We start from the raw sequence: 115,343 nt of genomic DNA on the forward strand, positions 1-115,343 counted from the left end.
TAGGTTCGTCATTATTCATATCTAAAATAGCAAGTTTCACTTTGTCTTGTTTCATTATAATTTGTAGGTTTATTTAAAGGCCTAAAATAGTTTGTTCTGTGATATAATCAACTACTTTAGTAAGGTCATTTGTTTGTTTAAATATTTCTAATTGACGATCTGCTCCAGTTCCATTTTTAAGCATCACTTTTACATGTTCAATTTCTTTTCTTGATCCTAAGTCGTCAACCACATCATCAATGAAATCTAGCAATTCAAGCATTAAAAGTTTAGTGTCAACTTCACATTCTTTTCCGAAGTCAATCATTTTACCCTCTAAACCATAACGACTGGCTCTCCATTTATTTTCATTAATTAATGCTCTATGATAATTCATAAAGCTAAGGTTTTGAGTCCTCAATTTGTATAATTTAGCGACTAGAGCCTGAATTAATGCAGCGATACTTATCGTTTCATTGACTGTTAAAGGTACGTCACAAATTCTAACTTCTAAAGTTGGAAAGAATGGATGCACTCTAATATCCCACCAAATTTTCTTTGGGTTGTCAATACATTTCGTTTTTACTAATATATTTACATAATTCTCATATTGCGCATAATTATCAAAAATGCCAGGAATTCCTGTTCTAGGGAATTTATCAAAGACTTTAGATCTAAACGATTTAAAACCTGTATTTCTTCCTTCCCAAAACGGTGAGTTTGTAGATAAAGCATATAAATGTGGCAGAAAATAACGCATAGCATTTACTAAATGGATTGCCATTTGTTTGTCCTCCATCCCAACATGTACGTGCAGTCCAAAAATTAAATTAGAGCGAGCTGTATCTTGTAATTCATTTATGATTTCATCGTAACGAGGATTTGGTGTAATATGTTGGTTTTCCCATTTAGAAAATGGATGTGTACCAGCAGCACCAATTTTAAAACCTAAATCGTTAGCAATTCCAGATATAGATTTTCTAAGATGTGTGATTTGTTCTCTAGCATCTGTAATATCATTACAAATATTCGTTCCAACTTCTACGACAGCTTGATGCATTTCTGCTTTTACCTGATCATTTAAAACCTTAGCAGCCTCAGTAACTATTTGTTGGTCGTGAGAAATTAATTCGCGAGAAACTGGGTCAATAACCTGATACTCCTCTTCAATACCTAAAGTGAATTTCATAATAGAATGGTGGTTAAATTAAACCTGGCTAAAAAATAGTCAGGTTTTAAAAATCTACTTTTTCGCTTTTTTTGCTTTTGGTGCAGCTTTTTTAGCTGTAGCCTTTTTTGCAGGAGCTTTCTTTTCTACAGCTTTAGTCGCTGTTGTTTTCTTGCTTGTTGCAGTTTTAACAGGAGTCTTTTTTACTACCGCTTTTTTAGTTGCTGCTTTCTTAGCAACCACTTTAGTCGCTGTTGTTTTTTTGCTTGTTGCAACTTTAGCAGGAGTCTTCTTTGCTACCGTCTTTTTAGTTGGTGCTTTTTTAGCAGCCTTTTTAGCAATAGGATTCTTTGTTGATGCTTTAGGAGCTACAATTTGATCTGTTACAAAACTTCCCCAAGTAAGGTTCATTTTTCCTTTTTTGTATTGTTTTGCTTTTTCAATAGCCATATCAGCTGCATTTTCTACAATCCAATCAAAGTTTTCTTGTCCTACAGAATTTACATCTGCATCTGGTGCAGGATTACAAAAATCGATTGCATAAGGGATACCATCTCTAATCGCGAATTCAACCGTGTTAAAATCGTAACCTAGAGCTTTGTTGAGCCTAATGCAGTATTCTTCAACTAAGTCTAATATTTTTTGGTCAACAGGGTCTCCATCTAATACATAACGTAAGTGATGAGGGTTTCTTGGCTCATATTGCATGATGTGTATTTTGTCTGTGCCTAAAGCGTAACATCTAAAATACTCAGTAAAGTTGATTTCTTCTTGAAGCATCATTACTAAGTTCTCAGTTTCACCATGTTTTTCCCATAAATCTTCAGGGCTTTCAACACGATACACACTTTTCCAACCTCCACCATCATGTGGTTTCATATATGCGGGAAAACCAATAGTGTCAAACATTTTTTCCCAATCAAACGGAAATTTCATATTTCTAAAAGAATTCTCATCTGTATCTGGTGGACGATGAGATGAAGGTAAAATAAATGTTTTTGGTACTGGTACACCAACTTTTTCTGCTAAGGCATTATTAAAGAATTTTTCATCAGCACTCCACCAAAATGGATTGTTAATGACTGCTGTACCTGTAATTGCTGCATTTTTTAAAAACGCTCTGTAAAACGGTACATCTTGAGAGATTCTATCGATAATTACAGCATATTCATCAGATTTTGCTTGCTCAACAGTATCAATAGAGACTGCTTCTGCCATCATATTTTTGATGCCTTGTTCTTTTATTTTTTCGTTAACTCTGTCAATAAAAGCCCAAGGGAAGGTGTTTTCTTGACCGAATAAAATTCCTATTTTTCTCATTTTTGAAAAGGTTTATGTGTTGGATTAATTAGTTTATAGTTTTGATAGGTAATGTGGAAACATACGATTCCATAATGGCCAATCATGCTCTGCCCATTTATGTTCATCGTACCAAAAAGGGATGTTTTTTTCTGTTAATATACCAGCCAATCGTTTATTTGCATCTAAACAAATATCCCATTCACCAACTCCTAGTACAATTTTCATATTCCATAAATCTGGATGATGACTTTCTGGTAGAAAATCTACTGGGTTATTAAAGAAGACATTGTCATCATAATAATCACCTACAAAATCTTTGATATCAAAAGAACCACTCATGCTAAACATGTGACTTACACGCTCTGGATGTCTAAACGCAAAGTTTGCTGCTTGATAACCTCCAAAACTAGGTCCTGAGACTGCTACTTTTTGTAAGCCTTTTTCATCACATATTTTATTGACTACTTCATTCATGATAAATTCATCGTAGCATGCATGATTTTTAGCGCGATCTGCAGGATGAATACTTTTATTGTACCAGCTCAACTCATTAATGCTATCTGGACAATAAATCGTAATCAATCCTTGCTCAACAAACCATCTTGCAGATTCCACAAGTTTCATGTCTCTGCACTCATTGTGTTTTCCCATTGTGGTAGGAAATAGAATCACAGGATAACCTGCATGACCAAAAACAAGCATTTCTATATCCTTGCTAAGCGTTGGTGAATACCATTTGAAATGTTCTTCCTTCAATTGTTTAGTTTTAAATTAGTTAATTCTAAAAATTAGTGGGCAAAAGTAAAGAATTATCTTTATTATATTTAATAAATGATTGTTTATGAAACGTTTAGCCGAAACGTGTTTCATGTAGCGCATTTGCTAATAAATATCGCAATTTTTTGTAAAAAGTAGAGGAGAAGTTTTAAAATTTCTGAAGATTTATTGATTTATTAGAAAACAGATGATTTTTATGAAGATTACATAATTAATATTAGTATAAAAACTAAATCACTAATTAACAAGGGGTTTAGCTCCTTTTTTTAAGTGTAATTGATTCGTAAAAGATTATAAAAGCCTATTTCCGAAGAAAAAAAGAATCTATTAATCGCTTAGTGTTTTATGACTAATACAATTGTAAAAAGAGATAAAGAATAATAAATATATAATGATGTGAAGTACGTTTGATCTTCAAATCTATAGGTCGTTAGATAGAATCTGAGCCATCATCATGAAAATTCTCAATGGCATCTTTCTCTATAAGCGTTACTCCTTTTTGAAGCATTAAATTATTTGGGTAGGTTACTAAATCGCCATTGTCTTGTCTCAAGTGTAATTGAAAGGCTCTAATGTCTTCTATAATAGCTTCGATAGGGAAATCTTTATCATGAATTTTTACTTTATCTCCTACTTTATATGGGAACGAAAAGAACATGATAATCCCAGATGTTACATTACTTAAAATGGACCAAATGGCGAAAAGCGCAATACCAATGATAGCAAAAACGGAGGAGAAAACAAGAGCCATGTCTTTAAATTCTGCACCAAATACAAAAGCTTCAATAATTAAAGCAATAATGAAAAATGTGACAGATACATATCTGTTAATTAGTTTTATACGAGCTTCGTTAATTTCACTTTTGCGTCCAATTTTTCTAATAATTGTATGACTAATTAAGCGTACTAAAAATAATACAAGAAGTACTATTCCTGTGATAATAAGTTCAGATTTATATGTTTCAAAAAACATGAATAGGAGTTTAGTTTATAGGTTAAAGATACATTTCAAATTTAAAAATATTAACGTTTTAATTGGAGTGTTTCTCTTAAAATTCCATCTGCATTTGTCTTCTTATTCCAATATGCAGATTTAATAGTTTTAAGCTTTGTTGCTTTTGTAGTTAATGTTTTTGCATTTGTACCATAACCATCTTTAAAGGTTTCTTCCCAACTAGTTATTTCATATGGGAAATTTGGATTGTAATTAATAGTTAATTTTCGATCAAACTCATTATAATAAATAGTATACTTACCCTCTTTGTTTATAGCTTTGGCAAAATAGGGTTTCATTTCTATGTGTTTGAGTCTTATAAATTCCATTGAAGGGATTATCTCAAAATCTCCAACAGGTAAACTTTTAGGGTCAAGTCTAAGTTGAGTCCACAGCTCATTTTCTAAAACAACTTTTTCTAATGTGAACTCTTGGTCTGCATCGCTTTCAAAATAACTGTGTGATGTGATTTCAAACAGATCACGATTGTTGAGTTGCGAATAAATATGACCACACCATTCTTGCACAGAGCAACTCACTTTTAAAGCATGTTGATTATTACTTACAGGATAAAATGTGGATTGCATTATTGAATACGGATAAATCCCAGTATTGAATTTTTTAGTAGAATTTAGTTTTAAAACAGGAGTGTTGGTTTTATCATATTGATCTGCTTTGACTTGTTTCTTCGGAAGGAAATCTTCAGTAACAAACACTAAAACAGCACTGCCATCTCGCATTTCTCCATAACGAGCTTGCTCTAACTTGTATGATGTAATTTCTGCTTCTCCAGCGTACCAATAGTCTTTAAATTCTTGAGATTGCTCAAATGCAGGAGACTTCGGAAGCGTTTTTGATGCTTCGGGAATAGGCTCGTTATTTAAAACTTGGTCTTTTTGAGTCGAATTATCTTTACACGAGGCGAATATTCCGAAGAAAATAAGCATTACAATATGTAGTTTTTTCATGGCAGTAAATTTTGTGCAAAATTACAAACCAAATCTTATAGAACAATACTGTTTAACGTTTTGTAAAGTAGATGAGTTGGTAATCCTACTACGTTGGTATAAGAGCCTTCAATATTAGAGATTCCTATTTGTCCAATCCATTCTTGAATTCCGTAGGCACCAGCTTTGTCAAAGGGTTTAAAGTTATTGATGTAGTAATTGATTTCATCTTCAGTAAGTGCTTTAAAGGTCACTTTGGTAATTGCATTTACTGTTTTTTGAGATGTTTTTGTTGTGAAACAAATTGAGGTAATAACCTCGTGGGTGGCATCACTCATAGATGATAACATGTTAAATGCGTCATCATAATCTTTAGGTTTTCCTAATGCTTCTTGGTCATGCCAAACGATAGTATCACTAGTTACTAAAATATCGTTATCTTTTAATTCCTCTTTAAAAGGAAGTGATTTTAACTGAGCTAAATAATCACTAATTTCAAAATGGGTTAATCGGTCAGGAAACTCCTCTTTTACAGGTTTTAAACGTATCTCAAAATCTAATCCTAAATCTTTAAAAAATTGCTGACGACGAGGTGAGCCAGAAGCTAGAATCAGGTTATAATTTTTTAGTGTGTCTTGGATCATTTTTATGCAGTTTTAATAATAAAAGGATAAAGTAATAAAGATAAGATTCCAAAAAACATGACCAATTTATAAACCAAGCTTATGTGTTTGTAATGAAAGTTGTTACTGGCTCCAAATATTTTTATTGTTGCATAAATTAAAGGAGCAATCACAAATAATAAAAAAAAGCCAATCGCAATTGGTTGTTTGTATAGATAGGTCACTATAAAATAAATAACTGCTCCTGTAGGAATCATACTAACAGCAAAAGCAATTTTATTTGAACGTTCTCTTCCTATAACGATAGGTAAAGTATTCATGCCAGATTTATAATCACCATCAATATCTTGTATATCTTTAATGAGTTCTCGTACCAAGTTAACTAAGAATGCGAAAATGGCATAATCAAAAATAATATCTAAAAAAGTGAGTTGTGTCTCTCTGTTTTGCGGAATTATGGCAGGCAACAAATCAAAAATTCCAACAATAATGATGCTCATTGCAACTAAAAATGAAATGATAATATTGCCAAATAAAACCGTTCCTTTTAAATAAGAAGCATAGACATAAAGCGTCATAGAAATAATAACAAAAATGGCAAAAAATGAACTTTTACCAACAGTATTTGATAAATAAAATCCTAGAATAATACCAATGATGTTTAGTGCGAAAAATAGATTGTATGCTACGTTTTCTGAAACATATTTACCAATAATAACTTTGTTGGGTTTGTTAATACTATCGGTTTCAACATCATAAATATCATTAATGATATTACCTGCAGCTGCAATACATAACGTAGCAATCAATAAAATTGAAAACCCAAAAGTATTTAAAGTTGTTAAAACGTCAAAAGGCTCTAAAAGTGCATATTTGATGAGTACTTGAGCAATGATAATCATTACTAGATTTTTCCAACGAATGAGATTTAAAATGTGCAATTGTTGTTAGTTGTTTGGTTGTTGTTAGTTAATTAGAGCAATATTAATGTGGTTAGTGCTCTACTTATGATTTTGTTATTATAAGTTGTTCTTAGAATTAATAAAATTCTCTAATCCATTTTGAGTAATCCTCTATGCGACTTCGCGTTTCTATGATATAATTTCACCTACAAAGAAGCTACCAAAAAGCAAAAAGCTAATAGATATTCTTAATCATACTTAGCATCAAAATTCCCATCCCATTTGCCTTGTACTTTCATGACTTGTTCAATAATATCTCTTACAGCACCTTGTCCACCTCCTTTATGAGAAATGTAATGACTTATTGATTTGACTTCTATTGCAGCGTCTTGCGGACAAACAGCCAAACCAACCAATTTCATCACTGGGATATCTGGAATATCATCACCCATATACAACACGTTTTTTGCATCAATATTGTTATTAGCCAAATATTCGTTATACTGATTTACCTTATGGTGAGCACCTAAATAAATATCTGTAATACCTAAACGTTCCAAACGTTTTTGGACACCAAGGTTACTTCCGCCAGAAATAATACAAATCTCAAACCCAGCATCTATAGCAGTTTTAAGCGCATAACCGTCTTTAATATTCATGCGACGAAGCATATCACCATTGGTCATTACAGTTACGGTTCCATCAGTAAGCACACCATCCACATCAAAAATGAAAGTGGTAATATGTTCTAGATATTCTTTATAGCTTTTATCGTCCATTTAATCTTTTTTAATCTTTTTTAGTTTTTTTATTGAAAATGCTGGAGCATGAGTTTTCTGAATAGAAGCAGTCATCAATTTATAAATATCCTTATGATCTTCATTATCTAGCATCTTTAAATGCCTTTTGATTGTTTTTTTATCATTGCGTTTGGCAGGACCAGTTTGCGCTTTAAAAGGTGAGAGGTCTTGTACTTTATTCGCAGTTTCTAAAATGAGCGGTTTGAGTAAATCAAATTCTGCTCCTTGAGATTCTGTGATTTCATGAGCTATACGAAATAACTGATTTGTAAAATTATTTACAAACACTGCAGCCAAATGCAAAGATGCGCGTTGATCGCTATTGACACGTTTAACGTTATTTGAAATAGATTGACCTAATTCTTTTAATTGATCGTAATCTTTTCGCATCAAGGTTTCTATGCATAAAGGCACTTCGGAAAAATCAATATTGGCCTCTCTAGAAAACGTCTGTAAAGGGTAAAGTATCCCACGTCTGTTTTTCATGTCAATATCGTATGGACTCACACTTCCAGAAGTATGAACAACTAATCGGTCTTCAAAGGGTAGCTGTTGAGATAATTCTGAGATAGCATCATCACTAACTGCGATAATATAGATGTCTGCTTCAATAAGTTGAGATAAATTATCTGTTAATTGCACCTCGTTGTTAAAAGGTCGCATGCTTTGTATGTTTCGGTTATACCATTGTGTAACGGTTACGTTTTCCGAAGAAAAAAAAGCTTTATATAAATGATGAGCAACGTTTCCTGCTCCTAAAATTACTACTGAAATCATACTACAAAAGTACAATAGAAATAAGAAATGATAATTATCAGACATTAATTTAAATTCAGTAATTACATTTGTGACTATGAACCAAGATATTAGTAATCGAGAAGATGTGTTTTTATTAGTGGATACATTTTATAAAAAAGTTCGTAAAGAAAGTACGCTAGGTCCTATTTTTAATAACACTATTAAAGATTGGGATACGCATTTAGACCACTTGACAACTTTTTGGGAAACGAGTTTATTTATGACCAAAAAGTTGGAGAAGAAGTACTACGGAAATCCGCTAGAAGCACACGTCAAAGTCGATAATGCAAATAATAATAGCATCACAGAACTTCATTTTGGGATTTGGCTCAACCTATGGTTTGAAACGCTAGATGAGCTTTTTGCAGGCGAAATCACCGAAAACGCAAAACGACGTGCTCGAAAAATGGGAACGTTTATGTATTTGAATATTTTTAAGGCTAGACAAGAGAAGGGGTGAGTGAAAAGCCTAAGTTTTAAAATTCAGTCTAGGCTTTTTAGTCCTTTTTTCGGTATTAGAAAAAAGAATATAATTGCAGATATAAAATCGTACTTTTTTAACACATATTTCATACAATTAGCCCTACACTAAACAAACTAAATTAGTTACCTTTGCACAACAAAATTTAAGCCTTCTTGCTATGCAAAAGAAACTTGCTAATATTCTCTTTTCTACACGTCTTACTGGTATTCTATTTATCGTTTATTTTGTATCCATGATTATTGGTACGTTTATGGACGCTGGTCAAGATACTTCACCAACACCATATTCTAGATATTATATTTATAATGCATGGTGGTTTGAAGCCATTCAAATCATTTTTGTTATCAATTTTATTGGTAATATCTTTAGATATAGATTATTTAGAAAAGAAAAATGGGCAACGCTAACACTGCATTTAGCATTTATTTTTATTCTTATAGGTGCAGGAATTACACGCTATATTGGTTTTGAGGGTTGGATGCCAATTCGTGAAGGCGAAACCGAAAACACATACTTAACTAGAGATGTTTTTTTAACCACATTTATTGATGGTGATTTAGTCGTAAATGGTCAACAGCAAAGACGCGTAGAGCAGGAGCGAGTAGATTTTTCTGAACGTTTGGATAATGATGTTACTATAAAATCAGAATACAACGGAACACCTGTAACCATCCAAGTCAAGAAATTTATAAAAGATGCAGAGCTGGATATTATACCTGGAGATGTTGGTGATTCTTATCTTAAATTAGTAGAAGCTGGTGATGAAGGGTCGCACAGTCATTATATAAAAGAAGGAGATGAAGATGGTGAACTCATTCATAATATTGTATTTACTCTAAATAATCCAAAACCTGGAGCTGTGAATATCACATCTAAAGGCAATAAAATGTTTATAGAATCGCCTTTTGAAGGTGATTATATGGTAATGGCAACCCAAGAAACGGGAGCTTTATTAAAAGATACGATTCAACCTTTTAGATTAAGGTCACGTTATCAATTCGCCAATATGGCGCTTGTATTTCCAAAACCTATTACTCAAGGTCAATTTGGAGTCGTTAAAAAATCACAGATGCTCCAAAGTCGAGAAGATGGAGTTGTAGTTGATGTGACTGTTAATGGAGAAACTAAAACGGTGAATTTATTAGGCGGACAATACATCAACGGAAGATTTGAACAAGTCAACGTTGGAGGATTAGATATTGCAGTAAAGTATGGTTCTATCGTTAAAGAATTACCTTTTAGTATAAAACTCAATGACTTTGTCGCTGAGCGTTATCCAGGTACCGAAAATAATTTCTCTGCCTTTTCTAGTCAAGTCACGGTTATAAAACCTAATCAAACGCCTTACGATTATAAAATATTTATGAATAATGTACTAGATGAAGAAGGTTTTCGCTTTTTTCAATCCAGTTATTATCCAGATGAAAAAGGAACGAAACTCTCAGTAAATCATGATCGTTGGGGAACTTGGGTGACCTATTTTGGTTACATGCTTTTGTATTTTGGGATGATGGCAATTCTATTTGCTAAAGGCTCTCGTTTTGGAGATCTAAAACGCATGCTAGTCAAAGTAAAAGCTAAAAAAGCGAAGACACTTACAGTGCTTTTGTTTTTCTTCGGAATGTTTGGTTTCTCACAAGAACATAGTGAAGATGATGGACATAATCATAGTGCTCAGGCACAACCATCAGTAAAAATTGAGCGTCCTACAAAAGCAGAAATAGATTCTGTTATTCGAGCTAATGTGACACCAAAAGTTCATGCAGATAAATTTGCTGAATTAGTGATACAGGATTACAGCGGACGAATGATGCCAATGAACACATTTGCTTCCGAAGTACTTAGAAAATTAAGCAAACGCGATCACTACGAAGAGTTTGATGCCAATCAAGTATTACTGTCCATGCAGGAAAGTCCGTTGTTTTGGTATAACGTTCCAATCATTTATTTACCAAGGCGAAAAGCTGATTCTATACGTCATATTATTGGTGTAGATGAAAGTGTAGAGTATGTGTCTATCACAGATTTCTTGACAGATGATGGTCGTAACAAAATAGGACCATACTTAAAAGGTGCTTATGCTGCTGAGACTCCTAATGCTTATCAAAATCAACTAAAAGAAGCTTATGATCGTATGAGCTTGTTATTTAATACATTGGATGGTCGCTCTATAAAGATTTTTCCTGTTCCAGATGATGAAGGGAATACATGGATTTCTTCAATAGAATACAAAGAGGATTATCGTGAGCAAATAAAAGATACACTCTACGGAAAGTTTATAGAAAACAGTTTTGGGTTCTATTTAGGAGAATTATATAAAGCAAAAAAATCGGGAGATTATGCTCTTGCAGACCGTTTATTGGCTGGATTTAAAAATAGTCAAGCCGAAGTTGGTAGCGAGGTCATGTTGACTGATAAAAAGATAAAAGCCGAAATTCTTTATAATAAGTATGATATTTTCAAGACGCTCTATTGGTATTACATGATTATTGGATTAGTCCTATTTATTTTACTTATTGTACAAATTTTTAAATCAGAAAGTAAATCTTTAAATGTCGCAATAAAAGGTCTTGCTATCGTTATTTCTATACTATTTCTAGTCCATACAGCTGGTTTGATTGTACGTTGGTATATTTCTGGTCATGCACCTTGGAGTAATGGTTATGAGTCTATGATTTATATTGCTTGGGCAACCATGCTTTTTGGATTATTATTATCTAAAGAGTCAAGTGCAGATACCGGTAAAAAATCATTCATTTATAATCTTTTAGGAGGTAAAAACAAGTCCTATTTAACAGTTGCTGCTGGTGCTTTTGTAACCGCTATGCTTTTAGTAGTTGCTCACATGAATTGGGCAGATCCTGCTATTGGGAATTTACAACCTGTTTTAGATAGTTATTGGCTTATGATCCATGTGGCAGTAATTGTAGCCAGTTATGGACCTTTTGCACTTGGGATGATTTTAGGTTTAACCGTTTTACTTTTAATGATTTTTACTACGGAAAAGAACAAAGCCAAAATGTTGCTCAACATTAATGAACTTACCATAATTAACGAAATGGCGCTAACCGTTGGATTAGTGATGTTAACTATAGGAAACTTTCTTGGTGGAATGTGGGCTAACGAAAGTTGGGGAAGATATTGGGGTTGGGATCCAAAGGAAACATGGGCACTCATTAGTATTATTGTTTATGCTTTTGTGATTCACATGCGTTTAATACCAGGTCTTCGTGGTCGTTATGGTTTTAATTTAGCATCTGTAATAGCATTTGCAAGTATTCTCTTTACTTATTTTGGTGTTAATTTCTATTTGGCAGGTTTACACTCATACCAATCTGGTCAACAGATTTTGAGTTATCAATATATTGCATTTACATTGGTTGTTTTAGCTATTATTGGTGCATTAGCGTATTGGAAGTATGCTAAGCATTATAAGAAATAGTAATGTTATTGCGAGGAGGTATAACGTGGTACTCTCATAAAGTATAGTTATTGCTATTGATTGAATGTCATTGCGAGGATGCATGACGTGGCAATCTATAGGTTATAATGGTCAATTCTTAATTAGATTAGTTTCTCTTTTCTAAAGGGAAAGTACTTAAAAGGCTGAAGGGTTCTATTTTCAAACCCTTCATGCAACATGAATTCTTGCCTCAATCCAAATAAAAATAAACTCAATAAGTCAAAACCATTGCAAATTTTAAGCGATTAAAATAACTTTGGCACTTTTCAGAATAAAAAACACAAAAGCATGAAATTTTTAAAAGAATTCAAAGAGTTTGCAGTTAAAGGGAATATGATGGATATGGCCATTGGTATCATCATTGGTGCAGCCTTTAATAAAGTGATAGATGTGATGGTGAAAAAGGTATTTATGCCACCATTATCATTAATGACAGATGGTTTAGAATTTCAAGATAAACGTTACATTTTAAGAGATTCAGTTTTTAATACAGAAGGTGAAGAAATTATCAAAGAGGTGGCTATAGAATACGGAATGTTATTTGAAACCTTCCTTGATTTCATAATCGTTGGACTTACAGTATTCTTAGTAGTCAAAGCGATGAATAGATTAAAAGATAAAGCACAAGATCCTAAAAACGAAGTTGTAAAAACACCTAAAGATATTGAGTTATTATCTCAACTTACAGAGTTAATGGAAGAGCAAAATGCGCTATTGAAGAATAAGCGTTAACAACCACCACGTCTTTTGAGCTTTTACGAGCTCAAAATCCACTCCTCCTTAAAAAAGGAGGAGAATTTAGTTAAGTCTTGTCTAAGTTTACTAGCTAATTTGTAAAACAATGAATTACTGACTTTAGTCTTTCCCTTTTGAAGGTAAGGTGCCTAGAAGGCGGAAGGGTTAAAATTCAGACTAAATTTTTCTGGTTTTTTTTCGGTGATGGTACTACGAAGCACATCATGAGATCCATAAAATAGAAATAGACGGATAAAAAGAATGTTTAAGTAAAGGAATTTTTTTTTTAAGATAATATGTTAGTCATCTTTTCAAAAGGGAAGTTGGTTTTAAACGCAGTAAAGCGTTTAAAGATGGAAAGGTAAAACTAAAACTCAATACAACTCCAAACAAACAACCCACTCCAAAGCACAACTCTAATCCAATTACGAGAGACCAAAAGTTTCAGAGTATTTTCAGAAAAAGAATCATTACTAATGTTTTGGTGTAATGGTACAAACTGCAAAAAAGTAGAAAGCCATAAGGTAATAACGACAAGCATTCCGAAGACATTAAAAATAGAATACTCGAGATACAATTGAATGGCGTAAATCACAAATTGCCCAAGCATTAAAGGCATTACAATTAAAGCCATATAAAACGTATAACGTTTATGCCATTTTAGAAGCGCACTAGGAGAGAAGTATTTAAAACTTGGGTAGATAAGCAATTGCACCATCCAAATAAGAACGACTAATCCAAAATCTAAAAGTAATCTAGCTTGGTCTAAGTGCATGGTCATCATTATTCACTTTTTTCCATACAAACTCGCTATTGAGTTTAAAACTTCCTATAAAATCAAAACTACAATCGGAAGGAGCAATGATAGATAAAAAAGGTTGTTCCTTTTTATCACGATAGAGATGATACGATTCTCCAACAATAGGTTCAAAATTATAGCGTGCATTATAGACGAGGTTATTGTATTCTAATTCCTCCATCATTTTATCATAAGCAGCTTTGAGCTCTAAATATTTGGCTTTGATTTGTTTATTTGCTTTTTGGATGTTTCTGTTTTTCCAGGTAGAATTGTCTGTAACCTTAATCGCAGGCGCACCTACATTGGTAGCATACGGTTTTAAAGACGCATCATAGCGTTGTGTGTCTTCATTAAATACAACTTGGTCTGGTTTTTTGCCTTGAGACATAAAAGTACTTTTGTCTTACAAAGATAAAGCTCATTTATTTCTCAATGAAGTTAATATCGCGTTAAAATTTTTACTAATTTAGAGGATGAACTAATGTATATCACATGAATTTTATTAAAAAAATAGGTTTAGCTAATTTCTTTTTGTTGCTACTCTGTGCATTTATTATTGGTGTTGCAGAATATTTATTTTTAAGAGGCGATCAGCTACATGCTATATTTATTGGCCTCTGGGCACCAACATTACTATTAGTTGTCATCTTTATAAAACAGATTAAAAATGGACGCTAACGATATAGTCATTTATTTCTCGGTTTTTGTGTCTTTATGCATTATCATATGGGCAATTTGGGTGATTCGGCTTTATGATAAGGTTGATAAAGGTGAGTAAGAAATTTTTATTATCTTTAATTTCTTTATGATATTCATTTTCAAAAGCTTACGCATATGATTGATACAGCACTAGAATTCATTTCTAAAGTACTTAATACAGAATTGCAAAACGCATATCATAGTGATGAACAGCAAGTCACCTTAGGTCATGTAGGTAGTGAAAGTATTACGACACCTTTAGTGATTTCGTTGTTGTCTATAGAGGAGGAGAGCGTTACTCGTAATGTAACTTTTAAAAGGCAAAGTAGCGGTAATAGACCATTATCACAACCAGATGATCATGTAAATTTATATGTGATATTAGCAATTAATAAAGCTTTAGATTATAGTTCAGGATTAGACGTACTTTCATCAGCCAGACGTTTTATAATCAACAACCCTATACATGATGCGAGAACACATGCCATGTTTCCTAAACATCTATTAAATCTAACGTTGGAAGTGCATAATTTATCTCTAGACACTCAAAGTAGAGTATGGCAAAGTTTAGGACAATCATATCTACCTAGTATCGTCATTAAAATACGTGTGGTATCAAATCCGGAATCTAGGATAACTACTCCTAAATCAACAATTACTTAGTCTAAATAATGATTCTATGATGTGTGAATAAATCAATACAGACTGAATCAGTCTTCTTTGGCTTTTTTAATAATCGCTCTCAAACGTTCTTTGCGTAAGTCTGATTCTTGTTTGAGTTTATTCTTCTTTTGAGCCATGAGCTTAGAATGCTTGGCTTTGTTATTTCCGTTTTTTTGTCCTTTTGGTTTTGGCATAATCACTCAATTAATATCAATCTCCAATTTTATTCTAATTTAAATGTTCTTCCTCACACAAATTTGATGAAACTATTGGTTTTTTTGAGGAAAAATAATATTTATCTTCATCTTTAATATAATTAATATCATCGATAAGTAGTGATTTTTTAGAAATTAAACCGTAATAAATTTAGATTTAAGCTTCTCATAAGAAATCTCCTCAAAATGTGAAACCACCAAATCTGCTTTACTATAATCTTGATCTTTACTATGTAGACTATTATAGCCTATGCAATAAATATCAGCATCTTTTGCAGCGGTTATTCCGTTAGTAGAATCTTCAATAACGAAGCATTCGTTTCGAGGTTGGCCAGATAATTCCGCAGCTTTAATAAAAATTTCGGGATGAGGCTTAGAAGCTTTTAAATCTGCACCACTAATTTTAGCAGTGAAATATTGGTCTAAATCAAAACGCTTAAAGATGCGATTGATATTCTTCATAGAAGCAGAAGACGCAAGCACTAATGTCATACCATGACTATGGTAATCTTTGATAATCTCTAAAACACCATCTAATAAATGAAGCGAAGTATCACTTTTAAAAAGGGTTTTAAAATGCTTTCTTTTAATATCGGTTAGCGTTTGTGCACACATTGGTAGATTGAAGTGAGACACAAGTTTTTGAGAAATCTCCATTGTAGATTGGCCTGTAAAAGAGACGTAAAGTGTCTCTGGTACATCAATGTTGATCTCGTTAAACATTTGGTAATAGGCCTTGTGATGAAGAGGCTCAGTGTCAACAACGACACCATCCATATCAAATAGTACAGCTTTAAACATCTAGTTAGGTTGAATTAATTAGCGTTACGAATATATACAAATAGGTACTGAATGTCCATAGGTTTAATGCAAAAACTTAAGTGTTAGGGGATTATTTGCAGATATGTTCGGTAAAGTGAGGTTTTTTTGTTTGATACGCTTCTATAATTTACTCAGGTGTGCGTATTTGAATGTTATAAAAACCTTTTATGATTGTGTGAATATCATCGAGAGGTTTTATTGTTTTGCTTAGGCTTATGAGCTTACTTAAGCGTTATAAATAGAAATGTATTACAAAATAAATGCATTTCATCGATTATTTACGCATTTCGTAGTGATTATTTCATTTTAGTATTACATTAGCGCCAACTAAATATTTTCATTAAAACCCCAAGTCTAATGAAAGCGCTATACTACTTATGCTTCGCTATGTTTTTTTTAATGCCTGTAAGAGGTGTTTGTTCGTCGTTTGATTACGATGATATTACAACAACAAATACTCAAGTGCAGCGTGTTCGCATTGATGTTACAACTTCTACTGGTTTTGTTCGTCATTTATTATTAGCGTTTACACCTGATAATGCTGCAACAGACGAATATGATTATGGTTATGATGCTGTGAATTATGATAATTATGCAGATGATAGCAGCTGGATGATTGGAGAACAACGTTGTAATATACAAGGTGTTGGTGCTTTTAATAATTCTAAAACGTATCCTTTAGGATTATTTTTGTCTAATGCTGGAAATGTAGAGTTTTCTCTAACAGCTCTAGAGCATTTTGATGAAGCCATTAACGTTTATATCTATGATTCATTAAATAACACAACAACATCTATTTTTAACAGCAACCTTATAGAAACGATGCCAGAAGGTGATAGTACAAATCGTTTTTACATTGCATTTACTAATAATATTAATGCAATGGTATTTGCTGATAGTACATTGTCTACACAAGACATTACTTTGGGCACACCACAAATTAGCTATATTAGTTCTACTAAAGAGCTCAAGATAGAAGTGCCACAAGATTTGAGTTTCCAAGATATTGATTTGTATAATATTTTAGGACAGCGTGTGAAACAATGGTCTAATTTAGCTTCTAATTCGTCTGGGACTTATAACATATCATTATCTAATATTTCTAAAGGAACGTATTTAGTGAGTCTCAAAACCAAAACCGGTAAATTCAATAAGCGTTTGATTATATCTAAATAGTAAAACACCATCAGATATTGATTTTGATGACATTCTTTTTTGTAATTTTAGAGTTGCAAATTAAGAACGTATGTCAAAGAAAAAATTAGGCTTAAATACCATTTGTACTCACGTAGGTGAAATAAAAGATGAGCAGTTTAAAGGTGCAATTTCACCTATCTATTTATCTACATCTTATGAGTTTGATGATGTTGATGTTAAGCGTTATCCACGATATTTTAATACTCCAAATCAAGAGTTTTTAGCTAAAAAAATAGCAGCATTAGAGCATACTGAATCTGCCATGATTTTTGGAAGCGGAATGGCAGCCATAAGCCACATGTTTCTCGCTTTTTTACAAACAGGAGATCATATCGTCGTTCAAAACACTTTATATGGAGGAACGAGTAATTTTATTCGTGAGGAATTCCATAAATATGGTATTGAGTATACTTTTACCAATGGTTATGCGGTTTCAGATTTTGAAGCAGCAATTCAACCCAACACCAAATTGATTCACATCGAGACACCTTCTAACCCTTTATTAACCATTACAGATATAAAAGGCGTTGCTAATTTAGCAAAATCAAAAGGCATTGTCACGACAATCGATAATACATTTGCAAGTCCTGTAAATCAAAATCCAATAGATTTAGGTATTGATATCGTGATGCACTCAGCAACCAAATATTTAGGAGGCCACAGTGATATCTTGGCTGGAGCAGTTGCGAGTTCTAAAGAACATATGGATCGCATTTGGAACGTCTCTAAAAACCTAGGAGGAAGCTTAAGTGATATGACCGTTTGGATGTTAGAGCGTAGTATGAAAACTTTAGCACTTCGTGTGAAAGCACAGAATAAAAATGCTCGTAAACTAGCTAAGTTTTTAAACAAACACGAAGACGTTTCTAAAGTCTATTATCCAGGTTTAAAAAGTCATCCAGAACATCAATTAGCAAAAGAACAAATGCACGATTTTGGTGCCATGATGTCTTTTGAGCTCGTTGAAGGTATAGACGCGATGGCTTTTATGAAACAGCTCCATTTAATCAAACCATCCATGAGTTTAGCAGGTGTTGAGAGCACGATGTTGCTACCATCTCAAACGTCTCACGCATTACTAACGCAAGAGCAACGTGATGTTGTTGGGATTAGTAATCAATTGATACGATTTTCCGTAGGTATAGAAACATTTAAAGATTTAAAAGCCGATATTGCGCAAGCAATTAATAACACTAAAACCATCTCTTTTGCATAAAAATAATAAACATTCTAAAGGTTACGATTTTGAACTTTTAGTACAGAGTTCTCCAAAACTAGAAGAATTTATTTTTACTAATTCCTTCGGAAATGTAACCATTGACTTCGCTAATCCTAAAGCAGTAAAATCGTTAAATACAGCCTTACTGAAAGAGCATTACGGAATTGACTATTGGGAATTTCCTGATGCTAATTTATGTCCGCCAATTCCAGGTCGTGTAGAATATATTCATGTCATACATAATTTGCTTAAAAAATCAGGTGTTAAAGATAAAATCACAGTATTAGATATAGGGACAGGAGCATCTTGTATTTATCCGCTTTTAGGACATGCAGAATATGGTTGGCGTTTTATAGCTTCGGAAATCGACAAACAAGCCATCAAGGCTGCTCAAACAATAATAATTAAAAATAAACTCAGTAAATCCATAGAATTGCGTCATCAAGACAATGAGCAAAACATCCTGACCGGAATTTTAAAACCTACAGAGAAAGTAAATGCAGCGATGTGTAATCCGCCATTCTATAAAGATGAAGAACACGCTAATGAAAGTACATTACTTAAACAAAAAGGATTAGGCAAACAAACCAGTAAAGTGGTTCGTAATTTTAGTGGTACAGCAAAAGAGTTGTGGTATCCAGGAGGAGAAAAAGCCTTTGTACATAATTATTTGTATCAAAGTTCACTTCTTAAAACGAATTGTTTTTGGTATACCTGTTTGGTTTCTAGAACACAACATGTTTTAAGTATGGAAACTTCATTAAAAAAACTTGGAGCAACAGATTTTAAAATTCTGCAAATCGCTTTAGGTAATAAAATAAGTAGAGTAGTGGCTTGGACGTTTTTAACAGAAAAGGAGCAAGAAGACTGGAAATCTAAAGCATAAATCTATGTATTAGATTATTGTGTTTTCCTTAAATCTGTATTGAGGTATATGCCAATCTGCAAGCGGTCTAAGTTTAAATTATTGATATGTTGTTTCATATAACCCAACTGTAATTTTAGGGTTTTATGAAGCCTAATTCCTAAGGCTGCATAAGTTCTATTTTCTCTGAAAACATCCTCTGTGAAATTTACAAAGATTTCATTGCTTACTGCGATGTACAATGTTTTGTTTAATTTGATTTTTGTGCCTAATCGGTAGCGTAACCGGTTTTGGATTGTATTATCATTAATAGTATGTAAAAAACGATGTTCTATGCGAAGTCTATGATTTATAGGGAGATTCCACAAATTATGTTTGTTGTTAATTTGTTCGTAAAGCCGATGTTCAATCGTGTTACTTATTTCGGTGAATTCTATACTACGATCAATATCCAAATAGCTATAATTAACCGTTAATGCTGTTTTTGGGTTTATATGATAGCTCATTCCTGTCCCAAATAAATCGAGATTGTAATTAGTAATGATCTCATAATATCTTAATTCTATACCTGTATTTATGCTTATTTTGTCTGACACGCGAAATGTCCCATAGAGCATGTACCAGCTTCCTAGTTGTTTTTCAGGATTTACTTGTGAATGACCCAATACGATAGCAGTACAAAAGACTATGAGTGTAAAATAGTATTTCATTTTAAATCTTTTAAATCTTTTAAAACTTGGGAATTAATAGATAAAAATGAGGCTAACAGTTTATTATTCATTAACCTTTTAGTTTAAATTTTGCTAACCTCATTTTTCCCTCAATATTTATATGTGATCATTTAAATGATGATGTTCATCAATTAATGGTCCACCTTCAATGATTTGATTTGATGCCTGACTTGCAAATTTTTCAAAATTTAAATGAAACGAGTGTGCCAATTGTATAGATTTACTAATATATGCAGCCTTATCAACCCAAGTATTCATAGGATCTAATAGTTCAGTTGGAACACCATCACATTCTTTTGGCATAAATAATCCAAATATTGGATGTTGGTTAAATTCCGCTTTATCTAATTTTCCTTCTAAAATAGCTGTAATCATTGCTCTAGTGTATTTCAGTTTAATACGAGAACCAACACCATAAGGTCCACCACTCCAACCTGTGTTTATTAGCCATACATTAACACCTGCATCTTGCATTTTTTTACTTAACATCTCAGCATATACTGTTGGATGTAATGGCATAAACGGTTCTCCAAAACAAGCAGAAAACGATGGTACAGGTTCTGTAATACCTGCTTCTGTTCCTGCTACTTTTGCAGTATATCCAGAGATAAAATGGTATGCAGCTTGGCCAGGAGTTAATTTAGATACTGGAGGTAATACACCAAAAGCATCACAGGTTAAGAAAAAGATATTTGTAGGATTTACAGCATAAGATGGTTTTTGGATATTATCAATATGATAAATAGGGTAGCTTACACGTGTGTTTTGCGTTATGCTGCTATCCATATAATCGACTTCTCCATTGTCTTTAAAAATGACATTCTCTAAAATAGCACCTGGTTTAATTGCTCTGTAAATATCTGGTTCTTTTTCTTCGGAAAGATCTATTACTTTTGCATAACAGCCACCTTCAAAATTGAAAATAGAGTTATCATCTGCCCAACCATGTTCATCATCACCAATGAGTTTACGGTCAGGATCTGCAGATAAGGTTGTTTTTCCAGTTCCTGAAAGTCCGAAGAAAATAGCAGTATCTCCATCTTTACCAACATTTGCAGAACAGTGCATTGGTAGCACATCCCTTTCAACAGGTAAAATGAAGTTTAAAGAAGAAAAAATACCTTTTTTAATTTCTCCTGTATATGCAGAGCCACCAATAAGAGCTATTTTTTTAGAGAAATTTAAAACTGAGAAATTACCTTGACGTAACCCGTGTTTTTCAAAGTTTTTTGCTTCGTAACCTGGAGCACAGAGTACGAGCCATTCTTCTTGAAAGTTTTCAAGTTCTTTAGCTTCAGGTCTTAAGAACATATTATAAGCAAACATGTTAGACCATGGATATTCGGTTACTGTTCTTACATTGGTTTTAAATCTAGGATCTGCACAAACATAACTGTCTCTCACATAAATCTCTTTACCGCTGAGGTATTTTTCTATTTCCGATTGTAAATAGTCAAAATTTTCTTGAGATATCGCTTTATTGGTTTTTCCCCACCATACTTTATCTTTAGTATAGTCATCTTTTACAATAAAACGATCTTGAGGAGATCTACCTGTGTATTTTCCTGTATTTACCGCAAGAGTTCCATTATTTGTTTCTTTTCCCATGCCTTTTTCAATGGTAATACGTTGTAGTTCTTCTGGAGAAAGATTCCAATGCGCTGTCACGTTTTTGAGGTTGTAGACGCTCAAATCGGAATTCGTTGGAGTTACTGTTTGCTGTTTCATAATATATATAATTTAAAAGGTTAACAATTTAAAATGGCCAAATTAATGGCACTAGTAATGCTGTGGTAGCCAGAAATAATAGTAATAATGGAAATCCAACTTTAAAATAATCGGAAAACTTATAACCTCCTGCGACTAAAACCATAGCATTGGTTGTTGTGCCAATTGGTGTTAAAAATGCTGTAGAGGCACTTATAGCTACGGTAATCATTAAGGGTTCTGGTCTAATTTGTAATGCATTTGCTGCCAAAACAACAATTGGAGCCATAAGAACTGCTGTAGCCGAATTATTAATGAATTGACTGAAGGTAGTTGTTAATAGAAAGATTCCAATGATCAAATATATTGGACTTGCATCACCTAAAAAACTAATAATCCCATTTGCAATAAATTGGGCTGTTCCTGTTTTTTGGAGTGCAATTCCCATAGGTATCATTGCAGCAATCATAACCACGCTCATCCAACTGATACCTTTATAAGCTTTATTTATAGGAACGCAACCTGTTAGCAAAACTACACCTGCAGATATTAATGCAGCAATAGCGCCAGGAACGACATCAATAACTAATAAAACAATCATCAATACCAAAGCAGATAATGCGATATAAGATTTTGGAGTGATGTTATCTATTGTTTTAGCCATACCTTCTGGACTACCGCAAATCACAATATTCTCATGTTGGTTTTTGAGCTGTTCTATGTCTTGCCATTGTCCTCTAATAATAAAACCGTCACCAGCTTCAACACGCATGGTTTCTTCAATAAATGGTTTTCTATGTCTAGAGGTTGCTAGTAACTGAATGCCATAGCGATTAAAATATTGGTTGAGTTTAATGTCTTTACCTACTAGTGATGAATTTTGTGTGACTAATACTTCAGACATGCCAACTTCTTGATTTATTAAGTTATTTCTCAGTTCATCTTTTACGGGCTCTGCAGGTAATAAGCCTAATCGAAATTTGATCATGAGTTTGTTAATAGCTTCTGTATCACCTTTAACCGTAATAATGTCGTGATAGCGCATTTCAGTTTCAGGACTAGGAAATTCTATAAATTGATACGTGCCTTTTAAAAGATTAGGATGTCTTCGTTTTAAGCGTATAATATTAACTTGATAATCATTTTCGAAGTTCCATTCACTAATTTTTGTGTCAAGTAAAGGAGAGACAGAACGTATTCTTAATCTGTAATAATCATTTTCAATTTTATAGGCCTCAATCCATTTGTGAAGTGTTGTATTTATATCTACTGGCTTATTATTCGTTTTACGATTTGGTAATAATTTAAACCCAATAAACTTGAAATAGAGTATAGCAATGATTAATAGAGGAATGCCAATTAATGAAAACTCAAAAAATGAAAACCCATCGTAACCAGAATCAATTAGTGTATTATTTACGATGATATTTGGAGGCGTTCCAGTTAAGGTTAATAAACCACCTGTGTTAGAGCCAAATGCCATTGGCATTAATATTTTTGAAGGCATGGTGCCAATGCTCCAAGCCGATGATACTGTTACAGGTAATAAGGTAGCAACTGTACCTGTATTGCTTACAAAACCAGAAAGAATTCCTGCGCCAAAAGTTACAATAACTAATAATTTAGGCACACTTTTTCCTGCCCATTCAATGAGTTTTTTACCAGCTAAAGCTGTCCATCCTGTTTGTGAGAGTCCTTCACCAATTATAAATAATGAAGCAATCATAATTACTGTAGGGTTACTAAAACCACTTAAGGTTTCACTGAGATCTAATATTCCAAATAAGAATAAACTTAACATAGATACTAAGGCTACAATATCTGGTGTGAACTTTCCCCAAACGAAAAATAGAATTGTTAACGTTAATATGATAAGCATGAGTGTCATGTATTGATTTTTGGTGGTTAATTTATTGTATAAAGTTATATACAACAACAAGCAATAAATATGACATATATCATGGTATTGGTATACTCATTACTTTTGCCATATTATCTATATTTGCTATATATTTATGCATATAACATTTACGAAAACGAGTGAGAAATATTGAGTTATAAATATTAGCTTTGTTTTATTAATAAATATCAACTTAACTTCGTTGAGTATTTTGGTGTAGAAGCTCTTTTTTAAATTAAAAGGCGTCAAATATTACTTTCGACAATAAAAAATTAAAGATGAAATTAGACATACTCGCATTTGGTGCCCATCCAGATGATATAGAATTAGGATGTGGAGGCACCATAGCTAAAGAAATCGCTAACGGAAAAAAAGTAGGTCTTGTAGATTTAACACGTGGCGAATTAGGAACACGTGGTACAGCGCAAACAAGAGATCAAGAAGCTAGTGATGCTGCAAAAATATTAGGTGTTCAAGCACGAGAAAATTTAGGATTCGCAGACGGTTTTTTTGTCAATGATAAAGAACACCAATTGGAGGTTATTAAAATGATTCGTAAATACCAACCAGAGATTGTATTGTGTAATGCTATTGATGATCGACATATTGACCATGGAAAAGGGAGTAAATTGGTGAGTGATGCTTGTTTTTTAAGCGGACTTATAAAAATAGAAACTGAGCTTGACGGAAAATCTCAAGATAAATGGAGACCAAAGTATGTCTATCATTATATCCAATGGAAAAATATAGAACCAGACTTTGCTGTAGATATTACAGGATATATAGATTCTAAAATAGCTTCTGTTTTTGCTTATAAAACACAGTTCTATGACCCAAAGAGTACTGAACCTCAAACACCTATAACGAGTAAAAATTTCACAGACAGTATTAAATATAGAGCTAGCGATTTAGGTCGTTTAATAGGCGTAGATTATGCCGAAGGCTTTACAGTAGAACGTTACGTTGCTGTAGATAGCTTATTTGATTTGAAATAGATTAAGTACATCAGTATCTTTTATCATGCTACTTATTTGACAATTTCTTAAGTAAACTGTTTTTAGGAAATAATAGGAGTATTAATAGTTTACAGCCTTATATGGACTTGATTATTTTATAGTTATCTATTAAATTGAATAATTTTAAAAAAAAGTCTTTGTAGTAACTGTGAATTATTTTACATTTGCACACGCATTGAAAAATGCGTCCAAATGGTGGTTGTAGCTCAGTTGGTTAGAGCGTCGGTTTGTGGTACCGAAAGTCGCCGGTTCGAACCCGGTCTTCCACCCAGAATGACAAAGCTTCTCAGAAATGAGGAGCTTTTTTTGTATATGCTATTGAGTTACTACAAATAGAGCGAGGCATTAATAATGAACGTAGTAGAATTAAATTAAGTGTTTCTCCCAAAAAGTAAAAGGTCTTCAATTTTAATCGAAGACCTTTTTTATTAATAGTAGTATTAAACTAACGCTCACTAGCATTTTCTAAATCCTCTTGAGGGTTTTTAACAAAAGGATACACAAATTGCTTAGAGAATCCTTTTGGATAATGAACATCACCCAATCCTGTGCTTTCTGGCCAATCTGTACCTTGATCATAATAGGTGCCAAAAATCATATCTATAAAAGGGAAATGGATGGCAAAGTTTTTATCATAAGCTTTTGGATCGTCAGAGTGATGCCAATGATGAAATTGTGGTGTGACAAATACATATTTTAAAAAACCGAAGTTTATTCTTGTGTTTGCATGCGCTAAAACTGCTTGAAAAGACACAATAACGATATATGTGAAAAATACAGAGCTGTCAAAACCGCAAACGTAAATTGGAATAAATGACATCGATCTTACCACGACTAAATCAAAAAAGTGAGTACGAGATCCTGCTAACCAATCTAGGTTTTTTGTAGAATGGTGTACTGCATGAAAACGCCATAAATAGGGAATCTTGTGAAAGAAGTAATGTGCAGTATATTGAAATAAATCGGAGACTAATAATGCTACAAACAATTGCGGTAAAAAAGGAATGGATTGAATGGTGTTTTGAAAGCTTTCTAATCCAATATTAGCAAACATTGTTGTTGCTGGAAACTGAACAATAACTCCAATGATTTGAATGAATAAATGACTTACAATAAAATAAACCAAATCTGTTCGCCACTCTTCATGAAACTTGGTTTGGTTTAAACGTTTTGGTAAAAACAACTCTATAGGAATAAATACAATTGCAGAAACTAATACATCAATGAGTAACCAATCTAAACCAATAGTAAAGGTTTTATCTTGAATTCCTGAACCTTCTGGTAATGCTGTACCTATTAAAATGGTTGCAGCAATTATAAGTGTTGATGTGAATCCGTAGCGTTTTTTCTTGCTTAAAATGAAACTGGTAAATGCGAATACAAATGATAATATCAAAGCACCAAGAATAGACCATTTTACGATTTGCGGATTATAGATTTTTCTAAAATCTTTGGTTGTAAAAGTATCTGGAAAATAGGCGCAGATAACAAAACCTAAGGATACGATAGCTAAAAAAACGGATAGGTAACCGCTAATTTTACCTTCACCTATTTTGAGTCTTGGGGATTCGTTTGTCATTTGTTTGATATTAGTAATGGAAAAAAATAAAGGTCCAAGATATTGAAAATTTATCTTGAACCTTCGTTTTTGCGTTAGCGATTGAGGTATTTGTTGGAGCTCCTCGTAGAGAGCGACTACCGAAAGCACGACCCTTTTGGGTAACGCCCAATATTACTTAATTTCTGCTTTATCTACGATAAGTCTGCCATCACGATTTGCAATTTCCCATGCTGTATAAAATACCAATCGTGTTCTGTTCTCTAATAAATCATATTGAATTTTATCTGGCGTATCACTTGGTTTATGATAATCATCATGCGTACCATTGAAATAGAAAATTACTGGAATGTTGTTTTTTGCAAAGTTATAATGGTCACTTCTGTAATAGAAACGGTTTGGATCATTATCGTCATTGTAGGTGTAATCTAAAACGATATTTGTGTATTTTTTATTTGCTTCTTCGGAAATGTTATGTAATTCAGTACTTAATTTATCACTACCAATGAGGTAAAGGTAGTTTCTGTCTCCTTCACGTTTTGGATCTGTACGACCAATCATATCGATATTTAAATCTACAACTGTATTTTTTAATGGAAAAATTGGGTCATTATCTGAATAATGTCTAGAGCCTAACAATCCTTTTTCTTCTCCTGTAACATGTAAAAATAAGATAGAACGTTTTGGTCCATCACCTTTATCTGCAGCATCCTTAAACGCTTCGGCAATTTCTAAAAGAGCTACAGTACCAGATCCATCATCATCTGCACCATTATAAATTTTTCCGTCTTTAATACCTTCGTGATCTAAATGAGCAGAGAGTACAACGATCTCGTCTGGTTTTTCAGTTCCTTTTATGAATGCAACCACGTTTTCAGAATTAACTTCTTCTGATTGACTTTTTATAGCACCAGTAATTTTTGTTTCTACTGTTTTTTTAACATCAGATTTCATTATCCCAGGATAGATTTCTAGTCCTAATTTTTCATTAGCTATCATGAATAACATTGGAGCTTCATTACTTTTTAACGAGATTCTACCAGCTGTTCCTGAGGCTGCAATTCTTTGATAGTATGGACCATACTGTTCAATCATATCTTGATTAACAAAGATGGCTGCTTTGGCACCATTCTCTTTTGCTGCATCTCGTTTTGATGAGAGTGAAGCACGTCCTGAACTCCATTTTGTTTCTTCTGTAGAGCCTGAAGTGATATAATTACCTTCAGGATCTTTAGGTTCTCCAGCTTTGAAGATTACGATTTTCCCTAAAATATCTTGGTCTCTATAATCTGAGTAGTTTTCAGTATCAATTCCGTAGCCAATATAAACCACTTCATTAATATCTAATTGCTGAGTATCTGCACTTCCTAAAACTAGAAAATCTGTGTAGTTTTCCATTGTTTTTCCGTTAACAGATAGATTAACTTGTGGCGCTTTTTGTTTTTCTAATGGTACTTCTTGAAAATAGTCATCACCTGATAGAGGAGAAGGGATTCCCATTTTTACATATTGATCCTTTATATATTCTACTGCTTTCTTTTGACCAGGTTCTCCTGTTTCACGTCCTTCAAACTCATCTGAAGCATAGGTGTAGAGCATTTCTTTTAATTCGGTAGATGTAATAGTGTTACCGTAAATTGTTGGATCTGCAGGAGCTTTATTTGCTGTTTTTTGATTTGAACTACCACAAGCTACAAAAAGGAAAGCTGCAGCTAAGCTATTTAATGATGTTTTCATTATTTGAGTGTTACGTGAATTAGTAGCACGATATTACAAAAATCTACTTGAGTTTTTGTCAAGCTAGTATGTCTTTATACAAATTTTAACAACTCATTAAGAGTCTTGATCAATGATGATTCTCTTTTTAGAATTTGCCAAATACCAAGCGGTAGCGAAAATGAGTTTTGTTCGCTTTTCTAAGACTTCATAATTGATTTTTTCTGGTGTATCTGTAGGTTTGTGATAATCTTCGTGTTCACCATTGAAATAGAAAATTACTGGTACACCTTTTTGACCAAAATTATAATGGTCTGATCTGTAATAATAACGGTTGGGATCATTCTCACTATTTAATTTATAATCTAGTTCTAAATGTGTAAACTGTTTATTGGCAGCTTCTGAAATGTAATGTAACTCTGTACTTAGACGATCTGCTCCAATAACATACACGTAGTTTTCGTTATTTTTGTGTGCATCATCAACTCGCCCAATCATATCAATATTAAGATTCGCAACAGTATTTTTCATTGAGAATACTGGATATTGTGTGTAATATCTAGAGCCATGAAGACCAACTTCTTCTCCTGTAAGATGTAAAAAAACAATGCTACGCTTAGGTCTGTGGCCTTCTAATGTTGCTATTTTGAATGCTTGAGCCATTTCCATAACTGCAGCTGTTCCTGAGCCATTATCATCTGCGCCATTAAAAATTTCGGTATCTGTATAACCTTCATGATCTGAATGCGCTGATATGATGATGACTTCCTCCGGAAATTCGCTCCCTTTAATATAGGCGATAACATTTTGTGAGTTTTTTATATCTCCGGAAAAATAGGACTCCGGAATACTTTGATAATATTTAGAACCTAAAGGCGATGGGATTTGTTCTTTAATGTAGTAATCCTTAATGAACTTAGAAGCTTTATGATGTCCAGGTTCTCCTGTTCTACGTCCTTGAAATTCATCTGTAGAGAAGGCGTAAACGTTCTCTTTTAATTCTTCTTTAGTAATGGTTTTTAGATATGTGTCTACGGTTTGAGTATCTTCAAAAACGATACTTTCTTTGAGTAGATCAATTTTTTCAGAATGTCGTAGTGTAGCACACGAGCCAACTAATGTTAATGATAAAGCAACAAGATAAAATTTCATTGAGGGAATGGAATAATTGACTGATTATGATTCAAATAAAACGAAAAAAAAGGTAATACCGAAGTGTTACTATGCATTATTTATTCAATATCAATATCATCAATTTCTATATCTTCAAGATCTTCTATTGATTCTTCTTCTATTTGTTCTTCTTTTTGCTCCATTTGCTCTGTATTTCCAACTTCAGACTTAGTAAACACTGTTTTGTAAGTTGTAAGTGCAAGTGCAATAATTGTAATTAAAAAAACTAACTGAATCGATTTTTTGTTTTGTTGTTTGTCTTTAGAAAGAACTAACGTTAGTACTCCAAAAACTAATGCAGCAATAGCTGGTATAAATGCAATCTTAAATAATGGTGTTACTGCAAGAATTAGAGCTAAAATAGAAGTGATAAATCCTAGAATTAAAAATATTTTTTTCATGTTATTAGTATTTTAAGCCAGTTGCTGATTTGATTTTTAATTCTCCACTACCAACTGCTATTTTAAATTTAACATAAACAGGTATTTTGTTTTTATCTGCAGTGAGCCAAATAACATTGTCATTATTACCTTTAAGTATGTTACTGTTATTTATTGAAATAGCTAGTTTGTAACATTCTTTTTTACCTAAAACAGTATTTATAGTTTCCTTACTTAAGTATTTAATTCTTACAACGGTTTCTTTATTATCAAAGAGAATTGTAAAATTTTGACTATCACCAATGCTTGCCTTGTGGATGTCTAAGTTTCTAATTTGATAAAGAGTGGTGACTAAATCACGAGTTGAAGTTCCTATTTTAACTGTTTTATTTTCTTCCCATATTGAACCATCACCTCTTGTCTTACGCATTGTACTTGCAACAATTCTAGTTTTATGATTAAATTTATATTTCATGAATTTTTCATGACCACCTTCACTAATATCTCTATTATATAAGTAAGGAGTTAATGTTTTTGGACTCACATAGCTCTCATATAAATCTCTAATTTTAAAAAAACTGTCCCATTTACTATATGTTGCAGCAGTACATTTTAATTTTAATAAAGTAGATTTAGATGTTTTTACCTCACTAGTTTCCATAGTAACTTGTGCTAACTCGTTAAGTAAACCCGACATATTGTAGGATGCTGTATATATTAGTTTCTCTCCAGCAACTATGGTATTGTTTTGTGCTATTGAGACATAAGAACTCAATATGATTAGCAGTGATAGAAAGAATTTCATTTAGTTAGGTTTAATGTTATAACGATGATAATACCATTTATTGTGCCAAATGTAATACGATTAATTCAAAACAAAAAACTTAACTATTTATAATGATTTTAATAGAAGCATGTAGTAAAACGAGATTAAGTCTTAACTTTTGGATGGATTTAAAACAAGCTCATAATCTGTAATATTGTTACATCTTGATTGAATTTAAAGTGTAATTTATTCGAAATAGGATTATTAGCTTACACAAATGATCTCATTTTTGGTAAAAAGATAGTACGGTTTTGAAACATTTTTTGATTTATGGGATTTGAGAGCAATACTCTCAAATCCCATAAATCAAAAAATGCTTCACATTTATCATGTGAAGCATTTAATTAAAGCGGAGAGTAAGGGATTCGAACCCCTGGAGGTGTGACCCTCAACAGTTTTCAAGACTGCCGCATTCGACCACTCTGCCAACTCTCCAAAGTGTGTCATTGGGTATTCCCCAAATGCGAGTGCAAATATAGAACCCTTTTTTAATTCTGTCAAATAAAAATTGATTTTTTTGAAATTTTTAATACATCCATAGAATTTTTTTATTGTCTTGAATGAATTTTTGAGAGATCAAAGCCTATTTTTGCAGAAACATTATAACCTATATGGACATTATAGATCAGTTGAAATGGCGATATGCTACTAAAAAATTTGATGCTACAAAAGAGCTTTCCGAAGAAAAAATAAATGTACTTAAACAAGCATTTAATCTCACAGCAACTTCTTTTGGATTACAAACTATTAGCCTTTTGATTATAAAAGGTAGAGAGATTAGGCGAGATTTGGTGCCACATGCTTATAATCAAATGCAAGTAGCAGATGCTTCACATTTGCTTATTATTTGTATTGAAGATAATATTACTGATGAAAATATAGATATCCATTTTGACAATGTTAAAGATTTAAGAGCAACACCGGAAACCATTTTAAAACCTTTTAGAGAAGATCTTAAATTGATGATGAAAGGTAAGACGATTAAAGAGCGCCAAGAATGGTCTATAAAACAGGCTTATATTGCTTTGGGTAATTTAATGACTGTTTGCGCTATTGAGCAAATAGATTCTTGTCCCATGGAAGGTTTTAATCCAGAGGCGTTTGATAATGTTTTAAATCTTAAAGATAAAAACCTTAAATCTGTATTATTATTACCGGTTGGGTTTAGAGCAGAAGATGATATGTTTGCAGATTTTAAGAAAGTAAGAAAACATCTTGGTGATGCAGTTATAGAAATGTAAACAAAACCTTTTTATGTGGTATTGATTTAATTATATTTGTTTCAAACACAATGGCGATTATTTTCGCAAATACATACCTTATATAATGAAAAAAATAATATTCATTTTAGCAGTTGCTTTTACTTTACAGTTGTCTGCTCAAGATAAAGCAAATTGGATAACAGATTATAAAACTGCTTTAAGTCAGTCTGAAACTCAAAATAAACCAATTTTAGCTTTTATTACCGATAATAAAAAAACTGAAGCATCTAAGCTTTTAAGTACAGAGTTCTTTTCCTCGGAAGCATTTAAAAGCATAGCATCTAAAGTTGTATTATTAAAGTTAGATATATCTAATAAACAATCTTATAACGTGCGTTTGGGAATCCATTACCTCAATAAACCTTCTGCACCTGGTTTAGCGCTTGTAAGTGAGTTTAGTGATAGGATTGGTGATCCTTTAACCGAAATTAATACTGAAAACATCAAGACTTTTATTTCTTTAGTAAACTCAAAAATCTAAATTATACATGCCTGGATTTGAATTATTTGGAGACTTAGAGCGTAAAGAAGTTAACGATGTTTTAGACAATGGCGTATTAATGCGCTATGGTTTTGATGGGATGCGAAATGGTCATTGGAAAGCAAAAGAGCTAGAAAGTGAACTTGCTAAAACCTTTAAAACGAATCATGTACAATTAGTCTCTAGTGGAACTGCAGCAGTATCTGTAGCGTTAGCATCTGCAGGTGTTGGAGCAGGAGATGAGGTTATTATGCCAACATTTACATTTGTAGCGAGTTTTGAAGCTATTATGATGTTGGGTGCAATTCCTGTTTTAGTTGACATAGATGATACTTTAACGTTAGATCCAAAAGCTGTAGAAGCAGCAATTACATCCAAGACTAAAGCAGTGATGATTGTTCAAATGTGCGGAAGCATGGGTGATTTGAACGCACTTCAAATTATTTGTACTAAACACAACCTTTTATTGGTTGAAGATGCTTGCCAAGCTATAGGTGGTACTTATAATGGTCAACCATTAGGTAGTATTGGAGATTTAGGTTGTTTTTCATTTGATTTTGTTAAAACCATTACCTGTGGAGAAGGTGGAGCGGTTATTACAAATAATAAAGAGTATTACATCAATTCAGATCATTATAGTGATCATGGTCATGACCACATAGGAAATGATAGAGGAGCAGAAACTCATCCGTTTTTGGGTTATAATTTTAGAATTTCAGAATTACATGCAGCAGTAGGATTGGCACAAGTAAGACGCTTACCTGAGTTTATTGCCATTCAAAAAAAGAATTATACAATACTTCGTGATGCTATTTCTGCAATACCAGAAGCAATGTTTAGACGTGTGCCAGAAGGAGGTGAAGAAAGCTATGCATTTTTGAATTTCTTTCTCCCAGATCTTGAGGTTGCTAGAAAAGTGATTGAAGCCTTTAAAGTTAATAACGTTGACGTGTGCTGGAATTATTTTGATAATAATTGGCACTATGTTAGAAAATGGAACCACCTTAAGGATTCAAAATCCTTGTTTCCTTTATCTTCGGAAGTTAAAAAAGGTCTAGAAAATATTAAGAATACAGCATTTGATCAGTCTGATCATTTTATAGGTCGAAATATCTCGTGCCTAATAAAAATGTCATGGACGGAAGATGAAGTTAGAACTAGAGCTTCAAAAATGGTAGATGCTATAAAATCTTGTCTTTAGTAATTGACGTACTCCACAATTTCTAATCCATAACCAATCATCCCAACACGCTTAGTTTGTTGCGTATTTGTAATGAGTTTTAATTTGTGAATATTCAAATCATGAAGAATTTGAGCACCAATACCAAAATCTTTAGAGTCCATTTCTATACTAGGAGCTTTTACTATTTCACCTTCAACTTGATTGTCTTTTAAAATATTCAGACGCTTTAGTAAATTCATTGATTGAGATTGCTGGTTGATAAAAACAATTGCACCTTTTTTTGCTGTATTGATAACTTTAAACATATCATCAAGCTTTTCATCTGCATTGTTAGTTAGCGTACCTAAAATATCATTATTAACCAATGTTGCGTTGATACGAGTTAATACATGCTCATCTTTAGCCCAAGAACCTTTTGTTAATGCAATATGAATTTGATTGTTTGTAGTTTGTTGATATGCACGTAATCTAAATTGACCAAAACGTGTTTCTATATTAAAATCTTCTTTCTTTTCAATTAAAGAATCATGCTCCATACGATAAGCGACTAAATCTTCAATAGATACAATTTTTAAATCAAACTTTTTAGCAACTTTTAAAAGTTGAGGCAATCTAGCCATTGAGCCATCCTCATTCATGATTTCTACAATAACTCCTGCAGGTTCTAAGCCAGCAAGTCGTGCAAAATCAATTGCAGCTTCCGTATGACCAGTTCGTCTTAAAACACCTCCATCTTTTGCTACAAGCGGAAAAATGTGTCCTGGTCTTGATAATTCAAAGGGTCTAATTTTAGGGTCTGTAAGTGCTTCAACAGTTTTTGCTCTATCGCTTGCAGATATTCCAGTAGTGACACCATTTCCTTTTAAATCAACAGATACCGTAAAAGCAGTTTCCATTGGATCTGTATTATTATTTACCATCATGTGAAGGTCAAGATCTTTACATCTGCTCTCAGTTAATGGAGCACAAATAAGACCTCTTCCATGTGTTGCCATGAAATTTATAGTTTCTGGAGTAATTTTACTTGAAGCAGCTAGAAAATCGCCTTCATTTTCCCTGTTTTCATCATCAACAACAATAATAACTTTACCCTGTTTAATATCTTGAATGGCGTCTTCAATGGTATTTAACTGTGTTTTTGATGTTCGTTGTGCTGTATTGGTAGTCATTATTGTTTGTTTTGAAATGTAAAGATATAGCTTATTTTTTTTCTGCTGAAAAGTCTTCAGAGATTTTCTTCTGTCTTAAAACATAAACCACTGGATAGATCACAAGGCTTAAAATTGTTAAGATAATATGATTAGTCTTCTTTGAGTGATTCAAGAACGTGTATAATTTTTTAAATGTAATAGACGAGATTATTGAGTAGACTAGGAAAATCAATCCTGAAATAGCTGATAATTCTATTGATGCAGATGTTGCTGCTGGAAGCTTATTGTTTTTAAATACAAAATGTAACATAAATAAAATAACAGCTATACAGAAAAAAATCAATGCATATTTAGCGTAGGTTCTATAATCATTGTATTTAGAGTTGAAACCTTTGAGATCTGATATTTCTGATTGAACTTCAGATTTTTTAAGCGCACTAATTTTTAAATCCTGATTAATTTTTTTCTTCTGAAAGAAATAAAAGACAAAATATAACGGTAACCCAAGAATTACAAAAACAAGTGCATTACCAATATTACTTTTACCTAGATGTTTATATAGGTTTGATTGGTCAATAAATGATTTAATAAAAGCAAATAGATATACAACACCAATAATCAAACCTATAATGTACAAGGTGTTTCCAAAAGTTGGAAAATTATTATTTCTTAAAATAGCTCCAGGAAGTATAAATAGTACAGAAATAACAAAAAGTACAAATGCTAGTTTTGAGTTTTCTTCATACTGATATTTTAGTCTTAAAGATTCCTCATATTCATGGTCGGTTAGATTGCCTCCAAACTTTAATTCTTGTTTGGTAATGCCTCTAGATTCTAGAATAGCAACAGATGAATTTTTATAAGCAATATTATAGTCGTATTGTCTGTAGTGCTTAACAACATCAATTAATTGACTATTGTCATAACCGGTTAGAGTGTTGTATTCCTCAGAGTTTGAATCTAATACATTGGTGTCAAAAACAAGTGTTTTACTCTTGATGCCAAAAAGTTTTTTTAGAGGGTCTAAAAGTCCGTCAGACTCAAATAAAGGTCTGTCCTTTGTAGCTCGTCTGGTTAAATAAATACTTAGTGGTAGCATAATAGCAGTAGATAACCAAGTAGCTATTATAGGATTCAATGAATCATCCATCGAGCTGTTTTTTGCAAAAATACCAATGAAGTGGTATGTTAAAAATAGGAGGATAGCAATTACTAAAGGCAAGCCAATGCCACCTTTTCTAATTAAAGCACCTAGAGGAGCACCAACAAAAAACAGAATAATACACGCAAGCCCTAAAACATACTTGTCATGAAGAGAAATGATATGTTTGTTTCTCCATTTTGTTTGAGCTAAAAAGTTTTGTTTATTAGAGTTAATAATTTGTTTTGTGCTAGAGATTGTGTTGTTTGCAAGGCCTAATATTTGAACTTTTGTTCTATCATTAAATAGGGTTAAAATATCTCCATCATAAATAGAATCTTTTTTAGGTGAGATATTGTCATTTAAAGTTGCGATTGCTGTTCTTTTGTAAAGTGTAGAAGAGAAGTTTTTTGAAGCTTCATTCTTTTTTTTGTATAAACTGTCAATAGTAAAGTTTAAATCATTAACATTTAGCATGTTATACCTGTTATCGTAACTTTGGTCGTCCATGTCAACATCATTTAAGCCTTCTAAATCAACGTTTATAATATATTCTTCAAAGTAGCTTTTTGCGTGTGGTTTTTTTTTGGTTTGCTTAGGATCTCTATTTGTAATGTCTTCATAGTAATTACCATTGTATAGGATTAATTGTAGCATATTAGAACCTTCGCTCCCTTTGAGTAATCCACTTTCAGAAATAATAACCGTTTTATTTTTAGCATTATTACTTGCTTTTTTATGAATGACTACATTTTTAAGTATTTCGCCATTTTCACCGCTTTTATCCTCAACTTTAATATTGAAATTTCCAATCTCATTAAATTGCCCTTTGGTAATCGCTAAAGCTGGTTTAACCTGTGCAATATTTTTCCGAAGATTATAAACATTATGATTTGCCCAAGGGATCACATTGTTAGAGAAAATAAAAGTAACCATACCAAGTAATACAATAAAAATGCTCAAACTTTTCATTGCGCGTTGCAATGAAATCCCAGTAGATTTCATTGCTGCAAACTCATAGTTCTCAGCAAATTGCCCAAAAACCATAATTGAAACCAATAAAATTGTAAGTGGAAGTATTAAAGGTATCAACGTAGGAGTGATATACATCAATAATTTTACAATTATAAATGTATCTAAATCTTTACCCGCTAAATCTCCTATGTACAGCCAGATAGCCTGTAAAACAAAAATGAACATGAGTATAATAAACACGGTCAAAAATGTTTTTAAGTAGGTCGTAAGTATATACCTATCTAGTATTTTCATGTAAAAGTTGGCTTAGCCTAATCTAACTTATTGATGTAATAATCTTTGTACTTATTCTCGTCAAAAGTAAATAAGGTTTTTGAAATTGGCTCATTAGTTTTAAAAGAATTAACAGTCAATGTTGTTTTTGTTCCATTTTGACCAACTTCAATCAATCTATAAATGTGTTTTGTTTTGGCATCAATACCAAGGTAAATTTCTTTTATCTCAGAGTTAGTATCAATAGGATACAATTTTACAAACTGAATCTTTCTACCCTTGACATCTTGTACAATATCCATTACATATGTATAACCTTCTTTATAGAAAGACATCATTTTACTAGGAGTAATGCTATTTTCGTCTTCAGAGTTGTCTGATGAAATCGTTACTTCTTCATCTTCCGGACTAATAGAATACAGCTTTTTGCCATCAAATATTCGAGTAACACCTAAAATGTTAAGCAGGTATTTATCACCTTGCATGACAACATCACCACGAGTTTCTTGCTTAATATCCTCACTCACGTTCTCTAAAACGTATTTAAAATCTACTGAGATGTTCTCATAAGCTTGCGCTTTATTATAAACTTCATTTAGTAATGCTTCTGCTTTTTTAGAATCTTGAGAAAATCCTATGCTACTAATTAAAAATGCTAATACTATAATTATTTGTTTCATGTGTTTGTTTTTATTGTTTCCTTATGGTCACATGCTGTTCGCTATCAATCTTTTTTTTCGAAGACAAATTTTTGAACATGCTCGTTTAATCGTTTTAATTTTTATTTCCTGCGGAAATGTACCGTTATAATTAAATTTCGTTTGATAATAATGCATCTAGAGCTACAAAATCTGGAACTAAAACCTGTCGTGCTTTACTTCCCTCAAAGCCACCAACAATTCCTGCAGCTTCCAGTTGATCAATTAAACGACCAGCTCTATTGTAACCTAATTTTAGTTTACGTTGTAATAAAGAAGCAGAACCTTGTTGTGCAGTGACAATAATTTCGGCAGCTTCTCTAAATAACTTATCTCTATCTGCAATGTTATTATCAAGACCTGTGCCACTTTCTTCACCAACGTACTCTGGTAATAAATAAGCTTCAGGATATGCTTTTTGTCCTCCAATAAATTCTGTGATTCTTTCCACTTCTGGAGTATCTACAAAAGCACATTGTATACGAGTTATCTCATTTCCGGAGGTATACAACATATCACCACGACCAATGAGTTGATCTGCTCCACCACCATCTAAAATGGTACGTGAATCAATTTTTGAAGTTACTCTAAATGCGATACGCGCAGGGAAATTGGCTTTAATAATACCAGTAATCACATTTACAGATGGACGCTGAGTTGCGACAATCAAGTGAATCCCAATAGCACGAGCTAACTGTGCTAAACGCGCAATAGGAGTTTCTACCTCTTTACCAGCGGTCATAATTAAATCGGCGAACTCATCTACTACCAAAACAATATATGGTAGGAAGTGATGACCGTCATTTGGATTTAATTTACGAGCCTTAAATTTTGTATTATATTCTTTGATATTACGACATAATGCATTTTTAAGCATCTCGTAACGGTTATCCATTTCAATACATAGTGAATTTAATGTATTAATAACCTTGGTGTTATCTGTGATTATAGCTTCTTCACTATCTGGAAGTTTTGCTAAATAATGACGCTCAATTTTATTGAATAATGTTAATTCTACTTTTTTAGGATCTACGAGTACAAACTTAACTTCTGCAGGATGTTTTTTATAAAGTAACGAGGTTAATACTGCATTTAATCCAACCGATTTACCTTGTCCTGTTGCTCCAGCCATCAACATGTGAGGCATTCTAGCCAAATCGACGACAAAGGTTTCGTTACTAATGGTTTTACCAAAAGCAATTGGGAGTTCCATTTCAGATTTTTGAAATTTCTGCGATGCAATAACAGATCTCATAGAAACAATCGTCGCGTTTTTATTTGGTACTTCAATCCCAATGGTTCCTTTTCCTGGGATAGGAGCAATAATACGAATCCCTAAAGCAGATAATGATAAAGCGATATCATCTTCAAGGTTTTTAATTTTTGAAATACGTACACCTGCTTCTGGCACGATTTCATATAAAGTTACGGTTGGTCCAATTGTAGCTTTGATACTTGCAATCCCAATTTTGTAGTTGTTTAGGGTTTCTACGATTCGGTTTTTATTGTCTTCAAGTTCTTCTTGATTAATGGTAATTCCTTCAGTATCATATTTTTTTAATAAATCTAAAGGAGGGAATTGAAACTTGCTCAAATCTAGTGTAGGATCAAACTGTCCATAATCTTCAACAAGTTTATTGGATAGGTTATCAGTTTCTGAAATTTCTTCTTCTACAGTTTCTATTTCTATGCTTAATTCAGCATCATTTGTCTCAGGTTCTTTTTTTGCCTCAACACTTAGTTCTGGTTGTAGGGTTTGCTTTAATTCTGGTTCAGGCTTTTTGACAACCTTTTTAGGTTTTGGCTCTTCAACTTTTAGATCGAAAGCAGATTTTATATCTTCAGCTTCTGCAGATAAATCATTGTCAACTGTAAATGTGGAATCATCTGTTACAGAGTTAACTTCGTTTTTGATATCACTTTTAGCGCGTTTAAATAATTTCACAAAGGTGTCTCCATTAATGCCAAATCTAATTGCTAAATAAGTGATTAATACAAAAAGGAGTAGGAGTATAGTACCTATTTTGCCAATATAATCTTGAAAAAATGAATTCATCTCAAAACCAATGGTGCCACCAAGCTTATCATTATAATGTGAGAAGAAACCAAAAAAGATAGAGAGCCAAATAGTGATTAAGGTTCCCCAAATCCAATGACGACGTAATCTTGCTTTATTGATATCTAGTGTAATATATATTCCAGACAAGAAAAACAAGCCAGAAAATATAAATGACGCAATCCCAAAACCTTTATTAATAAAAAAATCACTTGTCCAAGCGCCTAATTTATTCAACCAGTTTTGTGCTTTTACATCTCTCGATGCCATTTCAGAGAGCGTACTTTGGTCTGCTTGACCTGTAAAGAAAAAAGATAAAAAGGCAACAAACATCAAAATGCCAAGTATAATCAATAGGCTACCAAAAATCAGTTTTTGCTGACTCGATAGTTTAAAACTCGGTTTTTTAAATTTCGAAGTGGTTTTAGCCTTGCTTTTAGTCTTGGTTTTTTTCTTTGCCATGTTTGCTTTCCGGGACAACGGAAATAGTTTAAGTTTCAAATTTGAGCTACTTGTGCATCTCAACAAAAATACAAATAACTAACGTTAATCCTAGAGAGATGTTTTAAATTTGACGCAACCTTTTACTAAATTTTGCATCTACTTTATAAAGACATCCTATTATGAGAAAAATTATAGTTTTTAGTATCGCTTTTTTATTAGTTTTTGTGACTAATTCATGCTCTAATGATGATGAATGTTCACCAGCAACAATTAGTATCACGAGTCTTGAAGTTGAGTATGATTGTGTAAATACGCCTTATCAAATGGATATTGATTTATCTGATGATTTTACAATTATAAGGTCTCAAGCTGTATTTGATAATTTGGTAACAGGAGATTGTATGCCCCAAATAGATTTTGATGCTTACGATTTAATTATTGGAAAAAAAGGCTTGACTAATGGGTTTCAGCTTATTGATTACGACGGACTTGTAAAAAACTGCGATAATGGTCAATTATACTTAACAGTTACATTTGTTCTCAATGCAACTGCAGAAGCTCCAAATGCGACGTATCATGCTTTAGTTCCTAAGTTGGAAGCAAATGAGGGAGTTAATGTTACTGTTATGGTAATTTAGCCTTAAAAAATTTTAGGTACATAAATAACCAGAGCAGCAGTAGCAGCACATATTGCTGCAATAAAAACAGCTCCAGCAGCAATATCTTTTATTTTGCCAATAGCCTCATGTCTTTCTGGATGGATAAAATCTGAAATACTTTCTATAGCAGTATTCATGCCTTCAAGTCCCATAACTAAGCCAATAAATGCAATTTGGAACAACCACTCGGTTCTAGAAATATCAAAGTAGAATCCAGCAATAGTTATAGCCATAGCGCAAAACACTTGGATTTTAATACTGGATTCTGTTCTAATTAAGTATATAGCACCTTTAAAAGCATAACCTACACTTTTAAGTCTATTGACTAGAAATGATTCTTTTTTTTGCATGTATTCTGAATTTTCTTCGGAATCACTGAGTTTATTACTACTCTATTTTAAAGCGTTAAGTGCAGCTTCATAGTTAGGCTCATCTGCAATTTCAGGAACTTGTTCTGTATAGATAACTTTACCTTCACTATCTACAACAATCACACATCTAGATAGCAATGATTGAAATGCTCCGTCTGTAAAATCTAGTCCGTAAGATTTTCCGAAGTTACCATCTCTAAAATCTGATAAACTCTCCACGTTATCCAATCCTTCTGCACCACAAAAACGAGCCATAGCAAAAGGTAAATCTTTAGAAATACAAAGTACTTTGGTGTTCTCTAATGTACTAGCAGCTTTGTTGAATTCTCTAATAGATGTTGCACAAGTTCCTGTGTCAACACTTGGGAATACATTTAACACCAAATTCTGTCCAGCATAATCACTTAATGATTTAGAAGCTAAATCTGTTGCGGTTAATTTGAAATCTGGAGTTTTTGATCCTTTTTCAGGTAATGTTCCTGATGTATGTACTGGGTTTCCACCTAATGTTACTGTAGCCATTTTATTGAGTTTTTATGAATGTTAAAATTAAGGATTATTTGAATGTTAAAAGCAAGGTCTGTATAATATTTTGCAATAGTTTAACAGATATGCATTTCTACGCTTTAACTATGTGTCAAGCTAATTTTTAAAATTAGCTTCTAGTTCATTTTTAGACTTTTATTAAGTGATTTTAGAGAATTTACCCAATACTAGGTATTCTATGATAAAATAATTTTTTAGTATTTTGTATGTGCTATTAATTAACAAACCAACCAATTATGAAAAATTTTATTCGCTTTTATTTCCTATTTAGTTTAATAACTGTTTTGTTTTCTTGTTCAGATGATAATGATAATCAAGATATCATTCAAGACAATGGATTAACAATAATGAGACATGTTGAATCTGCCACTTCAAATTCAATTGCTCCTAAAACCACTTATGTTGAAAACGCTACTAACAATCAATTAACCAGTTATTTTAAGCACGACAGCTCAGGGAATATTGAAAAATTAACTCATATAGTAAGTGATGATGGGTCTGGAATATCTACAATTATAGAATTTGACGGAGCAGGAGCGATTCATTCTTTGTATCAACAAAATGGGCTAACAGGTCAAATTTTTAACAAGGTTTTTATAGAAACTGAAGAAGGTGTTACATATTATGGAGGAGAAGATGGTGTAAATCAACTAACAGAGAGCAGCCAAATGAACAACGTTGGGAATTTTCTAAACAGTCAAGATGATTTGTTGTTTTCTCAAGCTATTAATCAGAATATCGAAACTCTAGAGCATTTTGCTTATGTTTTTAATAATGATAATAACAATAGGTCAAGTTTAAATTTGTTGGTTTTTGTAATAGTTATGGCTGGTATAGCTATATTTTATACAGCTGAATCCATAGAGCAAGGTGGGCAATTTATACCTAAAGATACTGATGGTATGGTGCAGTGTGATATGTTTGGTGATTGTTCCGATGATGATGGTAATAGATCATCATCTAATGCTGGCGAAATTTCTTGTACAATTCCTTATACAGATTATGTGTGTTCTGAAGTTGTTGAACTTGACGAGAATCTATGCGATAATTCTCAATTAGAAGTTATTATTGGAGTTGATCCAGGAAATCTTTTGGTAGCTATTGTTAATGGAGATTCTACCAATTATGATTTTTATTGGTCTACTGGTGAAATGAGTACAGAATTAATAGGTCATTCAATTACAGCACCAGAAGATGGAGAGTACTACGTAATGGTGATTGATGATTATGGATGTGTCGCTTTTGGGTCAGCTACTGTTGGTTCTGATGAGCCAGTTGATGCTCAACTATTAATTGGTCCATGGATATTAATTGCAGCAACTGAAAATGGTGCTAATATTTTTAGTACAGATGATTGTGATGAAGTAATGACTTTTAATCAAACTCAATTGACTGCTACTCAATTTTATGGTGAAACTGAAGGCGATTGTTCAATGGCAGATACTGTTGTTAGTAATTATTCAATTGAAGATGGTAATTTTTTACATGATACATTAGAAGGTGATACTGATATTTCTGAAATTTTAGAATTAACAGGTTCTAGTTTGGTGTTAGAAAGTATTGATGGTGCTTTTACTTATGTTGAAACCTATTCAAAACGAAGTATTTTTGGTGATTGGACTTTTGCCGAAAACTCTAATTGTGTTGTTTCTAATGGTGACACTTTTACAGATAATGGATCTGGTGAACTTTTAACATTAAATGATGATTATACAGTTGTCTTGCCTGATGATTCCAATGGGAATTATTTGACAAATGGCTTTACTTTTGAAAATGATATTTTGACTATAAATTTAAGTTATCAAGATTTTTTCACACCAGAATGCGGTGGAATAAATTATCAAACAGCGACTAATTCTATGAGTTTAATTTATGATGAAGCTACTGATACGTTTACTGGAACCTCTCAAAGTGTTAGAAATCAGGTGACAGGTTCAGAATGTGTAAGGTATGGAGAAACTTGCAATGGTACTGTAACGTTGGCGCGATAGTAAAAATAAAATAAAAAGCCTCTTCAAATTGAAAGGGCTTTTTATTTATCTCAACTCAGCACCAAGCTGTTTTTCAAAATTAGCTTGAAGTTTATTCATGATTTTATCAATTTGCTTATCTGTAAGTGTTTTGTGTTCATCTTGAATCATAAAACTCACAGCGTAACTTTTCTTTCCCTTCGGAAGATTTTTACCCTGATACACATCAAAAAGATCAACATCTTTAAGGAGTTGCTTTTCGGTTTGCATTGCAATTTTATCAATATCTTCAAAAGTAACATCGTTGTCTAATAGTAATGCAAAATCACGACGTACTTCAGGGTATTTAGGGATGTCTTTAAATTTGATTGTGTTGTGTGCTGCCATTTCAATGACATTATCCCAATTGAAATCGGCATAGAGAACTTCTTGAGAAATTCCGAAGTGCTTCAAAACCTTTTTATTTACAATCCCAAAGTCAACCAGTTTTTTCTTTCCAATTGATAAACTAATCCCTTCGCTAAATACATCATTTTTTACAGGAGACACCTTATGTCTCGATAAACCTAAACGTTCTAGTGTACTATTTACAATACCTTTTAAGTAAAAGAAATCACTTTTTTGAACAGGAGCATTCCAACGTAAATTAGATTTGTTCCCTGTTAAAAACATAGAAAGATGCTTTAATTCTTCATAGCCTTCATTATAACTATGGTAGGTTTTTCCAAATTCATACAACTTTAAGTCATCACGTTTTCTATTGATATTATAACTTACAGCTTCTAATCCAGAAAACAGTAAACTTTGGCGCATCACACTTAAATCGTTACTCAAAGGATTGAGCATTTCAACATTGTGCTCTTCTTTTAATTGATCACTTAAATCAATATATTTTGGAGTTGTAAGCGAATTTGATAAAATTTCAAAGAAGCCTTGAGACGATAATTGGTTTCCAATAATATTTTGAATCTTGTAATCTTCAAATTTAGACGTGTTAGAAATGGAAGCGTTTAACTTTTCTGTAGTACGAATATTATTGTAACCGTACACACGTAAAATTTCTTCTATGACATCTGCTTCACGCTGTACATCATTTCTGTATGCTGGAACAGTAAGGCCTAAACCTGTTTCTGTTACATTATTGACTTTAATCTCTAATGACGCTAAAATTCGTTTTATAGTTTCTTTTGGGATTTCTTCTCCAATCAATTTAGTCGCGTTATCAAAACTTAAACGGACTTGAAAATCTTCTATTTTCTTAGGATAAGAATCCATTAAATCACTAGAAATTTCTCCACCAGCAATCTCAACAATTAGTAAGGCAGCACGCTTTAAAGCGTAATCTGTAATGTTAGGGTCAATACCTCGTTCAAATCTAAAAGAGGCATCTGTGTTTAGAGCGTGACGCTTAGCGGTTTTTCTAATACTCACCGGATTGAAATACGCGCTTTCCAAGAAAACACTAGTAGTTCCTTCTGATACTCCAGAATGAGCACCTCCAAAAACACCAGCAATACACATTGGCTTCTCTGCATCACAAATCATAAGGTCATCTGCGCTTAGCTCACGTTCTACATCATCAAGTGTTGTGAATTTTGTGCCTTCTGGTAACGTTTTTACAATTACTTTATTACCAGAAATTTTTGCAGCATCAAATGCATGTAAAGGTTGTCCTAATTCATGTAAGACATAATTAGTGATATCAACAATATTGTTTTTTGGCGTTAAGCCAATAGTCTTTAATCTGTTTTGTAGCCAGGCAGGAGACGAATCAACTTTAAGACCAGTAATGGTAACTCCACAATATCGAGGTGCTAAGTTGTAATCTTCAACATCAATACCAATTTTAAGAGTTCTGCTATCTACATGAAAAGAACTTACAGATGGTGTAATTAATTCAGTATTAATGTCATCTGTTTGTAATAATCCAGCTTTTAAATCACGAGCAACACCATAATGACTCATCGCATCTGCTCTGTTTGGTGTTAAGCCAATTTCAAAAACTTCATCATTTTCAATATCAAAAATATCTGCAGCGAGTGCTCCAACTTCTAATTTTTCATCAAGAACCATGATGCCATCATGAGATTTTCCAAGTCCTAATTCGTCTTCAGCGCAAATCATACCATGACTTTCTTCACCTCTAATCTTACCTTTCTTGATTTTCCAAGCTTCGCCAGTTTCAGTATAAAGTGTCGTTCCAATAGTTGCAACAGGTACTTTTTGACCAGCAGTAACATTAGGTGCTCCACAAACAATTTGAAGCGGTTTATCACCACCAATATTGACTGTAGTTATTTTTAATCTGTCTGCATTTGGATGTTGTACGCAAGTTAAAACCTCACCTACGACAATACCTTCTAGACCTCCTTTTACAGATTGGTAGCTGTCAATGCCTTCAATTTCTAAACCTAAATCGGTTAATAATTCTCCAGTTTTTTCAGCAGGCCAATCGGTTTTTAAAAATTGTTTTAGCCAATTATATGATATCTTCATTGTCTTATTTTGTCAATTGCCAAAGATAATAATACTAATAGTTTCGAGGTTATTTTTTGTTAAAAAATAGCCATAATCTTCTTTTTTTTCTTCGGAAATTCTAAAAATCCAAATTAGGTCATGTTATTAAACCCATTGCTAGGCATTATTTGTAAGAAGTTTATCTTTGCTGAGACTATATGTTTTTAATAACAAAGCCCATTATGCGAAAATTACTTCTCTTACCAGTTTTACTTTTGATTTTTGGTTGCAATCTTAATCGTCCAGATGCCTTGCAAGAAGGTGTTTGGAGAGCAGAGTTGCAACTTACAGAAACAGAGATGCTGCCATTTAATTTTGAAGTGACATCTCGTGACGCACTCAAAATTTTCAATGCAGGTGAGATAATTATGGTGACAGATATCGAGTATTCAAATGATACTATTGTTATAAAAACACCAGTTTTTGAGGGTTATATTAGAGCAGTTGTGAAAGATGGCACGTTAAAAGGGAGCTTTATAAAAGAGAGTTTGGATCGTGTGGTGCCTTTTTCTGCAGAAATTGGAAACAAAACACGTTTCGATCTAAAAACGGAAACACCTAGTCAAAACGTTACTGGAAATTGGGAAACTGTGTTTAGTCCAGATTCCGAAGAAGATAAATATATAGCGAAAGGGACTTTTGAGCAAAAAGGTAATAGCGTTACAGGAACTTTTAGAACAACCACTGGAGATTACAGGTATTTAGAAGGCGTAATGGATGGAAATACTATGAAACTTTCAACTTTTGATGGAGCACATGCATTTTTATTTACTGCAGAAGTTAATGATAGTATCATGAACGGAAAGTTTTACTCAGGAAATCATTGGGTAGAACCTTTTACAGCTAAACGCAATGAAAATTATGAATTGCCAAGTGCAAATGAACTTACTTTTTTAAATGAAGGTTATGATGCATTAGAATTTACATTTCCTGATACAAACGGAAATCAAATCTCTTTATCTGATGATCAATTTAAAAACAAAGTTGTTGTTGTACAAATCATGGGAACGTGGTGTCCAAATTGTTTAGATGAGAGTAAATATTATTCAGAATTTTATAATAGTAATGCTGAAAAAGATATAGAATTTGTGGCTTTAGCTTTTGAATATGCTAAATCTGAGGAAAAAGCTTTCTCAAGTATCAAACGATTAAAAGATGATATTGGAATTCAATATCCAATTCTTTTGGCTCAGTATGGTTCTTCAGATAAATCTAAAGCACAAGAAAAACTACCAATGCTAAATCATGTATTGTCTTATCCAACTTCGATTTTTATTGATAAAAAAGGAAAGGTTAGAAAGATTCATACAGGGTTTAATGGTCCTGCAACAGGTGAGAAATTTATAGAATTTAAAGAGGAGTTTGAAACATTTATTACTGAGTTGTTAATAGAGGAATAAAAGGTTTTACACAAAGAAAAAATCTTTAACTCCACTTAGTATGCTTTGTATTGCATAAGACGCTAATATTAATCCCATAATTTTACTAATTACGGTAATCCCATATTCTCCAATTCTTTTTTGAACAAAGTTCGCAGCAAGTAATAATAAACATGTTATAGCAATGACAACTAAAACTAAAACAACTGTAAGTGCTTGTTGTTGGATAGTATATAAGTGATTGTCAGTCATTAGAACAACAGCCATTATTGCGCCAGGAGATGCAATAGATGGTATGGCTACAGGGAATATCGTAACGTGTTTGTAATCTTTAATAGAATGTTTTTCTGTTTCGGGTTTTCCGTCTCCAAAAATCATTGTTAATGCAAATAGAAAAAGAATAACGCCTCCAGAAATTTGAAATGCATCCAGAGATACCTGCATACCTTCAAGTATTAATTGTCCTATTACAATGAAAAATAATAAAATGAAAAAGGCGATTATAGAAGCTCTGATAGCTATTTTTATTTTATGTTTTTTGTCAAATTGTTTAGTCGCTTCAAGATATACAGGTACTGAGCCTATAGGGTCTATAACTGCAATTAAAAAAAATATAGTGGTAACTACTTCTATCATATGTATTCTGTAAAATAAATTAAGCCTTAATATAATATATCAAGGCTTAATTAGATAGTTTTAAGTGAAAAAATTATTTTAAACTATTCTGAATAAGATGCTCCCATTTATGAATAACATCTAACTCTCCATTTAATTGAAAATCATCTGTTTGATTGTAGATTTCAATGGTTTGTTCGTGTTTTATATTGTCAAGTGGATTCAAAATTAATTGTAGTCTTGCAATATTGTCTTGTTTACTTTTATTATTCGCTTTTTTAGAGTTTAAAATTCCGCAACTTTTAATTTTATTAAGATCAACGTGTTGTGATATTTCTTTTAACGAATTCTTTTTGTAAAAAAATAAATTATTATTTTTTTCATCTAATCCAATTGCAAAATTTTTAAATACTTCATATTCTGTTAAAGTGCAATTATACTTACTTGCTAGTGCTTTTAAAGATTTTAAGATTTTGCGTTCTTTTTTCTTTTGTTGTTGTTGTATGAGTGCAACGGGTGCGATAACTAACAGTACTAATACTGCTGATGTAATTGTTACTCCTAAATTCATTTTAAAAATATTAAGTTATTGTATTGGTGTTCTAGCATTGTGTAAATACAATGCTTAATTAATTTTTGTCATAAAATGACAGCTTAATAGTTAAAATGGATTACCAGAAGGTATGAAAAGGGAATATAATATCTGTAGTTAAAAAACTCAGAAAAAGATTTCTTGAATATTGAAGAAATCTATTGCGCTTAATTAAGGTTTCATGCTTACTAATGCTTGCTTTAGTATCAGCATCTGTTAGTTTTTTTAAGCATGTTGGAGAAAATGTATTTTGATTGTTCGTAAAGATTCTTTCAAAAGAATCATTTGCGTGTACGTAGCTAACAGGTTTTACAGATGAATCTTCTAAGTCGTTTTCTGATACCTCAAAATAAGTTTCATTAGTTAAGCTTACATCAGTATTTGGGTATGCTGCAAAAAAGCAGAATCCCAAGACTAAGGTTATAAAAGATGTAAGTTTAATTTTCATACCGCAAAATTAATGTTTTTTTTAATCTGAAATACTTTCCGAAGAAAAAATCATACTAGATAAAATAGTTTAGCAACAGATGATAAATCTACAGAGTCTGAAGTAGAGTTTATTAGGTTTGTAGACAGTTCATTAGGTGAATAATGATGTAACTATTTTGAGCATGTAGACTTTATTCTATTTTAAGATTATTTTATGAGTTTCGGTTAATTTATCAGTATTAATCTTAACAAAGTAATACCCTTTATTTAGATTTTCTAAATTAATCGTTTTTGGATTAGAATTCAATATAATATCTTCCTTGTAAATGATTTTTCCATTGATATCAATAATTGAAATATCTGCAATACTTGTGGTTGTAAGAGATTTTATAGTAATGTTAGAGCTTGTAATACTAGGAGTGATATTAAAGTGTTTTGTAGTCTCAACTTCGGAAACATTCAAAGCGTTTTCATTATCATATCTTGCTAATGCAAATTGTTCTTCTGGATAGGTAGACATAGAGAAACCAGCAAGTATTAGCTTGTTTGGTTGGATGATAAAATCTCTTGCTCTATCATGTGTTCCAGAGAAATCTGTAGTTACTAATCCATTGGTACCAAAATTGGTGTCTAATTGGCCATCATAATCGTATTTTGCAATGGCGAAATCTTCAGCTTGTCCACTTTGTGAAGCTCTCCCTACAGCAAAAATTTCATTAGAATCAGATATTTTCAGTTTAAAAATTTGGGATGTTCCACCAGTAAAAACAGTTATTGCTTTTCCGTTGTTACCAAAAGTTGGATCGAGATTACCACTAATATCTAATCTAACGGTTGCAAAACTAAAAACGTAAGGTATGCCATCAGTATCATTTCCTACCGCATAACCAGAAATTAGAGACTTTCCATCTGGTAGGCTTATCAAGGTATGAGAGATGCATGAGCCACTTAGTACATTTAGTACGACTGTTCCGTTATTTCCAAAGGTAGTGTCTAGTTCTCCGTTGTTAAGATATCTAACAATTGCCATTCTGCCTTGACTAGATCCAGAGGCTAAAACCGTGCCTCCAGATGCAATAATCTTACCATCAAAGGTAATATCTACGTCATTAAAATATTCGCTTCTATTATTTATAATCAATGTTTGTTTGCCATCATCACTAAAGGTGTTGTCTAATGTGCCATTAGGAAGTAGTCTCGCTATTGCCATTTTGTAAATTATATTTCCATCTGTGTAGCCAGCGACAATAATTTTACCATCAGGTTGTAGTGCTAGTGATGATGGACGCTCGTCATCATTGCCAAAAGTGATGGTTGCAACACCATTATTACCAAAAGATGTATCATAAGTGCCATCTTGATTTATTCTAGCTACAATAAAGTCATAATCATCATCTTCATTTTTAGTTTCTGAAGTAATTAAGATTTTTCCATCAGGTTGTTTAATCATGTCTTTGATGTGTTCTCTAGATCCATTGAAATTTAATATGAGTTTTCCGTTTGTTCCAAAAGCAGTATTAAGGCTGCCATCTTGATTATAACTTAATAAAGATGCAAACTCATATCCAGCAGTTCCTCCTGCTAAAATTTTACCATCATCTGTTTCTAAAAGAGCCTTAAAGAAATTGTTATCGTCACTATTTGTTATTGGAGTAGTGATCATTCCGTTAGTTCCAAAAGAGGTGTCTAGTGTTTCATTTTGTCCGTAAAGTTGACCTAAGCTAATAGAAATCAATATGAGAATTATGTTGAATTGGTGTGTAATTTTTACTGTCATGTCAAATGGTATTTAAAAACTTTTCAAAAGTATTGTATTCAATGTTAAATTTATAGGCTTAACAGCTAAGAACTGGCAATAGCCAATATTTAAATCTAATTATCTTAAGAAGCCATTAATCCTGCGCTTTAAGCGATTTGTTATATTCAGACTCAACACATCACTTACATAATGAAGTGTGCCAGTTTTATCAAGAATGACGTTGTAAGGATAATGTGGTATTTTGAAACGCTCAGCTAATTCTCGTCCTTTTGGTATGATTGTTAAATCAAACGGATGTAATTCTAGAAATTTGTCTAAAGATTTCTTGTTATCTAGAGCAACAGCTAAAAACACAACATCTTTATCTTTAAACTTTGTTTTTAATTCGTTAAGATCTGGGATTTCTGCAACACAAGGCTTACAATGGATAAACCAAAAATTCATTAACACAACTTTACCCTTAAGACTTTCTAGTGTATGGATGTTTCCGTCAATATCTTCTATTACAAGCTCATTAAGCGTTGTGCCATCTAATTCTTTTCTATCTGCTTTATCTTTTTCTTTTTTAATCTTATAGTTAGCTTCCATTTCTGCTAGCTCTTCTTCAGAGAAAGACTTCTTTTCATTGTTCTGGCTAAGGCAAATATTTAGCGTAAATGCTAAAATAAGAGTTAGTATTAATGATTTTGTATTCATAATTTAGCCGTGTATAGATTCTGATTTTCCATAGCTTTTTATGACCTCACCTTCAAATTCTACAAGTTCTTGCCATCTCTTATCAACGTCAATATCCTTACCATATTTTCTAGCAAAACCAATAAATGTGGTGTAGTGTCCAGCTTCACTCACCATTAAATCATAATAAAATTGAGATAATTCAGGGTCTTTAATACGTTGGGATAATAATTTGAAACGTTCGCAGCTACGAGCTTCTATCATTGCAGAAAACAGTAAGCGATCCACCATGCTTTGTAAGTGACTTCCGCCTTTATTCATAAATTTGTAGAGTTCATTGACGTAACTGTCTTTTCGTTCTCTGCCTAGCGTATAACCTCGTTTTTTTATAATCTCATGTACCATTTGAAAATGCTCTAATTCTTCTTTAGCGAGTTCAAGTAAATCGGTTACTAAATCTGGATATTGAGAGTTATGTGTGATAATCGTAATCGCATTGGTACATGCTTTTTGCTCACACCAAGCGTGATCTGTTAAGATTTCTTCAATATTGTCTTCTGCAAGTTTAGCCCAACGAGGATCGGTTTCTAATTTGAGGTGAAGCATGCTCATAATTCTAATTTTTTGATAAAGATAATTATAAAAGTGATTTAATTTGATTGAAAACCTGCTGAGCACTTCGTACTGCGCCTTCCATTTTACCAGAAGCATAAGTGCTGGTTTCTGTTCCTGTAATGAATAAAGTGCTATTTAAAAATGGTTTTTGAAAAAGCAGGTGACCATTATTTTTCTGTGGCATTATAAAGTCATTGTAACTTGAAGTCGTAAAATGTTCACCACTCCAAACTAATTCTTCATAAGACAAAAAACTTCTCACTTGATTCCCGTAATATTGCTCTAATTGTTGAAGAGCTAATTCTTGTCTTTCAGCTTTGGAGTGGTTATGAAATTCTTTGTTCATAAAGCCAACTAAGGCGTGTTGAGTGTCGTCTGCACTTGAATGATCGTAGAATTCCTGTAACGGACTTACATTACTATAAATCGTACCACTAGTGTTTTCACCTCTCCAAAACGGTTCTTTGAATGTGAATCCAACTTTAATAGAATCGTGCATCCAAGTATGTGTGTTTTGCATCATATTTTTTACTTCGGAAGGTAATTCAGGTTTAACCTCAATAGATCTTTCAAATAGGTAAGGAGGTAGCGTAGAAACAATATGTTTACACACAAATTCATGAGCTTCAGACTTTGCTAAAATAAAATCGTCATGCTTTTCTATTGAAGAAACCACACAGTTAGTGATTATCTGATTAGGTTTTATTTCTTCTGATAAAGCGTTAATAATGCTTTGAGTTCCGTTTGTAATACGATAGCTCGCTTGACCGCTTTGTGGTAAATTAACCAATTGTGGTGGATTTGCTTTACTTGCTTCGTAGATAGCAGTCTTTCCGTAGAATTGCTCAAAAACATCAAGTTTCAACATTTTTAATAGCTTTAAAAGCTCAGTATGCTCATTGACAAGCCATGTTGCTCCAAGTTCAATAGGTGCTTGATTGGTGTTTTGTTTCGTGTGAATACGTCCTCCATTTCGATCTCTTGCTTCTACAAGTATTACAGAAACATCAAGTTGTTTTAAATAATAGGCAAGTGTGAGACCTGTTAAGCCTGCTCCAATAATTAGCACATCTGTGGTTGTCTTTAACATTTAGAATTGTAGGTTGTTTGTATCGTTCTTAGGAAATATAATTCCAAATATTCTTGTATTTACTGATCTCACGATACGCATTTAAGATTGTTTTATGTTCAGGTTTTATTAATGATGGATCACTGCTAAGTATCCGTTTTGCATGAAAACGAGCATTTTGCAAAATATCTCTATCTTTAATGACATCTGCTATTTTTAGATTTAAAACACCACTTTGTTGCGTTCCCATAATGTCTCCAGGACCTCTAAGTCGTAAATCTACTTCAGCAATTTCAAAGCCATCACTAGTTTTTGTCATCGTTTCTAAACGCACTTTGCTATCTTGGCTCAGTTTATGGCTAGTCATTAAAATACAAAAACTTTGTTCTGCACCACGACCAACACGTCCTCTTAATTGGTGTAATTGTGATAAACCAAAACGCTCTGCACTTTCAATAATCATTACAGAAGCATTGGGAACATTAACACCAACTTCTATTACAGTTGTCGCAACCATAATTTGTGTTTCTCCTTTGACGAAGCGTTGCATTTCAAATTCTTTGTCTACGGGTTTCATTTTTCCATGCACTATGGAAATCTGATATTTTGGCTGCGGAAATTCTCTAATAATACTTTCATAGCCATCCATTAAATCTTTATAATCCATGTGTTCACTTTCTTGAATCAACGGATAAACGATATAAATCTGTCTGCCTTTTTCAATTTCATCACGCATAAATCGCATCACTTTGAGTCGATTTGAATCGTAACGATGAACCGTTTTTATGGCTTGTCTTCCTGGTGGTAATTCGTCGATAACTGAGATGTCTAAATCGCCATAAACAGACATGGCTAAAGTACGCGGAATTGGCGTTGCAGTCATCACCAAAACATGTGGTGGAATGATGTTAGTTTCGTTCTCGTTTGATAGGGTAGAGGAAGGGCCTTTTTTCCATAATTTAGATCGTTGCGCAACTCCAAAACGGTGTTGCTCATCAATAATCGCAAGCCCTAAATTTTTGAATTTAACCTTATCTTCGAGTAGTGCATGTGTGCCTATTAAAATTTGTAAATCGCCATTTTCTAGAGATTCGTGAATTTTTCTTCGTTGTGAAGTAGTACTTGAACCCGTAAGTATTTGAATACTGATATTCAATTTATTAGCTAGCTCACTTAATCCTTGGTAGTGTTGTACTGACAAAATTGCAGTCGGAGCCATTAAGCACGCTTGAAAACCATTGTCAAGCGCCATAAGCATTGACATGAACGCGACTATTGTTTTTCCAGAACCAACATCGCCTTGTAAAAGTCGATTCATTTGCGCATTACTTCCTAAATCATGTCTAATTTCTTTGAGAACTCGTTTTTGAGCGCTGGTTAATTCAAATGGTAAATGATCATTATAGAACGAATTGAAATATGTGCCAACCGATTTAAAAGGAACGCCTTTTATTTTTGATTTATGGATGAGATTCTTTAAAATTAATTGCAACTGAATGTAGAATAATTCTTCAAATTTTAACCTGAATTCTGCACGTGCTAATAGCTCATTATTTTTAGGGAAATGAACGTTGAAAAGAGCATCGCTTTTTGAAAGTAATTTGAGTTCAGAAATGATAGATTCTGGAAGCGTTTCAACAAAGCGCCTATTGGTTTCTAAAAACAAATTTTGCATGATGTTATTCATCACTTTATTTGTGACACCTTTGTTAGATGATTTTTCGGTGGACGGATAAACAGCTTGCATGGATGAGTGTAAATTCTGTTCGTGAACCTTTAAAAGTTCGAATTCTGGATGTGGCATGCTAAAGACGCCATTGAACCAATTCACTTTTCCGAAGATCACATAAGGCGTATTGGGTTTTATGTTCTCTTTAATCCATTTTTGACCACGAAACCAGACTAAATCCATGCGACCAGTATCGTCTTGAAATGTAGCAAGAAGTCGTTTGCCTCTTTTTTGCGCTATTTCTTTAAAGCCAGTGATATTGCCAATGATTTGAACCTCTGCGCTATTGCGTTGTAATTCTTTGATTTTGTAATATTTGGTGCGATCTAAATAACGATTTGGAAATAAGTTAATTAAATCCTGATAGGTATGAATTCCCAATTCGCTTCGCAGTAAATCTGCGCGATTGGGTCCAACACCTTTGAGGTAATCTATAGGAGCTTGAAGTTTAGAACTCATAGTTGCGAATTTACCCAATTCCTTTGAAAAAAGGAATCTATAAAGTGAATGAAATGAAGATTAAATAAAGCGTAATAATATTTTTTATGACTAAAAGCGAATCTCAGTCATTTCGAACAAAGTGAGAAATCACACAAGCAGCTAAAAAAATTACTTATATTTCAATATGCTTTACAATTATTTCGTTTATATCATAGCAAATGAATATCGTACTACTTTGTATATTGGTGTAACTAATAATATTCAAAAGAGGCTATCGCAGCATTACTTTGATAGTCAAAACGCTAAATTATCTTTCGCTGGAAAATACAATTGCTATTATTTAGTTTATTATGAAGGATTTGAAGATTCTAAATCAGCAATTTATAGAGAAAAAATTCTTAAAAAGTGGAGTAGAGCAAAGAAAAATAAACTTATTTCAGATTTCAGTCCTAAATGGGAAACTTTAAATCATCAGGTTGTATGATTTGTCGTTTCGAACTTAGTCAGAAATAACACAAGAAGAAATTTAGTAATAGAATATATTGAACTTACATTAATAATGTGATCTCTCCCGTTGGTCGAGATGACAGAAAAACCGTATTTTGGTCTCATCTTTGATAAAACCTACATATGAAACGATTATTTCAATTTGTATTCTTCTTGTTTTTCTTCGGAAATGTAACCGCTCAGCAAACGGATTATGTGGATTTTAAGTTGTTGCATGGTACACTTTCGGTTGAGTCAGATTCTTCAACGGTTTATGGTCAGGTTAAGGTGAAATTCGAGATTCTAAAAGATGTGGATTCAGTTTTTATTGATGCTATTGATATGAAATTCGATTTTCTTGGTGATCCTAACCAAGGAGTGAAATTTAATTACGATGGTAAAAAATTGTGGATTATATCTGATTTTCAGTCCAATAAAGAATATGCTGTTTTCTTTAATTATGAAGCTCAGCCTAGAAAAGCTTTGTATTTTACAAAAGTGAATGTTGATGATCAAATTTGGACACAAGGTCAAGGGAAGTACACTAGTAACTGGCTCCCAAGCATAGATGATGTCAACGATAAGATAGAATTTGATTTGTTAATTACATATGAAAATGGTTATGAAGTTTTAGCTAACGGTAAATTAATTGATAAAGAAGTTGGGGAAGGATTTACAAAATGGCATTACGACATGCAAAAACCGATGTCCAGCTATTTAGTCGCTTTAGCAATAGGTAAATACAACAAAAAAATAGAAACTTCAAATAGTGGAATTCCTCTAGAATACTACTATTATCCAGAAGATTCTCTAAAAGTGGAACCAACCTATCGCTACTCAAAGCAAATGTTTGATTTCCTGGAAGCCGAAATTGGTTTTCCATATCCTTGGCAAAACTACAAGCAAGTGCCTGTAAAAGACTTTTTGTATTCTGGGATGGAGAATACGAGTTTAACAATATTCTCAGATGGTTTTGTTGTTGATTCAATTGGTTTTAATGATAGAAATTACATTACAGTCAATGCGCACGAGTTGGCGCATCAATGGTTTGGGGATTTGGTGACATCAACTTCTAGTGAGCATCACTGGCTTCAAGAAGGATTCGCGACGTATTATGCGTTGTTGGCAGAGCGTGATGTTTTTGGCGATGACCATTATTACTGGCAATTGTTTGAAAATGCACAAGAGTTGATTGCTCAAGATAAAGCTGAGCAAAGCACGTCGTTATTAGATCCAAAATCTAGTAGTACAACTTTTTATAAAAAAGGAGCTTGGGCTTTACATGTGTTGAGAGAGCAGGTTGGTGATTCGGCTTTTAAAGAAGGAGTGAAAACGTATTTGAATAAACATCAATTCGGAAATGTGAAAACTAGCGATTTTATTTCTGAAGTTGAAAAATCAAGCCAACAAGATTTATCTGTCTTTGTAAACGATTGGTTTACTGAGGTGACGCTTCCGGAAGATGCTATGGTAAAAAGTCTTAAGAAGTCTGCTTTTATGCGAGAATACATGGATGTTGATTGCCATGTGTATTCTCAAAAATGCAAGGATTACTTGGTTTCTAATATTTCCGATAAGGCAAAAATAAAGGTGGTGAGTCAAATTTCTAATCATATCGAAGTTGAGGCTTTTAGAAATAATTTAGAAGTAAGACAAGCCATTGCTCAGTATGTTGGTGAGATTCCGAAGGAACTAAAAACAGAATACGAATCGCTATTAAACGATAAATCCTATCTAACAATAGAAGTTGCTTTATATAATTTATGGGTTAATTTTCCAGAGGAACGCGTCAAATACTTACATAAAACCAAAGATATCAAAGGTTTTAACGATTATAATGTGCGGTTGCTTTGGTTAGTGTTACATTTAAACACGATAGAATTTCAGCCAGAGCAAAAACAAGCTGTTTTAAACGAATTAATTGGGTATAGTTTACCTGGTCAGCATTTTGAATTACGAATGAAAGCGTTTGATTACTTAAAATTAATTGGCGGATTTGAAGTGGAGTCTTTAAAAAGTCTTTTAGATGCTACGAAACATCATAACTGGCGATTTTCTAAATACGCAAAAGAATTAATTACAGAATTGGTGAAAGAAAGTACATATAAGCAAATGTTTGAGCAATTTAAAATCGATCAAGAGTGAGAGCGTTAGTGATATCTGGAGGTGGAAGTAAAGGTGCCTTTGCAGGAGGTGTTGCGCAGTATCTTATTGAAAATAAAAAACTTAATTACGATATTTTTATTGGTACCTCGACAGGTAGCTTGTTGGTGTCACATTTGGCTCTTAAGAATATTGATAAGATAAAAAATGTGTATACTAACGTGACTCAATCGTCCATTTTTAATGTGTGTCCATTTATTATCAAAAGAAAAAAAAGTATTGAAACTATTGGAATTCATCATTTTAATGTCTTGAAGAATATTTTAAAAGGGAGTAAGACTTTTGGCGAGAGTTTTAATTTAAAGGAGCTAATCCGTAATACTCTTTCACGTGAAGAATTTGAGACTTTAAAACAAAGCTCGGTAGATGTAGTAGTGACTGTTTCGAATTTGTCATTGAATCAAGTCGAATATAAATCTATTAAGAATTTTAGTTACGAAGCGTATTGTGACTGGGTTTGGATATCTTGTAATTATACACCATTCATGTCGTTGGTGAAAAAGAACGGTTGTGAATATGCTGATGGTGGTTTGGGTTCTATGGTGCCTATTGAAGAGGCTATTAAAAGAGGAGCAACAGTGGTTGATGCTATTGTTTTGCAAACTGAAGTTTCGCAGCTTAACAGAATGCCTTCTTTGAATGCGTTTTCGTTATTGACTAATATGTTTGCTTTTATGTTGGATCGGATTGAAAACAGTAATATTAGAATTGGTAAATTCGTGGCAACCAACGAAAATGCTATTATTAATTTTTACTACACACCAACTGTGCTTACTACTAATTCGTTAATATTTGAAAAAGAAAAAATGACACAATGGTGGCAAAGAGGATTTAACTTTGCAAAATATAGAGATGAGGAAGTTAGTGAGTTGAATACTATATCAGAATAAGAAGTAAATAGTTTATAATTTTATGATTAAAATAAAAAACACATTCATTTGAGAGCATTGGTGATATCTGGAGGAGGAAGTAAAGGAGCGTTTGCAGGAGGTGTTGCGCAATATTTGATGGAAAACCAAGGTCGAAAATATGATATGTTTTTAGGAACGTCAACTGGGAGTTTACTGGTAAATCATTTGGCTTTGGGAGATATTGGGAAATTGTACGATGTTTTTACAAACGTGCAACAACACGATATTTTTAGTATTAGTCCTTTTGTGCAGCGCAAAAAAGGAGATCGTGAATATGTGTCTATTGATTTCGTGAATTCACTTTGGCAATTTATTAGGCGTAAACGTACGTTTGGAGAGAGTAAAGCGCTAAGGCGTCACATAAAACGTAATTTCACAGAAGAAGAATATAATAGAATCAAGGAGACAAAAGAGGATGTCGTAGTTACTGTGTCGAACTTGTCTATGAATCGTGTGGAGTATAAGTCTATTAAAGATTACTCTTATGAGGAATACTGTACTTGGGTTTGGATTTCTTGTAACTATATTCCGTTTATGTCGTTAGCAACCGTAGATGGTTATGAGTATGCAGATGGTGGTTTAGGATGTGTGATTCCTATACGAGAAGCCATTATACGTGGTGCTACAGAAATTGATGCCATCGTTTTAGAGGCAGAGCAAATGGAGCGTTCTAAGGTTTTGGGTAAAAATCCATTCTCTCTTATGCTTAATTTGTTCGGTCATTTATTGGATCAGGTAGAGAAAAATGATATTGTGATTGGTAAACTTGCTGCAAAAAATAGAGGAGTAAAACTCAATCTGTATTATACGCCAACCAGTTTAACCGAAAACTCTTTGATTTTTAGTAAACGTTTAATGACAAAATGGTGGGAGCAAGGGTATGAATATGCTCAAAATAAACATGAGTAAACCTTGAATTATAAATGTCTACCAAATATTAGAAACCTCTTCTTTTATATAGGATAATGCTGCATCACTTGGTGATCTTTTGTCTATCATATCGGTTAAAATAACTTCACGAAGTTTGTCTGCGCTATCAACTTTGTCTGATAAATTTGCTTTTCTAATCATTTGAATCGTTGCGTTTTTAGCAGTCGAAGTGATGCTCCAACATTCTTCTGTAACGTAAATTTGTTGTGCTAAATTATGATCAAATTCTTGTTCAATGTTTGCAATAAGTAATGATTCGTAATCTTCTTTACTTGAAGAAGTTGGGTTGACTCTAAATAGTATTTTAGAGGGTTTAATTCTTTCTAGGTATAACGACAGACGCTCATAGGCTTGAAGACGCACAGGAAGTGAGTCTTTTTGTAAATCTTTTTTGATTAAAAACTCACGACGACTATTTTCGTTTTGTATGTGTTCTTTAAAAAAGAAAAAAGCAATTCCTCCTGTGATCAAAGCAGGAATGCAATATGATAAAAGTTCTAAAATGTCAAGATTCATAATTGGACTTTGTGTTTAAAATGTAAACTTAATTATTTTTAAATTATTGTTTAATAGTTTCCGCCTAAATGCATACAATTTTTTAAATCTTGCATAGAGGTGAAAGGTACTTTAGTTTTGTGATATTGGTATGTGCTTGAAAGTTCTTTTGATAAGTTGTGATCGTCTACATTGACCTCGATATCATCCATGGTAAACTGACAAGGATGCTCATAACCTGCAGCATGAGTGATTTCGATAAATTCTTTTCTAAAAGTTTTAAAGTATTGAGCAAGCCTTACAGATTTGAGCGTGGGATCAATACCATTTTGCAACCATTTGCTTTGTGTCGCAACACCACTAGGGCATTTGTTGGTATGGCAAACTTGCGCTTGGATGCAGCCAATACTCATCATTGCTTCACGAGCTACATTAATAACATCTGCACCCATAGCAAAGGCCATTGCAGCTTTTGCAGGAAAACCTAACTTACCACTACCAATAAATACGATTCGTTCAGAAAGGCCTTTGTTTTTAAATAATTTATATAAATCTCCAAATCCGTAAACCCAAGGTAGGGATACGTGGTCTGCAAAACTTGGAGGAGCAGCTCCTGTTCCTCCTTCACCACCATCAACGGTAATAAAATCTGGACCTTTTCCTGTAGCTACCATAATATCAGCAAGTTCTTCCCATTGTTCTAATTTGCCAATAGCAGCTTTAATACCAACAGGTAAGCCAGTGGCTTCAGCGATTTTCTCAATGAAATCTACCATATCTGGTACATTGCTAAATGCCTTATGGTTTGGAGGAGAAAGTACATCTTTACCAACTTCTACACCTCTAATTTCAGCTATTTCAGGAGTGATTTTAGCTCCTGGTAAAACGCCACCTTTTCCTGGTTTTGCTCCTTGAGAAAGCTTTACTTCTATGGCACGTATAAAAGGATTTTCTTCAACGAGATTTATTAATTTTTCCATAGAAAAACCGCCATCATTAGCACGAACACCAAAATATCCTGTACCAAAATGGAAAATAACATCACCACCATTTCGATGATATGGAGATAGTCCGCCTTCTCCAGTATTGTGGTAAGCATGAGCCATTTTTACACCTTTATTCATAGATTCTACAGCTTTTGCAGATAAAGACCCAAAACTCATTGCAGATACGTTAATAACAGATGCTGGACGATATGGTTTTTTACGTTTATGAAATGCTCCTATCACTTTAGCACAAGGCAAAAAACAATGATCAATACTATTTGGGTGATTTTCATCAATTTGATAAGGCATCATTGCATTGTTAATGAATATGTGTTGATGTGCATAAATATCTCTATCTGTCCCAAAACCTTCGTAATTGTTTTCGTTTTTTGAAGATGCATACACCCATCCACGTTCTATACGATTAAAAGGTAGTTCTTCTCTGTTATTTGCGACTAGATATTGTCTTAATTCTGGACCAATTTTTTCTAGCATATATCTAAAATGGCCAACAATAGGGAAGTTGTGGCTAATAGTGTGTCTTCGTTGAATGATATCCCTCATGGCAATAATAACCAATATTATGAGAATCCACATCCACCATGACATTGATGTGATAGCGTTAATAAATATATCCATTGCGTTTAATTAGTGTGTTAAAGATGTTTAAATTTCATCGACATAAAAGTAATCATTCTTTATCTTTATAAAAATGGGTTTGAAAAGAAAAAAAATAGGATTAATATTTATTGTGGTGTTTGTTTTGGCGCTCATAGGTCTTTTTACGGTTAAGTATTTGGTTGACAATAAATTTGAAACTTACGTTAATAATCTTCCTAGTCATATAAATTTGCAATACGACGATGCTGATTTTGATATTATCTACGGAAATATGACTCTAGAAAACCCGTCAATTACCATTAAAGGTCAGGTAACGGATGAAATAAATGCTCAAATAGCTTTCAAGTCTATTAAAATTAAAGATTTTGGATATTGGGATTTTTATAGAAATGACAATATTGATTTAGAACTCGTGCAATTATCTCAACCCAAAATCACTTATTATCACAATAAGAAAGTAGAAGGTAAGAGCTATGATTCATTTTTGAATAGTGAACCTAATAAAACCTTTACTATCAAGACTTTCAAAATCGATCAAGCAGAAATTGAAGTATTTGATGTTCAAAACGATTCTTTATTATTTTCTACGGAAAATTTAAACCTTCAATTATCATCTATTGTTTCAAGCGCTTCTCGGGCATCAAAATTGCCATTTACATTTGAGGATGTATTGATTGCTTCAGAAAAAATAAAATATCGGTTGAATGAATTTGATGATTTGTTTATTGAATCTATCGAAATTAATCCAACAGATTCAAAGTTTTTAGGCCTTGAATTGAAAACTAAATATTTAAAAGAAGAGCTATCAAAACATTTAAAAACTGAGCGCGACCATTTTGATTTAAGCATTGCTTCCGTAGAAATAAAAAATCAAAACCTTGAATTTAAGAATGATGCTCCAGTATTATTTAATGCTAATAATGTAATTATAGACGCTCTTAATCTTGATGTTTATAGAGATAAGTTGGTGAATGATGATTTGAAGCATAAATCATTGTATAGTAAAATGTTAAGGGAGCTTAGTTTTGGTTTAGATTTAAGTGAAGTTGTTGTCAAAAACGGACAAATAACCTACGAGGAAAAAGTTAAAGCAGACAAAAAAGCTGGTAAATTAGAGTTTTCAAATTTAGAAGCGTCAATTAAAAATGTTTCAAACATGAAAGAAGATGCAGAAGAAACAACTATTAGTATTTCTTCAAATTTCATGAAAGCGACACCTCTAAAAGTCGATTGGAATTTTAATGTAAATGATGTCAATGACAGATTCATTTTTAAAGCAGATTTAGGACTTTTAAAAGTAGAGCACCTCAATCAATTTATGCAACCAAATCTTAATATAAAACTTGAAGGTGAGTTAATCAAAACCTATTTTACAATTGATGGTAATGCAAATACGTCAACAATAGATCTAAAAACAGATTATAACCAATTTGATATTGTGATGCTTCAAGACAATGGTAGAGAGAAAAATAAATTGCTCTCTGGTTTAATCAATTTATTTGTATCAAAAAGCAGTAAAGACGAAACAGATAATTTTAGATATAGCGATACTAAAACAGTAGAACGTGATAAAACAAAGTCGGTTTTTAACTTCGTCTGGAAAAACACGCAAGCTGGATTATTATCTGCTATGGTTGGTGACGGTAAGAAGAAGAACTAATTGTTCAAATAATCTAAAGTCAACTGTGTAAAGGCTCTCATACCAAGTAGCATTCCGCTCTCATCAATCATAAAGTCAGGAGTATGGTGAGGAAATGATCCTTTAGATTCTGTTCCAGGTGTCATGCCTCCTAAAAAGAAATAAATACCAGGAACAACTTCTTGAAAATATGAAAAATCCTCACCTCCAGTAGTTGCTTTCATAATCTGAACATTTTTTACACCTGCTACTTTTTGTAAAGAGGGGAGCATTTGATCTGTTAAATCAGGATCATTATAAGTAATAGACGTTTGATTTCTGAATGTAATTGTAGCTTCTCCACCATATGCTTTAGCTATAGTCTCTGTCATTTCTTTCATTCGTCGTTCAATCATTTTACGCATTTCTGGGTCTAGAGTTCTTACGGTACCAATGAGTTCTGCAGTTTCAGGAATGATATTAAATCGTGTTCCTGCTGTTATTTTTCCAACTGTAATAACTGCAGCTTCATCTGTTAAGTTGGCTTCTCTACTAATAATACTTTGCAATCCATCGATTATTTTTGATGAAATATAGATAGGATCCACTCCAGACCAAGGTTGAGAACCATGTGTTTGTTTTCCTTTTACATTAATCACAAATCGCTCTACAGAAGCCATGATTCCTCCTTTTTTATATTTTAAAATGCCAACAGGAGTTCCAGCGTTGATGTGTAAACCAAAAATCACATCCACTTTTGGGTTGTCTAAAACACCTTCTTTAATCATTAATTTTGCGCCACCTTCTTCTCCTGGAGGTGGACCTTCTTCTGCTGGTTGAAAAATGAATTTCACAGTACCTTTAATTTTATCTTTATGTTTTGATAACACCTCTGCAACTCCCATTAAAATTGCGGTATGTGTGTCGTGACCACAAGCATGCATAACACCAGTCTTTGTTCCTAAGAATTCGGTTTCTACTGTGCTTTTGAAGGGTAAGTCATTACGTTCGGTCACTGGAAGTGCATCAATGTCTGCTCTTAAAGCCACAACCTTTCCTGGTAAATCACCTTTTAAAATACCAACGACTCCAGTATGAGCAACTCCAGTTTGTACTTCTAACCCTAAGGATTTTAGATGAGTAGCAATTTTTTCGGCTGTTTTAAATTCCTGATTGGATAATTCTGGGTTTTCATGAAAATGTCGACGCCATTCAATGACTTTTGATTCGATATCTATAATATCTTTTTCAAGATCATTTTGTGAGAATGTTGTTAAACTTCCGAAGAAAATAGATAAAATAATGAGATAACGCATTTTATGAATGTTAGGATTAACCTTAAAGGTATTCAAAAAAACGCAAACTCTGTTTTTAGAGAGAATTGTTTATAATTATTCATAAAAACGTTTAATAAAAACAGGGCTTTTGGTTAATTTCACGTTTGATAAAAAACGAAGAATTTGGAGAAGTATTTAAGTCAATTAAACGAAGCACAATATGCACCAACGGTTCAAGTAGATGGACCTATGATAATTATTGCAGGCGCAGGATCTGGTAAAACGAGAGTATTAACTTATCGCATTGCGTACTTGATGAGTAAAGGTGTTGATTCGTTTAATATTTTAGCATTAACGTTTACCAACAAGGCAGCCAAAGAAATGAAAGGCAGAATTGCAGATATCGTTGGAGATGGTGAAGCAAAAAACCTGTGGATGGGAACTTTTCACTCGGTTTTTGCTAAGATTTTGCGTTTTGAAGGCCATCATTTAGGGTTTCCAAGCAATTTTACAATTTACGACACCCAAGATTCGCAAAAACTCATGGGCTCAATTATTAAAGAAATGGGCTTGGATAAGGATATCTATAAAACCAAGCAGGTTTATAGTCGTATTTCGTCTTATAAAAATAATTTAGTTACCGTAAAAGCTTACTTGAAAAACTCAGAGTTGATTGAAGCAGATACTGCTGCAAGACGACCTAGAATGGGCGAAATCTATAAAAATTATGTAGATCGTTGTTTTAAAGCAGGTGCGATGGATTTTGATGATTTACTCCTACGTACTAATGAATTACTAACACGTTTTCCAAATGTGTTAGCGCAATATCAAAATAAGTTTAGATATATATTGGTTGATGAGTATCAGGATACGAATCATTCGCAGTATTTAATCGTTAGGGCTTTATCTGACCGTTTTCAGAATATCTGTGTTGTTGGTGATGATGCGCAGAGTATTTATGCCTTTCGTGGTGCGAATATCAACAACATTTTGAATTTCCAGAAGGATTACGACGATGTCAAAGTGTATCGATTAGAACAGAATTACCGTTCAACAAAAAATATCGTAGGTGCAGCAAATTCTGTAATTGAACATAACAAAACTAAACTCGATAAAATTGTTTGGACCGCAAATGTTGAAGGTGAAAAAGTAAAAGTCAACCGATCACTTACTGATGGTGATGAAGGTCGTTTTGTTGCCAGTACCATTATGCAAAACAAAATGAATCATCAAATGCCTAATAGTGATTTTGCTGTTTTATATAGAACCAATGCACAATCTAGAGCTATTGAAGATGCGCTTCGTAAACGTGATATTCCTTATCAAATTTATGGTGGATTGTCATTTTACCAACGTAAAGAGATTAAAGATGTTACTGCGTATTTACGATTAATTTTGAATCCTGCAGATGAAGAAGCATTAAAACGTGTGATTAATTATCCTGCGAGAGGTATTGGTCAAACCACTATTGATCGTTTGGTTGTTGCTGCTAATGGCTTCGGAAAAACGATTTTTGAAGTACTTCAACATATTGATCAAATTGATATAAATATAAACAAGGGTACTAAAAATAAGCTGAGAGATTTTGTCACACTTATTGAGAGTTATCAAGTGATGAATCAAACAGCTAATGCTTTTGAGCTGACAGAGCATGTGACTAAATCTAGCAGATTAATTAGAGAAGTCAATAAGGACGGAACTCCAGAAGGTCAAGTGCGATTAGAAAACGTTGAGGAACTCTTAAATGGTATTAAAGATTTCGTAGAAGGTCAAATAGAAATTGCAGATGTAGGAGATTCTTTATCAGAATTTTTAGAGGATATTGCATTAGCTACCGATTTAGATGGTGATAAAGGCGATCCAAATCATGTGGCAATGATGACGATTCACTTGGCAAAAGGTTTAGAATTTTCTCATGTGTTTGTGGTTGGGATGGAAGAGGATTTATTCCCAAGTGCTATGAGTATGAATACTCGAAGTGAACTAGAGGAGGAGCGACGTTTGTTTTATGTGGCTTTGACCAGAGCAGAAAAACAGGCGTATTTGACATATACCTTATCTCGTTACCGTTGGGGAAAATTAATTGATGCAGAGCCTAGTCGATTTATAGAAGAAATTGATGATCAATTTGTAGATGTCATTACACCTGTAAATGATCCTAGACAAAACCCGATGTTGAGCCCAGATATTTTTGGTGATATTGCGCCAGATCGTATTCGGTTTCAAAAACCTATCAAACGTAGATCTGAAAGCAATAAGCCTCCAAAATTTGTAGCGCCTAAAAACTTGAAACGAGTAGCAAAATCAAGTGTTCCAGACAAGACTAATCTTTTTGATGGTACTTTGGTCGTTGGTAACTTTGTTGAGCATAGTCGCTTCGGAAAAGGTGAAGTTCTAAATATAGAAGGCAAAGGTGCAGATGTTAAGGCTGAAATTAATTTTGAAGTTGGAGGTGTTAAGAAGTTGTTGTTGCGATTTGCTAAGTTGGATGTTTTAGGTTAATTTTTTTTCATCGGAAATTTTATCTCGCAAAGTTTATTCAGGCGTAATAAAAAGTTTGCCTTTATTGGTGTTTTTGACTAACAATCTTTTTTAAAACTAACGATAATGTTGGTAGATATATCTCAAAATAGTTACAAAATTTAAAAATTTGTATTTATACCAATTTTTGGTATATTTGATATAAATCCTATCAAAATGAATAAAAACACATCAATATCGTTAGGGAATTATTTTGACGAATTCGTTCAAAGTCGAATAAAAGAAGGGCGTTTTAAAAATGTTAGTGAAGTTATAAGAGCAGGATTGAGGCTCTTAGAAGAAGAAGAAAGTAAAGTGATTGCATTGAGATATGCAATTCAGGATGGTATCGATAGCGGAATAGCTCATGACTTTGATCCTAAAGCACACCTTAAATCTTTAAAAACAAAAAAACATACGAATGTCTAAATTTAAGCTGACCAATAAGGCAGTTGAGGATTTATCGAATATTTGGTATTATACATTTGATACTTGGTCAGAAAAGCAAGCTGATATTTATTATGAATCGCTTATTTTAAACTGCCAAGTAATTGCAGATAATTCATATTTAGGAATAAACTATGATGGAATTACTCATGATTTACTTGGCATGAAAGTCAATCGACATATCATTTTCTATCGAATTACGAATGAAAACTATGTTGAGATAACGAGAATTTTACACGAACGAATGGATTTAAAAAAAAGAATAACTGAATAGAAATTACATTTCTATAGGCAAGTTAAATAATTTATGTTAATTACTTCACCATAAAAACAGAGTTAATATTCCCTTTACCATCATATTCTTTAATAGGATTATCAGGATCTAGTATCCAATTTCCGTCGATAATAAATTTGTAATAATGTTTTCCAGCAGGTAAGGGTAGGCGAAGTTTCCAATAATTGTTTTCTACTTTCTCCATTTCTATATCATCTTCATTCCAATCGTTGAATGAGCCAGCTAAAATAACACGATGAGCATCACTATGACCTTTGAGTAAAAAAGTAACGTATTTACCAACGTTTATTAATGAGTTGTAGTGGCCAAATTCATTAAGGACTTTAGATGGGTTAGAAGGATCGACCATCCAATTACCATCAACAATAAATTTATATTCGTATTCTCCAGGTTTGATGTTTAATTTTAATTCCCAACCATTATCAATTTTGTGCATTCTTAAATCGTGCTCATCCCATCTATTAAAAGATCCAGCAACGATGATTTTATTAGCATCATCATAACCTCTTAATCTAAAAGTTACATTGCCTTTATTATTAGGAATTGCAGCTTTAGTGTCCATTTTTAAGTTATAGACATTGAGGTTACTTCTTTTTATATCAGATAATTTAATATTTGGGTCTAACTCAGATGGTTCTGCCCAATATTGATTATTGACAATAAATTTGAATTCCCAAGTGAATTCATCTCTAAAATCATTGATGTGTTTTCTAAGTTCATAAGTATTATCATCAACTTTGAGCATCTTCCAATCATATTTTGACCAATTATTGAACTCACCAGCAACAACAACATTATCTATGTTTAAGTCTTCAAATTTGATATCGTCATTAGAATTGTCCTTAGTAAATTGTTCGTAATCAAACTTGCTAAATGTAAACACTACGTAATTGCCATCAAACCGATATCCTTTGTCATTTTGAGCAAAAGACGTCCATGTTGCAAAAGCAATTAGTAAAATAATGATATGTTTAACTATGGATTTCACTGTTTGTTTAAAGGGAACTCTACAAAGTAAAGCTTTTCTTTTTTATAATTAATAATGGTACGCTGTTGTCTAAAGAATTCATAACCCAAAATACCATCTAGTGAGGTACCAAAGGCTTCATTCATTTGATTAAGGTTTGTGAGCAATGTCGTCATAGGTGCAAAATAAATTCTATCACTTAGTTTAACACGATACAATTTTCCTGCCATAACTTCAATCTTTTTCCCGCTAGCTCCAACAAGCATCAAACGTTTTGATGGAAAGAAGTATTTCAATACTTTTTTATTGGTTCTTTTGTTAAGTTGGTTGTATTCGGCAGCTGTATCTAAGCCAAATTTTAATAATTCATCATTGACAGATACTTCTAAAACAATGGTGTGTTTTTTTAATTTGAAATTTACCGTATCAATGATTTTTTCTAGATATTGTCTTGGATCTAATTTTTGACCTTCATAATTCACTCGAGACAAGGTGATTTGATTTAAATACATGTCAATAAAAACTTCGTAGTCTTTTAAAATATCATAACCGATAATACCTAAAAGGTGAATTTTTTTACTCGTTTCAATATGAGATAAATCAATGACATCAGATTTTTTGTTTTCAATAGTAATATCCTTTATAATAAATTCTCGTAAACGTTTTTCTAAGGGATTGTCAATAAAATCAATAACTCCAGAAGCTTCTCTTGAATTACTATAATCGTTTTGTCGAGTTTTAAAATGAACTTTGTTGAGTATGAGTGTTTCAGATCCTGTATCAATTATAAAATTACCCTTTTGATTTAAAAGTTCTGCTTCAATAACGATAAGATTATCAATAAGTTTGAATGGAATTCTCGTTGTGTGTTCACTTAAAATTTCAGCTTTAGGAAACGTAATAGGCCCTGGATTTGATTTAGAAAATCCATGTGAAGATGCTATAATTGCAAAAAAGAAGAATGTAAATAGATTCCGCATACTTAATAGACTACAAAACCATGAGTAATGTTACACTTTTTTACTCTAAATGTGTTTGAGTAAACGCCTTCAACTTCGTCCAGGTATCCAACAATTCTAATCCAACCCAACCATGACCAGCATTTGGATAGAGTGTGAACTGATGAGTTACACCTAGCTCAGATAATTTTAAATCCATATCCACACCTTGACTTGTTGGAATCAATGGGTCTTGACCACCATAAAACAATATCGTTGGAGGAGAAGTTGTCGTTGCTTGGTGATACGGACTTATCTCTTCTAAATAGGCTGTTGATGTATCAATTCCAAAAGTGTCAATGATCTCCTGAAGTAAAGGATCTTCGTTTTCTAAATATGCAGGATCTGTAAAATTAGCAGGTCCTACAATACTTGCAACCATTTTTACATCATCGTTTGTGTCAAATGCATAACTCCAAAGCATTGATAAATGTGCTCCAGCGCTAGTTCCTAAAAACCCAATATCATTAGAAATTACATAGTCATTTTGATTTGTTTTAAGTAAGTTGACAATAGTTGTAATATCATCTATTTGCATTGGGTAAGGTTGATTGTCTGAATCTGCAAGTCTATAATTTATATTCACAATTGCAATATTTGGTAAGTCTTGAAGACTGAGATCTTTTAAAGGATTCATATCTGCTTTATCACCAGAAGTCCATCCACCTCCATGAACTAAAATTAAGACTTTAGTGTCTAAAGTTCGGTTTGCTGGTAGATAGATATCAAAGACTTGATCACTATCAGTTCCGTAGGATACATTTAATTCTTGACGAAATTCTAGAGGTGTACTATCTTGAGAATCATCACTTGAGCATGACACAATTCCGAAGGAAATAAAAAGTAATAGGAAAGTGATTTTAAATGTCTTCATAATAAAATAATTAATTACTTTTAAACGTAATTGTAAGGTACAATATTATGGCACAATTGATAAAAATTTATGAAGAGAATCCTAACCCTAAGGAAATCAAGAAAGTCGTTGACGTACTAAAACGTGGCGGATTAGTGATTTATCCAACAGATACCGTTTATGGTTTGGGTTGCGATATCACTAATATTAAGGCACTAGAAAAAATCGCAAGAATTAAAGGCGTTAAGTTAGAAAAGTCTAATTTCTCCTTTATTTGTGAGGATTTAAGTAATCTTAGTGATTATGTGAAGCAGATTGATACAGCAACGTTTAAAATTTTAAAACGTGCACTTCCAGGTCCATATACATTTATTCTTCCAGGATCTAAGAATTTACCCAACCCTTTTAAAAAACGAAAAACAGTTGGAATTCGTGTGCCAGATAATGCTATAACTATAGAAATTGTAAAGCAACTTGGTAATCCATTAGTATCAACTTCTATACGTGATGAGGATTTTGTTGTAGAATACACTACAGATCCAGAACTCATTCTCGAGAAATGGAATAATCTTGTCGATATTGTGATTGATGCTGGTTATGGTGGTAATGAAGCGTCTACGGTTATTGATTTGTCTGAAGAAGAGCCAGTGGTTATTAGAGAAGGGAAAGGGAGTTTGGAGATTTTTTAAGGTTGTTATAAAGCATAATAAAAAAGCCCAATCTTTCGATTGAGCTTTTTTATTATCTATTAAATACCTACTACTTCTCAGCAGATAAGTTTTTCATTTCTTCTTCAATCATTTCGTAGAACTGATCAATTTTTGGTAATACAACAACACGAGTACGTCTATTTTTTGCTCTGTTCTCTGCAGTATCATTATCTGCTAAAGGTACATAGCTACTTCGTCCAGCTGCAATTAATTGACCAGGATTAACTCCCAACTCTTGCAATACACGAATAATAGAAGTAGAACGTTTAACACTTAAATCCCAGTTGTCAATAAGTACACCTTTGCTGTAAGATCGACTATCTGTATGACCTTCTATCATCGCTTCAAAATCTGGTTTGCTTTTGATCACTTTAGCCACTTTAGCTAATACATCTTTTGCTTTAGTAGTTACATTGTAGCTTCCAGATTGAAATAATAATTTATCTGCGATAGAAATAAATACAACACCTTTTTCTACGTTAATTTCAATATCTGGATCATCAATACCAACTGCCTTTTTCAAGCTAGTTACTAATGCTAATGTTACACTGTCCTTTTTAGATAAAGCATCTTGTAAACGTGAAATTTTAAGATCTTTTTCCTTTAAGCTTTCTAATGATTTTTCTACATTTTTAGCACCTTGAGTTGTTAAGACAGTCATGTCTTTAGTATTCTCAATTAAAGCTTGATTTGAAGATTTCATATCTGCTAAACGATTCTTTAATTCTTCTAAACGAGCAGCAGATGCAGCTTCATCAGATAAACACTTGTTTAATTTTACAGTTGCAGAATTCAATAAATCTTGAGTTGCTTTATGTTTTGTTTCTAGTGCCATAAATTCCTTCTTAGATACACAAGAAGTCAAAATCAACATTCCTACAACACTTAATAGCATTAATTTTTTCATAATAGTTTTTAAAAAATTAGTTATAAATTTTTATTTGTTCGTTTCTTAGAACATACCAAAATTAGAGAAAAGAACAGTTCCTTTTAGCCTATTTAACTAAAATTTTAACACATTTGCTAACAATTAGTAATTACAACGATTTCGTATGTAATAAGACCAAACAATAGAGGTAATTTGGTAGTAGGTTTTTTTCTTCGGAAGTTGTTTTCGTTCCTTTAAAAGTCTAGGTAAATTCACATAAAAACTGAAATGCGCTTTTAGAATAGCTATAAAGTGAGTGAACTTTAAACTGTAAAGGAATTTTAATCCTGCAATTCCGTCGAGAATGAGTCGAATGACTAAGATTCCGAAGAGAAAACCATCTGCATTTTTAGTAAGCGTAAATAAACTGTTTCTAAAATTGAGATAAGTTTTTTTAGGATTTATAGCATTTAAAGTAGCACCTCCAACATGATAAACGGTTGATGTACCAACATATTTGGTATTAAATCCAGCATTGAAAGCTCTCCAGCATAAATCAATTTCCTCAAAGTGAGCAAAATAGCTTTCATCAAAACCGTTGAGTGTTTCAAAAGTAGATTTCTTGATAAAAAAGCAAGCACCAGAGGCCCAGAAAATTGATGAGGTGTCATTATATTGACCATCATCTTTTTCTATGGTATCAAAAATTCTACCTCTGCAGTATGCGTAACCGTATTTGTCTATAAATCCGCCAGCAGCACCTGCATATTCAAAGTGTGATTTATTTTTGTAGTCTAAAATTTTTGGTTGTATAATGTCTGTACTCGTGTTAGTCTCAAATTCTTTAATAATAGAATTGAGCCAGTTTGGAGTGACTTCAATATCGCTATTTAATAAGCAAAATACATCTGCATCAACGTGTTTTAATGCGTGGTTATAACCTTTGGCATAACCTCCATTTGTTGTGTTTTTAATGATTTTTACCTTCGGAAATTGGCTTTGTACAAAATCAATAGAATCATCTGTAGAAGCATTGTCTGCCACATATATCTCTGCACCTTCAGAATATTGCGTGACAGATGGTAAGAATTTTTCTAGTAATTCTTGTCCGTTCCAGTTTAGTATGATGATGGCTAGTTTCAGTATTAAGTATAAAGTAATTAGTTTTAAACTTTAAATTTTAGATGCTTCAACAAATTTAACATATTTCGCTTTGCGACTTCGAACCTTTGCTAGAAAATCAAGAATAATCAGGCACATCTTTCAAAAACTCATAACGTTCCTTTTCAAAATCCATCATACAATAATAATGATTAATTCCGTTTGTGACCATTAAATAGGTAGCATTAAGTGCTAAGTTATAGCGCGCAATTTGATCAAAGGTGGTTTGGTCAATTTTTATTTTGTGTGATTTACACTCAACGATGAGATGAATACTTCCGTCAGGATTGAAAACCACGATATCGTAGCGTTTTGTTAACCCGTTAACCTTGAGTTCTTTTTCTACGTTGATTAAAGATTTAGGATACTTTTTATACTGAATTAAATACTGAACGCAATGTTGACGTACCCATTCTTCGGGTTGTAAAACGATGAATTTTTTACGAATCTCATCAAAAATAGAAACTTTATTTTCGTTACTTTTGAAACGGAAATTGAACTTTGGAAAATTTAATTCTTGCATCAAGATTAATTCAGATTTTATTCAAAGTTAGGCTTCTACAACTGAAAACCAAAAAGCAATTTATTTTTTGGAATTTGGAATTTAATAATTTGGAATTGTAAGCTTGGACGACGTAAAACAAATTGTAGCAGATATAAAGAAAGGAATCATCAAACCCATTTATTTTTTAATGGGAGAGGAGCCTTATTATATTGATGCTATTTCAAATTATATTGAAAAAAATATTCTTGCCGAAGAAGAGAAAGGCTTCAACCAAATGGTGTTGTATGGTCGCGATGTGACTATAGATGATATTGTTGGTAATGCTAAGCGTTACCCAATGATGGCTGAACGTCAAGTGGTGATTGTAAAAGAAGCTCAAGATTTATCTCGTACAATTGAAAAACTGGCAGATTATGCTTTAAATCCTCAACCATCAACGGTTTTGGTAATAAATTACAAGTATAAAAAGATAGATAAGCGTAAAGCACTTTACAAGGCAATTAAAAAGAAGGAAGGCGTTGTTTTTGAAAGCAAGAAATTGTACGAAAATCAAGTTTCAGACTGGATTCGTCGTGTGTTGGCTGGTCAAAATTATACCATTTCTCCAAAAGCATCTCAAATGCTCGTTGAATTTCTAGGTACAGACTTAAGTAAAATTAATAACGAACTAGAAAAGCTTAAAATTGTATTACCCGAAGGGACTCAAATTTCCGCAGAACATATAGAACAACATATTGGGATTAGTAAAGATTACAATAATTTTGAATTGCGAAAAGCTATTGGAGCAGGTGATACGCTAAAGGCTTTTAAAATTGTTAAATATTTTGCAGACAATCCTAAGGATAACCCAATGGTAATGACAGTTTCGTTGCTGTTTAGTTTCTTTTCACAACTCTTGCATTATCATGGTTTAAATGATAAAAATCCTAGAAACGTTGCTTCTGCATTAAAAATCAATCCGTATTTTGTTAATGAATATGTGACTGCTGCGCATAATTACCCGATGCGAAAAGTGAGTCAGGTGATTTCTACTTTGCGTGAATTTGATGTACGTAGTAAAGGTGTGAATTCTAACTCAGTACCTCAAGGTGATTTACTCAAGGAGTTGTTGGTTAGAATCTTTTCTTAGGTAATTTTTCACTTCTTTTTCTTCGGAAATTTTAAATGTTAAACTCCTTTCGTCTTCTTCATTTAAGACATGGAGCAAAACAATTGCTTAAAATTTATTTCTATTTTATTCTACGGGATTTAAAGCCCAAATCAACGCTTTTTCTTTTGTTGCACGAAAAATAGTGTTGTGTTGCTCGTCTGGTTCATCAGAATATTTCCAAGCCAATTGAGCAGGAGCATTTTCCTTTAAGGTTTTTTCTAAGTTTTTTGTGTGTGTAAAAATGTCTTTAGCATCAGATCCTGCAAACCAATACTTGATGTTTTTGTCTGGAAATTTTGATAAATAGGTCTTTGCGTTTTTTTCTAGATAATGATCATTCCACCAAATTGAAGGATCTATAGCAATATAAAAATCAAAGGTTTCTGGTGCAATTAAAAATGTTTCTGTAACAAAAAGTCCTGCTAATGATTCGCCAATAATGCCTTTTCTAGTTGTTGTTCTATAGTCTTTATTGATTCTTGGCATTAACTCATCTGTGATAAATCTTCTGAAATTTTTTGCACCATCAGTCAATGGACAATATTCTCCATCTGCCTCAACTTGAGAAGGTCCAGATAGATCGCGACCTCTTTCGGTATTTTCAATTCCGACGAGAATAAAAGGGGGAATAGATTTACTTTCAATAAGCTTAGCAAGCGTATTTGCAATATGCGGAAAATCTTCTTTTATACCACCATCTGGCATGTACAACACAGGAAAAGCATCTGTACTAGTTTTATAATTTGGAGGTGTCCAAACATTAATCACTCGTGTTTCATCAACACCTTGAGACTCTATGTTAAAATTATCATGCTCAGGAATGGGATCGTTATATTGAGGTGTGTTGGCGCAATTCAACAGGATTATAGAGAGTATGATTATAGAGCCTATTTTTGAATTTGTAATTTGCTTTAAAACTGATTTGTATTGATTCATTTTAGCGTTGAATTTTAGTGGAAGCTTAAAATTAAAGATTTCAAGGCAATTAATCTATTTTATAAGTGCTTCAGTATTAGTCAATAATTAAAAATGACACATTTATAAAGACTTTTTTGATATGAACTCAGTTTTACTTTTTAGTTTAAAACAAAAAAGTAAAGATGAGTTCTATATAAATTTAGTTTATTTGTAAAATGTTTCTAGTATGTTTAATCATGCTATTAGATATATGATTTGAATATTTAATTATTGAAACTTCTAAGAAGGATTAAATAGTAAAAAGTATACATTAAAGCAAAAAAATAAATGTACTTCTATGAAAGATTTTATTGTAGGACGACTTAAAAGCTTAAAATTTGCAATTAAAGGTTGTTATTTATTAATTACTACAGAGCATAGCGTCATGTTACAAACAAGTTTGTTTTCTATGATTGTGATATTGGGTTTTTATTTTGATATTTCTAAGCAAGATTGGATAAATCAAACACTTGCTATGGCTTTAGTGTTAGGAATTGAAGGCTTAAACACAGCTGTAGAAAAATTAGCAGATTTTGTGCACCCAGATCATCATGAGCGTATTGGTTTTATAAAGGATATAGCTGCAGGTGCAGTAACTTTTGCAGCACTTGCGTGTATGACTATAATTTCATTAATCTATTTACCTTATTTTTTGTAATAGGATTTTATGAGTAATCAGTATTAACGAAAATAGATGTTTCATAATTGTGCTATTTTATATTGTTTTCTTAATTCCAATCTTTTTTTAAATAGTTCATTGCTTCAATCAAAGCTTGTTTTGATGATTTTGGACTAAAATCTATTTCTTTTCTGGATTTAGCTATATCATAATCTTGTTTTAATCCGTAAAACATATCTAGATAATGTCTTTGTAATTGAGGTTCTTTTCCAGTTAATTTACTTGCGAGTTCCATTAAGCCTGCAACAGCATATAATAAAGATTTAGGTACTTTTTTTGGTGTTTTTAATCCTAGTTCCGGGAATTTCTGAGCTGCTATTTTTACACTGTCCTGCATAGACGTATGTTGTTCATTTGCTAATATGTAACGTTCGGCATTTTTTCCTTTTTGCATAGCATTGTAACATCCCAATGCGACATCTTTAACATCTATCCAATTGAGTGTTATGTTCGTGTCAACAGGGATTTCGCCATTAATTATTTGGTAAACTAAGTTGTTAGAATAACTTAATTTATGAGCATCTCTGCCAATCATTGCAGAAGGCAAAACCAAAACAGTTCTAATTCCATATTTTTCTCCTAATTCTAAAGCGAGTTTATCAGAATCGTTTTTAGAATTATAATACCAATTTCTTCGGTCTTTATTGTAACCATTATCAACATTTGCTGGTAATTTTGTAAAATCTAGTGATGCTACAGAACTTACAAAAACAATATTTTTAATATCACATTCTTTCGCAATATCAAAGACATTTTGTGTGCCTTGAACATTATTATCATAGATATCTACTTTTGGGTTTTTTGCCCACATGCTAAAATTTGCTCCTACAGCATATAAATTTGTAACATTTTTAAAGGCTTTTCTAAGGGATGCTCGATCTGTAATATCTGCGTGAACGATGTCACAATTCAATCCTTTAAAAGGTTGTTGATTTTTTAAGTTCCTTACAGAGGCTCTTACTTTTTGATCTTTAGAAAGTAGTAGTCTTACTAAATTATTACCTAGATGACCGTTTGCTCCTGTGACTAATGATATTTGTTTGCTCATTTATAACTTCTTTTGAGCAAATTTCTATAGTTTTTGGAGAATTAAAAATAACAATTGTTAGAAAGTGATTTGTTTTCGAATGCGACTTAATGATTGTGGTTCCATACCTAAAAAGGATGCTATATTTTCTACGGAAACATGTAAGGCTAAATTTGGGGTTTCTTTTATGAATTTTAAATAACGTTCTTTAGCAGAAAGTGTTTGAAAATCTCTAACTCTTTCCATTTTACAATTTAAATGCTCATTAGTTATGATTTCAATTAGTATTTTCCATGTCGCTGAATAGCTTTTTAAAATTTCTAAATCTGGTTTAGAAATTTTTAGAATTTTGCAATTGGTAACCGTTTCAAAATAATCTAATGAAGGTGTTTCACTCATAAAACTTTCAATAGAAGAAAAAAAGTTTTGTTCGTCAACAAGGTGTTCCATGATTAGTTTTCCATTTATGTTTTTGTAGCCTTTTACAATACCGTTACTTAAAAAATAAATGTATCTTTCTGTTTTTCCGGCTATTAAGAGATTGGTTTGTGCCTCAATTTCTTCTACAACAAAATGGTTTTTAATTAAATCTCTGTCTTCATGAGTTAAAGAAATTCTTAATTCTATATATTTTAAAAGATTTTTCATTTCAGGCTTACAGTGTTTGCTAAATTAGTTGCAAGGTTAAGCAACTAATTTAGCAAATAAATGACGAATAAGAAATTCCGCAGAAATGTTTGTAAGTAAACTAAACAAGCAATTAATTATATACGGTGTTATAGCCCGTTTTTATTTTGCCCATTTTATTTTTACAGCGGATATATTCTCAAGTTCTAACCTGTTTTTGGTTGATTTTTCAAATCCATTTTTTAAATAAAAATTCAAAGGTGATTTATAAAACTGTCCATTTTTCTTTTTGTCATTGTTATTGTCAATTACCCAACCATTTAATTTAGATTCTTTTTCTTTTGCAAGATTAAGAATTTTTGTTCCATATCCTTTTCCGTGAAAATTTGAATCAAAAATTATCGCAAACCATTTTTCATTTTCACGAATAAAATCAAAGTACCAACCTTTAATTTTTTGATTTTCATTTAACATTAAAATATGAGATTGTTCTGTTAAGTTTTCGATATATTTTTCAAATTCCGCTAGCGTTTTATAATTCAGTTTTTCAGGATATTCATTATTCCACAAATTGAGAATTTCTTTTTTCTCAGTTTTTGATAGTTCTGTCTGTTTAATAAATTCCACTTTGTGTATTGTTTTGTTAAGCTGGATACAACGATTTTGTATATGGCTCGTAGCGTGTAAATTGTAAATATATTTTCGGTTAAGAAAATAACTATATATGAGCTATATAAGTTGTCTTGAGCAGTACTTTATTCGGTTGCTAATACCTTACTAATTATTTCTGTAAATTTTTCATTCCATATTTTATAATCGTGTCCACCGTTATATTCATTAAATTTTGCAAATAGATTTAGTTCGTCGTATTTTGATTTTAAGAATAGGGCATCTTCTTTTAGAAAAAACGGTTCTTCGCTTCCATATTCCATATACAGTTTGGGGTAATCAACATTGGATTTCCAAGTGTTGGTTTGAATATCTCCACCAAATGTTGAAAAACAAAGGTAAGTTCCAATAGTGTTTGGATGATTATTTAATAAACTTAATCCAAAACCTGCACCATTAGAAACACCATAAAAATATCTATCTTCTTTAGTTAGTTTTTGATTGAATTTATTTTCTACAGAAGGTATCAATTCGTCGTTAAAGTATTTCATATGGTTTTTAAACCTGTTAGCGAGTTCTGGGTTATGAGTATCAGCATAATATTGATTTAGGTATTCAAAATATCTGTATGCTAAATACATTGTGTCTCCGTTTCCCAATGTGCCACTACTGTCTGCAATTTTACTATTTGAGTGACTACCAATGTAAATAGTTGGTTTTATTATTTTATTTTCAATTAGCGAATCCAATACTAATTTATAAAAGTTTTTTTCTGTTGATTTACTTCCATCAGTAGCATAAATAATTGGATATTGTTTTGCGGTATCGAACCCTTTTGGTAAATAAACATTGTACTTTCTATATTCGGCTAAATTTTCGCTAAAAATAGAATCAGTATAAAATTCAGATTTTTCGAGTTGTTTTGTTTTATTGGATTGGCAGGACATTGCCAAAATCCCTATAAGTCCAATAAAAAATAGTTGGTTTTTTAATTTCATTCGTGGTTTTTTTCGCATTGCTCACCGGTTTGTGTTTGGTTAGTAGCGTGTTTGAGCACCTAATTCAGGAAATAAATCACAGATAGAATATTCCGTGAGTAATGTTGGTAATTAAGCTAAAACAAGCAATTAATTATTCACGGTGTTGTAATACGAGTTTTATTCCGTTTTAATATTCAGCCATTTATTCCTCCAAACTGTTATTGTTCCAAAAATTACAATTAGGAAAATTATAAAAAATCCAATTCCAATATTTTTTGAGACAATTTTTAGGTTTAAAATCATAAGTGCTATTATGGTAAGCATTGCTCCAATTAATGGCATTTTTCTATTTAGAAATTTATTTCCAATAACAATTATTTTTTCGTTTTCTTTTATGTTCTGCAATTCAATTTCTTCACTTCCACACCACTGAATTTTAGCTTTCAAAGTTTGGTTCTCACTTTCAGTTGGTATTTCAACAGTTTTTTCTTCTCCATTATTCAATTCAGTCAGAGTATGGTCTCCAATTAAAATTTCATACGAGTAGTTTTTGTTAAAACTTTCTTTTGGTCTATTTAGCGTGATTTTTCTCATATACATTATGATTAGTTGCGTTGACTGGAACTAAGTTAGTAAAAGAAAACGAACTAGAGTTGAGTCTGCAGGATTTCACGAGTAAATAAGACAAGTTTTCACTATTGCAAAAGTGGTTTGCTTTATGATCAAAACATTGTTTCAAGATTAGCTTAAAATTGCTTGTTTTTTTAACTCAGTTCTTTGTTACCTGCTGGCTTTTATTAAAATTCTAAAAATCATTTCAAATCCTCTTTTTTAGTACTCCAATATTCTTTTTCTCATCAAAATCAGGAATATAATTTCCACTTTTAAGTAATTCTTTAGCTTCTAAATTAGTCAATATATTACCTTTTTCGTCTTTCCAAATTATTGAATCACTGATTCGGACATGTTTTCCACTATCCGTTATTTTAATTGTATTGGTTTTACTCAGTAATGATTCAGACAAAAATTTGTCTAATTTATCACTTCTCAAATTTCTTGCAATTATAACTCCGTTTTTATCAATAAGAATATTATCTGGAATACTGTTTACAGCATAAATAAGAGAGGCTTTATTATTTCTTCCTTTTAAATCACTTACATGTTTCCAGTTCAAGTTGTCTTTTTCAATAGCTTTAATCCAATTTTCTTTATTCTCATCTAAAGAAACTGCAAAAATTTCAAAATCAGATGTTTTAAATTTATTGTAAACTCTGATTAATTCTGGATTTTCTTCGCGACAAGGAATACACCAAGACGCCCAAAATTCAATAAGAATATATTTTGCATTAATTTCAGATAATTTTTTTGGTTCTCCCTTTTCATTATCCATTGAAAAGTCAATGTATTTTTCGCCTATTTGAGGTGTTTTAGAAATTTGCAAGTCTAAAAAATCAGAGACCATTTTTCCATATTCTGATTGTTTATTTTGAATAGAAAATTTATTAAATAGCTTTGAAGATTCTTCTTGCCCAAATACTTTTGCCATAATTGATAAATTATGAGCACTTAAGATATTATTTGGATTGTTTTTGATGAATTCTAACTCGTATAAAACTATTTCTTCATAGGATTTTAGTTCTTTAAATTTATTCTTTAATGATGTGGCTAAACTGTCTGTAATTGAACCAGTGATAACTGCATTGTCAAAACTTGAAGTACTAGAGTCAAAAGTCATGTTTTTGTTTTCTACCCATAATATTTTTGCAGTAGAGCTATCTCTCCAAAGAATTAGTTGTGCAGGAAAATCAGTAAGTTGAGTATTGAGAACAAAAGTATTTTCTGTCACTTTTACTGAATCAATGAATTTGTTTGATAATGGATTTTGTAATAATAAGATTGTTCCATTATCTAAATCTTTAGTTTTTCCATTAATTGAAAACTTGCTATCATTTTGTCCAATGCAAGAATATGTTATTAATAAAATTAGAAATAAGTTAATTACAAAATGTTTTTTCATAGTTCCGATGTATCTTTAGCTTGCGGGTAATTATTGTGTATGGAGTTGCGTGGTTAAACACCTAATTTAGTAAACAAAAACGAACCAGAAGAAATTCCCAAGGAATTTTCGTGATAAGCAGTGACCAAGCAATTAATTATACACGGAGTTGTAAGCAGTATTTATTTCATTTCAAATATTTTCCAAGTGTCGGTTTTCTCATCTACGTTTTCTGATGTTATTTCCCTCATTCTAAATTTATTCAATTCAATTTTTTCAATTCGTTTTTCTTTTTTAGGTTCTTCGTAGAAAATATCAAATGTCACTTGTCCTTTTATATTCCATTCTTCTTGATTCATGCTAATTAATTCTAAACCTTTAAATCGACTTGCACAAGAAGAATAGTATTTCCCTAATTCAATAATTCCGTCGTTATCTATATCTGCTACAGGAAAAATGTAATTAGTTTCTAAGCAAGGTGAATCAACTCTTATTCGTGGGATTTTTTTGTCGGTAAATATTATAGAAGCACCTTCTTCAACAGCGTTATCTGTTGTAATATATAACTCAGGAATTACTAAAATTGAATCATTTATTCCGTCTTTATTTATGTCTCCTAAAGATTTAATTATAGAATATCTTTCTATATCACTTATCAATGTAGATGTTAATACAACAATAGAAGTATCATTTAAGCATTCTTTAATTCGTTTGTGAATTTTAGAATTTGAAAGTAATTCCTCTTTTTGAGTTGGGTTTTCCCAATGATCTTTCCAACTATTAAATTCAGGAAATTCTGTTTTGGAAATACTTTTGCTGTCTAACTTGTTTTTACACGATGAAAAAAGAATCAAAAGAAGTAAAATTGAGAAAGAGAAGGGTTTTTTCATATGGTCTACAACTAGTTGTTAAACACTAAAGTTAAAAAACTTGAGCATAACATCTTCATTACAATTATTAAAAACAAATAAATACTTAATTTAGCATTCACAGTATTAAAATAGTATGACTATTTATATACCAAATACTGACGTTATTAGTCACTGTACTTAAAATATAAATACATTCTAAAACTATAATTACTTAAAGATCCTCCAATACTTGTCTATAATCATACTGCAAGTCTTCATGCAAATTCAAAATCTTTTTCGATATCGCTTCTATATTACGATCATATAAATTTGTCAATGTAGTGTTGCGACTTATAGGAGGCGACATGTTTTTTAATTTTTTGCAAAAGTAGAGGAGAAGCTCAACTTCGGTTTCTTTATTGAGCGAATATCTGATGTATTTTTTTGTGTTCCGTAGAATTTTCCGAACACTTTTTTTAATATAGAAATAACTGTTCGTATTCATGATTTCAAACTGCTCATCAATTTCGGTTTTTACAGTTTCTATGTAGCCTTCTTCGCTATCTGCTTCAAATAACAAATAGGTGAGGAGTTCTTTGTTCTCTTTTTTAAAGCGGGAAAGTCGTAAACACAACTCTGCTAATTCTGCATTAGATTTGTGTTTGAGTTCTTTTCTTATGGTAACTACAGATACTGCTTTCATTTGTGTGTTTATTGTTTTTTTTAGGTCACATGCTGTTCGCAATTAACCATTGTCTTGGGTGGTAAGTTTTGAACATGCTCGTTTCATGTGTTTATTTTTATTGTTTTTTTAGGTCACATGTTGTTCGCTATTAACCATTGTCTTGTATGGTAAGTTTTGAAAATGCTTGTTTCATGTGTTGTTTTACGATTCTATATTATAAATCTAAAATTAATCAATTGAGGCGCATTTCAGAATAAAAAAACATTAAAAACAAAAAAGCAAGTTAGAATGATACTAACTCGCTTTTTTATGTCTTCGGAAATTGGCCTTAAAAAATTACCAAGTCATTTTATTAAACCAATAGCGATCTCTATACTGTGTGATATAATATACCATCGCATAATCTTTGACCTCTCTAACCGTATGTGGTATCACATTTGGAACAGTAGAAGTACCATGATCAAACGGGATCACATTAGGTCTATTAAACGTCTCTCTTTGATCTACAAAAAATGAACTCATTGTAATGTGATTGTCGTTGTTTGAAAATACACGTAATCCGTTTTCTAAAAACAATGTAGAGAAAGAACCTTTTTCTTTAGCTTCATTTTTATATTGATTAGACCTAAATAAAGGGGTGAAACTTTTTAAAGTTCCTTTGGTATCAAAATTTACAATAACGCTAGAACCATAGGTGTAAAGATAGTCTAAGTCTGTACTCATAGTATTCCCCGTTTTTCTAAACTCACTATCATATAAATACTTTTCTCCAATCATGTAAATGTCGTCACCTTTAACGGTAACATCAACAACCTGGAGACTTTTAAAATCTGAAGCATCGAGTTTGTCACTCCATTCATGAATACCAATTAAGGTTTTTGTGCCTAAATCATATAAAAAAGCACCATCATTATCATTACCTTCTTTACTATTAATTTTAACGACTGCTTTTTTACCATTCCAGAAAAATCCAGTTAACATTGGTAAGCCATTCACGTCAATAAGTTCCATATTCATTGGCATGAAACCATCTTGAGAAAAATCAAAAGTCTCAATACCTTTACCATTAAAACTTAATAGTTTAGTATTTCTGCTTTTCTTATAAGCATCAATTGTTTTACTTACTAGTACAACACCAGAGTTTTGTAAAAAGAGATCTTCGTCATACGATCTGTCACTTTCATAACTTAGTGTTTCGCTTTGTTCCCAAAGTAAATTTAATTGCATGTCGTAAACCCAAATTTGCACTTTTTCTTGTGTTTTCTTTTCAAAAGGCATGTTGGCAATAATAGCAAACTTACTGTTGTCTGGAGAGATTGCAATATTGTAAAATCCAGATTTTGAATATTTTTCAATAGCAAAAGATGCAAGTACTTTATTGTCACTAACACTAAAATCATTGTTGCTTAACACTTGTGCATTGAGATTGTGTTTAGCAGATTTTTTATCCATAACTGTAGATAAGAAAATCAATTTATCGTCAATTTCTATCACCTCCTGCAAATCTGAAGCACGCAAACCTAATTTTGGTAAATTAAAGGTCATTGTTTCTCCAGCTTTCATGTCTTGATCATATTTGGTCAAAACCATAGCTTTAATATTATCCATCATCACATTATCTAAATGATGTAATGTTGTAAAACCATAAGCCGAAGGGAAGTGGATGTTATAAATATCCTTTTCACTTTCTTTTGCAAAATGTGAGCTATGCGTTGTATTAAATGTTTGCGCGAAACTAAAACCAATAGTTAGGCAAGCCATTAATGTAAATACTATTTTTTTCATAACAATTATAGTTTGTAAACTTGCTCTTCAAGTTTTGTGAAAGCGTTTTTCTCATCGTAACTTAAATCTAAGTTGATGCGTTGCTCTTGAAATGTAGCTAAAGTTGCTTCTGCTTGCGCTTTGTCCTTTAAACTAACGTCTACTTGTAACAAATTATAGAATATCATGATGGCAATATCCTTATTCATTACTGCTTTTTTGTCGCTATAATCAACTTTCGCTAATTCAGATTTCCAAATTTCTCTAACTGCGACTAATTCAGATATTGCACGTTCTCTAGTCTCACCAGATGCGTCCTCTTTCATTTTTCTAAATGCAGAAATTGCTTTTATTTTAGCATTTTCTAAAACATCATATTCTCTTTTTTTGTTCTTCGGAAATTCTATAGTTATTCTAGATGTTACCGGAATAAAACCAAACTCTTCATTGATATAAGTACCAATATCCTTCATGATTTTTTTAACGTTATTTTTTTCATAACGGTCTAAATTAATCGTGTTACTGTTTGAAGATGTCAAAAACTGAAACTCATCATCAAAGGTTTTCTCATCAATAACAGTTGCACCTTTCATCACTTTAAGGTTTGTTGGTTGTGCGTAGAATGTTTGTCCGCCATTATCCTGAAAAGCCATTTTAGTAATATTGATGATTATTAAAAGATCGCTTCCTTTTTCATAACCTAATAACTCAACATTATCTGCCAATACTTGATTGTCAAAAATAAGGTGATCGTCCAAATTTGGTTGAACATAAACAGGTTCTCTAGGTTCTACATATCTTGGTTTTGCTGGCACTTTAAGTGCTGGCTTTTTACCTTGATCTGTTAAAGCTAAACGCTCTAAAAGAGAAAGGTCTTTAAAATCTGCCATTTCTTTGTCGTAGCGAGCTTCTGCTTTTTTAACTTCGTCGTCATGACCAGCTAAACGCTCTTCATATTCTGCTTCGCTATCTTCAAGAACTTGTACGTAATTTGCTTTTTCAATTTCAAATTCTGCTAAAGACTGTACATTAAGCTCTTCTACAGTTAATGTATAAGGTGTTTCTACAATTGCTTTGTAGGTTTTAATAGATTCTTCTAAAGGATTGTTAGGTGTTCTAACGTTAAAATAACTTATAGTCTCAGACATTGCTCGTTGAGCAAAAGAGGTTGTAACTATTGCTATACAAGCAAACACTAAAAAATAATTTCTTTTCATTTTTATATAATTTAAAATAAATAATCGTTCTGTTTACTTTACAGCAAACAGCGTGCGAAAATACAATAATTAAGCCAAAAAAAACTTGAGTTCATATTTCCGAAGAAAATAGTTATTATTTCATTCTGTCGATAGACATTTTTCCAGGTCCTGCTAAAAAGATAACTACAAATGCTATACAAAATAATAGAGCATGTTCTTTTGTGCTTAAATCGTCTTTAGCGTGAACCACAAAAGCAGCGACAAGCATTGTTATTGCTGCTGGTATTGCAGCCCATTTTGTTTTGAAACCAATAATAATTAAAATAGGAGCTAGGACTTCTCCAATAAGACAAAGAATTAATGATGGCAATCCGCCAATCCCTAAAGGATCAGGAAATTCGGCTGCGTTTGATAGTTTGCTTAGTTTTGGTATTCCGTGGGTTAGCATGAATCCGCCAAATCCCAATCGAAGTAATAATAGCGCTAAGTCTGTAAAGTTTTTTTTCATTTTATATTTAAGTTTAGTTAGTTGCCTTTTAAAAGGTTGACACTCACTGTCGCCAATTCATTATTAGGGAATTTAGAAAAATAATGCTCATCTGGATGCAAGCCTGCTTCACTAGCAATGGCATTAAATACATCAACTTCTAAGATATATTGATCGCTATAACCATGTGTAGCATCATAGGCTGTAGCTGCGGTTTTGCCAATGTTTTGAGCTACGAGCTCTGGTTTTACGGTATGCAATTCTATCATTAATAATCCAAAACGTTCTACGTAGGGTTTCCATTTTGTGAGATGCTCCAATAGAGAATCTTCAACGAGGTTATTTGATAAACGTTCACCAATACTTGCGTAAGCACCAGTGGATTTGCTAATTCGTTGCGTTTTTGTTTTTGGAGCTTCCCAAATGCGATTGTGGTCTAAAAATGTACGTACATTGAGTAAATCCCCTAATTCTATATTGTAATCTTCTTTTAAATCTTTTGCTAATATATCTGGTCTGCCAATATCTCCCCAAATGACTTTTGCCCAAATATCTGCTTTGATTAAATTGGCTCTGGTAACTTTTAGTGCAGCTTGATTAAAATCTGCTCCAACGAGCAGTAACGGATGCTCGTCAAGTATTTTACCTCTTTTGGTTTGGTATTCTATCACATCAAAAATATGCTGAATAAAAGCACCATTACCGCAACCCATATCTAAAATACCTTTGGGTTGCTCATCTATTGGTTTATTAAATAGTTTGATAATGACTTGATCAATCACTTTGAAATAAGTAGAATGTGCGCCACCACTTCCCCAAACATTCATTTCGCGATGTACGTGTTTCTCAGTGTCTTCTGGTGATAAAGTTTTCAGGATTTTTGCATTTCCGAAGATTAAATCATCCAAATTCACAAACGTTGGTAAATAGGATACAGTCACTCCATAAGCACTGGCACGTTTAGCGAAAAACAAACCTTCATCTGTGAATTGATACGTGTTTTTCTTTTTCTTGAACCACCCTAAATGTGCAAAGAAATCTAAGATTTTTTTAAAACTCTCAGGATCTTTATGATATTCTTCTGCAGTAAAAGAGGCTTCCATAAAATACTGGTGAAATAATCCATTAACGCCTAAAAGCACGATAATTGGAGCAACAATTGTACCTTCAATATGTTTTAATAGTTGGTATTCAATAGAACTCTCTTCGGAAATATCTAAACCAAATTTCTGTTTATATATTGTAAACACCTTCTCTAAAGCACTAAATGCATCTGGACCAATACGCTCATCTGGAAACCGAACAGAATACTTGAGAAGATTTACCGCTTGTTCATAAAGTGGAACCAATTCAAAAGCTCGTTTGCTTTTTGAGTTTGTGGCATAAATAATTTGGTCTGTTTTGTTATCTAACTGTTGAGTCAGCCAACCTTGAGAGCACAATATGCGTAAAGCCACATTGAGATAACCTTCATTAGCATTAAAGGTGTCTGATAGCGTTTTTAGATGAACAGTTTTATGTTCTAAAAGATAATCTAAAATGCCTTTTTTATGCAAAGCAAAAGCTGAAGTTGAAGTCGCAATACCATCTAAGTGTCTAAAAATAGTACCTCTTAGTTGTTCTTTATCTAGTTTTGATAACATAGGTTAGTTGGTTTCCTATAAAGATAAAAAAATCTGCCACTTGTGTGACAGATTGTTTTTAATATGCTATTGTGGTTTGATTATCCCAATTCTTAAAAAGCAATTGTAGTTATTTAGTGAAACACTTCTGTAATATAAAGAAATAGGTATTACAAAAATTATTCGTTTTCAATAGAGCGTAGTGACTTATGACGAATAGCTTCTTTGTCTTTTACTTCATAAGGTATGTTTTTTAGGATGTATTCAAAAGCGTTTATTCTTGCGCTAGTTTTTCTATTGGCTTTAATGATTTTCCAAGGTGCATGTACTTGAGTTTTTTCAAACATGGCTTCTTTATATGTTGTGTATTCGTCCCAAAGAGTCAACGCCTGTTTATCTACATTGCTATATTTCCATTTCTTAATAGGGGAACTTATAATGTCTTTAAAACGTCTTTCTTGTTCTCCTTTTGTAATAGAAAAATAAAGCTTAATTAAATGTATTCCAGATTCTTGAATCATTTTTTCAAACTCGTTTACCTGACTCATGAAAATGTCATAGTCTTTCTTAGTACAAAAGTTATTTACAGGTTCTACAACCGCTCTATTGTACCAACTTCTATCAAAGAATACCATTTCTCCATTATTTGGTAATCTATTGATATAACGTTGAAAATACCATTGTCCCATTTCTGTTTCATTGGGTTTTGGTAATGCAACTACTTTTATTTCTCTTGGAGGTAAATGTTGAATAATGCGTCGAATTGCACCACCTTTTCCTGCTGCATCACGACCTTCAAATAGTATAATTACTTTTTTGTTGTTTTTATTTATCCATTGTTGCAGAATTAACATTTCTTCTTGAAGCTTTTCTAAACGCTTCTCATATTTTACATCTCTAATTGCTTTTTTAGTGTCTAATCGTTTTTGACGCAATAGTACCTCAATGCCTTTTTTTGAATTTAATATAGATAAGTTTTTGTCAGTCATCATTTTGGTAATTTATTATTTGTCTAAATGAATAGTATTTCTAAAATAGCGTTGCACAACGTTTGGATCTGGTAAAATTGTTTTGCAACTACGTCCTTTATTATCATAATCAAAAAGGCTTAATACGTATTTGATACTTTCTAGTCGAGCACGTCTTTTGTCATTAGATTTAATCACAACCCAAGGAGAGAATGAGTTATGTGTTCTAGAGAACATTTGATCTTTATAGTTGGTGAATTCGTCCCAAAGTTCTTGTCCTTTTTGATCTACAGGACTAAATTTCCATTTTTTAAGTGGGTTTTTTAGGCGTTTTTCAAAACGTTTTTGTTGTTCTTCTTTTGACACCGAAAACCAAAATTTAATGATGGTTGTATCAGACTCATATAGCATGTTTTCAAACTCAGGAACTTGAATTATAAATCGCTTGTATTGTAGTTTGTTACAAAATCCCATTACAGGTTCTACAACTGCTCTGTTGTACCAACTTCTATCAAAAAATACGATCTCACCAGCATTAGGAAGCTCTTTAATATATCTATTGAAATACCATTGGTTTTTTTCAACTTCAGTAGGTTTATTTAAGGCTACAACACGCATGGCTCTAGGGTTGAGATGTTCTTTAAAACGTTTTATAGTGCCACCTTTACCAGATGCATCTCTACCTTCAAAAATGATGGCTATTTTTTTATTCTCTTTTTGTACCCAACGTTGAAAATCAACTAGTTCGGCTTGTAATGTTAAGAGCTCTTTTTCATATTCGTATTTATCAACAATAGATTGATAGCTAAGGTTTGATTCTTTTTCAGTGTTTAAATAGTTTAAAAGAGCAGTATTGGTATTAAGTGAATTAATCACCTCTTCTGTAATCATATAAATAAGGTTTGGATGTAAATCTAAATTTAGGGAAAATAGAATAAATAATATATGATTTATATCATTTTCAATGTTGTTAAAACGAAAAAAACCTTCCATTTCTGGAAGGTTTTTAAAATTTATAAGATTATTAATTCTATCGTAGCTTAGGAAAGTCTTCAGGATTCACCTCGTGCATTACCTCGTAAACCGCTTCAAAAATATCTTCGGAAGAAGGCTTTGAGAAATAATCACCATCAGTTCCATAAGCAGGACGATGTGGTTTTGCAGATAATGTTTTTGGCTGACTGTCTAAATGCTCGAAACCGTTTTGAGTGTTTACAATTTCATTTAAAATATAAGCAGAAGCACCTCCAGGTACATCTTCATCAATAACCATCAAACGATTAGTTTTCGCTACACTTTTTACAATATCATGGTTAAGATCAAAAGGTAATAAAGACTGTACGTCAATAACTTCAGCATTAATACCAACTTCAATTAATTCTTTTGCAGCTTGCTCAACGATTCTCAATGTAGAACCATAAGAGACTAATGTAATATCACTACCTTCTTTTACTGTTTCTACGACACCAATTGGTGTTTTGAATTCACCAATATTACTTGGCATTTTTTCTTTTAAACGGTAACCGTTTAAACACTCTATAATAAGTGCAGGTTCATCACTTTCTAGAAGTGTGTTGTAAAATCCTGCTGCTTTAGTCATATTTCTTGGTACAAGCACATGAATTCCTCTTACAAGGTTGATAATACCACCCAATTGTGATCCAGAATGCCAAATACCTTCTAATCTATGTCCTCTAGTTCTTATAATCAAAGGTGCTTTTTGCTTGCCTTTTGTTCTATATTGAAGGGTTGCCAAATCATCACTCATGATTTGCAACGCATAAAGGATGTAATCTAAATATTGAATTTCGGCAATAGGTCTTAATCCACGCATTGCCATACCAATTCCTTGGCCTAAAATAGTAGCTTCTCTAATGCCAACATCTGCAACACGAAGTTCGCCATATTTGTCTTGAAGACCTTCTAAACCTTGATTAACATCTCCAATATTTCCAGAGTCCTCTCCAAAAATTAAAGTTTCAGGATAGTTGTTAAAAATAGAATCAAAGTTGTCTCTTATAATTAATCTCGCATCTACTAATTCTGTATCCTTGTTATAGGTTGGTTTAACTTCTTTTACGTTTAAAGCAGACCATTTTGATGTACTGTGTAAATGAGAACTGTATTTTGGTTGAACCTCTTTTATGTAAGCGTTAAGCCAATTTTGTAATGCTGTTTTTTCACTAAAGTCTTCACCAATTAAATAACGTAGAGCTTTTCTACATGCAACCACCACATCTTTTCTTCCTGGTTCTTGAATGTCTGATATATCGTTGATGATTTTGGTAATGAAGACACGATTAGCACTCTTTTGAGCTGCTGCAGCAATTAATGAAACACCTTGTGCTTTCTCATCTAAAATTGGTTGTAAAAATGCATTCCAAGCAGCTTTTTTACCAATTCTAACATCTTTTTTTATGTTTTTATGAATAACATCTAATTCTTCTTCTGTAGCGATGTTATTAGCAATCATCCAGAGTTTCATTTGAGAAATACAATCGTATTCTTTTTCCCAATCTAAACGCTCTTTATTTTTATAACGCTCATGACTACCAGAAGTCGAGTGACCTTGTGGTTGTGTTAATTCTATAACATGAATTAATACAGGTACGTGCTCTTCTCTAGCAATACGCTCTGCTTTTTGATATGTTTCTACTAAAGCTGTGTAATCCCAACCTTTTACTTTTAAGATTTCATAGCCTTTGTTATTTTTATCTCTTTGAAAACCTTTTAGTATTTCTGAAATGTTCTCCTTTGTAGTTTGGTGCCTTGCATGAACAGATATGCCATATTCATCATCCCAAACACTTATTACCATTGGTACTTGAAGTACACCTGCAGCATTGATGGTTTCAAAAAACAAGCCTTCACTTGTACTTGCGTTTCCAATAGTTCCCCATGCAATTTCATTACCTTCTACAGAGAATTTAGTCGTATCAATCCCTTTTACATTTCTGTAAATTTTTGAAGCTTGAGCCAATCCTAAAAGTCTTGGCATTTGCCCAGCAGTAGGAGAGATGTCTGCACTAGAATTTTTTTGTTTTGTTAAGTTTTTCCAATCACCATCTTCGTAAAGACTATGAGTTCCAAAATGGCCACCCATTTGTCGTCCAGCACTCATTGGATCTGCTTCTATTGAAGTATGACCGTATAATCCAGCAAAAAATTGTTGAATAGAAAGTTTGCCAATAGACATCATTAGTGTCTGGTCACGATAATATCCAGATCTAAAATCTCCATTCTTGAATACTTTTGCCCAAGCTAATTGAGGCACTTCTTTACCATCACCAAAAATCCCAAATTTAGCTTTACCTGTAAGCACTTCTCTACGACCTAAAAGACTACATTCTCTACTCGTAAGAGCTGTTTTGTAATCATTCAAAATTTCATCTTTAAAATCTTGAAAAGTGATGTCTGAAGAGGGTTTGGTCATTGTTGTCATAAGTGTGAATTATTAGTCACAAATTTAACGAAAATTTGCTAATGTTACAACGTTGTATATTGTTATAATATTGAGGATAATACAAAAAAAGAACGTATTTTTAGCATAATTATCAACTATCTGTAGATATTTGTGATTCTGTTAAGAATTTTTTAATACCATTTCCTCCTAAAAAGCCCTAATAAAGCTTGAGGATCTACAGTGAATTTAATTCTGATTTTCTGGTCGTAGTTGGGTTGACCAATTTCCCATCCTAGATTAGAATATATAGGGAAGTAGAGTTCAAAATAATCGGTTACTAAATCTAATTTGATTCCTGAGTCGTAAACAAAAGCGGGATTAAGTCCTTTGCTTTTTACTAATCCTAAATCTCCATAACCTTCTATATATTTCCAAATCGTAGTACTTGCATTTGCTGTGGTCATCCACTGATTAGCAAAAGGTGTTTCTAATTTTGATTTGAAACCGCCTTCGGCAATGATAATTTGCTGACTAAAAACACCTGAAGCTTCAGAACGACCTAAATAATTGTAATCAAACAAATAATCTGTTGGTCTATCTAAGGCAAAACTAAAATAGTCTGAGTTTGGATCTGTTTTGTTGTATAAAAATGTACCAGCAAATAAGCGAAAGTTTAATTGTCTATTGTTTTCTGATAGTTTTCTGTATTCATAATTTACAGCAATTTTTCCGAAGTTTTTAGCAAATTGAACATCATAATACCATTTATTAAAGTTTACTAAACCTGGATCAGAACTCACATAGCGTAAATTTAAAACACTATAATCTGGGTCTAATAAATCTTCTATAATAGCGTTCTCACCTACTGTTCTTGAAATATCAAGATAACGCAGGTTTAGGAATTTCGTTTTATTAGATCTAAAGTCATCATTATCTCTAAAAAACAATGAAAGACTTGGGGAAAGGATGGTCACAAATGAATCTTCGGCAAATGAGTTGTATTTAGCATTTATTCCGTAGGTTAAATTATAAAGATCCATATCCTCCATATAATGCGTGTAGTAAACAGAACTTCCTCCTGTTACAGATTTAGATTTTGTAGCATATTGAGGAGATAATCTATAATTTAAACGCTTTCTTAATACTGTTTTGTTATAAAATTTAGCACCTAATGTGAGTCCGTCATAAATATTATTGAATTCTACTAAAGGCATTAAAAATATTTGATTGTAATTAGGATCTTCAACATCTTTAAACAATCTAAATTGAACAGGTTTACTATTGAAAGGGAATCCTTTTAGAGATTTATAATTATCTCTTAAATTAAACTCTGGGATTGTTTTGTCATAATTTAAAGCTAGTTTTTCAAACCTATTTCTAGAGATTGTTATCGTACTATCTTTTTCTATGTTTTCAATCCAAGATTTAGATACAATAGAGTCTTTACCAAGCGTAAACAACGAAATAGGCATACTGTTTTCTCGTTTGTTTCTAATTGTAAACTGTATAGAATCATCAAATTTCTTAAGATCTTTAATTTTAAAGTCAATCTTTTTTCTAGAATTGATATAATCGTTAAAAAACCAATTGACATCTTTTGATGTTTTTGATTTGAGAAGATTTTCAAAATCTGATGATTTAGCGATTTTGAGTTGGTTGTTTTTTAAATATTCTGAAATTGTTGCTTCTATAACATTAGAATTCACAAAGTCATCTAAGTACCGTAAACCAATTCCTGCTTTGTATTTACCAGCAATATTGGCATTATATTTTAATAATGAATCTTTTGAAGTTGTTAAAGATTGATCTCGATTAGTCCTAACCATTTGCATGAAAAAAAGATTGAACTGATCGTTGTATTTCAAATCTGATGCATGGAATGAACGAATTCCCCAAAAATCAGCCAAAGTCCCTAATAGTTTGGTGTCTGGATAATAGGTTTCAACATATTTCATTAAGAAATAAATTTGAATTCCGTCTCTAAGCCAATAATCCTTTCTAGGATTGATTAATAGTGTGTTCTCTAAGTAATTGTTGAGAGCTGTTTTTAAGAGTTTTAATTCATATTGAAAATTATCTGGAAACGGACGAATAAAATCTGGCAATTGATTTAAACCATACAAAGGGTCTTTTTTGTAATCTTGTTTAGTAATTAAAAGACGTTCGTGAGGATATTCTCCAAGATTCTCTGTAATAAAACGTGTAATTTTATCTGTTATAATTGCTTTTTCTTCGGAAAGAACACCTACGCTAGACAAATCTGAAAAGATGGTGAAGTCATCTGTTTGAACAAATTTGAAATCTGAAAATTTCTTTAATATCAAAAGTGATTTAACACGATCTTTTCCGTGTAAAAAAAATGTTTGCTTATTGGGCGTTTGTCTTATATCTAAGGTGTTAAGCTCAGAGATTAATTGGTAATTTAGAGGGAATTCAATCTGGATGGTTATATCTGCTTTAGAGGTATATAAATCATCTAAATTTTTATTGCTATAATATTGCCATTCGCCATCATAAACGGTAGGAGTGATGTACCAATATTTTAAATTAAAATCTTTTATTGGACTAATCCCGTAACCTGTGAAATTATCATCTGGCAAAACCACATCATAAGCTAATGTGATGTCATAAGTCTCATTTGGTAATAGAGGCTTTTGAAGTTCTACTTTAATAACATCTGGAGATTCTTTTAAGTTTGAGTAGATTAAAGAATTACCAGTATCGTCTTTAATGGTCGTGATAATAGTGTATCCACGTTGCTCACTTTTTGCGAAATGAAACTTGTTATTATATTCCTCTGTGAAACGTTGAGCTAGTGGTGTGTTTTTTGTGGAATAAGAATTGTTCCAATCATTTAAATAAATTGTAGTTAAGGTATCATTACTTTGGTTTTGATACACGAGACGTTGATTTATTTTTATCGTTTTGGTATCTACATCAATAGATGCATTTAAGTCAATTTTATTTTGACCTATAATAACACAACTCCATAAAAAGAGGGCAATAAATAAAAACGAATTTAGTTTCAATGGCTAACTACAAATTTTAAGGGATTAAACTGAAATTGTGAACTTGTAATATAATAGATACCACTGTTTATCTGTGATACGTCTATGGATATTAACGTATTATTAACGTCAACAGTTTTTACCACTTGACCTAGGCTATTGAAAACATGTAATTTTAGTTCGTTTACTAAACTCAAATCGACTTTTAGTTTAAGGGTATTACCAATGACATTTGATTCTAGAATTGTTAGCATTTCTGATGTGCTAAATTCTGAAATACTTAATGATTGATTGGTTTGTAGTTCTAAAGTAACGGGAAGATGATCACTAAAATTGTGTAAAGCGTTACGGATTTCATAAGAAAAATCTGAGCCAGCACAATCGCTAGAATTAATGGATTGATTATAGCAATCTATATTTTCATTATTTCCGTAGACATCATAACTTCCTGCAACGAAAGATAAATCTGGATTAGCAGTCATGTTTTCCGAAGTCATAATAAAATCAAATCGGTCATCAAAACCACCTGTTGTACCACCAAGTCCTGTTTGAGTTCGTGTAGATTGTGTCATCACATCAATATAATTTGTATTGTTATGCCAGCTTCCAATACGATTTGCAGGATCAATTAAAACGATATTATTATCAGTATCTATAAGTTTTTGAAATGCAGGTTCAGAGTTGGTGTAGACGTTGAAATCTCCTGAGAGAATGATATTGCTATCTGCAGGTAAACCATCCAAATAACTAATTAAATCTTCAACCATTTCTAATCGGGAAGCTTGATTTGAACTTCCGCTAGATGCTTTTAAGTGACAGACGAAAAAGTCAATGATAATTGGTGTTGTGACTTGTTCTATAGAATTTATTTTTAACTGATAATGATTAAAATCTCTAAAAATAGTCGTTATAATATCTTGATTTTCTAAAATGAATTTTGAACTGTCAAAATATATCAATTGCTGTAGATCATTTTGATTACCTATGTTATCATCTGATGTATTGAGTTCAAAAATGGCGCTTTGGTAATTTGGATTAATATCTTGAAGGGTATTTAAAATTGTGTTAGCTCCAGAAATATTATTGAGCTCACATACCATAAAAATATCTGGTCTGTAACCATCCAAAATAAATTCTAAGTCATTTATTCTATTTGGTACAGCATCTTCCAATGGGAAATTAAGCACATTGTAAAACATGAGTTTAAATTCTGTTTGCCCAAAGAGTGACAAGTTAGAAATAGCAAATGCAAAAACAAATAAAATGAATTTCTTAATCATAGCAGTAATCTTGAAATTATGATTGAGAACTTATTTAAACTTTCTAAATTTTAGTGAATATAAAAAGATTAAATAAGTTCTAAATTTGTCGTTTAGAAATTTGGACTCAAACCATAATCTTTATAGAAATTATCTAAAATTGAAATAACTTCATCAGTAGTATCAACCAAGTGAATTAAATCTAAATCTTTGGCGCTAATATTACCAGCATCTAACAACGTAGATTTAACCCAGTCCATTAATCCTCCCCAAAAATCAATACCAACAAGAATGATTGGAAATTTTTCAATTTTGTTAGTTTGAATAAGCGTCATTGCTTCAAAAAGTTCATCTAGAGTACCAAAACCTCCTGGCATTACTACAAAGCCTTGAGAATACTTCACGAACATTACTTTACGAACGAAGAAATAATCAAAATCTAAACTTTTATCATTGTCTATGTATGGATTGTCATGTTGTTCAAACGGTAAATCGATATTTAATCCAACAGAAGTTCCTCCAGCAATATGAGCACCTTTATTACCTGCTTCCATAATTCCTGGTCCACCACCTGTGATGACTCCATAACCATGATCTACAATTTTAGTAGCCATTTCTTCTGCTAATTTGTAGTATTTATGATCTGGTTTTGTTCTAGCAGATCCAAAAATAGAAACGCAAGGTCCAATTTTACTTAGTTTTTCATAGCCATTAACAAATTCTCCCATGATTTTAAAAATCGCCCAAGAATCGTTTGTTTTAATCTCATTCCAACGTTTTGTGTTCTGTTCTGTTCTCATATATATTTAATATTTTTTATCTTGACAAAGCCACAAATTTAAGTGAAAAGAGATAAAAATCGGTACGAAATAGTGTTTTAGTTAAGTGATTTATAAACAAAAAAAGAGCCATCTAAATTAATAGATAGCTCTTCGTTTAAATTTATATGTGTAGACCTACAATGGTTTACGTCCTGAAATGATATTATATAGAATTACAATTACTGCAATAACTAATAATATGTGAATTAAACTATTTGATCCAATTCCTGGAATGATTCCTAAAAGTCCAAGTAACCATGCGATTATACAGATTACTGCCACTAGCCATAAAATACTTTTCATAATTGATAGTTTTAATGTTATAATCTAAATTTACATTAAAGTCATATACAATAAAAATTATGAAAGCGATAGAATTAATATCTTGCTTGATAGAGGACGGATTCGTTTTTTTCTTCGGAAATGAGCCTAATTACAACTCTTTTTTAAGAAATTTAGCAGTATAGCTCTTCTTGTCTTTTACGATTTCCTCTGGAGTACCTTTAGCAACAACATTTCCTCCACCTTGACCACCTTCGTAACCAATATCTATGATGTAGTCACACATTTTAACAACATCAAGATTGTGTTCAATAATGAGCACAGTATTTCCTTTGTCAACCAATTTATTAAGAACGAGCATTAATACTCTAATGTCTTCAAAATGTAAACCAGTAGTAGGTTCATCAAGAATATAAAATGTATTTCCTGTATCTCGCTTGCTTAATTCTGTAGCCAATTTGATACGTTGAGCTTCTCCTCCAGAAAGTGTCGTGCTTTGTTGACCAAGCGTAATATAACCTAAACCAACATCAACAATCGTTGATAGCTTTTTATGAATTTTCGGGATGTGTTCAAAGAAATCTACAGCCTCATTCATCGTCATGTCTAAAACATCACTAATAGATTTTCCTTTGTATCTAATTTCTAGTGTTTCTCTATTAAATCGTTTTCCTTGGCAGGTTTCACATTCTACGTAAACGTCTGGGAGGAAATTCATTTCAATGACTCTTAAACCACCACCTTGACAAGTTTCACAGCGACCACCTTTAACATTAAAACTAAAACGTCCAGCTTTATAACCTCTAATCATCGCTTCAGGAATCTTAGCAAATAAACTACGAATCTCATCAAACGTCTTTGTGTATGTCGCAGGATTACTTCGTGGTGTTCTTCCAATTGGAGATTGGTTAATGTCAATAACCTTATCACAATGCTCTAAACCTTTTATGCTTTTATATGGCATTGGTTCTTTGACACCATTAAAATAATAAGCATTCATAATAGGGTATAACGTTTCATTAATTAACGTCGATTTCCCGCTTCCTGAAACTCCAGTCACTCCAATCATTTTCCCTAACGGAATTTCAATAGACACATTCTTCAAGTTATTACCAGTACAACCTTTAAGAACTATTTTTTTACCGTTTCCTTTTCGTCTTGTCTTTGGCACAGGGATTTCTCTCTTTCCATTGAGGTAATCTGCAGTTAGCGTGTCATGCGTTAGTAATTCTGCAGGAGTACCAATACTTATAATTTCTCCACCGTATTTCCCTGCTTTTGGACCAATATCAATCACATAGTCTGCACGCTCAATCATATCTTTGTCATGCTCTACAACAATAACAGAGTTTCCAATATCACGTAGAGATTCTAAGGAGTTGATGAGTTTTTCGTTATCACGTTGATGCAAACCAATACTAGGCTCATCTAAAATATATAATACACCAACTAATTGTGAGCCAATTTGTGTGGCTAATCTAATACGTTGTGCTTCTCCACCAGATAATGATTTTGAGCTTCGGTTTAATGATAAATAATCTAAACCAACGTCCAATAAAAATGTTATTCTAGATTTGATTTCTTTGATGACTTCTTCGCCAATTAATAATTGCGTTTTACTCAAATGTTGGTTTAAGTTTTCAAACCAAGCAGCTAAATCTACAATGTCTTTGTTTGCCAATTCTGCAATGTTAAGACCGTTGACTTTAAAGTATAATGATTCTTTTCTAAGTCGAGATCCTTCACATGTAGGACATTCAACCTTATCCATATAATCTTTTGCCCAACGTTTTAATGACGTTGTTTCCGCATTTTTATATTGACTTTCTATAAAGTTCGCAACACCTTCAAAATCGATGTTATAATCTCTCGTAACTCCTAAAGTTTTACTTTCTACGGAAAACTTGTCGCTTCCACCATACAATATCATTTGTTTAGCTTCCGAAGGAATACTTTTATATTCATCATTTAAACTGAAATCAAAGCGCTGTGCTATCGTTTCAAACTGCTTAAAAATCCAACTGTTTTTTTGTGGACCATGAGGAGCCAATGCTCCAGCTTTTATAGATAATGAATCATCTGGTATAATCTTATCTTCGTTCACCTGATAAAGTGTGCCAATCCCATTACAAGTTTGACAAGCCCCTTTTGGTGAATTAAATGAGAAGTTATTAGGTTCTGGATTTGGATAAGAAATTCCAGACGATGGACACATTAAATTCCGACTAAAATAACGCGCTTCATTTGTGTCATGATCAAGAACCATCAACACATCATCACCATGATACATTGCTGTGTTTATGGTTTCAGATAAACGTTTATCATTATCATCTGTATCGTCAATTTTCAATCTGTCAATTACAATTTCAATATCGTGCATTTTGTAACGATCCAGTTTCATGCCTTTGACTAAATCTCTAACTTCGCCATCTGCTCTTACTTTTAAGAAACCTTGCTTTGCGATTTGTTCAAATAATTCGCGATAATGACCTTTACGAGAACGCACTACAGGAGAGAGGATATTGATTTTTTTTCCTTTATAACTCTCTTTTATTAATTCTTTGATTTGCTCATCACTGTAACTCACCATTTTCTCACCAGTGTTATAACTGTAAGCATCACTGGCACGAGCGTAAAGTAATCTTAAGAAATCATAAATTTCGGTAATGGTACCAACGGTAGATCGAGGTGATTTACTAGTTGTCTTTTGCTCAATAGCAATTACAGGAGAAAGACCATCAATTTTATCTACGTCTGGACGTTCTAATCCGCCAAGAAATTGTCTTGCATAAGCAGAGAATGTTTCAATATATCGACGTTGGCCTTCTGCATAAATCGTATCAAATGCTAGAGATGATTTTCCGCTACCAGATAAACCTGTAATCACTACAAGTTTTTCTCTAGGAATTGTAACATCAATGTTTTTTAGGTTGTGAACTCTCGCGCCTTGAACCTCAATTGCATCATCAAATTTGGTCATAAATGTATTGGAATGTGTGTTTTAATAGCAAAAGTGCAAAGGTACAGATTTAGTTGTTAAATTCTTGTGAACTTTATTTTAGGATTCATTATACTTGTAATAGAATTAAAAATTTATAAACATGCAATTATTAGGAATAGGATCAAGAATTAACCACAACGAATTTGGAAAAGGAGTCGTAACAAATGTCACCTCAAAACAGTATTGGGTCACTTTCATGGATAGCGGATTAGAAACCATAGACATCGATAGCGAGTTTGAAGTTATTGAAGCCTGCGAAGACGAAGTAGACACGATTAGTTTTGCAGAAGTTGAAAGTAGTCTCGTTCATATCTTAAAGAAATGGAGCGATGCTAGTGAAGTTGTAAACATTTCAGATAAATGGAAAGGTGGAAAACTCATCATGGAACCAGGAGATACCAATTTACAAGGTAAAGAAATGACTATTGATAGTTTCTTCCATAAAATTACGATGGTAAGAGATCGATTACGTGTGATGGAACAAAAAATCAACTCCAGCAAAAATCTTGATGAACAAGAGAAAATAGATTTACAACAATACATCACTCGTAGTTATGGAAGTTTAACGAGCTTTAATGTGTTGTTTAAAATGAAGTCACAACAGTTTATTGGACAGAAGTCTAAGTAATATGAAGTTTTTATATCTAATAATTCTAGCGATTGTAATGTCTAGTTGCAATGAAATACCTAAAGGTTGCGAAGAATTTAAAACTGGGAAATTCACTTATACAGATGAAGAGTATTCGAATATAATTATTGAGCGTAATGACTCTCTTCAAATAGAAAGAGCTCCAGATTACACCATAATGAGTAAAATTGAATGGGTTTCAGAATGTACTTATACTATTGAGTGTTATGAGGTAGCAAATAAACCAAATGATCCTAGAATTGGAACTAAACTGACTGTAGATATATTGAGAATTGAAGATGATAAATATAGGTATGATGCTAGAGTTGGAGAATATTCACAAAAAGGTTGGATTGAGAAAATAAAAGAATAAATAATTCTAATTTTTGAAATACGCTTTTCTAATCAAAACCACATAAACAAGTAAAGGGACTAATAAACAAATAATCACAGAAGCCTCAGTATAATTCATACCAACAGGGTTAAAACCTCTTAGAAAGTCAGCAGACACATCAAACAGCCTATTTGAGGATTCTGAAAAGTTTTTAATAAAAAGCAATACAAGAATTACAATTGCAGAAAAGCCAATTTTAAAATAGTGCTTTCCTTTAATTTTATCAATCAAAAATAGCCATGACATTGGAATGATAATAAACCAAATAATAATATTGATTTCTTTGTAACTAAAACCTGTGATTCTTGAAAGAAACATTAGGAATTCATAGGTGATATTGAAAATTTCTTTCACTTAAGAAAATCTTCCACTTTAAAAAAGTATTCAATATTTTCTAATTCTAAAGCATGAATTGTACCATTAACATTGTCGCAAGCACTGGTTAAATTATAATCTATATGAAATGAAATTTTATCAGATTCCTCAAACGAAATTGCCATTTCATCAATACTATAATATTTCAATTTTATCAAATCAACACATTCTTTTAATTCCGGATTATTTTTGAGATTATCATAATGCGCTTGTGTTTCTTCATTTATCATTTTTTCAATCATTACGATTTCAGAATTAAAAAGTTCCGAATTTTTAATTAGAATTAGTGAGTCTCCCACTTTTTTGAATAGAGTATAATCATAATAATACTTTCCTTGATAGTTAGGGTTTCCAGTGGAAATAGATACAAATTTCCCAAACTCACAAGTCTTAATAATTTTCGTTAAATCTTCAAAGCCACTTTCGTTAATTGTAAATTCTTCAGTATTACATTTAACTTCCGTTAATTGATATTGAGATTTTAATGTTTTCAAACCCTCAATCTCCAAACCAAAAGCCAGCAACTTATGAAACGTTGGTAATTCTGCTCCAGTATCAGTCGTTGTCCAATCGTTCCATGACGCTTCTAATCCGTTAATTGGTAAAATATCAACCCACATTTGGTAGCTTTTAGGTTTTCCATTCTCATCAAAATGCCATAAGTACGAATCTCCAGGAGTTGATCCACCATTGGTGTAAGTTATTAATAATGCATTTTCATTGTCTTCAGTTTTTACGAGTCTGCGTTCTACACCTTCATCAAAAACCTTGTAAGGAGCAACTAACCAAAAGGTATCGTTATTGAAATAATCAACAGCTTTTTGGATATAATCTTGTTTTTCTTTTCCTTCATATTTTTCTTCGGAAAAGTAAACATGAGATTTACTGTGGTCTGCTAAGTCCAAATCTACTTTAACATTTTTCCAATAGACTTCACACGTATTTTCTGTTTTATTCCATTTGTAATGATGACGCTTTTTAAATGTGAATTCTATATAATCTGTGGCTTTATAAGCATCATGATTTAAAGTATTCAACATTCTTGTAGCGAGTTGATCTGCTGCAGTACCTTGTTCTCCAGTTGGTAAGTCTTCATTGTATTTAAAATACATAAAAGCGAATAGTAGGAGTGTAGGCAATGTGAAGAAGATGATGACTCCTCCTATGATTTTTAGAATTTTTTTTGGTTTATATTTTTTTTTAGTCACAGCTTAATATTATTAATAATTACGGTTTGCGAGTTTTAGATTATACTTTAATTATTGAATAACAAGTACAATGAGTAATTTAAACTTACATTCTTTTTTCCATTGCCGAAAAAAGAACCAAAAAAGTCTAGCCTTAATTTTAAAACTTACCTATCTGTCCTCGAAAGCTAAACAAAAAGAAACTCAACTTCGCTACTCGCGAAGTCTTAAACAGCTTTTTGTTTTTAACGCTTTACTTCGTCGGATAGGTGCCAGGTTTTAAACTTAGGGCATTTCACTCGACTGTGCTTACTCAATTCCTCTTATAATTTTTAGAGTTTTTTTTCAAAGGTATTGAATAATCAAATGTTAATCTAGTGCGTTTCTGAAAACAAGTTTAGAATGACGATGAACTTAACTTAATCTGTTCTTAACGCCTTTTGCTAGAGCCAAAGCAGCTTTTTTATGTCTTCTAAACCAAAGTTCTGGTTCTATGAGTTCTAATTCAGTCATTGCAATATCTCCATCGTTGTCTTCAAAAATATCAACTCTTGCATAAATTGGTAATTCTGGGCAAGCGATAACAGAGGCTTCAGCAAATGCAATTTCTTCTTCAGTAGGCATGTAGTTTTCTATGCTTCCGCCAAAATCATCTTGTACCCTAAAATCTCCAGCTTTCGCTTTTTTAAGAACAGCATGTGAGAAGGTTCCATTAAAAAGTACCATTGAGATTTCTCCTTTTTTTACAATGTTGTACTGAAAAGGTTGCAACATCATAGATTCTGAAGAAATTAATTCTTGGAAAATCTGTTCGTGTTGGTCTAAATTTTCCGAAGATAATTTATAAGTATGGCGAGCAGCACCAGAAACACATGGTTTTAAAACCGTTTCGTTCCAATTTAAAATATCATGTAATTGTGCAAGTGTGACTTTTGCTCCTTTTTCAATAAAATGACTTTCGGCAATATGAACCCCTTTTTCTTGAAGATCTAGGAGGTAATGTTTATCGATATTCCACCGAATTATCTTTTCAGAATTAAGAAGCAACGTTTCCGAAGAAATACGTTCTAACCACTCAGAAAACTCATCAAATCGATCAAAATAATCCCAAGTACTGCGAAATAATACTGCTTTGGTTGTTGACCAATCAAAAAACATGTCATCCCAAGCGAGACGTAAAGTTTTGAGTCCTAATTGTTCTAAAGCATGATACACCAAACGGTCTTCGTAATAGACGTTATGTTTGTAATTATCGGTTTTAGAATCGTTGAGGTAGCGACTATCTGTTAAAATAACCACGTCATATAATATGTTCAAATTCGCTTTAGTTTAGTTGTCGTTTTCATAACCTTCAGGACGTTTAGATCTCACTGGAGCAGCAGGTTCTGGCATCAATTCAAATTCTTTAATTTGGAGTTGTTTCATGGCTTCTTCAACAGCACGTTCTAATTGCGGGTCTTGACCTTGACTCACCAATTTAGGATGTTGAATTACCTCAATATCTGGAGCAACGCCTTCGCCTTCTACAGCCCAATTTCCGTTGACATCATAAAAACCACCACGAGGTGCAACCATACCACCACCATCAATAAATGGAGGTGTATCCCAAGTACCAACTAATCCACCCCAAGTTCTTGTTCCAACAATAGTTCCTAACTTAGCTTCTTTGAACATGTATGGTAATAAATCACCACCAGAACCTGCTCGCTCATTTATGATCATCACTTTTGGTCCCCAAATCCCAGCCATTGGCGTAGTCCATGGTCGATTGGTTTTCGTTTTACTATTAAAATATCCTAAGAGCTTACGATTCATAATATCAATCATATAATCTGCAGCAGATCCACCACCATTATTACGCTCGTCTATAATGACTCCTTTTTTATCTTGTTGTGAAAAATAGTAGCGATTAAAAGACGTAAAACCTGGATTTCCAGTATTAGGCACATAAACGTAAGCGAGTTTCCCATTTGATAATTCATCAACTTTACGACGATTACTTTCTACCCAATCCAAATATCTTAAACTGCGCTCACTAGAAACAGGCTTGATTAAAACTGTTTGAGCACCAGTCATTGATGGTTTACTATTTACAGTGATATTAATTTCCCGACCAGCAGTTTGCTCTAATAATTGATACGGATTTACTTCCGAAGAAAGTATAGTTCCGTTTATTGCAATGAGGTAATCACCTTCATTAATGGTAATTCCAGGTTGTGATAAAGGCGCTTTGGTTTCTGGATTCCAGCGTTCTCCATTATAAATTTTTTTGATTTGGTAAGATCCGTTATTTAACACAATATCTGCACCTAACAAGCCAACAGGAACGTAATCAACATCAGGTAAATCACCACCATAAACATAAGAGTGACCAATCGCGACCTCACCACTCATGATGTCAACGACATAATTTAAATCGGTTCTATGTCTTACGTCATCAATCCATGGCGAATACCATTCATACACATCATCCCAAGGCGCTCCATGTACATTGTCAACGTATAAAAAGTCACGCATATAGCGCCAACCTTCTTTGAAAATTTGTTTGTATTCTTCTTTTGGATCAACTTTTATTTTGAGGTTTGTATCGATTTTTCCTTCTGAGAAATCAGCTTTTCCTTTGGTTGCTACAATTGCCCATTGTCCGTTTTTATTAAGAAGTGTTGTATTTCTATCTTCGGAAATGAGCATTTGCTGGACACCTTCGTCAAAAACAGAAGCTTCATCTTTTTCGGTATCAAAATCATGAATTTTTACACCATTACCATCATCTTGAGCTTCAGCAACAAACACGTGACCTTTAGGTGCTTTTGCTAAATCTACATAATTACCATCTGGTAAATTTAAAGCAACAGCACGATCAAATAATCCTTTAGTATCAATTTTTACAGTGATAGCAGAATCTGTAGTCTTGTCTTCTTTCTCTTTTGAATCTTTGTCTTTACTGTCTTTACTGTCTTTATCTTTCTTTTCGTCTTTTTGCTCTTCTAATGCTTCTTCATCAGTTTTGATGTGATTTGGCGCTTTGTCTTCCGAAGATAAAACAATAGCATACAAGCTTCGTGTCGTTTCAGGATCGTATGAACTCATGTCTAGCCAACCTGTTGCTAATCCGTAATTGGTGCTCGCTAGTGTATACAAATATTTACCAGAAGCATCCCAAACTGGACTAATAGCATCTGCCAAAGGATCTGTAATTGGAATAATTTTTTTAGAATCAATATGATATGCATAAATCGATTTGAAACTGCTATTGTTTTGCTTTGCATATGCAATCCATTTACTATCTGGTGACCATTTAGGATTCATGCTACGGTTTGGGTGAGCGTAACCTTCAGTATCTGCAATGACAGCTCTTTTTGACTCTAGGTTAATTACCCAAATATTGAAATCTGTATCTGTATAAGCGATATGTTTTCCGTCTGGAGACCAATCTGGCTGAAAATAGAATGTGTTATTAGGTAATTTAATATAGGTTTGATTTTTACCATCTTGATCTGCAATGACCATTTGATATTCACCACTTTTATCTGAGAACCAAGCAATTTTATCACCTTTAGGAGACCAAATTGGTGTACGGTCTGCAATACCAGATGAATTTGTTAAGTTTCTCCATGTCCCATTTTCTTTTGGAACTGTGAAGATATCTCCTCGATGTTCAAAGATGGCACGTTTTCCGTTAGGTGAAATATTTGGGTTTAATAATTGTCTGCCTGATACATCTTCCCAATGCTTACGTGAAAAGTTTAAATCTGCTTTGACTTCAATATTAAGCGTTTTTATAGTTCCGTTTTCTGGATTAAGAGTGTGTAATAAACCGCCTTGTTCATAAACAACCATATTTCCACTAGCATCTAAACTCTTGGTATCGAATTTTTTATGAAAAGTCATTTGCTTTTCAGTCTTTGTTTTAGGATCAAAGGACCAAATATTACTTGTGTAATCACGCTCTGATAAATAATACACAATACCATTAAGCCAAACAGGATCTAGATGACGTTCTTTATCTAATTGAGGCGTGGTTACTAATTCTTTAGTTTTTAAATCTACAATCCAAATTGGCATAGCTTGACCACCACGATAATTTCGCCATTCTGGATCCCAAGATGTAATAGGAGTGTAGGCAATATGTTTTCCATCTGCGGAAATATCGCCATAAGCAGCACGAGGAATATCTAAAGCCACAGGTAATTCTCCTTTTGGAGACACTGTAAAAAACTTGTTGGTTTGTGTTGGTCGTCCTTCTCTATTTGAGCGAAATAGTATATTGCCTTCTGGTGTCCAACCTTGGACAACATCTGCTGCAGAATGATAGGTTAGACGTTTTGGTTCTCCACCTTCCGAAGGCATTATAAATACATCTACATTACCATCATATTGTGCAGTAAATGCAATCCATTTACCATCATTAGAAAAATGCGGACTCGATTCATAACCATCATCGCTGGTAAGCCTGATTGCTGTTCCGCCATTTGTGGATGCCTTCCAGAGATCGTTGGCATAGACGAAAACAACGTCGTTGTTGTGGATTGTTGGTTGTCTTAGAAGTTTGGTTTGGGCAGATGCTGTGATAGCAAATACGCTCAAGAAGGCGAGGATTAATCGTTTCATGTTTTGGTTGGTTTTGAAAGACGTTGATTTTGAACTTAAAGGTACAAAAATGAAGTAATTTGGTTTGTCCTTAAATGTTAAATTAGACTTATGACTTTGTCATAGATTACAAAACTCCACATTTAGTAAATACTATTATGTTTTCTCTTTTCAGTTTTTTTGTTAATCCTGTTAAATATTTATTTATTTCATGGCTCAAATCTGGACCATCTACTTTTATGGATAATACTTCTTTTAGTCTTTGCTCAATATCGTTTTTCCTTTTTTCTAAACCAGTTGTGCTAGCTTTGGCAATTAAAATTAATGCACAATGTTCAGCATATTCATTATTGTAAATTTCTTCTGAAATTATATTAAAAGGATTGAGTTGTAAGTATAGACTAGTATCTATCTCGTGGATTAAATCTGAATAATATTCATATTCCTCTATTAAGTCAATAGATTTAATATCAGATATTTTTATTGTATTCTTAAATTTAGTGCAAGCTAAATCTACATTGTATTTGTTAATATGTTTAATTTCAGAATAAATTGAAATACTATCATTAGCTGTAGTTTCTTTGAAGTAGTCAAGAAATTTTTCTTTTTCAGGATCATATTTTCTTGTTCCCATAATGACAGATGGATATATAAAACCTTCGTAAATGAAATTATTTGATAACTCTACCTTTACTTCATAGCGAGATAGTGTCCCAGGAGCAGAAAACACTTGACTTGTAAAAAATATAAAACATATGATTATCAATTTTTTCATAATTATATGGATTGATATCTATTTTTTTGTCTAAAATGATTCTTCTATAGTTTTTAAAGTTTGATCAGTAAACGCTCTCAGCTCTTCAAAAAAGGAGGTGAACTCTTCCTCAAATTCAACATAAAATTCTTGAAGTTCTACAGTTGCTGTATTCATTCCAGATATGTTTTTGGTACGTCGGTTCATTCCGTCTAAAACCTTTTGGATGCCTTCAATTTCAGCATAACTAAGAAGCCAATTATCTGCAATCATATGAGGCATCATTTTTTGAATGCGAACAGGAAGTGTTTTAAAATTATCTTCTAATAAATCATAGAAACTCTCAATGTATTCAGGTAAAGGGATATCAGAATAGTGCGACCAATTTTTTGCTAAAAAGTGATCGTATAAAATATCAACAATGACTCCACTGTAATGTCCGTAATTTTCATGTAGCCTTTTGGTACTCAACCTTACGGTTGGATGTGCATCTGTAAAAGTGTCTATTTGGCGATGTAATAAAATCCCTTTTTGAATTTCAATAGGGTATTTTTTATAGCGTTTACCTCGTATGCCATCTGCAATAAAATTACCGATGGTGATTTGATTATCGTTATTTGAAAGAAATATGTGGGCTAGAAAATTCATAGGGGTAATTTACGAATTGTGAGCTTAGTTTTACAATTTTGAAATGGTATATTTGTCGAAAATAAAATATTTAGAATGACACTTATAAAATCAATCTCAGGAATACGTGGTACAATTGGAGGAAATGTTGGTGATAATTTAACACCAATTGATGCTGTGAAATTTGCATCGGCTTACGGTACATGGATCAAACAACAACGCGATAAAGAAAACTATAGAGTTGTTGTTGGTAGAGATGCGAGAATTTCGGGAGAGATGATTCAAAACTTAGTTATGAATACGTTAGTTGGATTAGGGATTCATGTGATTGATCTTGGTTTATCTACTACACCAACTGTCGAAATTGCTGTACCTATGGAACATGCAGATGGTGGAATTATTCTAACAGCAAGTCACAATCCAAAACAATGGAATGCACTTAAATTATTAGATGCTAAAGGAGAATTTTTAAATGGAGAAGAAGGTGCTAAAATTTTAAAAATTGCCGAATCTAATGAAATGGCATTTGCAGAGGTTGATGACTTAGGTGAGATAACAATTAATGATGCCTATATAGATATTCATATTGATGAAGTTTTAGATCTGGATTTAGTCAATGTAAAAGCAATTGAAAAAGCTAATTTTAAAGTTGTTGTTGATGGAGTGAATTCAACTGGAGGAATTGCAATCCCATTATTATTAGAACGATTAGGAGTGGAAGCTGTAAAATTGTATTGTGATCCTACAGGACATTTTCCTCATAATCCAGAACCTCTTAAAGAACATTTAACAGATTTATCTGAAGCTGTGGTTAAAGCCAATGCAGACTTTGGAATCGTTGTAGATCCAGATGTAGATCGTTTGGCATTTATGGATGAAAAAGGTGAGATGTTTGGAGAAGAATATACATTAGTTGCTTGTGCAGATTACGTCTTGAGTAAAACACCAGGTAATACTGTTAGTAATATGAGTTCTACGCGTGCATTGCGTGATGTGACAGAAAAACATGGCGGAACTTATGAAGCAAGTGCAGTTGGAGAAGTAAATGTTGTCAACTTAATGAAGAAAAACAACGCTGTTATTGGTGGTGAAGGAAATGGAGGAATTATATATCCAGAATCTCACTACGGAAGAGATGCGCTAGTAGGTGTTGCTTTATTTTTAAGTTTATTAGCAGAAAAGAAAATGAAAGTAAGTGAACTTAGAGCAAGTTACCCTAGCTATTTCATGAGTAAAAAGAAAATACAATTAACTCCAGAGTTGGATGTTGACGCGTTACTTGTTGCTATGGAGAACAAATATTCCGAAGAAAAATTGACAACCATTGATGGTGTAAAAATTGACTTTGCTAATTCTTGGGTACACTTGAGAAAAAGTAATACAGAGCCAATCATTAGAATTTATACAGAAGCACCAAGTCAAAAAGAAGCAGACGATTTAGCAGATCGTATCATTTCAGAAATTAAGACTATTGCAAATATTTAGTATCTTAGCATAAAGCACTTTTAATATGATTTCTACGGAAATATCTACTTCTAAACCATCAGAGCTTGAATTGTATTTTAATCAGTTCAGACAACATATCATTGGTGTAGATCAAGAGTTTGAATCCCCTTTTGGAAACAAAAAAATCATCTATACAGATTGGACTGCTTCAGGACGTTTGTACAGACCAATAGAGGATAAGCTTTGTAATGAATTTGGACCTTTTGTCGCTAATACGCATACAGAAACAACCGTTTCGGGTACAGCAATGACAAAGGCTTACCATGAAGCTAAACATATTATAAAGCGTCACGTTAATTGTGATGAAGATGATGTGCTTATCGTTTCAGGAAATGGAATGACAGGTGTTGTTAATAAGTTTCAAAGAATCCTCGGACTAAAAGTACCAGAGAATTTACGTCAATACACAACGATTCCTGATGAAATTCGTCCTGTTGTATTTATCACTCATATGGAGCATCATTCTAATCAAACTTCTTGGTTAGAGACGATTGCGAAAGTTGAGGTAATACCACCAGATGACGAAGGATTATTCAGCATTGAAAATTTAGAAATTTTATTAGAAAAATATAAAGACTGTACATTAAAAATAGCTTCAGTTGTTGGAGGTTCTAATGTGACAGGAATACAAACGCCACATCATAAGATTGCTGAGGTTATGCACAAACATGGAGGCGTGTGTTTCGTGGATTTTGCATGTTCTGCTCCTTATGTAGACATTGATATGCATCCAGAAAATGAACAGCAAAACTTAGATGCTATTTTCTTTTCTCCACATAAATTTTTAGGAGGACCTGGAACTTCAGGTGTGTTGATTTTTAATAAAAAATTGTACAAAAATATGGTTCCAGATTGTCCAGGAGGAGGTACTGTAAGCTGGACCAACCCTTGGGGAGAACATAAATATATTGATAATATTGAAGATAGAGAAGATGGTGGTACACCAGGATTTCTTCAAACTATAAAAACTGCGCTTTCAATCAAACTGAAAGAGCAAATGGGAGTGAATAATATTCTCAAAAGGGAGCATGAATTAGTGAACACAGTGTTTGCATCATTAACTCAAGAAGAAAATATAAAAATTCTTGCAGGTCAACATGAAGATCGTTTGGGAGTTATTTCATTTTACATTGACAATTTACATTTTAATCTTGGTGTGAAATTATTGAATGATCGTTTTGGAATTCAAACACGAGGAGGTTGTAGTTGTGCAGGTACTTATGGTCATTTTTTATTACACGTAGATCAACAAACAAGTCATGAATTAACAAATGAAATTTCTATTGGAGATTTAGTTCGTAAACCAGGTTGGATTAGAATGTCTATTCACCCAACAACTACAAATAAGGAAATGGATTTTGTTTGTGAAAGCATTAGGGTTTTGGCTCAAAATCATAAAGAATGGGCTAAAAGTTATCAATACGATGGAAAAACAAATGAGTTTATTCACGAGTCTTTAGTTTCCAAGAGTGAGGACAATAGTCAAATTGATAAGTGGTTTACCCTTTAATTACATTATAGTTTTCTGGAGAATCGTCTTTGTATTTCCAACGTTTATGTGTCCATAAATAAAATTCTGGAGCTTCATGAATTTGTTGTTCTACCTTACGGAAAAAGATATCTGTAATCTCGTAATTATTAAACTCTTTTGGGTGTTCTGTGATGGTTTCAAAAGTCGTTTCATAATACCCTCTTTTTAATCGCTTTACTTTGAAGAAAACGACAGCCATATCAAGACGTTTGGCTAGCATTTCTGCTCCTGTATGCATTGGTACTCGGTGTCCCATAAATTTAGCCCAATGCTGTGCTTTCCAGGCTTTTGCTGATTGATCTGATACAAATCCGCAGATAAAAGTTTCTTTATTAACTTTTGCTTTCATTAATTTTGGGATGGTCTCTTTAGTAGTAATCAATTCACTGTTATATTTGGCGCGAATTCCCTTAATTAATCTATCAAAATATTTATTTTCAATCCGTTTGTAAACAGCAAAACCTTTGTTTTTAATATAACTCTGTAGTACAAAAATCCACTCCCAACTTCCGTAATGAGCACACATGAGTGCTATGCTTCTACCATTGTTTTCAATATCTTGTAGCAATTCAACGTTAGTAAATTTGAAGCGCTTTTTCATTTCGGCTTCCGAAATTGTTAAAGACTTGATAGCTTCAACCATCATATCACATAAATGATGATAAAACTTATTTGTGATGGTTTTTATTTCTTTATCATTTTTTTCTGGAAACACTAATTTTAAATTAGCAATAACTACTTTTTTTCTATAACCAAAAACTTTATAAATTAAAAGATAAAGAAAGTCTGAAAATGCATATAGCAATCTAAATGGAAGTATAGAAATAAGCCATAAAAAAGGATAAACTAAAATGTATATTATAAATTGCATTATTGATTAGATTTGCAGCGACAAATATATGTATAATTAAAGTTTATAGTCTATGGGTAGTTTGAGTTTATTTACCATTATCATCATTGCAGCAAATGCCTTGATTTCATACAAAGGGTTTAATGATTATGGCTTTTTTGAACGCTATAAATTTAATATTGGGAGTATTAAGCGAGGAGAACAGTTTAGAATGTTTAGTTCTGGTTTTTTACATGCAGACATGCAACATTTGTTGTTTAATATGCTAACACTCTATTTTTTTGCAGATCGTGTTATTTATTTTGTTGGAGAGTTCAATTTCTTAATTGTCTATATAGGTAGTTTAGGGTTAGGGAGTATATTCTCTTATTATTTTCATCAAAACGAATACCAATACAGTGCAGTAGGAGCCAGTGGTGCTGTGATGGGTGTGCTTTATTCTGCTATTTTAGTTGATCCAATGATGAAAATTTATGGCTTTATTCCTGCTTTTATCTTTGGTATCGTGTATTTATTATATTCTATCTACGGTATGAAAAATAGAGTGGGTAATATTGGGCACGATGCACATTTTGGTGGAGCTGTAGGAGGTTATGTAATTACTTTGATATTTAAGCCTTCACTTTTTGAAACCGATCTTTTAATGGTTGGTCTATTAGCAATACCAATTGTAGTGCTTTTTGTTATGCATAAATTGGGCAAAATTTAAAATGAAAAAAGCCTCTAATTTATCATTAAAGGCTCTTTTCTAAAGTAAAAATAAATTTAATTCAATAATTCTGCAATCTTAGCTTCTAGAGCTGCACCTCTTAAATTCTTAGCTACAATTTTTCCATTTTGATCTAAAATATAAGTTGCGGGAATAGATTTAATATTATAAGCTCTAGCTATAGGATCGTTAAAGTAGCTCAGGTTAGATACATGATGCCATGTTAATTTGTCTTGTTCAATAGCTTTTAACCAAGCGCCTTTTGGGTCTTTTTGTCTCCCAGTGCCATCAAGTGATACACTAATAATTTCTAATCCTTTGTTGTGGTATTTGTTGTAAGTTTTAACCACATTTGGATTTTCTCTTCTGCAAGGTCCACACCAAGCTGCCCAAAAATCTATGACAGTAACTTTTCCCATTACATCCTTTAGAGATAATTGGGTTCCGTCTGGTGCAGGGGCTGTAAATTGAGGAGCGATGCTCCCAATTTGAGTAGCACCTTCAGCAGTTTTTATTTT

At 32.5% G+C, this 115,343-nt stretch carries 105 protein-coding genes, 2 tRNA genes and 1 pseudogene (2 of these 108 cut by a window edge); 32 read left to right on the forward strand and 76 right to left on the reverse strand.

Annotated features, from left to right (window positions below; genetic code table 11):
• The 10 genes and pseudogenes from IM744_RS08010 to IM744_RS08055 all read right to left on the reverse strand — a co-directional run.
• On the reverse strand, positions 1-55 hold the beginning of the coding sequence (locus IM744_RS08010; protein WP_194507606.1) for a type 1 glutamine amidotransferase. 764 nt of this gene lie to the left of the window's left edge; the window shows 55 of its 819 coding nt (coding positions 1-55); it begins with the start codon at positions 53-55; its stop codon lies off the left edge, out of view.
• Between the two features lie 18 nt (positions 56-73).
• A complete protein-coding gene (locus IM744_RS08015) occupies positions 74-1,168 on the reverse strand; it encodes a carboxylate-amine ligase (RefSeq protein WP_194507607.1) in 1,095 nt (364 codons plus the stop codon).
• 351 nt (positions 1,169-1,519) lie between these two features.
• Positions 1,520-2,467, reverse strand: a pseudogene (locus IM744_RS08020) (ATP-grasp domain-containing protein); the annotation flags it as partial.
• Positions 2,468-2,500: 33 nt separating this feature from the next.
• Positions 2,501-3,205, reverse strand: coding sequence for an esterase family protein (locus IM744_RS08025; RefSeq protein ID WP_194507609.1), 705 nt, complete (start codon positions 3,203-3,205; stop codon positions 2,501-2,503).
• Positions 3,206-3,656: 451 nt separating this feature from the next.
• Complete coding sequence (locus IM744_RS08030) at positions 3,657-4,199, reverse strand: mechanosensitive ion channel domain-containing protein (protein ID WP_194507610.1); 543 nt, start codon at positions 4,197-4,199, stop codon at positions 3,657-3,659.
• A 50-nt stretch (positions 4,200-4,249) separates the two neighbouring features.
• Entirely contained in the window at positions 4,250-5,188 is a 939-nt protein-coding gene (locus IM744_RS08035) for a septum formation inhibitor Maf (RefSeq protein WP_194507611.1), read from the reverse strand.
• Between the two features lie 35 nt (positions 5,189-5,223).
• Positions 5,224-5,811 carry a Maf-like protein gene (locus IM744_RS08040; RefSeq protein ID WP_194507612.1) on the reverse strand — a complete coding sequence of 196 codons (588 nt, stop codon included), beginning with the start codon at positions 5,809-5,811 and terminating at the stop codon, positions 5,224-5,226.
• 2 nt (positions 5,812-5,813) lie between these two features.
• Positions 5,814-6,731 carry a geranylgeranylglycerol-phosphate geranylgeranyltransferase gene (locus IM744_RS08045; RefSeq protein ID WP_194507613.1) on the reverse strand — a complete coding sequence of 306 codons (918 nt, stop codon included), beginning with the start codon at positions 6,729-6,731 and terminating at the stop codon, positions 5,814-5,816.
• 209 nt (positions 6,732-6,940) lie between these two features.
• Positions 6,941-7,471, reverse strand: a complete 531-nt coding sequence (locus IM744_RS08050; RefSeq protein WP_194507614.1) for a KdsC family phosphatase — start codon at positions 7,469-7,471, stop codon at positions 6,941-6,943.
• Positions 7,472-8,269: a Rossmann-like and DUF2520 domain-containing protein gene (locus tag IM744_RS08055; protein ID WP_194507615.1), complete on the reverse strand. Its 798-nt coding sequence runs from the start codon at positions 8,267-8,269 to the stop codon at positions 7,472-7,474.
• A 76-nt stretch (positions 8,270-8,345) separates the two neighbouring features.
• On the opposite strand from IM744_RS08055, the gene IM744_RS08060 reads away from it, so the two are divergent.
• The 3 genes from IM744_RS08060 to mscL all read left to right on the forward strand — a co-directional run bounded on the left by IM744_RS08060 (position 8,346) and on the right by mscL (position 12,969).
• Complete coding sequence (locus tag IM744_RS08060) at positions 8,346-8,750, forward strand: group III truncated hemoglobin (RefSeq protein WP_194507616.1); 405 nt, start codon at positions 8,346-8,348, stop codon at positions 8,748-8,750.
• 181 nt (positions 8,751-8,931) lie between these two features.
• Positions 8,932-12,216, forward strand: a complete 3,285-nt coding sequence (gene ccsA / locus IM744_RS08065; RefSeq protein ID WP_194507617.1) for a cytochrome c biogenesis protein — start codon at positions 8,932-8,934, stop codon at positions 12,214-12,216.
• A gap of 309 nt (positions 12,217-12,525) precedes the next feature.
• Positions 12,526-12,969 (forward strand): large conductance mechanosensitive channel protein MscL, encoded by a 444-nt coding sequence (gene mscL, locus IM744_RS08070; RefSeq protein ID WP_194507618.1) that lies wholly within the window; start codon positions 12,526-12,528, stop codon positions 12,967-12,969.
• Between the two features lie 370 nt (positions 12,970-13,339).
• On the opposite strand, the gene IM744_RS08075 is transcribed toward mscL, so the two are convergent.
• Positions 13,340-13,747, reverse strand: coding sequence for a hypothetical protein (locus tag IM744_RS08075; RefSeq protein ID WP_194507619.1), 408 nt, complete (start codon positions 13,745-13,747; stop codon positions 13,340-13,342).
• Entirely contained in the window at positions 13,728-14,159 is a 432-nt protein-coding gene (locus IM744_RS08080) for a DUF2452 domain-containing protein (RefSeq protein WP_194507620.1), read from the reverse strand. Before IM744_RS08080 ends, IM744_RS08075 begins: the two co-directional genes overlap by 20 nt.
• 104 nt (positions 14,160-14,263) lie before the next feature.
• Between IM744_RS08080 and IM744_RS08085 the strand changes: the two genes are divergently transcribed.
• Positions 14,264-14,449 carry a hypothetical protein gene (locus IM744_RS08085; RefSeq protein ID WP_194507621.1) on the forward strand — a complete coding sequence of 62 codons (186 nt, stop codon included), beginning with the start codon at positions 14,264-14,266 and terminating at the stop codon, positions 14,447-14,449.
• A 156-nt stretch (positions 14,450-14,605) separates the two neighbouring features.
• Positions 14,606-15,133 (forward strand): Pvc16 family protein, encoded by a 528-nt coding sequence (locus IM744_RS08090; RefSeq protein ID WP_194507622.1) that lies wholly within the window; start codon positions 14,606-14,608, stop codon positions 15,131-15,133.
• Between the two features lie 47 nt (positions 15,134-15,180).
• Here IM744_RS08090 and IM744_RS08095 read toward each other — a convergent pair whose 3' ends face one another.
• Both IM744_RS08095 and IM744_RS08100 read right to left on the reverse strand, forming a co-directional pair.
• A complete protein-coding gene (locus IM744_RS08095; RefSeq protein ID WP_194507623.1) occupies positions 15,181-15,327 on the reverse strand; it encodes a hypothetical protein in 147 nt (48 codons plus the stop codon).
• A gap of 156 nt (positions 15,328-15,483) precedes the next feature.
• On the reverse strand, positions 15,484-16,149 hold the full coding sequence (locus IM744_RS08100) for an HAD family hydrolase (RefSeq protein ID WP_194507624.1): 666 nt from the start codon (positions 16,147-16,149) through the stop codon (positions 15,484-15,486).
• Between the two features lie 378 nt (positions 16,150-16,527).
• Between IM744_RS08100 and IM744_RS08105 the strand changes: the two genes are divergently transcribed.
• From IM744_RS08105 to rlmF, 3 genes are all read left to right on the forward strand, one after another.
• Positions 16,528-17,346, forward strand: coding sequence for a T9SS type A sorting domain-containing protein (locus IM744_RS08105; protein ID WP_194507625.1), 819 nt, complete (start codon positions 16,528-16,530; stop codon positions 17,344-17,346).
• 70 nt (positions 17,347-17,416) lie between these two features.
• Positions 17,417-18,583 (forward strand): trans-sulfuration enzyme family protein, encoded by a 1,167-nt coding sequence (locus IM744_RS08110; protein ID WP_194507626.1) that lies wholly within the window; start codon positions 17,417-17,419, stop codon positions 18,581-18,583.
• A complete protein-coding gene (gene rlmF / locus IM744_RS08115) occupies positions 18,576-19,472 on the forward strand; it encodes a 23S rRNA (adenine(1618)-N(6))-methyltransferase RlmF (protein WP_194507627.1) in 897 nt (298 codons plus the stop codon). The genes IM744_RS08110 and rlmF overlap by 8 nt, the downstream gene beginning before the upstream one ends.
• A 14-nt stretch (positions 19,473-19,486) precedes the next feature.
• Here rlmF and IM744_RS08120 read toward each other — a convergent pair whose 3' ends face one another.
• The 3 genes from IM744_RS08120 to IM744_RS08130 all read right to left on the reverse strand — a co-directional run bounded on the left by IM744_RS08120 (position 19,487) and on the right by IM744_RS08130 (position 23,777).
• Positions 19,487-20,161: a DUF2490 domain-containing protein gene (locus IM744_RS08120; protein ID WP_194507628.1), complete on the reverse strand. Its 675-nt coding sequence runs from the start codon at positions 20,159-20,161 to the stop codon at positions 19,487-19,489.
• 117 nt (positions 20,162-20,278) lie between these two features.
• Complete coding sequence (gene pckA, locus IM744_RS08125) at positions 20,279-21,910, reverse strand: phosphoenolpyruvate carboxykinase (ATP) (RefSeq protein WP_194507629.1); 1,632 nt, start codon at positions 21,908-21,910, stop codon at positions 20,279-20,281.
• Between the two features lie 28 nt (positions 21,911-21,938).
• On the reverse strand, positions 21,939-23,777 hold the full coding sequence (locus IM744_RS08130) for an SLC13 family permease (RefSeq protein WP_194507630.1): 1,839 nt from the start codon (positions 23,775-23,777) through the stop codon (positions 21,939-21,941).
• 290 nt (positions 23,778-24,067) lie between these two features.
• On the opposite strand from IM744_RS08130, the gene bshB1 reads away from it, so the two are divergent.
• A complete protein-coding gene (gene bshB1, locus IM744_RS08135) occupies positions 24,068-24,784 on the forward strand; it encodes a bacillithiol biosynthesis deacetylase BshB1 (protein ID WP_194507631.1) in 717 nt (238 codons plus the stop codon).
• 215 nt (positions 24,785-24,999) lie between these two features.
• Positions 25,000-25,075 (forward strand) — tRNA-His (locus IM744_RS08140).
• A gap of 175 nt (positions 25,076-25,250) precedes the next feature.
• Here IM744_RS08140 and IM744_RS08145 read toward each other — a convergent pair.
• The 6 genes from IM744_RS08145 to IM744_RS08170 form a co-directional block, all read right to left on the reverse strand.
• Positions 25,251-26,384, reverse strand: a complete 1,134-nt coding sequence (locus IM744_RS08145) for a sterol desaturase family protein (protein ID WP_194507632.1) — start codon at positions 26,382-26,384, stop codon at positions 25,251-25,253.
• 153 nt (positions 26,385-26,537) lie between these two features.
• On the reverse strand, positions 26,538-28,100 hold the full coding sequence (locus IM744_RS08150) for a M28 family peptidase (protein ID WP_194507633.1): 1,563 nt from the start codon (positions 28,098-28,100) through the stop codon (positions 26,538-26,540).
• 96 nt (positions 28,101-28,196) lie between these two features.
• Positions 28,197-29,231 (reverse strand): M28 family metallopeptidase, encoded by a 1,035-nt coding sequence (locus tag IM744_RS08155; protein WP_194507634.1) that lies wholly within the window; start codon positions 29,229-29,231, stop codon positions 28,197-28,199.
• 80 nt (positions 29,232-29,311) lie between these two features.
• Positions 29,312-29,653, reverse strand: coding sequence for an FUSC family protein (locus tag IM744_RS08160; RefSeq protein WP_194507635.1), 342 nt, complete (start codon positions 29,651-29,653; stop codon positions 29,312-29,314).
• 4 nt (positions 29,654-29,657) lie between these two features.
• On the reverse strand, positions 29,658-30,437 hold the full coding sequence (locus IM744_RS08165; RefSeq protein WP_194507636.1) for a DUF3108 domain-containing protein: 780 nt from the start codon (positions 30,435-30,437) through the stop codon (positions 29,658-29,660).
• 371 nt (positions 30,438-30,808) lie between these two features.
• A tRNA-Ser gene (locus IM744_RS08170) sits at positions 30,809-30,893 on the reverse strand.
• Between the two features lie 176 nt (positions 30,894-31,069).
• On the opposite strand from IM744_RS08170, the gene IM744_RS08175 reads away from it, so the two are divergent.
• The 3 genes from IM744_RS08175 (at position 31,070) to IM744_RS08185 (ending at position 33,402) form a co-directional block, all read left to right on the forward strand.
• On the forward strand, positions 31,070-31,699 hold the full coding sequence (locus IM744_RS08175; RefSeq protein WP_194507637.1) for an NAD(P)H-dependent oxidoreductase: 630 nt from the start codon (positions 31,070-31,072) through the stop codon (positions 31,697-31,699).
• An 85-nt stretch (positions 31,700-31,784) separates the two neighbouring features.
• Positions 31,785-32,201, forward strand: coding sequence for a thioredoxin family protein (locus tag IM744_RS08180; RefSeq protein WP_194507638.1), 417 nt, complete (start codon positions 31,785-31,787; stop codon positions 32,199-32,201).
• Positions 32,202-32,208: 7 nt separating this feature from the next.
• A complete protein-coding gene (locus IM744_RS08185; RefSeq protein ID WP_194507639.1) occupies positions 32,209-33,402 on the forward strand; it encodes a DegT/DnrJ/EryC1/StrS family aminotransferase in 1,194 nt (397 codons plus the stop codon).
• Here IM744_RS08185 and ribB read toward each other — a convergent pair.
• The 4 genes from ribB to IM744_RS08205 all read right to left on the reverse strand — a co-directional run bounded on the left by ribB (position 33,399) and on the right by IM744_RS08205 (position 40,140).
• Positions 33,399-34,553 carry a 3,4-dihydroxy-2-butanone-4-phosphate synthase gene (gene ribB / locus IM744_RS08190; protein ID WP_194507640.1) on the reverse strand — a complete coding sequence of 385 codons (1,155 nt, stop codon included), beginning with the start codon at positions 34,551-34,553 and terminating at the stop codon, positions 33,399-33,401. The two genes, IM744_RS08185 and ribB, sit on opposite strands and share 4 nt — an antisense overlap.
• 31 nt (positions 34,554-34,584) lie before the next feature.
• Positions 34,585-36,945: an LptF/LptG family permease gene (locus IM744_RS08195; RefSeq protein WP_194507641.1), complete on the reverse strand. Its 2,361-nt coding sequence runs from the start codon at positions 36,943-36,945 to the stop codon at positions 34,585-34,587.
• A 17-nt stretch (positions 36,946-36,962) separates the two neighbouring features.
• Positions 36,963-37,604, reverse strand: coding sequence for a LolA family protein (locus IM744_RS08200; RefSeq protein WP_194507642.1), 642 nt, complete (start codon positions 37,602-37,604; stop codon positions 36,963-36,965).
• 130 nt (positions 37,605-37,734) lie between these two features.
• On the reverse strand, positions 37,735-40,140 hold the full coding sequence (locus IM744_RS08205) for a DNA translocase FtsK (protein ID WP_194507643.1): 2,406 nt from the start codon (positions 40,138-40,140) through the stop codon (positions 37,735-37,737).
• Positions 40,141-40,301: 161 nt separating this feature from the next.
• Here IM744_RS08205 and IM744_RS08210 point away from each other — a divergent pair, with 161 nt between their 5' ends.
• Positions 40,302-40,760 carry a hypothetical protein gene (locus IM744_RS08210; RefSeq protein WP_194507644.1) on the forward strand — a complete coding sequence of 153 codons (459 nt, stop codon included), beginning with the start codon at positions 40,302-40,304 and terminating at the stop codon, positions 40,758-40,760.
• Between the two features lie 2 nt (positions 40,761-40,762).
• Here IM744_RS08210 and IM744_RS08215 read toward each other — a convergent pair whose 3' ends face one another.
• Positions 40,763-41,131, reverse strand: coding sequence for a diacylglycerol kinase (locus IM744_RS08215; protein ID WP_194507645.1), 369 nt, complete (start codon positions 41,129-41,131; stop codon positions 40,763-40,765).
• A 42-nt stretch (positions 41,132-41,173) separates the two neighbouring features.
• Positions 41,174-41,674, reverse strand: coding sequence for a thiol peroxidase (gene tpx / locus IM744_RS08220; protein WP_194507646.1), 501 nt, complete (start codon positions 41,672-41,674; stop codon positions 41,174-41,176).
• Between the two features lie 260 nt (positions 41,675-41,934).
• Here tpx and IM744_RS08225 point away from each other — a divergent pair, with 260 nt between their 5' ends.
• Positions 41,935-43,689: a lipocalin-like domain-containing protein gene (locus tag IM744_RS08225; protein ID WP_194507647.1), complete on the forward strand. Its 1,755-nt coding sequence runs from the start codon at positions 41,935-41,937 to the stop codon at positions 43,687-43,689.
• A gap of 45 nt (positions 43,690-43,734) precedes the next feature.
• Here IM744_RS08225 and pheT read toward each other — a convergent pair whose 3' ends face one another.
• A complete protein-coding gene (pheT, locus tag IM744_RS08230; RefSeq protein WP_194507648.1) occupies positions 43,735-46,164 on the reverse strand; it encodes a phenylalanine--tRNA ligase subunit beta in 2,430 nt (809 codons plus the stop codon).
• 203 nt (positions 46,165-46,367) lie between these two features.
• Between pheT and IM744_RS08235 the strand changes: the two genes are divergently transcribed.
• Positions 46,368-47,585: a peroxiredoxin family protein gene (locus IM744_RS08235; RefSeq protein ID WP_194507649.1), complete on the forward strand. Its 1,218-nt coding sequence runs from the start codon at positions 46,368-46,370 to the stop codon at positions 47,583-47,585.
• Positions 47,586-47,591: 6 nt separating this feature from the next.
• Here the strand turns inward: IM744_RS08235 and IM744_RS08240 are convergent, their stop codons facing one another.
• From IM744_RS08240 to recG, 8 genes are all read right to left on the reverse strand, one after another.
• Positions 47,592-48,200: a MarC family protein gene (locus IM744_RS08240; RefSeq protein WP_194507650.1), complete on the reverse strand. Its 609-nt coding sequence runs from the start codon at positions 48,198-48,200 to the stop codon at positions 47,592-47,594.
• A gap of 73 nt (positions 48,201-48,273) precedes the next feature.
• Positions 48,274-48,750, reverse strand: coding sequence for a hypothetical protein (locus tag IM744_RS08245; RefSeq protein WP_194507651.1), 477 nt, complete (start codon positions 48,748-48,750; stop codon positions 48,274-48,276).
• Positions 48,751-48,850: 100 nt separating this feature from the next.
• Positions 48,851-49,219 carry a hypothetical protein gene (locus IM744_RS08250; protein WP_194507652.1) on the reverse strand — a complete coding sequence of 123 codons (369 nt, stop codon included), beginning with the start codon at positions 49,217-49,219 and terminating at the stop codon, positions 48,851-48,853.
• Positions 49,220-49,396: 177 nt separating this feature from the next.
• Positions 49,397-50,977: a T9SS type A sorting domain-containing protein gene (locus IM744_RS08255; protein ID WP_194507653.1), complete on the reverse strand. Its 1,581-nt coding sequence runs from the start codon at positions 50,975-50,977 to the stop codon at positions 49,397-49,399.
• Between the two features lie 99 nt (positions 50,978-51,076).
• A complete protein-coding gene (locus tag IM744_RS08260; RefSeq protein WP_194507654.1) occupies positions 51,077-51,655 on the reverse strand; it encodes a peroxiredoxin family protein in 579 nt (192 codons plus the stop codon).
• A 3-nt stretch (positions 51,656-51,658) separates the two neighbouring features.
• Complete coding sequence (gene miaE / locus IM744_RS08265) at positions 51,659-52,240, reverse strand: tRNA-(ms[2]io[6]A)-hydroxylase (RefSeq protein ID WP_194507959.1); 582 nt, start codon at positions 52,238-52,240, stop codon at positions 51,659-51,661.
• 31 nt (positions 52,241-52,271) lie between these two features.
• Positions 52,272-53,339: a flavin monoamine oxidase family protein gene (locus IM744_RS08270; protein WP_194507655.1), complete on the reverse strand. Its 1,068-nt coding sequence runs from the start codon at positions 53,337-53,339 to the stop codon at positions 52,272-52,274.
• Positions 53,340-53,367: 28 nt separating this feature from the next.
• Positions 53,368-55,506, reverse strand: coding sequence for an ATP-dependent DNA helicase RecG (gene recG, locus IM744_RS08275; protein WP_194507656.1), 2,139 nt, complete (start codon positions 55,504-55,506; stop codon positions 53,368-53,370).
• A gap of 166 nt (positions 55,507-55,672) precedes the next feature.
• Here recG and IM744_RS08280 point away from each other — a divergent pair, with 166 nt between their 5' ends.
• The 4 genes from IM744_RS08280 to IM744_RS08295 all read left to right on the forward strand — a co-directional run bounded on the left by IM744_RS08280 (position 55,673) and on the right by IM744_RS08295 (position 59,957).
• Positions 55,673-55,972: a GIY-YIG nuclease family protein gene (locus IM744_RS08280; RefSeq protein ID WP_194507657.1), complete on the forward strand. Its 300-nt coding sequence runs from the start codon at positions 55,673-55,675 to the stop codon at positions 55,970-55,972.
• Between the two features lie 146 nt (positions 55,973-56,118).
• A complete protein-coding gene (locus tag IM744_RS08285) occupies positions 56,119-58,119 on the forward strand; it encodes a M1 family metallopeptidase (RefSeq protein WP_194507658.1) in 2,001 nt (666 codons plus the stop codon).
• Positions 58,116-59,027, forward strand: a complete 912-nt coding sequence (locus IM744_RS08290) for a patatin-like phospholipase family protein (protein ID WP_194507659.1) — start codon at positions 58,116-58,118, stop codon at positions 59,025-59,027. Before IM744_RS08285 ends, IM744_RS08290 begins: the two co-directional genes overlap by 4 nt.
• A gap of 48 nt (positions 59,028-59,075) precedes the next feature.
• Positions 59,076-59,957 (forward strand): patatin-like phospholipase family protein, encoded by an 882-nt coding sequence (locus IM744_RS08295; protein ID WP_194507660.1) that lies wholly within the window; start codon positions 59,076-59,078, stop codon positions 59,955-59,957.
• 18 nt (positions 59,958-59,975) lie between these two features.
• On the opposite strand, the gene IM744_RS08300 is transcribed toward IM744_RS08295, so the two are convergent.
• Positions 59,976-60,494, reverse strand: a complete 519-nt coding sequence (locus IM744_RS08300) for a DUF7935 family protein (protein ID WP_194507661.1) — start codon at positions 60,492-60,494, stop codon at positions 59,976-59,978.
• A 50-nt stretch (positions 60,495-60,544) separates the two neighbouring features.
• Positions 60,545-62,098, reverse strand: a complete 1,554-nt coding sequence (locus IM744_RS08305) for an FMN-binding glutamate synthase family protein (RefSeq protein WP_194507662.1) — start codon at positions 62,096-62,098, stop codon at positions 60,545-60,547.
• 79 nt (positions 62,099-62,177) lie between these two features.
• On the opposite strand from IM744_RS08305, the gene IM744_RS08310 reads away from it, so the two are divergent.
• Positions 62,178-63,740: an AsmA family protein gene (locus IM744_RS08310; RefSeq protein ID WP_194507663.1), complete on the forward strand. Its 1,563-nt coding sequence runs from the start codon at positions 62,178-62,180 to the stop codon at positions 63,738-63,740.
• Here IM744_RS08310 and IM744_RS08315 read toward each other — a convergent pair.
• The gene (locus IM744_RS08315; protein WP_194507664.1) at positions 63,737-65,014 is read right to left on the reverse strand and encodes a M20 family metallopeptidase; all 1,278 of its coding nucleotides are present in this window, start codon (positions 65,012-65,014) and stop codon (positions 63,737-63,739) included. The two genes, IM744_RS08310 and IM744_RS08315, sit on opposite strands and share 4 nt — an antisense overlap.
• Positions 65,015-65,158: 144 nt before the next feature.
• On the opposite strand from IM744_RS08315, the gene IM744_RS08320 reads away from it, so the two are divergent.
• The 3 genes from IM744_RS08320 to IM744_RS08330 all read left to right on the forward strand — a co-directional run bounded on the left by IM744_RS08320 (position 65,159) and on the right by IM744_RS08330 (position 68,216).
• Complete coding sequence (locus tag IM744_RS08320) at positions 65,159-67,477, forward strand: ATP-dependent helicase (protein ID WP_194507665.1); 2,319 nt, start codon at positions 65,159-65,161, stop codon at positions 67,475-67,477.
• A gap of 195 nt (positions 67,478-67,672) precedes the next feature.
• Positions 67,673-67,924 (forward strand): type II toxin-antitoxin system ParD family antitoxin, encoded by a 252-nt coding sequence (locus tag IM744_RS08325; protein ID WP_194507666.1) that lies wholly within the window; start codon positions 67,673-67,675, stop codon positions 67,922-67,924.
• Positions 67,917-68,216, forward strand: coding sequence for a type II toxin-antitoxin system RelE/ParE family toxin (locus IM744_RS08330; RefSeq protein WP_194507667.1), 300 nt, complete (start codon positions 67,917-67,919; stop codon positions 68,214-68,216). Before IM744_RS08325 ends, IM744_RS08330 begins: the two co-directional genes overlap by 8 nt.
• Before the next feature lie 40 nt (positions 68,217-68,256).
• On the opposite strand, the gene IM744_RS20840 is transcribed toward IM744_RS08330, so the two are convergent.
• Genes IM744_RS20840 through IM744_RS08345 form a run of 3 tightly spaced genes read right to left on the reverse strand, consistent with a single transcriptional unit; the run spans position 68,257 to position 71,076 of the window.
• Positions 68,257-69,225 carry a hypothetical protein gene (locus IM744_RS20840; protein WP_194507668.1) on the reverse strand — a complete coding sequence of 323 codons (969 nt, stop codon included), beginning with the start codon at positions 69,223-69,225 and terminating at the stop codon, positions 68,257-68,259.
• A complete protein-coding gene (locus tag IM744_RS08340) occupies positions 69,222-70,184 on the reverse strand; it encodes a pepsin/retropepsin-like aspartic protease family protein (protein WP_194507669.1) in 963 nt (320 codons plus the stop codon). Before IM744_RS08340 ends, IM744_RS20840 begins: the two co-directional genes overlap by 4 nt.
• Positions 70,185-70,224: 40 nt before the next feature.
• A complete protein-coding gene (locus IM744_RS08345; protein WP_194507670.1) occupies positions 70,225-71,076 on the reverse strand; it encodes an alpha/beta hydrolase in 852 nt (283 codons plus the stop codon).
• A 47-nt stretch (positions 71,077-71,123) separates the two neighbouring features.
• Here IM744_RS08345 and IM744_RS08350 point away from each other — a divergent pair, with 47 nt between their 5' ends.
• The gene (locus IM744_RS08350; protein ID WP_194507671.1) at positions 71,124-71,744 is read left to right on the forward strand and encodes an L-threonylcarbamoyladenylate synthase; all 621 of its coding nucleotides are present in this window, start codon (positions 71,124-71,126) and stop codon (positions 71,742-71,744) included.
• Positions 71,745-71,814: 70 nt separating this feature from the next.
• On the opposite strand, the gene IM744_RS08355 is transcribed toward IM744_RS08350, so the two are convergent.
• From IM744_RS08355 to IM744_RS08365, 3 genes are all read right to left on the reverse strand, one after another.
• Positions 71,815-72,672: an OmpA family protein gene (locus IM744_RS08355; RefSeq protein WP_194507672.1), complete on the reverse strand. Its 858-nt coding sequence runs from the start codon at positions 72,670-72,672 to the stop codon at positions 71,815-71,817.
• A gap of 123 nt (positions 72,673-72,795) precedes the next feature.
• The gene (locus tag IM744_RS08360; RefSeq protein ID WP_194507960.1) at positions 72,796-73,776 is read right to left on the reverse strand and encodes a glycosyltransferase family 2 protein; all 981 of its coding nucleotides are present in this window, start codon (positions 73,774-73,776) and stop codon (positions 72,796-72,798) included.
• Between the two features lie 97 nt (positions 73,777-73,873).
• Positions 73,874-74,317 (reverse strand): type I restriction enzyme HsdR N-terminal domain-containing protein, encoded by a 444-nt coding sequence (locus IM744_RS08365; RefSeq protein WP_194507673.1) that lies wholly within the window; start codon positions 74,315-74,317, stop codon positions 73,874-73,876.
• A 103-nt stretch (positions 74,318-74,420) separates the two neighbouring features.
• Here IM744_RS08365 and holA point away from each other — a divergent pair, with 103 nt between their 5' ends.
• Entirely contained in the window at positions 74,421-75,428 is a 1,008-nt protein-coding gene (gene holA, locus IM744_RS08370; RefSeq protein WP_194507674.1) for a DNA polymerase III subunit delta, read from the forward strand.
• 105 nt (positions 75,429-75,533) lie between these two features.
• On the opposite strand, the gene IM744_RS08375 is transcribed toward holA, so the two are convergent.
• On the reverse strand, positions 75,534-76,385 hold the full coding sequence (locus IM744_RS08375; protein ID WP_194507675.1) for an alpha/beta hydrolase: 852 nt from the start codon (positions 76,383-76,385) through the stop codon (positions 75,534-75,536).
• 319 nt (positions 76,386-76,704) lie between these two features.
• On the opposite strand from IM744_RS08375, the gene IM744_RS08380 reads away from it, so the two are divergent.
• The gene (locus tag IM744_RS08380) at positions 76,705-77,064 is read left to right on the forward strand and encodes a diacylglycerol kinase (RefSeq protein ID WP_194507676.1); all 360 of its coding nucleotides are present in this window, start codon (positions 76,705-76,707) and stop codon (positions 77,062-77,064) included.
• Between the two features lie 70 nt (positions 77,065-77,134).
• Here the strand turns inward: IM744_RS08380 and IM744_RS08385 are convergent, their stop codons facing one another.
• From IM744_RS08385 to uvrA, 20 genes are all read right to left on the reverse strand, one after another.
• Positions 77,135-78,133, reverse strand: coding sequence for an NAD-dependent epimerase/dehydratase family protein (locus IM744_RS08385; protein ID WP_194507677.1), 999 nt, complete (start codon positions 78,131-78,133; stop codon positions 77,135-77,137).
• Positions 78,134-78,190: 57 nt separating this feature from the next.
• On the reverse strand, positions 78,191-78,760 hold the full coding sequence (locus IM744_RS08390) for a Crp/Fnr family transcriptional regulator (RefSeq protein ID WP_194507678.1): 570 nt from the start codon (positions 78,758-78,760) through the stop codon (positions 78,191-78,193).
• Positions 78,761-78,901: 141 nt separating this feature from the next.
• Complete coding sequence (locus tag IM744_RS08395) at positions 78,902-79,366, reverse strand: GNAT family N-acetyltransferase (protein WP_194507679.1); 465 nt, start codon at positions 79,364-79,366, stop codon at positions 78,902-78,904.
• A gap of 128 nt (positions 79,367-79,494) precedes the next feature.
• A complete protein-coding gene (locus IM744_RS08400; RefSeq protein ID WP_194507680.1) occupies positions 79,495-80,346 on the reverse strand; it encodes an alpha/beta hydrolase in 852 nt (283 codons plus the stop codon).
• A 159-nt stretch (positions 80,347-80,505) separates the two neighbouring features.
• A complete protein-coding gene (locus IM744_RS08405; protein ID WP_194507681.1) occupies positions 80,506-80,922 on the reverse strand; it encodes a hypothetical protein in 417 nt (138 codons plus the stop codon).
• A 223-nt stretch (positions 80,923-81,145) separates the two neighbouring features.
• Positions 81,146-82,345, reverse strand: coding sequence for a TlpA disulfide reductase family protein (locus IM744_RS08410; protein WP_194507682.1), 1,200 nt, complete (start codon positions 82,343-82,345; stop codon positions 81,146-81,148).
• A 161-nt stretch (positions 82,346-82,506) separates the two neighbouring features.
• Positions 82,507-83,214 (reverse strand): hypothetical protein, encoded by a 708-nt coding sequence (locus IM744_RS08415; RefSeq protein ID WP_194507683.1) that lies wholly within the window; start codon positions 83,212-83,214, stop codon positions 82,507-82,509.
• Between the two features lie 193 nt (positions 83,215-83,407).
• Positions 83,408-83,878 (reverse strand): hypothetical protein, encoded by a 471-nt coding sequence (locus IM744_RS08420; RefSeq protein ID WP_194507684.1) that lies wholly within the window; start codon positions 83,876-83,878, stop codon positions 83,408-83,410.
• A 318-nt stretch (positions 83,879-84,196) separates the two neighbouring features.
• Positions 84,197-85,645, reverse strand: a complete 1,449-nt coding sequence (locus tag IM744_RS08425) for a hypothetical protein (protein WP_194507685.1) — start codon at positions 85,643-85,645, stop codon at positions 84,197-84,199.
• A 5-nt stretch (positions 85,646-85,650) separates the two neighbouring features.
• On the reverse strand, positions 85,651-86,841 hold the full coding sequence (locus IM744_RS08430) for a hypothetical protein (RefSeq protein WP_194507686.1): 1,191 nt from the start codon (positions 86,839-86,841) through the stop codon (positions 85,651-85,653).
• A 115-nt stretch (positions 86,842-86,956) separates the two neighbouring features.
• Positions 86,957-87,331 (reverse strand): DoxX family protein, encoded by a 375-nt coding sequence (locus IM744_RS08435; RefSeq protein WP_194507687.1) that lies wholly within the window; start codon positions 87,329-87,331, stop codon positions 86,957-86,959.
• Positions 87,332-87,348: 17 nt separating this feature from the next.
• Entirely contained in the window at positions 87,349-88,953 is a 1,605-nt protein-coding gene (locus IM744_RS08440; protein ID WP_194507688.1) for a class I SAM-dependent methyltransferase, read from the reverse strand.
• 158 nt (positions 88,954-89,111) lie between these two features.
• Positions 89,112-89,924 (reverse strand): polyphosphate kinase 2, encoded by an 813-nt coding sequence (ppk2, locus tag IM744_RS08445; protein WP_194507689.1) that lies wholly within the window; start codon positions 89,922-89,924, stop codon positions 89,112-89,114.
• A 12-nt stretch (positions 89,925-89,936) separates the two neighbouring features.
• Entirely contained in the window at positions 89,937-90,791 is an 855-nt protein-coding gene (gene ppk2 / locus IM744_RS08450) for a polyphosphate kinase 2 (protein WP_194507961.1), read from the reverse strand.
• A gap of 139 nt (positions 90,792-90,930) precedes the next feature.
• Positions 90,931-93,342, reverse strand: a complete 2,412-nt coding sequence (locus IM744_RS08455) for an alpha-ketoacid dehydrogenase subunit alpha/beta (RefSeq protein ID WP_194507690.1) — start codon at positions 93,340-93,342, stop codon at positions 90,931-90,933.
• A gap of 152 nt (positions 93,343-93,494) precedes the next feature.
• The gene (locus IM744_RS08460) at positions 93,495-96,332 is read right to left on the reverse strand and encodes a gluzincin family metallopeptidase (protein ID WP_194507691.1); all 2,838 of its coding nucleotides are present in this window, start codon (positions 96,330-96,332) and stop codon (positions 93,495-93,497) included.
• The gene (locus IM744_RS08465) at positions 96,329-97,591 is read right to left on the reverse strand and encodes a hypothetical protein (protein WP_194507692.1); all 1,263 of its coding nucleotides are present in this window, start codon (positions 97,589-97,591) and stop codon (positions 96,329-96,331) included. The genes IM744_RS08460 and IM744_RS08465 overlap by 4 nt, the downstream gene beginning before the upstream one ends.
• 92 nt (positions 97,592-97,683) lie before the next feature.
• Complete coding sequence (locus tag IM744_RS08470) at positions 97,684-98,370, reverse strand: LOG family protein (protein ID WP_194507693.1); 687 nt, start codon at positions 98,368-98,370, stop codon at positions 97,684-97,686.
• 156 nt (positions 98,371-98,526) lie between these two features.
• Complete coding sequence (locus IM744_RS08475) at positions 98,527-98,694, reverse strand: lmo0937 family membrane protein (protein ID WP_152611504.1); 168 nt, start codon at positions 98,692-98,694, stop codon at positions 98,527-98,529.
• Positions 98,695-98,824: 130 nt separating this feature from the next.
• Entirely contained in the window at positions 98,825-101,653 is a 2,829-nt protein-coding gene (gene uvrA, locus IM744_RS08480) for an excinuclease ABC subunit UvrA (RefSeq protein ID WP_194507694.1), read from the reverse strand.
• A 121-nt stretch (positions 101,654-101,774) separates the two neighbouring features.
• Between uvrA and IM744_RS08485 the strand changes: the two genes are divergently transcribed.
• The gene (locus tag IM744_RS08485; RefSeq protein ID WP_194507695.1) at positions 101,775-102,302 is read left to right on the forward strand and encodes a hypothetical protein; all 528 of its coding nucleotides are present in this window, start codon (positions 101,775-101,777) and stop codon (positions 102,300-102,302) included.
• Between the two features lies 1 nt (position 102,303).
• On the forward strand, positions 102,304-102,675 hold the full coding sequence (locus tag IM744_RS08490; protein WP_194507696.1) for a hypothetical protein: 372 nt from the start codon (positions 102,304-102,306) through the stop codon (positions 102,673-102,675).
• 6 nt (positions 102,676-102,681) lie between these two features.
• Here IM744_RS08490 and IM744_RS08495 read toward each other — a convergent pair whose 3' ends face one another.
• The 6 genes from IM744_RS08495 to IM744_RS08520 form a co-directional block, all read right to left on the reverse strand.
• A complete protein-coding gene (locus IM744_RS08495; protein WP_194507697.1) occupies positions 102,682-103,050 on the reverse strand; it encodes a hypothetical protein in 369 nt (122 codons plus the stop codon).
• Positions 103,047-104,279, reverse strand: coding sequence for a hypothetical protein (locus IM744_RS20645; protein ID WP_241738302.1), 1,233 nt, complete (start codon positions 104,277-104,279; stop codon positions 103,047-103,049). Before IM744_RS20645 ends, IM744_RS08495 begins: the two co-directional genes overlap by 4 nt.
• Before the next feature lie 393 nt (positions 104,280-104,672).
• Positions 104,673-105,575, reverse strand: coding sequence for an ATP-grasp domain-containing protein (locus IM744_RS08505; protein WP_206694476.1), 903 nt, complete (start codon positions 105,573-105,575; stop codon positions 104,673-104,675).
• Positions 105,576-105,587: 12 nt separating this feature from the next.
• Positions 105,588-108,869, reverse strand: a complete 3,282-nt coding sequence (locus IM744_RS08510; RefSeq protein ID WP_194507698.1) for a S41 family peptidase — start codon at positions 108,867-108,869, stop codon at positions 105,588-105,590.
• Positions 108,870-108,975: 106 nt separating this feature from the next.
• Positions 108,976-109,623, reverse strand: a complete 648-nt coding sequence (locus IM744_RS08515; protein ID WP_194507699.1) for a hypothetical protein — start codon at positions 109,621-109,623, stop codon at positions 108,976-108,978.
• A gap of 30 nt (positions 109,624-109,653) precedes the next feature.
• A complete protein-coding gene (locus IM744_RS08520) occupies positions 109,654-110,250 on the reverse strand; it encodes an acyl carrier protein phosphodiesterase (RefSeq protein WP_194507700.1) in 597 nt (198 codons plus the stop codon).
• A 75-nt stretch (positions 110,251-110,325) separates the two neighbouring features.
• Here IM744_RS08520 and glmM point away from each other — a divergent pair, with 75 nt between their 5' ends.
• Positions 110,326-111,714: a phosphoglucosamine mutase gene (gene glmM / locus IM744_RS08525; protein ID WP_194507701.1), complete on the forward strand. Its 1,389-nt coding sequence runs from the start codon at positions 110,326-110,328 to the stop codon at positions 111,712-111,714.
• A 25-nt stretch (positions 111,715-111,739) separates the two neighbouring features.
• Positions 111,740-113,245, forward strand: a complete 1,506-nt coding sequence (locus IM744_RS08530) for an aminotransferase class V-fold PLP-dependent enzyme (RefSeq protein WP_194507702.1) — start codon at positions 111,740-111,742, stop codon at positions 113,243-113,245.
• On the opposite strand, the gene IM744_RS08535 is transcribed toward IM744_RS08530, so the two are convergent.
• On the reverse strand, positions 113,235-114,137 hold the full coding sequence (locus tag IM744_RS08535; RefSeq protein ID WP_194507703.1) for a lysophospholipid acyltransferase family protein: 903 nt from the start codon (positions 114,135-114,137) through the stop codon (positions 113,235-113,237). The genes IM744_RS08530 and IM744_RS08535 overlap by 11 nt on opposite strands.
• Positions 114,138-114,189: 52 nt before the next feature.
• Here IM744_RS08535 and IM744_RS08540 point away from each other — a divergent pair, with 52 nt between their 5' ends.
• Positions 114,190-114,825: a rhomboid family intramembrane serine protease gene (locus tag IM744_RS08540; RefSeq protein ID WP_194507704.1), complete on the forward strand. Its 636-nt coding sequence runs from the start codon at positions 114,190-114,192 to the stop codon at positions 114,823-114,825.
• Positions 114,826-114,881: 56 nt separating this feature from the next.
• On the opposite strand, the gene IM744_RS08545 is transcribed toward IM744_RS08540, so the two are convergent.
• Positions 114,882-115,343, reverse strand: the final stretch of a protein-coding gene (locus IM744_RS08545; protein WP_194507705.1) for a TlpA disulfide reductase family protein. Its footprint extends 690 nt past the window's final position; the window shows 462 of its 1,152 coding nt (coding positions 691-1,152); the start codon falls outside the window, past its right edge; the stop codon is at positions 114,882-114,884.

The sequence above is a fragment of the Psychroserpens luteus genome (assembly GCF_015319355.1).
In the GTDB taxonomy this organism is placed as follows: Bacteria; Bacteroidota; Bacteroidia; order Flavobacteriales; family Flavobacteriaceae; genus Psychroserpens; species Psychroserpens luteus.

Bases quoted from the DNA above. Each gene is read 5' to 3' on its own strand.
- IM744_RS08150 (WP_194507633.1), bottom strand. From the start codon at position 28,100: ATGAAAACATCATTAAATAGCTTAGCTGCAGCTTTCCTTTTTGTAGCT.
- IM744_RS08385 (WP_194507677.1), bottom strand. From the start codon at position 78,133: ATGAGCAAACAAATATCATTAGTCACAGGAGCAAACGGTCATCTAGGT.
- IM744_RS08200 (WP_194507642.1), bottom strand. From the start codon at position 37,604: ATGAAACAAATAATTATAGTATTAGCATTTTTAATTAGTAGCATAGGA.
- IM744_RS08120 (WP_194507628.1), bottom strand. From the start codon at position 20,161: ATGAAATACTATTTTACACTCATAGTCTTTTGTACTGCTATCGTATTG.
- IM744_RS08325 (WP_194507666.1), top strand. From the start codon at position 67,673: ATGAATAAAAACACATCAATATCGTTAGGGAATTATTTTGACGAATTC.
- IM744_RS08520 (WP_194507700.1), bottom strand. From the start codon at position 110,250: ATGAATTTTCTAGCCCACATATTTCTTTCAAATAACGATAATCAAATC.
- IM744_RS08130 (WP_194507630.1), bottom strand. From the start codon at position 23,777: ATGACACTCATGCTTATCATATTAACGTTAACAATTCTATTTTTCGTT.
- miaE (WP_194507959.1), bottom strand. From the start codon at position 52,240: ATGCTTCACCTCAAATTAGAAACCGATCCTCGTTGGGCTAAACTTGCA.
- IM744_RS08030 (WP_194507610.1), bottom strand. From the start codon at position 4,199: ATGTTTTTTGAAACATATAAATCTGAACTTATTATCACAGGAATAGTA.
- IM744_RS08300 (WP_194507661.1), bottom strand. From the start codon at position 60,494: ATGAATCTTGACATTTTAGAACTTTTATCATATTGCATTCCTGCTTTG.
- IM744_RS08270 (WP_194507655.1), bottom strand. From the start codon at position 53,339: ATGTTAAAGACAACCACAGATGTGCTAATTATTGGAGCAGGCTTAACA.
- mscL (WP_194507618.1), top strand. From the start codon at position 12,526: ATGAAATTTTTAAAAGAATTCAAAGAGTTTGCAGTTAAAGGGAATATG.
- IM744_RS08235 (WP_194507649.1), top strand. From the start codon at position 46,368: ATGCGAAAATTACTTCTCTTACCAGTTTTACTTTTGATTTTTGGTTGC.
- IM744_RS08305 (WP_194507662.1), bottom strand. From the start codon at position 62,098: ATGGATATATTTATTAACGCTATCACATCAATGTCATGGTGGATGTGG.
- IM744_RS08365 (WP_194507673.1), bottom strand. From the start codon at position 74,317: ATGCAAGAATTAAATTTTCCAAAGTTCAATTTCCGTTTCAAAAGTAAC.
- glmM (WP_194507701.1), top strand. From the start codon at position 110,326: ATGACACTTATAAAATCAATCTCAGGAATACGTGGTACAATTGGAGGA.
- ppk2 (WP_194507961.1), bottom strand. From the start codon at position 90,791: ATGATTACAGAAGAGGTGATTAATTCACTTAATACCAATACTGCTCTT.
- IM744_RS08490 (WP_194507696.1), top strand. From the start codon at position 102,304: ATGAAGTTTTTATATCTAATAATTCTAGCGATTGTAATGTCTAGTTGC.
- IM744_RS08250 (WP_194507652.1), bottom strand. From the start codon at position 49,219: ATGAAAATTAAACTTACATCTTTTATAACCTTAGTCTTGGGATTCTGC.
- IM744_RS08210 (WP_194507644.1), top strand. From the start codon at position 40,302: ATGAGAAAAATTATAGTTTTTAGTATCGCTTTTTTATTAGTTTTTGTG.
- IM744_RS08430 (WP_194507686.1), bottom strand. From the start codon at position 86,841: ATGAAAAGAAATTATTTTTTAGTGTTTGCTTGTATAGCAATAGTTACA.
- IM744_RS08090 (WP_194507622.1), top strand. From the start codon at position 14,606: ATGATTGATACAGCACTAGAATTCATTTCTAAAGTACTTAATACAGAA.
- IM744_RS08215 (WP_194507645.1), bottom strand. From the start codon at position 41,131: ATGCAAAAAAAAGAATCATTTCTAGTCAATAGACTTAAAAGTGTAGGT.
- IM744_RS08060 (WP_194507616.1), top strand. From the start codon at position 8,346: ATGAACCAAGATATTAGTAATCGAGAAGATGTGTTTTTATTAGTGGAT.
- IM744_RS08410 (WP_194507682.1), bottom strand. From the start codon at position 82,345: ATGAAAAAACATTTTGTAATTAACTTATTTCTAATTTTATTAATAACA.
- pckA (WP_194507629.1), bottom strand. From the start codon at position 21,910: ATGAAACAGCAAACAGTAACTCCAACGAATTCCGATTTGAGCGTCTAC.
- ppk2 (WP_194507689.1), bottom strand. From the start codon at position 89,924: ATGATGACTGACAAAAACTTATCTATATTAAATTCAAAAAAAGGCATT.
- IM744_RS08540 (WP_194507704.1), top strand. From the start codon at position 114,190: ATGGGTAGTTTGAGTTTATTTACCATTATCATCATTGCAGCAAATGCC.
- IM744_RS08475 (WP_152611504.1), bottom strand. From the start codon at position 98,694: ATGAAAAGTATTTTATGGCTAGTGGCAGTAATCTGTATAATCGCATGG.
- IM744_RS08080 (WP_194507620.1), bottom strand. From the start codon at position 14,159: ATGTCTCAAGGCAAAAAACCAGACCAAGTTGTATTTAATGAAGACACA.
- IM744_RS08255 (WP_194507653.1), bottom strand. From the start codon at position 50,977: ATGACAGTAAAAATTACACACCAATTCAACATAATTCTCATATTGATT.
- IM744_RS08515 (WP_194507699.1), bottom strand. From the start codon at position 109,623: ATGAAAAAATTGATAATCATATGTTTTATATTTTTTACAAGTCAAGTG.
- IM744_RS08155 (WP_194507634.1), bottom strand. From the start codon at position 29,231: ATGAAATTTTATCTTGTTGCTTTATCATTAACATTAGTTGGCTCGTGT.
- IM744_RS08380 (WP_194507676.1), top strand. From the start codon at position 76,705: ATGAAAGATTTTATTGTAGGACGACTTAAAAGCTTAAAATTTGCAATT.
- IM744_RS08175 (WP_194507637.1), top strand. From the start codon at position 31,070: ATGGACATTATAGATCAGTTGAAATGGCGATATGCTACTAAAAAATTT.
- ccsA (WP_194507617.1), top strand. From the start codon at position 8,932: ATGCAAAAGAAACTTGCTAATATTCTCTTTTCTACACGTCTTACTGGT.
- IM744_RS08050 (WP_194507614.1), bottom strand. From the start codon at position 7,471: ATGGACGATAAAAGCTATAAAGAATATCTAGAACATATTACCACTTTC.
- IM744_RS08095 (WP_194507623.1), bottom strand. From the start codon at position 15,327: ATGCCAAAACCAAAAGGACAAAAAAACGGAAATAACAAAGCCAAGCAT.
- IM744_RS08225 (WP_194507647.1), top strand. From the start codon at position 41,935: ATGAAAAATTTTATTCGCTTTTATTTCCTATTTAGTTTAATAACTGTT.
- IM744_RS08510 (WP_194507698.1), bottom strand. From the start codon at position 108,869: ATGAAACGATTAATCCTCGCCTTCTTGAGCGTATTTGCTATCACAGCA.
- IM744_RS08105 (WP_194507625.1), top strand. From the start codon at position 16,528: ATGAAAGCGCTATACTACTTATGCTTCGCTATGTTTTTTTTAATGCCT.
- IM744_RS08195 (WP_194507641.1), bottom strand. From the start codon at position 36,945: ATGAAAATACTAGATAGGTATATACTTACGACCTACTTAAAAACATTT.
- IM744_RS08340 (WP_194507669.1), bottom strand. From the start codon at position 70,184: ATGCGGAATCTATTTACATTCTTCTTTTTTGCAATTATAGCATCTTCA.
- tpx (WP_194507646.1), bottom strand. From the start codon at position 41,674: ATGGCTACAGTAACATTAGGTGGAAACCCAGTACATACATCAGGAACA.
- pheT (WP_194507648.1), bottom strand. From the start codon at position 46,164: ATGAAGATATCATATAATTGGCTAAAACAATTTTTAAAAACCGATTGG.
- IM744_RS08240 (WP_194507650.1), bottom strand. From the start codon at position 48,200: ATGATAGAAGTAGTTACCACTATATTTTTTTTAATTGCAGTTATAGAC.
- ribB (WP_194507640.1), bottom strand. From the start codon at position 34,553: ATGACTACCAATACAGCACAACGAACATCAAAAACACAGTTAAATACC.
- IM744_RS08180 (WP_194507638.1), top strand. From the start codon at position 31,785: ATGAAAAAAATAATATTCATTTTAGCAGTTGCTTTTACTTTACAGTTG.
- IM744_RS08055 (WP_194507615.1), bottom strand. From the start codon at position 8,269: ATGATTTCAGTAGTAATTTTAGGAGCAGGAAACGTTGCTCATCATTTA.
- IM744_RS08315 (WP_194507664.1), bottom strand. From the start codon at position 65,014: ATGCGTTATCTCATTATTTTATCTATTTTCTTCGGAAGTTTAACAACA.
- IM744_RS08075 (WP_194507619.1), bottom strand. From the start codon at position 13,747: ATGCACTTAGACCAAGCTAGATTACTTTTAGATTTTGGATTAGTCGTT.
- IM744_RS08100 (WP_194507624.1), bottom strand. From the start codon at position 16,149: ATGTTTAAAGCTGTACTATTTGATATGGATGGTGTCGTTGTTGACACT.
- IM744_RS08455 (WP_194507690.1), bottom strand. From the start codon at position 93,342: ATGACAACAATGACCAAACCCTCTTCAGACATCACTTTTCAAGATTTT.
- IM744_RS08440 (WP_194507688.1), bottom strand. From the start codon at position 88,953: ATGTTATCAAAACTAGATAAAGAACAACTAAGAGGTACTATTTTTAGA.
- IM744_RS08470 (WP_194507693.1), bottom strand. From the start codon at position 98,370: ATGAGAACAGAACAGAACACAAAACGTTGGAATGAGATTAAAACAAAC.
- bshB1 (WP_194507631.1), top strand. From the start codon at position 24,068: ATGAAATTAGACATACTCGCATTTGGTGCCCATCCAGATGATATAGAA.
- IM744_RS08415 (WP_194507683.1), bottom strand. From the start codon at position 83,214: ATGAAAAAACCCTTCTCTTTCTCAATTTTACTTCTTTTGATTCTTTTT.
- IM744_RS08165 (WP_194507636.1), bottom strand. From the start codon at position 30,437: ATGAAATTCTTTCTATCACTGCTAATCATATTGAGTTCTTATGTCTCA.
- IM744_RS08245 (WP_194507651.1), bottom strand. From the start codon at position 48,750: ATGAATTTAGGAGTAACAATTACATCAGCAGTATTAGTACTGTTAGTT.
- IM744_RS08355 (WP_194507672.1), bottom strand. From the start codon at position 72,672: ATGAAAAAATTAATGCTATTAAGTGTTGTAGGAATGTTGATTTTGACT.
- IM744_RS08185 (WP_194507639.1), top strand. From the start codon at position 32,209: ATGCCTGGATTTGAATTATTTGGAGACTTAGAGCGTAAAGAAGTTAAC.
- IM744_RS08420 (WP_194507684.1), bottom strand. From the start codon at position 83,878: ATGAAAGCAGTATCTGTAGTTACCATAAGAAAAGAACTCAAACACAAA.
- IM744_RS08085 (WP_194507621.1), top strand. From the start codon at position 14,264: ATGAATTTTATTAAAAAAATAGGTTTAGCTAATTTCTTTTTGTTGCTA.
- IM744_RS08280 (WP_194507657.1), top strand. From the start codon at position 55,673: ATGCTTTACAATTATTTCGTTTATATCATAGCAAATGAATATCGTACT.
- IM744_RS08110 (WP_194507626.1), top strand. From the start codon at position 17,417: ATGTCAAAGAAAAAATTAGGCTTAAATACCATTTGTACTCACGTAGGT.
- IM744_RS08485 (WP_194507695.1), top strand. From the start codon at position 101,775: ATGCAATTATTAGGAATAGGATCAAGAATTAACCACAACGAATTTGGA.
- IM744_RS08345 (WP_194507670.1), bottom strand. From the start codon at position 71,076: ATGAAGACATTTAAAATCACTTTCCTATTACTTTTTATTTCCTTCGGA.
- IM744_RS08465 (WP_194507692.1), bottom strand. From the start codon at position 97,591: ATGATTAAGAAATTCATTTTATTTGTTTTTGCATTTGCTATTTCTAAC.
- recG (WP_194507656.1), bottom strand. From the start codon at position 55,506: ATGAGTTCTAAACTTCAAGCTCCTATAGATTACCTCAAAGGTGTTGGA.
- IM744_RS08405 (WP_194507681.1), bottom strand. From the start codon at position 80,922: ATGAGAAAAATCACGCTAAATAGACCAAAAGAAAGTTTTAACAAAAAC.
- uvrA (WP_194507694.1), bottom strand. From the start codon at position 101,653: ATGACCAAATTTGATGATGCAATTGAGGTTCAAGGCGCGAGAGTTCAC.
- IM744_RS08015 (WP_194507607.1), bottom strand. From the start codon at position 1,168: ATGAAATTCACTTTAGGTATTGAAGAGGAGTATCAGGTTATTGACCCA.
- IM744_RS08035 (WP_194507611.1), bottom strand. From the start codon at position 5,188: ATGAAAAAACTACATATTGTAATGCTTATTTTCTTCGGAATATTCGCC.
- IM744_RS08390 (WP_194507678.1), bottom strand. From the start codon at position 78,760: ATGAAAAATCTTTTAAAATATATAGAATTAAGAATTTCTTTAACTCAT.
- IM744_RS08330 (WP_194507667.1), top strand. From the start codon at position 67,917: ATGTCTAAATTTAAGCTGACCAATAAGGCAGTTGAGGATTTATCGAAT.
- IM744_RS08205 (WP_194507643.1), bottom strand. From the start codon at position 40,140: ATGGCAAAGAAAAAAACCAAGACTAAAAGCAAGGCTAAAACCACTTCG.
- IM744_RS08425 (WP_194507685.1), bottom strand. From the start codon at position 85,645: ATGAAAAAAATAGTATTTACATTAATGGCTTGCCTAACTATTGGTTTT.
- IM744_RS08530 (WP_194507702.1), top strand. From the start codon at position 111,740: ATGATTTCTACGGAAATATCTACTTCTAAACCATCAGAGCTTGAATTG.
- IM744_RS08040 (WP_194507612.1), bottom strand. From the start codon at position 5,811: ATGATCCAAGACACACTAAAAAATTATAACCTGATTCTAGCTTCTGGC.
- IM744_RS08400 (WP_194507680.1), bottom strand. From the start codon at position 80,346: ATGAAATTAAAAAACCAACTATTTTTTATTGGACTTATAGGGATTTTG.
- IM744_RS08285 (WP_194507658.1), top strand. From the start codon at position 56,119: ATGAAACGATTATTTCAATTTGTATTCTTCTTGTTTTTCTTCGGAAAT.
- IM744_RS08260 (WP_194507654.1), bottom strand. From the start codon at position 51,655: ATGAATACAAAATCATTAATACTAACTCTTATTTTAGCATTTACGCTA.
- IM744_RS08535 (WP_194507703.1), bottom strand. From the start codon at position 114,137: ATGCAATTTATAATATACATTTTAGTTTATCCTTTTTTATGGCTTATT.
- IM744_RS08350 (WP_194507671.1), top strand. From the start codon at position 71,124: ATGGCACAATTGATAAAAATTTATGAAGAGAATCCTAACCCTAAGGAA.
- IM744_RS08160 (WP_194507635.1), bottom strand. From the start codon at position 29,653: ATGAAAAAAATATTTTTAATTCTAGGATTTATCACTTCTATTTTAGCT.
- IM744_RS08145 (WP_194507632.1), bottom strand. From the start codon at position 26,384: ATGACAAACGAATCCCCAAGACTCAAAATAGGTGAAGGTAAAATTAGC.
- IM744_RS08375 (WP_194507675.1), bottom strand. From the start codon at position 76,385: ATGAATCAATACAAATCAGTTTTAAAGCAAATTACAAATTCAAAAATA.
- IM744_RS08435 (WP_194507687.1), bottom strand. From the start codon at position 87,331: ATGAAAAAAAACTTTACAGACTTAGCGCTATTATTACTTCGATTGGGA.